Source organism: Streptomyces niveiscabiei (assembly GCF_033794345.1).
GTDB lineage: Bacteria > Actinomycetota > Actinomycetes > Streptomycetales > Streptomycetaceae > Streptomyces > Streptomyces niveiscabiei.
Map to the genome: position 1 here is coordinate 1 of NZ_JARAYJ010000013.1, position 113,333 is coordinate 113,333.

General features: G+C 71.4%; 108 protein-coding genes, 1 tRNA gene and 1 pseudogene. 62 read left to right on the forward strand and 48 right to left on the reverse strand.

Going from position 1 to position 113,333, the window contains the following annotated elements:
• Nucleotides 1–207 precede the first annotated feature (207 nt).
• The 9 genes from PV682_RS19450 (at nt 208) to PV682_RS19490 (ending at nt 7,531) form a co-directional block, all read left to right on the forward strand.
• Nucleotides 208–1,659: a menaquinone biosynthesis decarboxylase gene (locus PV682_RS19450; RefSeq protein WP_319731503.1), complete on the forward strand. Its 1,452-nt coding sequence runs from the start codon at nt 208–210 to the stop codon at nt 1,657–1,659.
• An 82-nt stretch (nt 1,660–1,741) separates the two neighbouring features.
• Nucleotides 1,742–2,644, forward strand: a complete 903-nt coding sequence (gene mqnP, locus PV682_RS19455; RefSeq protein WP_319731505.1) for a menaquinone biosynthesis prenyltransferase MqnP — start codon at nt 1,742–1,744, stop codon at nt 2,642–2,644.
• Between the two features lie 16 nt (nt 2,645–2,660).
• Nucleotides 2,661–3,215: a Uma2 family endonuclease gene (locus PV682_RS19460; protein WP_319731507.1), complete on the forward strand. Its 555-nt coding sequence runs from the start codon at nt 2,661–2,663 to the stop codon at nt 3,213–3,215.
• A gap of 53 nt (nt 3,216–3,268) precedes the next feature.
• On the forward strand, nt 3,269–3,955 hold the full coding sequence (locus PV682_RS19465) for a UbiX family flavin prenyltransferase (protein ID WP_319731874.1): 687 nt from the start codon (nt 3,269–3,271) through the stop codon (nt 3,953–3,955).
• Nucleotides 3,956–4,133: 178 nt separating this feature from the next.
• Nucleotides 4,134–4,589: an Lrp/AsnC family transcriptional regulator gene (locus PV682_RS19470; protein ID WP_055723956.1), complete on the forward strand. Its 456-nt coding sequence runs from the start codon at nt 4,134–4,136 to the stop codon at nt 4,587–4,589.
• Between the two features lie 71 nt (nt 4,590–4,660).
• Nucleotides 4,661–5,824, forward strand: a complete 1,164-nt coding sequence (gene mqnE / locus PV682_RS19475) for an aminofutalosine synthase MqnE (protein WP_055723955.1) — start codon at nt 4,661–4,663, stop codon at nt 5,822–5,824.
• 68 nt (nt 5,825–5,892) lie between these two features.
• Nucleotides 5,893–6,417 (forward strand): GNAT family N-acetyltransferase, encoded by a 525-nt coding sequence (locus tag PV682_RS19480; RefSeq protein WP_055723954.1) that lies wholly within the window; start codon nt 5,893–5,895, stop codon nt 6,415–6,417.
• Nucleotides 6,418–6,491: 74 nt separating this feature from the next.
• Complete coding sequence (locus tag PV682_RS19485; RefSeq protein WP_319731512.1) at nt 6,492–6,797, forward strand: DUF4229 domain-containing protein; 306 nt, start codon at nt 6,492–6,494, stop codon at nt 6,795–6,797.
• Nucleotides 6,798–6,886: 89 nt separating this feature from the next.
• The gene (locus tag PV682_RS19490) at nt 6,887–7,531 is read left to right on the forward strand and encodes a TetR/AcrR family transcriptional regulator (protein WP_319731514.1); all 645 of its coding nucleotides are present in this window, start codon (nt 6,887–6,889) and stop codon (nt 7,529–7,531) included.
• Between the two features lie 184 nt (nt 7,532–7,715).
• Here PV682_RS19490 and PV682_RS19495 read toward each other — a convergent pair whose 3' ends face one another.
• On the reverse strand, nt 7,716–8,585 hold the full coding sequence (locus PV682_RS19495) for a MaoC family dehydratase (protein ID WP_319731516.1): 870 nt from the start codon (nt 8,583–8,585) through the stop codon (nt 7,716–7,718).
• Nucleotides 8,585–9,883, reverse strand: coding sequence for a 3-oxoacyl-ACP reductase (locus tag PV682_RS19500; RefSeq protein WP_319731518.1), 1,299 nt, complete (start codon nt 9,881–9,883; stop codon nt 8,585–8,587). Before PV682_RS19500 ends, PV682_RS19495 begins: the two co-directional genes overlap by 1 nt.
• A gap of 98 nt (nt 9,884–9,981) precedes the next feature.
• On the opposite strand from PV682_RS19500, the gene PV682_RS19505 reads away from it, so the two are divergent.
• From PV682_RS19505 to PV682_RS19515, 3 genes are all read left to right on the forward strand, one after another.
• The gene (locus tag PV682_RS19505; protein WP_319731520.1) at nt 9,982–11,304 is read left to right on the forward strand and encodes an acetyl-CoA C-acetyltransferase; all 1,323 of its coding nucleotides are present in this window, start codon (nt 9,982–9,984) and stop codon (nt 11,302–11,304) included.
• 213 nt (nt 11,305–11,517) lie between these two features.
• On the forward strand, nt 11,518–13,437 hold the full coding sequence (locus PV682_RS19510) for an AMP-dependent synthetase/ligase (RefSeq protein ID WP_319731522.1): 1,920 nt from the start codon (nt 11,518–11,520) through the stop codon (nt 13,435–13,437).
• A 39-nt stretch (nt 13,438–13,476) separates the two neighbouring features.
• Entirely contained in the window at nt 13,477–13,911 is a 435-nt protein-coding gene (locus tag PV682_RS19515; RefSeq protein ID WP_319731525.1) for a hypothetical protein, read from the forward strand.
• Between the two features lie 2 nt (nt 13,912–13,913).
• On the opposite strand, the gene PV682_RS19520 is transcribed toward PV682_RS19515, so the two are convergent.
• The 6 genes from PV682_RS19520 to PV682_RS19545 form a co-directional block, all read right to left on the reverse strand.
• Nucleotides 13,914–14,681 carry an SDR family oxidoreductase gene (locus PV682_RS19520; protein ID WP_319731527.1) on the reverse strand — a complete coding sequence of 256 codons (768 nt, stop codon included), beginning with the start codon at nt 14,679–14,681 and terminating at the stop codon, nt 13,914–13,916.
• Complete coding sequence (locus PV682_RS19525; RefSeq protein ID WP_319731529.1) at nt 14,678–15,655, reverse strand: aminoglycoside phosphotransferase family protein; 978 nt, start codon at nt 15,653–15,655, stop codon at nt 14,678–14,680. The genes PV682_RS19520 and PV682_RS19525 overlap by 4 nt, the downstream gene beginning before the upstream one ends.
• 89 nt (nt 15,656–15,744) lie before the next feature.
• The gene (locus PV682_RS19530; protein WP_319731531.1) at nt 15,745–16,734 is read right to left on the reverse strand and encodes a LysR family transcriptional regulator; all 990 of its coding nucleotides are present in this window, start codon (nt 16,732–16,734) and stop codon (nt 15,745–15,747) included.
• A gap of 242 nt (nt 16,735–16,976) precedes the next feature.
• Complete coding sequence (locus tag PV682_RS19535; RefSeq protein WP_319731533.1) at nt 16,977–17,612, reverse strand: class I SAM-dependent DNA methyltransferase; 636 nt, start codon at nt 17,610–17,612, stop codon at nt 16,977–16,979.
• A gap of 69 nt (nt 17,613–17,681) precedes the next feature.
• Nucleotides 17,682–17,996 carry an AzlD domain-containing protein gene (locus tag PV682_RS19540; RefSeq protein WP_319731535.1) on the reverse strand — a complete coding sequence of 105 codons (315 nt, stop codon included), beginning with the start codon at nt 17,994–17,996 and terminating at the stop codon, nt 17,682–17,684.
• A complete protein-coding gene (locus tag PV682_RS19545) occupies nt 17,993–18,634 on the reverse strand; it encodes an AzlC family ABC transporter permease (RefSeq protein ID WP_319731876.1) in 642 nt (213 codons plus the stop codon). Before PV682_RS19545 ends, PV682_RS19540 begins: the two co-directional genes overlap by 4 nt.
• On the opposite strand from PV682_RS19545, the gene PV682_RS19550 reads away from it, so the two are divergent.
• On the forward strand, nt 18,531–19,223 hold the full coding sequence (locus tag PV682_RS19550; RefSeq protein ID WP_407705704.1) for a helix-turn-helix domain-containing protein: 693 nt from the start codon (nt 18,531–18,533) through the stop codon (nt 19,221–19,223). The two genes, PV682_RS19545 and PV682_RS19550, sit on opposite strands and share 104 nt — an antisense overlap.
• 146 nt (nt 19,224–19,369) lie before the next feature.
• Here the strand turns inward: PV682_RS19550 and PV682_RS19555 are convergent, their stop codons facing one another.
• Complete coding sequence (locus PV682_RS19555) at nt 19,370–19,573, reverse strand: cold-shock protein (RefSeq protein WP_003992177.1); 204 nt, start codon at nt 19,571–19,573, stop codon at nt 19,370–19,372.
• Between the two features lie 297 nt (nt 19,574–19,870).
• On the opposite strand from PV682_RS19555, the gene PV682_RS19560 reads away from it, so the two are divergent.
• Nucleotides 19,871–20,719 (forward strand): menaquinone biosynthetic enzyme MqnA/MqnD family protein, encoded by an 849-nt coding sequence (locus PV682_RS19560; RefSeq protein ID WP_319731539.1) that lies wholly within the window; start codon nt 19,871–19,873, stop codon nt 20,717–20,719.
• 34 nt (nt 20,720–20,753) lie between these two features.
• On the opposite strand, the gene PV682_RS19565 is transcribed toward PV682_RS19560, so the two are convergent.
• Complete coding sequence (locus PV682_RS19565; protein WP_319731541.1) at nt 20,754–21,743, reverse strand: hypothetical protein; 990 nt, start codon at nt 21,741–21,743, stop codon at nt 20,754–20,756.
• A gap of 84 nt (nt 21,744–21,827) precedes the next feature.
• Here PV682_RS19565 and PV682_RS19570 point away from each other — a divergent pair, with 84 nt between their 5' ends.
• The 3 genes from PV682_RS19570 (at nt 21,828) to PV682_RS19580 (ending at nt 24,538) form a co-directional block, all read left to right on the forward strand.
• Complete coding sequence (locus PV682_RS19570; RefSeq protein ID WP_319731543.1) at nt 21,828–22,601, forward strand: prepilin peptidase; 774 nt, start codon at nt 21,828–21,830, stop codon at nt 22,599–22,601.
• Between the two features lie 70 nt (nt 22,602–22,671).
• On the forward strand, nt 22,672–23,871 hold the full coding sequence (gene mqnC, locus PV682_RS19575) for a cyclic dehypoxanthinyl futalosine synthase (protein WP_319731545.1): 1,200 nt from the start codon (nt 22,672–22,674) through the stop codon (nt 23,869–23,871).
• 7 nt (nt 23,872–23,878) lie between these two features.
• A complete protein-coding gene (locus PV682_RS19580) occupies nt 23,879–24,538 on the forward strand; it encodes a hypothetical protein (protein ID WP_319731547.1) in 660 nt (219 codons plus the stop codon).
• Nucleotides 24,539–24,568: 30 nt separating this feature from the next.
• Here the strand turns inward: PV682_RS19580 and PV682_RS19585 are convergent, their stop codons facing one another.
• Nucleotides 24,569–25,600, reverse strand: coding sequence for a chitinase (locus PV682_RS19585; RefSeq protein WP_319731549.1), 1,032 nt, complete (start codon nt 25,598–25,600; stop codon nt 24,569–24,571).
• Between the two features lie 339 nt (nt 25,601–25,939).
• On the opposite strand from PV682_RS19585, the pseudogene PV682_RS19590 reads away from it, so the two are divergent.
• Nucleotides 25,940–26,186: pseudogene (locus PV682_RS19590) on the forward strand (hypothetical protein); the annotation flags it as partial.
• Between the two features lie 46 nt (nt 26,187–26,232).
• Nucleotides 26,233–26,925: a demethylmenaquinone methyltransferase gene (locus PV682_RS19595; RefSeq protein ID WP_055722455.1), complete on the forward strand. Its 693-nt coding sequence runs from the start codon at nt 26,233–26,235 to the stop codon at nt 26,923–26,925.
• Nucleotides 26,926–26,959: 34 nt separating this feature from the next.
• Here PV682_RS19595 and PV682_RS19600 read toward each other — a convergent pair whose 3' ends face one another.
• Together PV682_RS19600 and PV682_RS19605 are read right to left on the reverse strand one after the other, a co-directional pair.
• Nucleotides 26,960–27,304 (reverse strand): PASTA domain-containing protein, encoded by a 345-nt coding sequence (locus tag PV682_RS19600; RefSeq protein ID WP_319731552.1) that lies wholly within the window; start codon nt 27,302–27,304, stop codon nt 26,960–26,962.
• Between the two features lie 111 nt (nt 27,305–27,415).
• Nucleotides 27,416–27,940, reverse strand: a complete 525-nt coding sequence (locus tag PV682_RS19605; RefSeq protein ID WP_319731554.1) for a GNAT family N-acetyltransferase — start codon at nt 27,938–27,940, stop codon at nt 27,416–27,418.
• 98 nt (nt 27,941–28,038) lie between these two features.
• Between PV682_RS19605 and PV682_RS19610 the strand changes: the two genes are divergently transcribed.
• Nucleotides 28,039–29,352, forward strand: a complete 1,314-nt coding sequence (locus tag PV682_RS19610; RefSeq protein WP_055718811.1) for a geranylgeranyl reductase family protein — start codon at nt 28,039–28,041, stop codon at nt 29,350–29,352.
• 59 nt (nt 29,353–29,411) lie between these two features.
• Here PV682_RS19610 and def read toward each other — a convergent pair whose 3' ends face one another.
• Both def and PV682_RS19620 read right to left on the reverse strand, forming a co-directional pair.
• Entirely contained in the window at nt 29,412–30,044 is a 633-nt protein-coding gene (def, locus tag PV682_RS19615) for a peptide deformylase (protein ID WP_319731557.1), read from the reverse strand.
• A gap of 190 nt (nt 30,045–30,234) precedes the next feature.
• Entirely contained in the window at nt 30,235–31,068 is an 834-nt protein-coding gene (locus PV682_RS19620) for a C40 family peptidase (RefSeq protein WP_319731559.1), read from the reverse strand.
• 666 nt (nt 31,069–31,734) lie between these two features.
• Here PV682_RS19620 and PV682_RS19625 point away from each other — a divergent pair.
• The 15 genes from PV682_RS19625 (at nt 31,735) to recQ (ending at nt 49,788) form a co-directional block, all read left to right on the forward strand.
• Nucleotides 31,735–32,094 (forward strand): NADH-quinone oxidoreductase subunit A, encoded by a 360-nt coding sequence (locus PV682_RS19625; protein WP_007383963.1) that lies wholly within the window; start codon nt 31,735–31,737, stop codon nt 32,092–32,094.
• Between the two features lie 13 nt (nt 32,095–32,107).
• Complete coding sequence (locus PV682_RS19630) at nt 32,108–32,662, forward strand: NuoB/complex I 20 kDa subunit family protein (RefSeq protein WP_010353976.1); 555 nt, start codon at nt 32,108–32,110, stop codon at nt 32,660–32,662.
• Complete coding sequence (locus PV682_RS19635; RefSeq protein WP_319731562.1) at nt 32,659–33,393, forward strand: NADH-quinone oxidoreductase subunit C; 735 nt, start codon at nt 32,659–32,661, stop codon at nt 33,391–33,393. Before PV682_RS19630 ends, PV682_RS19635 begins: the two co-directional genes overlap by 4 nt.
• A complete protein-coding gene (locus PV682_RS19640; RefSeq protein ID WP_319731564.1) occupies nt 33,390–34,712 on the forward strand; it encodes an NADH-quinone oxidoreductase subunit D in 1,323 nt (440 codons plus the stop codon). The genes PV682_RS19635 and PV682_RS19640 overlap by 4 nt, the downstream gene beginning before the upstream one ends.
• Nucleotides 34,709–35,479: an NADH-quinone oxidoreductase subunit NuoE gene (gene nuoE / locus PV682_RS19645; RefSeq protein ID WP_319731567.1), complete on the forward strand. Its 771-nt coding sequence runs from the start codon at nt 34,709–34,711 to the stop codon at nt 35,477–35,479. The genes PV682_RS19640 and nuoE overlap by 4 nt, the downstream gene beginning before the upstream one ends.
• Nucleotides 35,476–36,822, forward strand: a complete 1,347-nt coding sequence (gene nuoF / locus PV682_RS19650) for an NADH-quinone oxidoreductase subunit NuoF (protein WP_319731569.1) — start codon at nt 35,476–35,478, stop codon at nt 36,820–36,822. Before nuoE ends, nuoF begins: the two co-directional genes overlap by 4 nt.
• Nucleotides 36,819–39,320, forward strand: a complete 2,502-nt coding sequence (locus PV682_RS19655; RefSeq protein WP_319731571.1) for an NADH-quinone oxidoreductase subunit G — start codon at nt 36,819–36,821, stop codon at nt 39,318–39,320. Before nuoF ends, PV682_RS19655 begins: the two co-directional genes overlap by 4 nt.
• Nucleotides 39,317–40,681 (forward strand): NADH-quinone oxidoreductase subunit NuoH, encoded by a 1,365-nt coding sequence (nuoH, locus tag PV682_RS19660; protein WP_319731573.1) that lies wholly within the window; start codon nt 39,317–39,319, stop codon nt 40,679–40,681. Before PV682_RS19655 ends, nuoH begins: the two co-directional genes overlap by 4 nt.
• Complete coding sequence (gene nuoI / locus PV682_RS19665; RefSeq protein ID WP_319731575.1) at nt 40,674–41,276, forward strand: NADH-quinone oxidoreductase subunit NuoI; 603 nt, start codon at nt 40,674–40,676, stop codon at nt 41,274–41,276. Before nuoH ends, nuoI begins: the two co-directional genes overlap by 8 nt.
• Nucleotides 41,273–42,133, forward strand: coding sequence for an NADH-quinone oxidoreductase subunit J (locus tag PV682_RS19670; RefSeq protein WP_319731576.1), 861 nt, complete (start codon nt 41,273–41,275; stop codon nt 42,131–42,133). Before nuoI ends, PV682_RS19670 begins: the two co-directional genes overlap by 4 nt.
• Entirely contained in the window at nt 42,130–42,429 is a 300-nt protein-coding gene (gene nuoK, locus PV682_RS19675) for an NADH-quinone oxidoreductase subunit NuoK (protein ID WP_004927567.1), read from the forward strand. The genes PV682_RS19670 and nuoK (PV682_RS19675) overlap by 4 nt, the downstream gene beginning before the upstream one ends.
• A gap of 15 nt (nt 42,430–42,444) precedes the next feature.
• Nucleotides 42,445–44,358: an NADH-quinone oxidoreductase subunit L gene (nuoL, locus tag PV682_RS19680; RefSeq protein WP_319731579.1), complete on the forward strand. Its 1,914-nt coding sequence runs from the start codon at nt 42,445–42,447 to the stop codon at nt 44,356–44,358.
• A gap of 5 nt (nt 44,359–44,363) precedes the next feature.
• The gene (locus tag PV682_RS19685; RefSeq protein ID WP_319731581.1) at nt 44,364–45,935 is read left to right on the forward strand and encodes an NADH-quinone oxidoreductase subunit M; all 1,572 of its coding nucleotides are present in this window, start codon (nt 44,364–44,366) and stop codon (nt 45,933–45,935) included.
• On the forward strand, nt 45,932–47,581 hold the full coding sequence (nuoN, locus tag PV682_RS19690; protein WP_319731584.1) for an NADH-quinone oxidoreductase subunit NuoN: 1,650 nt from the start codon (nt 45,932–45,934) through the stop codon (nt 47,579–47,581). Before PV682_RS19685 ends, nuoN begins: the two co-directional genes overlap by 4 nt.
• 194 nt (nt 47,582–47,775) lie before the next feature.
• Nucleotides 47,776–49,788, forward strand: a complete 2,013-nt coding sequence (gene recQ / locus PV682_RS19695) for a DNA helicase RecQ (protein WP_319731586.1) — start codon at nt 47,776–47,778, stop codon at nt 49,786–49,788.
• A gap of 176 nt (nt 49,789–49,964) precedes the next feature.
• On the opposite strand, the gene PV682_RS19700 is transcribed toward recQ, so the two are convergent.
• Nucleotides 49,965–50,903 carry a M56 family metallopeptidase gene (locus tag PV682_RS19700; RefSeq protein ID WP_319731588.1) on the reverse strand — a complete coding sequence of 313 codons (939 nt, stop codon included), beginning with the start codon at nt 50,901–50,903 and terminating at the stop codon, nt 49,965–49,967.
• A 397-nt stretch (nt 50,904–51,300) separates the two neighbouring features.
• Between PV682_RS19700 and PV682_RS19705 the strand changes: the two genes are divergently transcribed.
• The 5 genes from PV682_RS19705 to PV682_RS19725 all read left to right on the forward strand — a co-directional run bounded on the left by PV682_RS19705 (nt 51,301) and on the right by PV682_RS19725 (nt 59,123).
• Nucleotides 51,301–52,560, forward strand: a complete 1,260-nt coding sequence (locus PV682_RS19705; protein WP_319731590.1) for a DegT/DnrJ/EryC1/StrS family aminotransferase — start codon at nt 51,301–51,303, stop codon at nt 52,558–52,560.
• 124 nt (nt 52,561–52,684) lie between these two features.
• Complete coding sequence (locus tag PV682_RS19710; protein ID WP_407705707.1) at nt 52,685–55,111, forward strand: lipopolysaccharide biosynthesis protein; 2,427 nt, start codon at nt 52,685–52,687, stop codon at nt 55,109–55,111.
• A 540-nt stretch (nt 55,112–55,651) separates the two neighbouring features.
• Nucleotides 55,652–57,523 (forward strand): glycosyltransferase, encoded by a 1,872-nt coding sequence (locus tag PV682_RS19715; protein ID WP_319731594.1) that lies wholly within the window; start codon nt 55,652–55,654, stop codon nt 57,521–57,523.
• Nucleotides 57,520–57,942 (forward strand): hypothetical protein, encoded by a 423-nt coding sequence (locus PV682_RS19720; RefSeq protein ID WP_055724945.1) that lies wholly within the window; start codon nt 57,520–57,522, stop codon nt 57,940–57,942. Before PV682_RS19715 ends, PV682_RS19720 begins: the two co-directional genes overlap by 4 nt.
• 38 nt (nt 57,943–57,980) lie before the next feature.
• On the forward strand, nt 57,981–59,123 hold the full coding sequence (locus PV682_RS19725; protein WP_319731596.1) for a glycoside hydrolase family 26 protein: 1,143 nt from the start codon (nt 57,981–57,983) through the stop codon (nt 59,121–59,123).
• A gap of 136 nt (nt 59,124–59,259) precedes the next feature.
• Here PV682_RS19725 and PV682_RS19730 read toward each other — a convergent pair whose 3' ends face one another.
• From PV682_RS19730 to PV682_RS19740, 3 genes are all read right to left on the reverse strand, one after another.
• Entirely contained in the window at nt 59,260–60,015 is a 756-nt protein-coding gene (locus PV682_RS19730; protein ID WP_319731878.1) for a polysaccharide deacetylase family protein, read from the reverse strand.
• 104 nt (nt 60,016–60,119) lie between these two features.
• On the reverse strand, nt 60,120–61,532 hold the full coding sequence (locus PV682_RS19735; protein ID WP_319731598.1) for a glycosyltransferase: 1,413 nt from the start codon (nt 61,530–61,532) through the stop codon (nt 60,120–60,122).
• A gap of 107 nt (nt 61,533–61,639) precedes the next feature.
• Complete coding sequence (locus PV682_RS19740) at nt 61,640–62,761, reverse strand: GNAT family N-acetyltransferase (RefSeq protein WP_319731600.1); 1,122 nt, start codon at nt 62,759–62,761, stop codon at nt 61,640–61,642.
• A gap of 272 nt (nt 62,762–63,033) precedes the next feature.
• Here PV682_RS19740 and PV682_RS19745 point away from each other — a divergent pair, with 272 nt between their 5' ends.
• Nucleotides 63,034–63,861 carry a Cof-type HAD-IIB family hydrolase gene (locus PV682_RS19745; protein ID WP_010354349.1) on the forward strand — a complete coding sequence of 276 codons (828 nt, stop codon included), beginning with the start codon at nt 63,034–63,036 and terminating at the stop codon, nt 63,859–63,861.
• Between the two features lie 82 nt (nt 63,862–63,943).
• Here PV682_RS19745 and PV682_RS19750 read toward each other — a convergent pair whose 3' ends face one another.
• Complete coding sequence (locus PV682_RS19750; protein ID WP_319731603.1) at nt 63,944–64,408, reverse strand: transglycosylase SLT domain-containing protein; 465 nt, start codon at nt 64,406–64,408, stop codon at nt 63,944–63,946.
• Nucleotides 64,409–65,053: 645 nt separating this feature from the next.
• On the opposite strand from PV682_RS19750, the gene PV682_RS19755 reads away from it, so the two are divergent.
• The 4 genes from PV682_RS19755 (at nt 65,054) to PV682_RS19770 (ending at nt 69,582) form a co-directional block, all read left to right on the forward strand.
• Complete coding sequence (locus PV682_RS19755) at nt 65,054–66,064, forward strand: polyprenyl synthetase family protein (protein ID WP_055722976.1); 1,011 nt, start codon at nt 65,054–65,056, stop codon at nt 66,062–66,064.
• Nucleotides 66,065–66,393: 329 nt separating this feature from the next.
• Nucleotides 66,394–67,620, forward strand: coding sequence for a LolA family protein (locus PV682_RS19760; RefSeq protein ID WP_319731606.1), 1,227 nt, complete (start codon nt 66,394–66,396; stop codon nt 67,618–67,620).
• Nucleotides 67,621–67,676: 56 nt separating this feature from the next.
• On the forward strand, nt 67,677–68,699 hold the full coding sequence (locus PV682_RS19765) for an ABC transporter ATP-binding protein (RefSeq protein ID WP_319731608.1): 1,023 nt from the start codon (nt 67,677–67,679) through the stop codon (nt 68,697–68,699).
• Nucleotides 68,686–69,582, forward strand: a complete 897-nt coding sequence (locus tag PV682_RS19770) for an ABC transporter permease (protein WP_319731610.1) — start codon at nt 68,686–68,688, stop codon at nt 69,580–69,582. The genes PV682_RS19765 and PV682_RS19770 overlap by 14 nt, the downstream gene beginning before the upstream one ends.
• Nucleotides 69,583–69,631: 49 nt before the next feature.
• Here PV682_RS19770 and PV682_RS19775 read toward each other — a convergent pair whose 3' ends face one another.
• The 3 genes from PV682_RS19775 to PV682_RS19785 form a co-directional block, all read right to left on the reverse strand.
• Entirely contained in the window at nt 69,632–70,216 is a 585-nt protein-coding gene (locus PV682_RS19775; protein WP_319731611.1) for a flavodoxin family protein, read from the reverse strand.
• A 108-nt stretch (nt 70,217–70,324) separates the two neighbouring features.
• The gene (locus tag PV682_RS19780; RefSeq protein WP_319731613.1) at nt 70,325–71,443 is read right to left on the reverse strand and encodes an amidase; all 1,119 of its coding nucleotides are present in this window, start codon (nt 71,441–71,443) and stop codon (nt 70,325–70,327) included.
• Nucleotides 71,440–71,970, reverse strand: a complete 531-nt coding sequence (locus PV682_RS19785; protein ID WP_319731615.1) for an NUDIX hydrolase — start codon at nt 71,968–71,970, stop codon at nt 71,440–71,442. Before PV682_RS19785 ends, PV682_RS19780 begins: the two co-directional genes overlap by 4 nt.
• Before the next feature lie 224 nt (nt 71,971–72,194).
• Between PV682_RS19785 and PV682_RS19790 the strand changes: the two genes are divergently transcribed.
• Nucleotides 72,195–73,502 carry a tetratricopeptide repeat protein gene (locus PV682_RS19790; protein ID WP_319731617.1) on the forward strand — a complete coding sequence of 436 codons (1,308 nt, stop codon included), beginning with the start codon at nt 72,195–72,197 and terminating at the stop codon, nt 73,500–73,502.
• A 107-nt stretch (nt 73,503–73,609) separates the two neighbouring features.
• Here PV682_RS19790 and PV682_RS19795 read toward each other — a convergent pair whose 3' ends face one another.
• From PV682_RS19795 to PV682_RS19805, 3 genes are all read right to left on the reverse strand, one after another.
• Nucleotides 73,610–74,566, reverse strand: a complete 957-nt coding sequence (locus tag PV682_RS19795; protein WP_319731619.1) for a M28 family metallopeptidase — start codon at nt 74,564–74,566, stop codon at nt 73,610–73,612.
• A 316-nt stretch (nt 74,567–74,882) separates the two neighbouring features.
• Nucleotides 74,883–75,908 (reverse strand): EamA family transporter RarD, encoded by a 1,026-nt coding sequence (rarD, locus tag PV682_RS19800; RefSeq protein ID WP_319731621.1) that lies wholly within the window; start codon nt 75,906–75,908, stop codon nt 74,883–74,885.
• A 254-nt stretch (nt 75,909–76,162) separates the two neighbouring features.
• Nucleotides 76,163–77,017 carry an SDR family oxidoreductase gene (locus tag PV682_RS19805; RefSeq protein WP_319731623.1) on the reverse strand — a complete coding sequence of 285 codons (855 nt, stop codon included), beginning with the start codon at nt 77,015–77,017 and terminating at the stop codon, nt 76,163–76,165.
• Between the two features lie 91 nt (nt 77,018–77,108).
• On the opposite strand from PV682_RS19805, the gene PV682_RS19810 reads away from it, so the two are divergent.
• Complete coding sequence (locus PV682_RS19810) at nt 77,109–77,534, forward strand: winged helix-turn-helix transcriptional regulator (RefSeq protein WP_319731625.1); 426 nt, start codon at nt 77,109–77,111, stop codon at nt 77,532–77,534.
• An 82-nt stretch (nt 77,535–77,616) separates the two neighbouring features.
• On the opposite strand, the gene PV682_RS19815 is transcribed toward PV682_RS19810, so the two are convergent.
• The 5 genes from PV682_RS19815 to PV682_RS19835 all read right to left on the reverse strand — a co-directional run bounded on the left by PV682_RS19815 (nt 77,617) and on the right by PV682_RS19835 (nt 84,615).
• On the reverse strand, nt 77,617–78,693 hold the full coding sequence (locus tag PV682_RS19815; RefSeq protein ID WP_240001060.1) for a 2-oxoacid:ferredoxin oxidoreductase subunit beta: 1,077 nt from the start codon (nt 78,691–78,693) through the stop codon (nt 77,617–77,619).
• Entirely contained in the window at nt 78,686–80,617 is a 1,932-nt protein-coding gene (locus PV682_RS19820) for a 2-oxoacid:acceptor oxidoreductase subunit alpha (protein ID WP_319731628.1), read from the reverse strand. Before PV682_RS19820 ends, PV682_RS19815 begins: the two co-directional genes overlap by 8 nt.
• Nucleotides 80,618–80,854: 237 nt before the next feature.
• Nucleotides 80,855–81,514, reverse strand: a complete 660-nt coding sequence (locus tag PV682_RS19825) for a response regulator transcription factor (protein WP_319731880.1) — start codon at nt 81,512–81,514, stop codon at nt 80,855–80,857.
• A gap of 281 nt (nt 81,515–81,795) precedes the next feature.
• Nucleotides 81,796–83,151, reverse strand: a complete 1,356-nt coding sequence (locus tag PV682_RS19830) for a sensor histidine kinase (RefSeq protein ID WP_319731631.1) — start codon at nt 83,149–83,151, stop codon at nt 81,796–81,798.
• A gap of 300 nt (nt 83,152–83,451) precedes the next feature.
• Nucleotides 83,452–84,615: a sensor histidine kinase gene (locus PV682_RS19835; RefSeq protein WP_319731633.1), complete on the reverse strand. Its 1,164-nt coding sequence runs from the start codon at nt 84,613–84,615 to the stop codon at nt 83,452–83,454.
• Between the two features lie 194 nt (nt 84,616–84,809).
• Here PV682_RS19835 and PV682_RS19840 point away from each other — a divergent pair, with 194 nt between their 5' ends.
• From PV682_RS19840 to PV682_RS19900, 13 genes are all read left to right on the forward strand, one after another.
• On the forward strand, nt 84,810–85,217 hold the full coding sequence (locus tag PV682_RS19840; RefSeq protein WP_319731635.1) for an NADH-quinone oxidoreductase subunit A: 408 nt from the start codon (nt 84,810–84,812) through the stop codon (nt 85,215–85,217).
• A 29-nt stretch (nt 85,218–85,246) separates the two neighbouring features.
• A complete protein-coding gene (locus PV682_RS19845; RefSeq protein WP_319731637.1) occupies nt 85,247–85,864 on the forward strand; it encodes an NADH-quinone oxidoreductase subunit B in 618 nt (205 codons plus the stop codon).
• Entirely contained in the window at nt 85,861–87,690 is a 1,830-nt protein-coding gene (locus PV682_RS19850) for an NADH-quinone oxidoreductase subunit C (RefSeq protein WP_319731639.1), read from the forward strand. The genes PV682_RS19845 and PV682_RS19850 overlap by 4 nt, the downstream gene beginning before the upstream one ends.
• On the forward strand, nt 87,687–88,655 hold the full coding sequence (locus PV682_RS19855; protein WP_319731641.1) for a complex I subunit 1/NuoH family protein: 969 nt from the start codon (nt 87,687–87,689) through the stop codon (nt 88,653–88,655). The genes PV682_RS19850 and PV682_RS19855 overlap by 4 nt, the downstream gene beginning before the upstream one ends.
• A gap of 56 nt (nt 88,656–88,711) precedes the next feature.
• Entirely contained in the window at nt 88,712–89,239 is a 528-nt protein-coding gene (locus tag PV682_RS19860) for a 4Fe-4S binding protein (protein ID WP_407705708.1), read from the forward strand.
• Complete coding sequence (locus PV682_RS19865; protein WP_319731646.1) at nt 89,236–89,961, forward strand: NADH-quinone oxidoreductase subunit J family protein; 726 nt, start codon at nt 89,236–89,238, stop codon at nt 89,959–89,961. The genes PV682_RS19860 and PV682_RS19865 overlap by 4 nt, the downstream gene beginning before the upstream one ends.
• Nucleotides 89,961–90,347, forward strand: a complete 387-nt coding sequence (gene nuoK, locus PV682_RS19870) for an NADH-quinone oxidoreductase subunit NuoK (protein ID WP_319731649.1) — start codon at nt 89,961–89,963, stop codon at nt 90,345–90,347. Before PV682_RS19865 ends, nuoK (PV682_RS19870) begins: the two co-directional genes overlap by 1 nt.
• Nucleotides 90,344–92,338, forward strand: a complete 1,995-nt coding sequence (locus PV682_RS19875) for an NADH-quinone oxidoreductase subunit 5 family protein (RefSeq protein ID WP_319731651.1) — start codon at nt 90,344–90,346, stop codon at nt 92,336–92,338. The genes nuoK (PV682_RS19870) and PV682_RS19875 overlap by 4 nt, the downstream gene beginning before the upstream one ends.
• A 6-nt stretch (nt 92,339–92,344) precedes the next feature.
• Complete coding sequence (locus PV682_RS19880; RefSeq protein WP_319731653.1) at nt 92,345–93,919, forward strand: NADH-quinone oxidoreductase subunit M; 1,575 nt, start codon at nt 92,345–92,347, stop codon at nt 93,917–93,919.
• Entirely contained in the window at nt 93,916–95,427 is a 1,512-nt protein-coding gene (locus PV682_RS19885; RefSeq protein WP_319731655.1) for an NADH-quinone oxidoreductase subunit N, read from the forward strand. Before PV682_RS19880 ends, PV682_RS19885 begins: the two co-directional genes overlap by 4 nt.
• 162 nt (nt 95,428–95,589) lie before the next feature.
• Nucleotides 95,590–96,453, forward strand: a complete 864-nt coding sequence (gene htpX / locus PV682_RS19890; RefSeq protein WP_055722815.1) for a zinc metalloprotease HtpX — start codon at nt 95,590–95,592, stop codon at nt 96,451–96,453.
• Nucleotides 96,450–96,842, forward strand: a complete 393-nt coding sequence (locus PV682_RS19895; protein ID WP_055722814.1) for a YccF domain-containing protein — start codon at nt 96,450–96,452, stop codon at nt 96,840–96,842. Before htpX ends, PV682_RS19895 begins: the two co-directional genes overlap by 4 nt.
• A gap of 106 nt (nt 96,843–96,948) precedes the next feature.
• Nucleotides 96,949–97,185 carry a hypothetical protein gene (locus PV682_RS19900; protein WP_319731659.1) on the forward strand — a complete coding sequence of 79 codons (237 nt, stop codon included), beginning with the start codon at nt 96,949–96,951 and terminating at the stop codon, nt 97,183–97,185.
• 48 nt (nt 97,186–97,233) lie between these two features.
• Here the strand turns inward: PV682_RS19900 and PV682_RS19905 are convergent, their stop codons facing one another.
• Nucleotides 97,234–98,502 (reverse strand): APC family permease, encoded by a 1,269-nt coding sequence (locus PV682_RS19905; protein WP_319731661.1) that lies wholly within the window; start codon nt 98,500–98,502, stop codon nt 97,234–97,236.
• 648 nt (nt 98,503–99,150) lie between these two features.
• Between PV682_RS19905 and PV682_RS19910 the strand changes: the two genes are divergently transcribed.
• Nucleotides 99,151–99,417, forward strand: coding sequence for a GlsB/YeaQ/YmgE family stress response membrane protein (locus tag PV682_RS19910; RefSeq protein WP_055725401.1), 267 nt, complete (start codon nt 99,151–99,153; stop codon nt 99,415–99,417).
• 112 nt (nt 99,418–99,529) lie between these two features.
• Here PV682_RS19910 and PV682_RS19915 read toward each other — a convergent pair whose 3' ends face one another.
• Nucleotides 99,530–100,018: a YajQ family cyclic di-GMP-binding protein gene (locus PV682_RS19915; protein WP_319731663.1), complete on the reverse strand. Its 489-nt coding sequence runs from the start codon at nt 100,016–100,018 to the stop codon at nt 99,530–99,532.
• 226 nt (nt 100,019–100,244) lie between these two features.
• On the opposite strand from PV682_RS19915, the gene PV682_RS19920 reads away from it, so the two are divergent.
• Nucleotides 100,245–100,326: transfer RNA gene (locus tag PV682_RS19920), tRNA-Tyr, on the forward strand.
• Between the two features lie 174 nt (nt 100,327–100,500).
• Here PV682_RS19920 and PV682_RS19925 read toward each other — a convergent pair.
• The 15 genes from PV682_RS19925 to PV682_RS19995 all read right to left on the reverse strand — a co-directional run bounded on the left by PV682_RS19925 (nt 100,501) and on the right by PV682_RS19995 (nt 112,769).
• Nucleotides 100,501–101,880: a tyrosine-type recombinase/integrase gene (locus PV682_RS19925; RefSeq protein ID WP_319731665.1), complete on the reverse strand. Its 1,380-nt coding sequence runs from the start codon at nt 101,878–101,880 to the stop codon at nt 100,501–100,503.
• Between the two features lie 61 nt (nt 101,881–101,941).
• The gene (locus PV682_RS19930) at nt 101,942–102,130 is read right to left on the reverse strand and encodes a helix-turn-helix transcriptional regulator (protein ID WP_319731667.1); all 189 of its coding nucleotides are present in this window, start codon (nt 102,128–102,130) and stop codon (nt 101,942–101,944) included.
• 156 nt (nt 102,131–102,286) lie between these two features.
• Nucleotides 102,287–103,552 carry a DUF3631 domain-containing protein gene (locus PV682_RS19935; protein ID WP_319731668.1) on the reverse strand — a complete coding sequence of 422 codons (1,266 nt, stop codon included), beginning with the start codon at nt 103,550–103,552 and terminating at the stop codon, nt 102,287–102,289.
• A complete protein-coding gene (locus PV682_RS19940) occupies nt 103,549–103,731 on the reverse strand; it encodes a hypothetical protein (protein WP_319731670.1) in 183 nt (60 codons plus the stop codon). Before PV682_RS19940 ends, PV682_RS19935 begins: the two co-directional genes overlap by 4 nt.
• A gap of 176 nt (nt 103,732–103,907) precedes the next feature.
• On the reverse strand, nt 103,908–104,810 hold the full coding sequence (locus PV682_RS19945) for a bifunctional DNA primase/polymerase (protein WP_319731672.1): 903 nt from the start codon (nt 104,808–104,810) through the stop codon (nt 103,908–103,910).
• Entirely contained in the window at nt 104,807–106,168 is a 1,362-nt protein-coding gene (locus PV682_RS19950; RefSeq protein ID WP_319731674.1) for a DNA cytosine methyltransferase, read from the reverse strand. Before PV682_RS19950 ends, PV682_RS19945 begins: the two co-directional genes overlap by 4 nt.
• A gap of 89 nt (nt 106,169–106,257) precedes the next feature.
• A complete protein-coding gene (gene ssb / locus PV682_RS19955; protein WP_319731676.1) occupies nt 106,258–106,713 on the reverse strand; it encodes a single-stranded DNA-binding protein in 456 nt (151 codons plus the stop codon).
• Nucleotides 106,714–106,727: 14 nt separating this feature from the next.
• Complete coding sequence (locus PV682_RS19960; protein ID WP_319731678.1) at nt 106,728–107,189, reverse strand: hypothetical protein; 462 nt, start codon at nt 107,187–107,189, stop codon at nt 106,728–106,730.
• 170 nt (nt 107,190–107,359) lie between these two features.
• The gene (traB, locus tag PV682_RS19965) at nt 107,360–109,387 is read right to left on the reverse strand and encodes a plasmid transfer protein TraB (RefSeq protein WP_319731882.1); all 2,028 of its coding nucleotides are present in this window, start codon (nt 109,385–109,387) and stop codon (nt 107,360–107,362) included.
• A 57-nt stretch (nt 109,388–109,444) separates the two neighbouring features.
• Nucleotides 109,445–110,041, reverse strand: coding sequence for a plasmid transfer protein TraA (gene traA / locus PV682_RS19970; protein ID WP_319731680.1), 597 nt, complete (start codon nt 110,039–110,041; stop codon nt 109,445–109,447).
• 17 nt (nt 110,042–110,058) lie between these two features.
• Entirely contained in the window at nt 110,059–110,547 is a 489-nt protein-coding gene (locus PV682_RS19975; RefSeq protein WP_319731682.1) for a hypothetical protein, read from the reverse strand.
• A 198-nt stretch (nt 110,548–110,745) separates the two neighbouring features.
• On the reverse strand, nt 110,746–111,768 hold the full coding sequence (locus PV682_RS19980) for a hypothetical protein (protein WP_319731684.1): 1,023 nt from the start codon (nt 111,766–111,768) through the stop codon (nt 110,746–110,748).
• Nucleotides 111,769–111,784: 16 nt separating this feature from the next.
• Complete coding sequence (locus PV682_RS19985; RefSeq protein ID WP_319731685.1) at nt 111,785–112,150, reverse strand: RRQRL motif-containing zinc-binding protein; 366 nt, start codon at nt 112,148–112,150, stop codon at nt 111,785–111,787.
• A complete protein-coding gene (locus PV682_RS19990; RefSeq protein ID WP_319731687.1) occupies nt 112,150–112,479 on the reverse strand; it encodes a hypothetical protein in 330 nt (109 codons plus the stop codon). Before PV682_RS19990 ends, PV682_RS19985 begins: the two co-directional genes overlap by 1 nt.
• Complete coding sequence (locus tag PV682_RS19995; protein WP_319731689.1) at nt 112,476–112,769, reverse strand: hypothetical protein; 294 nt, start codon at nt 112,767–112,769, stop codon at nt 112,476–112,478. The genes PV682_RS19990 and PV682_RS19995 overlap by 4 nt, the downstream gene beginning before the upstream one ends.
• Between the last annotated feature and the right edge of the window lie 564 nt (nt 112,770–113,333).

Here is a 113,333-nt window from a genome sequence, read left to right on the forward strand (position 1 = left end):
CGCCGCGATCTGGCACAACGACCACACCGGCCAGCCCGTCCTTCGCTCACTGACCGCTTACGACCACTGATCACAGACCCCTTGGAATCGATCATCTAGGTACTACCGGGTACTGCGCGAGGCACCCCTCCGGTACTACACGGTTGGCCCTCAGGTACGACGGGCCCGTGCGCGGGTCCGTGAGGTGCCTCGGCGATACTGGGACGCATGGCTTACGACGATCTTCGCTCCCTGCTCAGGGCCCTGGAACGCGAGGGCGACCTCAAGCGCGTGAAAGCCGAGGTCGACCCCTATCTGGAGGTCGGGGAGATCGTCGACCGCGTCCAGAAGGCCGGCGGTCCGGCGCTCCTCTTCGAGAACGTGAAGGGCTCGGCGATGCCGCTGGCCATGAACGTCTTCGGCACCGACCGCCGGCTCCTCAAGGCCCTCGGCCTCAAGTCGTACGGGGAGATCACCGAGAAGATCGGCGGCCTCCTGCGCCCCGAGCTGCCGCAGGGCTTCATCGGCGTACGGGAGGCCTTCGGCAAGCTCGGCGCGATGACCCACGTACCGCCGAAGAAGGTCAAGGACGCGCCGGTCCAGGAAGTAGTACTCCAGGGTGACGAGGTCGACCTGGAGCAGCTCCCGGCCCTGTTCACCTGGCCGCAGGACGGCGGCTCCTTCTTCAACCTGGGGCTGACCCACACGAAGGACCCCGTCAGCGGCGTACGCAACCTCGGTCTGTACCGCCTCCAGCGCCACGACAAGCGCACGATCGGCATGCACTGGCAGATCCACAAGGACAGCCGCAACCACTACCAGGTCGCCGCCCGCAAGGGCGAGCGGCTGCCGGTCGCGATCGCGTTCGGCTGTCCGCCCGCCGTGACGTACGCGTCCACCGCACCCCTCCCGGGTGACATCGACGAGTACCTCTTCGCCGGCTTCATCGCGGGCAAGCGGATCGAGATGGTGGACTGCAAGACTGTACCCCTCCAGGTCCCTGCTACCGCGGAGGTAGTACTGGAGGGCTGGCTGGAGCCCGGCGAGATGCTGCCCGAGGGGCCCTTCGGGGACCACACCGGGTTCTACACGCCGCAGGAGCCGTTCCCCGCGCTGACCATCGACTGCGTGACGATGCGCAAACGGCCGCTGCTCCAGTCCATCGTCGTCGGCCGGCCCCCTACCGAGGACGGACCCCTCGGGCGGGCCACGGAGCGGTTCTTCCTGCCGCTGCTGAAGATCATCGTGCCGGACATCGTGGACTACCACCTGCCCGAGGCGGGCGGCTTCCACAACTGCGCGATCGTCTCGATCGACAAGAAGTACCCCAAGCACGCGCAGAAGGTGATGCACGCGATCTGGGGCGCCCACATGATGTCCCTGACCAAGCTGATCGTGATCGTCGACTCCGACTGCGACGTCCACGACCTGCACGAAGTCGCGTGGCGGGCCCTCGGCAACACGGACTACTCCCGCGACCTCACGGTCGTCGAGGGCCCCGTCGACCACCTCGACCACGCGTCGTACCAGCAGTTCTGGGGCGGCAAGGCGGGCATCGACGCGACGAAGAAGTGGGTGGAGGAGGGCTACACCCGCGACGGCGGCTGGCCGGAGATGGTCCTGTCGGACCCGGATACGGCGGCGAAGGTCGACCGGCGGTGGAAGGAGTACGGGCTGTGAGCCGGAGTGGCGTGCGCGCGAGCGGCGGTGCGGGGGCGGGTACCGGTACCCCCCTACCTCAGAGTGATGCGGAGTACGGCCTGTGAGCGCGTCCGCCGCCGCGGTGCCCCAGCCGGGGCGCACGAGAGCTTTTCTGCGCCTCGTGATGATCGAGCACTCGATCTTCGCGCTGCCCTTCGCGTACATCGCCGCCCTCACCGCGATGTTCCAGCTCGACCGGAACATCCACTGGGGCCGGCTGCTGCTCGTGACGGTCTGCATGGTCGGGCTGCGGACGTTCGCGATGGCCGTCAACCGGATCATCGACCGCGAGATCGACGCGCGCAATCCCCGCACGGCGCACCGCGAGCTGGTGACGGGCGCGGTGTCGGTACGGCACGCGTGGACCGGCGCGCTGATCGCGGTCGTGATCTTCCTGGGCGCGGCGGCGCTGCTCAACCCGCTGTGCCTGGCGCTCGCCCCCGTCGCCGTCATCCCGATGGTGGTATACCCGTACGGCAAAAGGTTCACGAACTACCCGCAGGCCATCCTCGGGCTCGCCCAGGCGATGGGCCCGATCGGCGGCTGGCTCGCGATCACCGGCGAGTGGTCCTGGGACGCGGTGATCCTCGGCCTCGCGGTCGGCATCTGGATCGGCGGCTTCGACCTCATCTACGCCTGCCAGGACATCGACACGGACCGCGAGACCGGCGTCCTGTCGGTCCCGGCCCGCTTCGGCATCCCTACGGCGATCTGGTCGGCCCGCGCCTGCCACGCCCTCACCACGGCCCTGTTCGTCTGGTACGCCCTGGCCACCGACGCGGGCGCGTTCTTCTGGCTGGGCCTGCTGATCGTCGCCGGCGCCTTCGGCTACGAACACACGATCGTCCGCCCCCACGACCTCTCCCGCCTCGACCGGGCGTTCTTCTCGGTCAACGGCTTCATCGGCATCGCCCTGTTCGCGTGCGCCCTGCTGGATCTGCTGGTGCGGGGGCTGACGGTCTGAATAGGGTGCGGTTCCCATGGACCGCCTGCACACGCGACTCGCCCGCTTCGAGGACGCGTTCCCCGGTTTCCTGACGGAGATCGTGGAGGGCAGCGTGGTGGCGACGCCGGTCACCCCGTACCACGGGAGTACCACCCAGCGGGTATGGACCGCGCTGGAGCAGCAGCTCGCCCCGGGGTGGGGTCTGGTCAGCCGCGCCGCCTTCCCCTTCGACGACGGCAACGAGTTCTGCCCCGACCTGGCGGTCATCCCCGAGAGGGACATCGCCAGGAACGACCTCGCCTATCCGCCGCACGTGATCGCGCTGGTCGCGGAGGTCGTCGCGCGCGGCAGCGTCCGGCGGGACTACGAGATCAAACCCCAGATGTACGCCTCCCGGGGTATCGCCAACCACCTCCTCTTCGACCCCCTCCAGGGCCACGCCGTGACCATGTGGAATCCCGGCCCGGACGGTTACCGGGGGCGCGACACCGTGCCGTACGGTCCCGACCTCGTCGTCGACACCCCGCTCGGCAAGCTCACGATCCCCACCCACGCCCTCCCCGTGGACCCCAAGGCCCCCGGCCGGTAGCTCTTCGTGCCCGCCGGTACGCTCAAGGTGTGAACGCAGGAGAAACGGAGCGCGTGCCTTGGATCGTGGGGGTGTCGGGGGCGTCGGGGACGCCGTATGCCGGCGCTGTCCTGCGGGCGTTGCTGGCAGCGGGCGAGTGCGTCGACCTCGTCGTCAGCCGGGCCTCGCGGCTCACCCTGCTGGACGAGACGGGGATCTCGTTCCGGGACGGGCACTGGCGCGAGGACCTCGGGGAGTGGCTCGGCAGGGGCGCGGACGGCAAACCTCAGAGCTACGACGTCGGGCTGAGCCGCGTACGGTACTGGCCGGCCGGTGACCTCGCCGCGGGCCCGTCCTCGGGGTCGTACCCCGCCAGGGGGATGATCATCGTGCCCGCGTCGACGGCGTGCGTCGCCGGAGTCGCCCTCGGTCTGTCGAAGGACCTCCTCCAGCGGGCGGCGAGCGTCACCCTCAAGGAGCGCAGGCCGCTGGTCGTCGCCGTCCGGGAGAGCCCGCTGACCGGCCAGACGCTGCGCCACCTCGTCACCCTGGACGACGCGGGCGCGAGCGTGGTCCCCACCTCGCCCGCCTTCTACGCGGGCGCGACCCACATCCAGGACCTGGTCGACTTCGTGGCCGGCCGGATCCTGGACTCGGCGGGCGTCCCGCACGGTCTCTACCGCCGCTGGAAGGGCGAACTCGGCGGCGGCGGAGGCGGCGACGGCCGGGTACCCGGTACTGGGGGCGCGCGCGCCGACTGAGCGCCGCCCCGCATCACACACGCCCCGTACGGGTCTACCCGGGTAGTACGGGAGGCCGGCCCGGCGGCTGGGGAACCGGAGGCCCGTGGGGGACCCTCCGTACCGTCACCGGCACACATCAGAACCTCGCAGATCCCTTCGAGCGCGAACGGATCTCTCATCGGAAGGCGCGAATCGCATGGACGCCGTGGACAGGCAGCTCATCCAGGCCCTGAGGGAGAACGGCCGGGCCTCCTACGCGGAGCTGGGACGCCTCGTCGGCCTGTCGGGACCCAGCGTCACCGACCGCATCAACCGGCTGGAGGCGGCCGGTGTGATCACCGGCTACCGGGCCACCGTGGACTCCGCCTCCCTCGGCCTCGGCGTCACCGCCCTGATCGGCATCTCCCTCTCGGACGCCGCCGACCACGAGGACGTCGCCCGCCGTCTGAAGGACTTCGGCGAGATCGAGGACTGCTGGTTCATCGCCGGCGACGACTCGTTCATGCTCAAGGTGCGGGCGAGCGACGTGGACGGCCTGGAGCGCATCATCCGCCGCCTGTCGGGGACGAAGGGGGTATCCCGTACCCGTACGACCATCGTCCTGTCGACGAAGTGGGAGAACCGGGTGGGGGCGCTGCCCGAGGAGGTGTGAGGGGTACTACGGGAGGGGGGTGGTAGACGCGGGGGTACCTTTGGGGGAGCTGTCGTACGAAAGGTGGAGGCATGGACGTCGGGCTCAAGCGCGAGCTGGAGGAGAAGGTCCGCTCCGGCGAGCGGCTGACCCGCGAGGACGGCATCGCCCTGTACGCGTCGGACGACCTGGCCTGGCTCGGCGGCCTCGCGCACGAGGTGCGCACCCGCAAGAACGGCGACGTGGTCCACTTCAACGTCAACCGCCACCTGAACATGACCAACGTGTGCACGGCGTCGTGCGCGTACTGCTCGTTCCAGCGCAAGCCGGGCGAGAAGGACGCGTACACGATGCGCATCGAGGAGGCCGTCCGGCTGGCGACGGAGATGGAGTCGGAGAACCTCACCGAACTCCACATCGTCAACGGCCTGCACCCCAACCTCCCCTGGAGGTACTACCCCCGGTCCCTGCGCGAGCTGAAGGCGGCCCTGCCGAACGTCTCCCTGAAGGCGTTCACGGCGACGGAGATCCACCACTTCGAGACGATCTCCGGGCTGTCCGCCTCCGAGATCCTCGACGAACTCATCGACGCGGGCCTGGAGTCGCTGACCGGCGGCGGCGCCGAGATCTTCGACTGGGAGGTCCGGCAGCACATCGTCGACCACCGCACCCACTGGGAGGACTGGTCGCGCATCCACCGCCTGGCGCACGAGAAGGGCCTCAAGACCCCGTGCACCATGCTGTACGGGCACATCGAGGAGCACCGCCACCGCGTCGACCACGTGCTGCGGCTGCGTGAACTCCAGGACGAGACCGGCGGGTTCCAGGTCTTCATCCCGCTGCGCTACCAGCACGACTTCGTCGACCTGAAGGACGGCAAGGTCCGCAACCGCCTCCAGGAGCGCACCCGGATGGCGACCGGCGCCGAGTCCCTGAAGACGTTCGCGGTCTCCCGCCTCCTCTTCGACAACGTCCCGCACGTCAAGGTGTTCTGGGTGATGCACGGCGTGCAGACCGCCCAACTCGCCCTCCAGCACGGCGCGGACGACATGGACGGCTCGGTCGTCGAGTACAAGATCACCCACGACGCGGACAACTTCGGCACCCCGAACAAGCTGACCCGCGAGGACCTCCTCGACCTGATCCGCGACGCCGGCTTCCGCCCGGTGGAGCGCAACACGCGCTACGAGGTCATCCGCGAGTACGACGGCCCGGACCCGCTGCGCCGCGAGTCGCCGCAGCCGATGCGGGTGTGAGCCAGTACTCCGCCAGTACTCCGCCAGTACTCCGCCAGTACTCACCGGGTAAGATCTAAGATGGACCTGTGGCCCTTACCTTCACTTTCGATCCCGCCATCACCCCGGACCTCCGCGACGGCGTCCTCGACCTCTGGACGGACGTCTCCAACGCGGGCGGCGCCGTCGGCTTCGTCCCGCCCGTCGACCGGGAGACCGTCCGCCCGGCGCTGCTGAAGCACCTCGCGGACCTGGCGGAGGGCCGGGTCCGCCTGCTGGTCGGGCACGACGAGGCGGGCAAGGTCGCCGCGACCGCCTTCCTCAGCCTCAACACCCACCGCCTGATGGCGCACTGGCTGTGGCTCTACACGGTGATGGTCCACCCCTCCCACCAGGGCAAGGGGTACGGCCGCGACCTGCTCGCCGCCGCCGAGTCCGCCGCCCGCTCCCTCGACGGCGTCGAGGCGATCCGCCTCACCTGCCGGGGCGGCCTCGGCCTGGAACGGTTCTACGGGTCCTGCGGCTACAAGGAGGTCGGCCGCATCCCGGACGCGATCCGGGTAGCTCCCGGGGACGACAGGGACGACATCATCATGCTGCTCCCCCTGGTCTGACCCCCGTCCAAGATCGCCCGTCAGGCGTGGTTGACTGGACGACGGACCTTTTCGAACCGGAAGAGTGGATTGCCATGCTCCGCTACACGCTGATGCGCCTCGGGATCTTCGTGGGCTGCCTCGGGGTCGTCTGGGGTCTCGTCTACGCCGGAATCGTCCCGCGCGGCCTCGGCGACTCCAACGGCATGTGGATCGTGCTGCTCGCGCTGGTCCTCTCCGCGCCGATCAGCTTCGTCGCCCTGCGCGGGGAGCGCGACCGGGCCTCCGAGAACGTCGTCGCGCGCGTCGACCGCATGAAGGCCAACCTGGAGGCCAACCGCACCCAGGAGGACGCCGAGACCGACGAGGCGGGGCCGCGCGTGCAGGGCCAGGCCACCTGAGCCACACCGTTCGGCCGTGGCCGACGGCTGATCCGAGTGCCGCCGCCCGCGAGGGAGTTGAACCGCCGGACAGGCCCTAACCTTGGCTCATGGGTGCCGTGAAGACCAAGCGGATGCCGCGCGCGGTCCGTGAGCAGCAGATGCTGGACGCCGCAGTGCGGATCTTCGGACGCCGGGGCTACATGGCCGCCTCGATGGACGAGATAGCCGAACTCGCCGGTGTCTCCAAGCCGTTGGTGTATCTGTACCTCAACTCCAAGGACGATCTCTTCACCTCGTGCATCCGCCGCGAGGCCGCCGCGCTCGTCGCCGCGATCCGCTCGGGGATCGCCACGGACCTGCCCGCCGACCGCCAACTCTGGGACGGGCTGCGGGCGTTCTTCGCGCACACCGCCGAGCACCAGGACGCCTGGTCCGTCCTCCATCTCCAGGCCCGCACCCACGGCGAGCGGTTCGCCCTGGAGGTCGCCGCGATGCGCGAGGAGATCGTCGCCTTCGTCACTGGCCTCATCGTCGCCGCCGCCCGCGAGGCCCACCGCGACCCCGACCTCCCCGAACGCGAGGTCGCCGGCCTCGCGGAGGCGCTGGTGGGCGCCGCCGAGTCCCTGGCGGACTGGGCGAACACGACGGCCGGCGTCACCGCGCGGGAGGCGGCGACGACGCTGATGAACTTCGCGTGGTCGGGGCTGTCGAACCTGATGGAGGGGCGCAGGACGTGGTCGGCGCCGGAGTAGCTCTGGGTCGGCACCGGAGTAGCTCTGGAGTAGTCCCCGGGTAGTACTCCCGTCCGCCTCAGGCCCTCTCCGCCAGCGGGTCCACCGCCCGCCTTAGTCCTCAGGCCCTCTCCGCCAGCGGGTCCACCGCCCGCCTTAGTCCTCAGGCCCTCTCCGCCAGCGGGTCCACCGCCCGCCTTAGTCCTCAGGTCCCCTCCGCCAGCGGGTCCACCCGCCCGCTCACATGCACCCTCCCCGCCTCTCCGTCCCGCGCCCGCTCCCGCAGCTCGAACCGGCCCCCGTCGGAAGCGAACACCACGGCGGACGGCAGCAGTACCGGCGCCCGGAACTCCGCCCGTACCCGCACCGCCGGAGGCGTCCCGTGGGCGGCGAGGCAGCGTGCGGCGGTCCACATGCCGTGGGCGATGGCGCGGGGGAAGCCGAAGAGGCGGGCGGTGAGGGCGTAGAGGTGGATGGGGTTGCGGTCCCCGGAGGCCGCCGCGTACCGCCGCCCCACGTCTGCGGCCAGCCGCCACTCGTCGAGCACGGGCCGCGGGCACCCCTCCTCCGGGGGAGCGCCGACTCCCTCGCCCGGCCCGCCCGTCGTCCGGTGCCGCGCCAGATACGTGCTCCGCGACTCCCACACGACCTCCCCGTCCCGCCGCAACCCGGTGACGACCGTCGCCTCGGTCCCCCGGCGATGCGGTGCCAACTCTTCGACGTGGACGCCGAGTTCGTACACCCCGGTCGCCGCGAGCGTCCCGTACCGGCTGATCTCGATGGACGTGTGCACGAGCCCGAGCAGCGGCAGCGGGAAACTCCGGGCGCTCATCAGCCGCATGGCCAGCGGGAACCCGAGGACGTGCGGATAGGTCACCGGCAACGAGTCGTCCCCGGTGGCGAATCCGCAGACGCGTTCGTACGCCGACAGCCGCACGAGGTCGATCCGCAGCCCCGGCACGACGACCCGCTCCCGCGTGAACTCGGCGTCGGCACGCGGCCGTTTGAAGGGGGAGAGGAGCGCACCCCGGACGAAGGACGGGACCAGCGACGGAACGGCGGCGAGCGTCGGCATCAGGCCCCCAGCAGACTCTGGCCGCACACCCGCACGACCTGCCCGTTGACGGCCCCGGACGCGGGATGCGCGAGCCAGGCCGTCGTCTCGGCGACGTCCGCCGGAATCCCGCCCTGCGCGAGGGAGTTCATCCGCCGCCCGGCCTCCCGGATGAACAGCGGCACGGCGGCGGTCATCTTCGTCTCGATGAACCCGGGCGCGACGGCGTTCACGGTCACCCCGTGTCCGGCGAGCGCGTGCGGCGCGAGCGCCCGGACGAGACCGGCGATCCCGGCCTTGGAGGCCCCGTAGTTGGTCTGCCCGGCGTTCCCCGCGAGACCGGCGATGGACGCGGTGGCGACGATCCGCCCGCCCGGCCGCAGGGTCCCCTTCCCGAGCAGGACGTCGGTGGTGCGCAGCACGCTCGCGAGGTTGACGTCGAGCACCGAACTCCACCGCTCGGCGGGCATGTTGACCAGCCGCCGGTCGCGGGTGATCCCGGCGTTGTGGATCAACACGTCGAGCCCGTCCGGGAGTTCGGCGGCGATCCGCTCCCCGGCGTCGGCGGCGGTGATGTCCAGCGCGAGCGCCCGCCCGCCGAGCCGCCCGGCAAGCCGCCGCGCCTCCTCCTCGGCCTGCGGCACGTCGAGGACGACGACCTCGGCGCCGTCCCTGGCGAGCGTCTCGGCGACGGCCGCGCCGATGCCCCGCGCACCCCCGGTGACCAGCGCGGTCCGCCCCGCGAGGGGCCGCTCCCAGTCCCCGGTGAACGCCTCGCCGCCGCCCACCTCGACGACCTGCCCGCTGACGTACGCGGACTTGGGCGAGAGCAGGAACCGCAGCGTCGACTCGGCGGCCCCGGCGTCGGTGACCCGCACGAGGTTCACGGTCCGCCCGCGTCCGATCTCCTTGCCCAGCGACCGGGTGAACCCTTCCAACGCCTGCTGTACGGCGGCCTGTTGGTGATCGGCGGCGTCAAGTGGCGCCCCCAGCACGACGATCCGCCCGCTCGCGGCGACGGACCGGACGACGGGGTGCAGGGCGGCGTGGACCTCGGCGAGCGTCTCGACGTCGCGCACCCCGGTCGCGTCCAGGACGACCGCCGCCGGATCGCCGGAGCCGGCGCCAAGTCCCGTACGGGCGAGGACGGGTGAGAGGTCGAGCGCCGACGTACCGGCCGTAAGGTGAACCAAGGTGCCGGTGAGGGACGGGCGTTCGGGCGACCAGCGGGCGAGCGCGGCGGGCTGCGGCAGGCCGAGCCGGCGGGTGAGGAAACGGCCGGGTGCGGTGGCGGTGAAGCTCAGATAGCGGTCGGCCATGTACGTCTCCCAAGTCTCGCACGGGCCCGGCGGAATTACTTACTCCGGAGTAAGGTTACCTGGGGTAAGTCTAGGTCAAGGGTGAGGAGCAGGTCGAGATGAGTCCCCTGGAGCTGGTGCGCGACGGCGAGTCGAAGCCCCCGGTCGAGCCTCCGCGCGCCCGCCGGGTCGCGGTGCTCGGCGGCGCCCGCACCCCCTTCGCGCGCTCCGACGGCCCCTACGCGACCGCCTCCAACCAGGAGATGCTCACGGCCGCCGTGAACGGCCTCGCCCTGCGCCACGGACTCGATGTCCCGGGCGTGGTGGGCGAGTTCGTCGCCGGGGCGGTCCTCAAGCACAGCCGCGACTTCAACCTCGCCCGCGAGACGCTCCTCGGCTCGAAGCTGGACGCGCGGACCCCGGCGTACGACATCCAGCAGGCGTGCGGCACCGGCCTCCAGGCGATCATCGCCGCCGCCAACAAGATCGCCCTCGGCCAGACCGACTCGGCCGTCGCGGGCGGCGTCGACACCGCGAGCGATGCCCCGCTCGGCGTCAACGACAGCCTGCGCCGCATCCTGCTGGAGGCCCGCCGGGCGAAGTCCACCGGCGCCCGCCTCAAGGCCCTCGCGAAGATCCGCCCCGGCCACCTCGTCCCCGACATTCCGCGCAACTCCGAACCCCGTACGGGACTTTCGATGGGCGAGCACGCGGCGGTGACCGCCCGGGCCTGGGGCATCTCCCGTGAAGAACAGGACGAGTTGGCGGCGGCGAGCCACCAGCGCCTCGCGGAGGCCTACGAGAGCGGCTTCCTCGACGACCTCGTCGTCCCCTTCCGGGGCCTCAAGCGCGACCAGAACCTGCGCCCCGACTCGACGGTCGAGAAACTCGCCCGGCTCAAGCCGGTGTTCGGGACCGACGGCCCCAACCCGACTATGACGGCGGGCAATTCGACGCCGCTCACCGACGGCGCCGCCGTCGTGCTGCTCGCCTCCGAAGAGTGGGCGCAGACCCGGGGGTTGGAGCCGCTGGCGTACCTCACCGCGTACGAGACGGCGGCGGTGGACTTCGTACGCGGTGACGTCGCCGGCGGGGAGGACGGCCTGCTGATGGCGCCCGCGTACGCCGTACCGCGCATGCTGGAGCGAACGGGCCTGGGGATGGAGGACTTCGACTTCGTCGAGATCCACGAGGCGTTCGCCTCACAGGTGTTGGCGACGCTGGCCGCCTGGGAGAAGCAGGGGCTCGCGCCGGTCGACCGCGAGCGGCTCAACGTCACCGGCTCCTCCCTGGCGACCGGTCACCCCTTCGCGGCGACGGGCGCCCGGATCGTCGCGACGCTGGCCAAGCTGCTGGCCGAACGGGACGCCCCCGGGCGGGGGTTGATCTCCATCTGCGCCGCCGGGGGACAGGGGGTGACCGCGATCCTGGAGCGAACGTGACACTTCCTCATATAACCTCGATACTGCACAGCCCCGCCCCCGGACCACCTCTCGACCCTCACAGGCCCCCCACGTCAGCACCGTACGATCGCCTTGCCTAACCGCTGGTAACCGTTGGTAACTGCTTTCCCCGAGGCTCCGGGGCTGAACGCCCCGGTGCGCGAGGCCCGTATCAGCAAGCGTTTTTTCCGCTGCGCGCCCAGGGAGCCGCCTGTGTCCACCTCGTACCCCTCGTCGGCCGACTACGCCGACGGCGCTCCCCCCGCCCTCGTCGAGCCCGAGGTCCGGCGGCTCGACGGAGTCGTCCGCGAGGCGGCCGTACCGGCGCTCGCGCCACCCGTCACCCACGGCTCGCTCGCGGAACTCCCGTACGACAACGCGGCGGTGGCGCCCGGCCAGATCGTCCTCAGCAGGCGCGACGCCGAGGGGAACTGGAGCGACGTGACGGCGGCGCAGTTCGCCGCGCAGGTCCACGCCGTCGCCAAGGGGCTGATCGCCGAGGGCCTGGTGCCGGGGGACCGGATCGCGATCATGGCCCGTACGACGTACGAGTGGACACTCCTCGACTTCGCGGCGTGGGCCGCCGGGCTCGTCACCGTACCCGTCTACCCCACCTCGTCGGTCTTCCAGGTCCGCTGGATACTCCAGGACTCCGGCGCCGTAGCCCTCGTGACCGAGACCATCGGGCAGGCCTCGGCCATCGGGCCCGAGCGGGACCGGCTGCCCGACCTGCGGCACATCTGGGTGATGGAGAAAGGGCACGTGGAGCGGCTCGCGGAGGCCGGGGCGCACGTCCCCGACGCCGAGGTGGAGATCCGCAGGGGGATGCTGATCCCCGACACCCTGTGCACCCTCATCTACACCTCAGGTACTACGGGACGACCCAAGGGCTGCGCCATCACCCACGGCAATTTCTTCGCCGAGGTGGACAACGCGATCGAGCTCCTCCACCCGGTCTTCAAGGCGCAGGGCATCGAGGTCTCCGTCCTGCTCTTCCTGCCCATGTCGCACGTCTTCGGCCGGATGGTCGCCATCGCCGCCGTCCGCGCCCGGGTCCGCCTCGGGCACGCGCCGAGCATCAAGTCCGAGCAACTCCTCCCGGATCTCGCCGCGTTCAAACCGACCTGCCTGCTCGCGATCCCCTACATGCTGGAGAAGGTCTTCAACGTGGCGCGGGCCCGCGCCGAGGCGGGCGGCCGGGTCACCTCCTTCGACCGGGCCGTGTCCGTCGCCCGCCGCTACGGCGAGGCCGTCGAGGCGCAGAAGACCGGCACCGGCTCGGGCCCCGGCGCGGCCCTGCGCACCGCCCGCACCTTCTACGACCCGCTCGTCTACCGCCGTATCCGCAACGCCATGGGCGGCAGGGTCCGGCACGCCATCTGCGGCGGCTCCCCGCTCGGCCGCCGCCTCTCCTCCTTCTACCTCGGCGCCGGAATCGAGATCTACGAGGGGTACGGCCTCACCGAGACGACCGGCGCGACGACGGTGACGCCGCCCCTCAAACCCCGGCTGGGCACGGTCGGTTGGCCCATGCCGGGCACCCGCATCCGGATCGCGGCGGACGGCGAGATCCTCATCGCCGGGGACCACGTCCTGCGCGGCTACTGGGACCCGTCCGCCGGAGGCGTCGTCCCCGCCGCGCCCGACGGGTGGCTGGCGACCGGCGACATAGGGGAGCTGGACGACGAGGGCTACCTCACGATCACCGGCCGCAAGAAGGAAATGATCATCACGGCGGGCGGAAAGAGCGTCGCCCCGGCGCCACTTGAGGACTGGCTCCGCTCCCACCCCCTGATCTCCCAGTGCATGGTCCTCGGCGACGGCCGCCCCTACGTCTCCGCCCTCATCACCCTCGACCCCGAGGGCGTCACCCACTGGCGCCGCATGAACGGCAAACACCCCGTCCCCGTCGAACTCCTCCTCGGAGACGAGGAGTTGGAATCCCTCCTGCAACGCGCCGTCGACGAGGCCAACAAACTCGTCTCCCGCCCCGAATCCATCAGGAAGTTCGCCGTCCTGCCCACCGACTTCACCGAGACGGCAGGCCACTTGACGCCCTCGATGAAACTCCGGAGGGCGACGATCCTGCGGGACTTCGCGGACGTCGTCGAGGGCCTGTACGAGCAGCGGTGAAGGCTCGCCGGAAGCGGCCGGGTCGGCGACGATGAGGCCGTGAACCGCATCGAGTTCTTCCCCTACCGCCTCGACGGCGAACCCGGCCCCCTGCGCGGCATCCGCGTCGACGGCCGCGACCTGCGCGAACAAGTCGCCGACGCCACCCGCGAGTTGTGGCGCCGAGAACTCGCGGAGGACTGGGCGGACGAGACCGAGGACGAGGTCGAACGCTTCCTCCTCGAACAGCACGCGGGGCTGCACGTCGAGGTGTTCACCACGGACCACTTCCGTACACCGGCCCCGGACGCGTTCCTCCTCGGCTGCCCCTGCGGGATCTGGGCCTGCTGGCCGCTGACGGCGCGCATCGCCGTGACGGACACGACGGTCACCTGGTCGGACTTCCGCCAGCCGAACCGCGAACACTGGGGCGAACTCCCCCTCGGCCCCTTCCAGTTCGACCGGGCCGCGTACGACTCCGCACTGACCCCGTGACCCTACGCGGCGAACCCCCCATCGCTCCGGAGGAGTTGGCCGTTGACCCACTGCCCCTCGGCAGAGCACAGGAAGCCGACGAGGTGGGCGGTGTCCCGCGGAGTGCCCATACGGCCCAGGGGAGTTCGCGCGAGCACCGAGGAGCGGATCTCGTCGTTCATCCAACCCGTGTCCACGGGGCCGGGGTTGACGACGTTCGCGGTGATCCCGAGGTGGGCCAGCTCGCGCGCGGCGGCCTGGGTGATGCGGTCCAGGGCGCCCTTGCTCGCGCCGTACGGCAGGTTGTGCACGGTGTGGTCGCTGGTCAGGGCGACGATACGGCCCGTGCCGCGCGGGGCGTCGAAGCGGCGGCCGAACTCGCGGATCAGCAGCCAGCTCGCTCGCGCGTTGACCGCGAAGTGCAGGTCGAAGCTCTCCACGCTGGTGTCGAGGATGCCCGAGTCGACGCTCTCGCAGTGGCACATCACCAGCGCGGTGACCTTGCCGAGCCGCTCCTCGACCTCGTCGAAGATCCTTGCCGGGGAGTCGACTTGGGAGAGGTCCGCCTCGACCGCGTGCACGGCGGCACCCCGCGCCGCGAGCCCGGCCGCGATCACCTCCGCCGCGCCCGGCTCCCGCCCCCAGGCCATGCGGTCGTCGTACGGCGTCCAGTGCGTGAACGCGATGTCCCAGCCGGAGGCGGCGAGTCGGTCCGCTATCGCCGCCCCGATGCCGACCGTCCGGCCGACTCCGGTGAGCAGGGCGAGCGGGCGGGAAGGCGTTGTCGTCATGGACGAGGATGGTCGGGCAGGCCCGGCGCCGCCGCAAACGCTTTTCCGTCCGTCAGCACCTCCGCCAACTCCTCCGCGAACGCGGTGAGCCGCTCCAGCTCCGGCCCGCCCCGCGCCACCCGGAAGCCGTGCCGTCTCGCCCAGAACGCGGCCTGTACGGCGTGGAGTTGGGCCCACCGCCGCAGCCGCTCCCGGTCGACGCCGGCCGCCTCGCCGAAGACGTCCAGGAGCCGCAGCGTCGCCGCCCGCAGATCCGGCGCCACCAGCAGCGAGAACGCCCGCGTCTTGAGGAAGTTCGCCCCGTCGTAACCCTGGTCGCCCGCATACCCCTTGGGGTCCACCGCGAGCCATGGCTCCCGCTCGGCGGGCAGGATGTTCCGGGCGTGCAGGTCGCCGTGGACGAGGGTGTCGGGCTGATCCCGGCCGAGGTCCCGCACGGTGGCGTGCGCGGAGTCGAGGACGCGGGCGGGGAGGCCGTGCGCCAACTCCCGCGCGTCGACGTGGAGTTGCTCGGCCCACTCGTCGGCACGAGCGCTGAGCCGGGGCAGGTGCGCGGGCGCGGGCACCGCGAGCCGCCGGCTGAGCTGCCCGGCGACCGACGCGATGACATCCTCGTCGGTCTCGCTCTCACCCAGCGTCGACGACCCGACCCGCTCCAGCAGCATCGCGAACCGCGCGTCGTCCCGCTCGTACAGCAGAACGGCACCCTGCCCGGCCCAGGCGGCGAAGGCGTCGGGTTCATGGACGTTGCCGGGGTGCGGAAAGGAGACCTTCAGCACGGCAGGCCCCTGGCTCTCCCGTACTACGGGTACGACGAGCCCGACCCCGCCGAACATCAGCCCACCGTCGACCACGCACCCCCAGCGGTCGAGCAACTCTGCGACGATGCCGGGGAGTTCGCGGATCCAGCGCTCACCGGGCGCGCCCTCGCGGGCGATGGTCGTCCGGGCGAGGACTTCGGGTACCTCGATCATCCGGGCACTCTAGTCCGGCGCTGAGCGCGGGAGGCGTACGGCCTGTTCGCGGCCGCGAGTCCGCACCTCGCGGGAGCCGTACCGGCTGTTCACGTCCCCGAATCCGGCCTTCGCGGGAGGCGCACCGCCTGTTCGTCGCCGCGAGTCCGCCCTCCGCGCGGGAGAGGCCCCGGCTGTTCGCCGCCTCTGGGCCGCCCCCGGCGCAGTTCCACGACCAGTTCCGCGAACGCCCGCGCGGGCGGGCTCAGCGCGTCCCAGCGCCGCATCGCCCAACCGACCGGCAGCGGACGCAGACCGGGCAGCGGCACGAGCCGCAGCGCCCCCGCCCCGGACGCCGCGAGCCCCGGCAGCGCCGGGACCACCGCCCGGCCCACCCCCACCTCGGCGAGCAGCAGCGCCGTGTCCCAGTCGGCGACGCTCGTGTCGTACGCGAACCGGACTCCCGACTCCGCGCAGGCGGCGTCCAGATGGGCGGCCGAGGTGGAGTTCGGGGGCAGGCGGATCAGCCGTATGCCGTCCAACTCGCCTGCGTTCAGGGCCTTTCGCCGAGCGAACTCGTCGTCCTCGCGCACCGCGAGCATCCACGGCAGCTCCACCACCCGGCGCTGCTCGATGCCGCGTACCGGTGGCCCCAGCGTGATCCACGCGAGGTCGAGCGTGCCGTCCGCGAGCGCGTCGAAACTGCCCCGGCCCGAACTCACCGTGCGGAATTCGAGGTTGACGTTCGGATGCCGCTCGCGGAAGGCGACGACCGCGTCCGACATGAAGTGCCGCACGGTGGTGGCGCCGGTGGCGAGCCGTACGTAGCCCCGGCCGCCGTCGACGAGATCCCTCAACTCCCGTGCGGCCAGGTCGAGTCCGGCGATCCCGTCGCGGGCGGCCCGCTCCAGGATCCGCCCGGCCTGGGTCACCGCGACTCCCCGGGGCCGCCGTTCCAGCAGCCCCACCCCGAACTCCCGCTCCAGCCGCTTCACATGCTGGCTGACCGCCGACTGCGTACACCCCAGCTCCCTGGCGACCGCGCTCAGACTCCCGGCCCGGCACACGGCGACGAACACCCGCAGATCTTCCAGCGTCATACCCCCAAGCAAACACTAGGGTCCAGCAACAAATCCCAAGGATTGACTCCCCCTTCCCGCCCGTACGACGATTTCCCCGGGCCCACGGCGGCAACCCGCTCCCCACCCGGGAAGGGAGCGGGTGCCGACCAATTCCCCCGGCGAGAAGGGGGAGAACGCAGAAAGGGACGGCAACTGACCTCGATGTTCAGGGAGTTGGGAGCAGTCCCGGCTCCTCGCCCGGCGGCTACCCCACCCGCTGGCTACCCCACCCGCTGCGCGATCAGGAACGCGTGCGGTGTCTTCTCCTCCTCGATCGGCTCCCGGACCGTGCGGGACAGCATCGTGAACCCGGTCTCCTTCAGCAGCCCCTCCATGAACTCCGGGCGGCGGCGCAGGAAGTCGATGGCGACCGGGTGGCCCCAGGGCTGGTCGTAGTGGCGGGGTTCGTCGCCCACCTGGAAGGCGAGCAGGAGGTGGCCGCCGGGGACGAGGGCGCGGTGGAAGCCCTGGAAGAGGCGGGGGAGTTCGGGCGAAGGCGTGTGGATGGACGAGTACCAGCACATGACGCCGTCGAGCGAGCCGTCCGGGAAGGGGAGGTCGAACATCGAGCCCTGTTCGAAGCGGATCCCGGGGTTCTCGCGGCGGGCCACCGCGAGCATCGACTCCGACAGGTCGAGCCCGGAGATGTCGAGGCCGAGCCCGGCGAGGCGCCCCGTGGACCGGCCGGGACCGCACCCGAGGTCGGCCACCTTCCCGCCGGCGCCGACGAGTTCGGCGTACACCCCCAGTACGGCCCGCTCCAGCGGCCTGTTGGCCAGCTCGTCCTGGAACCGCTCGGAGTAGTCCTCGGCGATGGCGTCGTAGAAGGTACGGGTGGTGGTGAGGAAGTCGGTCATGGCGGGTGACCCTAACCGGCGGCACTGACAACGCCGTCGGGTACGAGGCTCCCCCGGCGCCAGTCCCTCTCACCCCACCCCCAACCCCCGTAGTACCGCACTAGTACCCGCCGCCCCCAGCACCACGACCACGAACGGCGCCCGCCGCCAAGCCAGCCCGACCCCCGCCAGTACCCCCAGGGGACGAGCCCACCCCGAGAACCCGCCGCCCTCGGTCAGCGCCCCCGTCGCCAGCAGGGCGACCAGCAGGACGACCGCCCCGGCGGACAGCAGCTCCTGGACCCGCGCCGGCAGCGTGACCCGCCCGTGCAGGAGGGGCCCCGTCAGCCGGAAGGCGTACGTCCCGAGAGCCAGGACGAGGATCGCGACGACGGTCGGACTCACGGGGTCACCTCAGGGGCGTACAGGAGGAGCCCCAGCAGAGCTACGAGGACAGGTAGCCCGGTGGGCAGGAGCGGGGTCGCCGCGAGGGCGAGGCCCGCACCGAGGGCGACGGGCCGCCGGACGCGGGAGTCCTTGCGGAGGGTGGGTACGACGAGCGCCGCGAGGATCGCGGGAAAGGCCGCGTCGAGCCCGTACCGGGACGTGTCGCCCAGCGCCTGCCCCGCGAGCGCGCCGACGGCGACGGCCGTGTTCCACACGGCGAACAGCGCGATCCCGGACGTCCAGAACGCGGCGCGGCGGCGGCCCGGGTCGGACTGCGCGAGGGCGAAGGCGACCGTCTCGTCCGTGACGAGGTGCGCGCCGAGCAGCCGCGTGAGCGGACTGCGGCCGATGTCCTCGGCGACGGCGAGGCTGTAGGCGGCGGTCCGGGTGTTGAGGACGAGCCCGGTCGCGGCGGCGGCCAGTGGACCGCCCCCGGCGAGGAGTACGCCGACCGCGCTGAACTGGGCCGATCCCGCGTACACGACGAGGGACATGACGACCGGCACCCACACCGGCAGCCCGCCGCTCACGGCGATCGCGCCGAAGGACACCCCGACGACCCCGCTGGCGAGGCAGACGAGCAGGACGTCCCGCAGGAGGGTGGAGCCGGCGGGTGATACCTGTGGACTACCCCCGGATGGGGTAACCCAGGAGTGGCTCGCGGCCTCGCTGAAGCGGGAGCGTGCCAGGACCGGGCTGTCCCTGTCCGAGCTGGCCAAGCGCGCGGGCATCGCGAAGTCCACCCTGTCCCAGCTGGAGGCGGCGAGCGGGAACCCGGGGATGGAGACGATCTGGGCGCTGGCGGTGGCGCTCGGCGTCCCGTTCAGCGTGCTCGTCGAGCCGCCCTCGGCGCCCGTGCAGGTCATCCGCGCGGGGGAGGGCCCCACGGTGCACTCCGAACAGTCCAGTTATCTCGCGACGCTGTTGTCCGCGAGCCCGCCGGGGGCACGCCGGGACATTTACTACGTATGGCTGGAACCGGGCACCGTACGGGAATCCGAACCGCATATTCCCGGCACGGTGGAACACATCGTGGTCACCGAGGGAAGCGTGAAAGCGGGGCCGCGCGGGGAGGGGGTGGAGGTCGGTCCGGGTGATTACCTGTCGTATCGCGGAGATGTGGCGCACACGTACGAGGCGACGGCGGCCGGAACGAAGTTCGTGCTCGTCATGCAGCATGTGTGAACGGGAAATGAATTCGGCGCCGCGGGCCGGCCCGCGAGGGGGCGCCGCGGGAAAGGCAGGAGCCCCGTCGCCGGACGGCGCGGGGCTCCTTGGGTGGTGCTCTCAGACTGCGATCACGCTGCCGGTTCCGGCAGTCGCCCGGCGGATCAGACCGGGGTGACGTTCTCCGCCTGCGGGCCCTTCGGGCCCTGGGTCACGTCGAAGGAAACCTGCTGGTTCTCTTCGAGGGAACGGAAACCCGAGGCGTTGATCGCGGAGTAGTGGACGAAGACGTCGGGGCCGCCGCCTTCTTGGGCGATGAAACCAAAGCCCTTTTCGGCGTTGAACCACTTCACGGTTCCGGTAGCCATAAGCCCTCCTTGGGCTCAAAGGGTCGCCCTGCTCCAGAACCTGCAAGTGTGAAAACAGTGCTGCACAACTGCAAACTTCCGAAAACGTCGAGAGCCCGCGGTCACATGCTCCGCAGGCTCTGTACTGCAAGGGAAACCAAACTGCAACTTGCGGCGAGCCTAGCACGCAGGCAGCCGAAAGCGATAGAGGTCAAGATCACGTCACCCGGAGGTTTGAAACGCCCGGGCAATGGGTTGACGGCGGGGGAAGGAGGGGGTGACTCCGCAGCGTACCCGACCGGGGTCTAGCCTCGCGATGTGGACAATTCTCGCACCCGGCCGCGCGTCGGCCACATCCAGTTCCTGAACTGCCTGCCCCTGTACTGGGGGCTCGCGAGAACGGGCACGCTGCTCGATCTTGAGCTGACCAAGGACACCCCCGAGAAGCTCAGCGAGCGGCTCGTGCAGGGCGACCTCGACATCGGCCCCATCACCCTCGTCGAGTTCCTGCGCAACGCCGACGAGCTGGTGGCCTTCCCCGACATCGCGGTCGGCTGCGACGGGCCCGTCATGTCCTGCGTGATCGTCTCGCAGGTCCCCCTCGACCGGCTGGACGGCGCCCGCGTCGCCCTCGGCTCGACCTCCCGCACCTCCGTCCGGCTCGCCCAGCTCCTGCTCGCCGAGCGGTACGGGGTAACTCCCGAGTACTACACCTGCCCCCCCGACCTGAGTCTGATGATGCAGGAGGCCGAGGCCGCCGTCCTCATCGGTGACGCCGCCCTGCGCGCCAACCTCCTCGACGGGCCGCGCTACGGACTCCAGGTCCACGACCTCGGCACGCTCTGGAAGGAGTGGACCGGCCTCCCCTTCGTCTTCGCCGTCTGGGCCGCCCGCCGCGACTACCTCGACCGCGAGCCCGACCTCACCCGCGAGGTCCACCGCGCCTTCCTCGCCTCCCGCAACCTCTCCCTCGACGAGGTCGGCAAGGTCGCCGAACAGGCCGCCCGCTGGGAGGAGTTCGACGAGAAGATCCTGGAGCAGTACTTCACGACCCTCGACTTCCGCTTCGGCGCACCCCAGTTGGAGGCCGTCACGGAGTTCGCGCGCCGCGTGGGCCCGACGACGGGCTTCCCCGCGGACGTCAAGGTGCAGCTGCTCACCCCGTAGGGCTCGCCCCGCAAGGCCCGCTCGGCAAGGGCGGTCAGCGCCGCCCCAGCCACTGCTCCTCGTCCAGCAACTTCCGCAGCCGGGGCGAGAGTTCGGGTACGGCGGCCCCCGCGGCCTGCGCCCGCGCGACCGCCTCGACGTACGCCAGCGCCTCCTCGCGCAGCCGCTCCTTCTCCTTGCCCTGCCTGCTCCCGGCCAGCCAGACCCAGACCGCGAGGGGGAGGAGGACCAGGGCGAGGTAGCCGAGCGTCACACCCTGCCACCAGCCGTAGGCGGCGCCGATCAGGGCGGCGACGACGAGGAGGCAGCCGGCCTCGTCGTGCCAGCCGCCCTGGCCGGCGATCTTCTCGTACGCGGCGACGGAGTCGGGGACCGGCGGGACGGTCTGGACGGCGTAGGGGTTCGGAGTGCCGGGCACGGCGCCGGGCTGCTGGTGGCCGTAGGGACCGGCAGGGGCGCCCGGGGCCCGGTGGCCGTAGGGACCGGCGTACGGTCCCGCTGAAGTAGCAGGGGTATGAGAGGGCTCGCCGCCCGTCGGCCGGTACATCGGCACCGGGACCGTCGGTCTGCCACCCCCGTACCCCGACCGCCCCTCCAACCACGCGGGTACATGGGTCACCGGCAGCCCCCGCGACCGCGCCACGCCCAGGACGTGCCGGTAGCCGACCAGCGCCGGATGCTCCAGCTCCCTCTTCCAGCGGGACCGCACGGATATCAGGCAGGCGATCCCGACGGCGAGGACCGGCGCGGCAGGGCCGTAGGCGAGAGCCGGGGCGTCCGCGAGCGCCGGGACCTCCGGGCCGATGAACGGCCACACCCCGCCGACCAGCAGCGCGAGCCCGCCGAGCCGGACGAGCGGGCCGCGCTGACTCCAGTGCAGCGCCTCCCGCCGCTCCTCGAACATCGCGGCCACGGCCCGGTCGTCCGTGTAGTCCACGCCGTACTGCGCGCTGATGGTCCGCACCGACGCCAGGACGGTCGGCTCGGCGGCCAGGGTGGCTCCGTTGATCGGAAGTAGGTCCATTTCGGGATCATGGCACGGGAGTTGGCGGGCTCTCGCGGAGGAACCGTGGGGGAGTGACGGCCGGGGGTGGGGCAGGATCGGTCCGTGGTGAGCGAGCTGTGGGCGACCGCCGGAGCGGCGGCGGTATGGGGTGCGCTGGCGGGCGGGGTACTGCCCCGGGCGGCGTACCGGTTCTCCGTACCCCTGGAGGAGGACCCGGAGGAGGACCCGGAGGACGACACCGACGCCGAGGCCGAGGGGTGGCGGCGGGAGTGCCCCTCAGGTCACCCCCTGCGCGGCTGGCTGGGACCGGCACGGTGCGAGACCTGCGGCCCCTACGACTCACCCCGTACCCCCTACGTATTACTCACCGCCCTCCTCTCCACCCTCCTCGCCCTCGCCACCGGCCCCCGCCCCGAACTCGCCGCCTGGCTCCTGCTCGCCCCCGTCTGGGTACTGCTCGCGGCGGTCGACGTACGGGTACGACGCCTCCCGGACCCGCTGACCCAGGGCCTCGCGGTGGCCGCGCCCGCGCTGCTGGGGGTGGCCGCGCTGGTCCCGGACCACGCCGGGGAGTGGATGACCGCGCTGCTCGGGGCCGTCGTCCTCGGCGCCGCGATCCTCGTCCTGCACCTGCTGAACCCGGAGGGCATGGGGTACGGGGACGCGAAGCTCGCGGTCGGGCTCGGGGCCGTACTGGGGTGGTACGGGTGGGACACGGTGCTCCTCGGCGCGTTCGCCGGGTTCGCGCTCGGGGCCGGGTACGGGGGAGTGCTCGCCGTGGTCCGCAGGTCGGGGAGGGGGACGACCATCGCGTTCGGGCCGTTCCTGATTGCCGGGGCGGTACTGGGGGTCCTGGTGGGGGCCCGGGCGGCCTGACCGTGGTCCCCTCATACCTCTGGCGTACGCTGGACCGGTCCGTCCACAACCCTTACGAAAGGGACGCCCGGTGACCGAGAAGGCCGACCTCCAGCCCATCCTCGACCGTGCCGCGGCCGGTGGCCGGATCACCCCCGAGGAGGCGCTCGACCTCTACCGCGACGCCCCGCTGCACGCGCTCGGCGCCGCCGCCGACGCCGTACGCCGCAAGAGGTACGCGGGTACCGAGCACATCGCGACGTACATCATCGAGCGGAACATCAACTACACCAACGTGTGTGTCACGGCGTGCAAGTTCTGCGCGTTCTACGCCCCGCCGAAGGCCAAGGACAAGGGGTGGACCCGCGACCTCGACGACATCCTGCGCCGCTGCGCGGAGACCGTCGAACTCGGCGGGACGCAGATCATGTTCCAGGGCGGGCACCACCCGGACTACGGGGTGGAGTACTACGAGGAGCACTTCGCGGCGATCAAGAAGGAGTTCCCGCAGCTGGTCATCCACTCCCTCGGGGCCTCCGAGGTCGAGCACATGGCCAGGATCTCCCAGGTGAGCGTCGAGGAGGCGATCCGGCGGATCAACGCGGCCGGGCTCGACTCCTTCGCGGGCGCCGGCGCCGAACTGCTCCCCGAGCGGCCCCGCAAGGCCATCGCGCCGCTCAAGGAGTCCGGCGAGCGCTGGCTGGAGATCATGGAGACGGCGCACAACCTGGGCGTCGAGTCCACCTCCACGATGCTCATGGGCACCGGCGAGACCAACGCCGAGCGCATCGAGCACCTGCGGATGATCCGCGACGTCCAGGACCGCACGGGCGGCTTCCGCGCGTTCATCCCGTACCTCTACCAGCCGCAGAACAACCACCTGAAGGGCCGCACGCAGGCCACGATCTTCGAGTACCTGCGGATGATCGCCATTTCGCGCCTCTTCATGGACAACATCGCCCACATCCAGGGCTCTTGGCTCACCACCGGGCAGGACGCGGGCCAACTCACCCTGCACTACGGCGCGGACGACCTCGGCTCGGTCATGCTGGAGGAGAACGTCGTCTCGGCGGCCGGTGCCAAGCACCGCTCCAACCTCCAGGAAATGATCGACATGATCCGCTCGGCGGGCCGCGTCCCGGCGCAGCGCGCCACGACGTACGAGCACCTCGTCGTCCACGACGACCCCGCCAACGACCCGGTCGACACCCGGGTGATGTCGCACATCTCCTCCACGGCGATCGAAGGCGGCACCGCCCACCCCGAGTTGAAGATCCTGGCGTCCAACTAGGCGCCCGATGCTGACGATCCACACCGCGCCCCTGCTGCTCCCGGTAGGGGCGCCCCCGGTCGAGAACGGCGCGGTCGCGGTGGACGGCGACCGCGTCACGGCCTTCGGCGCGTACGACGACGTCGTGGCCGCCGCCCCGGCCGCGCGGGTGCGCCGCTGGCCCGGCACCCTCACCCCCGGCCTGCGCCAGTGGCACCCCCTGTGGCTGCTGCGCCGCTGCTACCACCCCGACCCGCGCGAGGCCGAAGAACTGGGCGAACTCCCCCTCTGGGGCGATGAGTTGGCCGCACTGGAACTGTCCGAGTCCCGCTGGTCCGGCAGCGTACGGCGCGGCATCCAGCGGATGATGGCGCACGGTACGACGGCCGTCGCGGCACCCGGCGCCCGCTTCCTCGACCCGCTCGTCGCCCCGGCGATCGCCCGCTCGGGCCTGGCCGTCGTCACCATCGAGGGCGCACCCGGCCCGCTGCTCGGCGACCGCCCCGACCTGGACCCGTTCGCCGAGGGGTACGACCTTCCCGGCGCCGTCCACGCGCCCCTGGCCGTCGGCGGCCGGGCCGACCTCGCCGTGTTCGACGTCCCCGACGAAGCCGCCCTCGCCCAGAAGGGGGCCGCCACCTGTGTGGCCACCGTCGTCAACGGGCGTCTGCTGTACCGGAGTCGGTGAACTCGGCGCAGCGGGGCCCGCGTTGAGGCGTCAACCCGCGAGCGCCCTGCCGAACGCACCCGGATTCTGCCGCACCCCACTGCAATTCGTCGCCGCGTCGTCCCGGCCGGCGGTGTCCGACACGCACTGCTGATCGCGGAACGTCGACCACATCGACACCCACGCGATCCCCTTCTCCTCGGCGAACGACCGGAGCCGGGCCGCGTCGGCGAGCGTGAACGTCTCGTTCGCGATGTCGTTGACGCCGATCATCGAGGTGAGCGCGAGGCCGTGCCAGGCGGGCCCGTCGGCGGTGCCGAAGACGGACTTCAGCTGGGTGTGCGTGGCCGTCGCGGAGGTGATCGCGTAGTCGGCCATGTTCCCGGTGTAGGTCTCGCCGTAGTTCATGGTCATGATGTTGACGGCGGCGACCCGGACGTCGTACTTGTTCGCGGAGGCGAGCAGCGCGAGGCCGTCCGCGTCGAGGCCCGACGGCATCACCGGCAGAGTGAAGGTCACCTCCAACTCGGGGCGCTCCTCCTGGAGTTGAGCGATGGCCCGGGAGCGCAGGGCGACCGAGGCGCTGTCGGTGAGGGTGGCGCCCTCGATGTCGAAGTCGGCCCGCGCCGAACCGGCCGCGTCCAGCGCCGCCCCGTACGCGGCGGCCAGCTCCGAGGCGTCGGCGCAGACCGTCGCCAGCTCCTTGCCGGAGGCCCCGCCGAACGAGACCCGGACGCTGGAACCGGAGGCGGTCAGCTGCGCGATGCGGGACTTCACCGCCGTATCGCCGACGGCCGCCGTCCCGTTCCACCTCGCCGTGCACGTGCTGCCGTCGGAGATCACGAACGCCAGGTTGTACGTCGCCGGGGAGCCCGCCGAGTCGTTGGCGGACGCCTCCGTAGCACTCACGTAGGGGGCGTACCCCGTGGTGACGGGTGATACCGAAGGGCTAGACGGGGACGACACCGGTTCCGCCGCCCCCGCCGCCGCGTCCGACGTCGTGCCCGGGCCGGACGAGCAGCCCGCCACGGCCAGCGTGAACAGACAGGTCAGCCCGGACAGCGGCACCAGGAGACTCCGCATCGGGTGAGCACCCACTTTCATCATGTCTGTCTCGGTGAAGAGAGCGGCGCCGAAACAAAGGGGTTTCCGGCGGAACGGCCAACCCTGCCGTGCCGGACGGGCGGCGCGCAGGAGCTTCCCCCGTTCCCTCAGCAAAAGAACAGATGCGAACGTTTCTCATGGGTCTCTCGCACGGAAGACGGAGTTCAGTCCACATAAACGCTCCTGAATGGAACGCAGAGGCACCACCATGGCTACGCCGACGTCCCCTACGAGGACAAGGCGCTCATCGCCGCCATGACGCTCGCCGAAGTGGACGGTGCCCACCCTCTCCGTCGGCCTCCTGGTCGTAGGCGTCTCGCCGTGATCGTGCTGGCGTCGGCCGCGATGGGGTTCGGCGGCTGGTACGCCCTCACCCGCCAGGGGGAGACCGGGTCGTACGACCTCGACGACATACCCCTCGCGCAGGCGTTCTGGTCCGCCGGGTACGTCACCCTCCTGATGTACGCGAAGTCGTACTTCGGGGTCGGGTGGGTGCTGATCGCCGTGTTCGTGCGGGTGGGTGGAGGACGCGGCCGGGAGGAAACGGCCGCGGCTGCTGCCCTGAGGTCCCTGCCGTGGCTCCCTGGGGGGAGGCTGCAAGAATGGGCCGGGTGACCCGCGCATCCCTGGACAAGCAGCCGCACGAAGTCGCCTCGATGTTCGACAACGTGGCGGAACGGTACGACCTGACCAACGACGTGCTGTCCCTCGGGCAGGACCGGCGGTGGCGCAAGGAGGTCGCGCGGGCGGTGGATGCCCGGCCGGCCCAGAAGATCCTCGATCTCGCCGCCGGTACGGCCACCTCCTCGCTGCCGTTCGCGCAGGCCGGGGCGTATGTCGTGCCGTGCGACTTCTCCCTCGGCATGCTTCAGGTCGGCAAGCGGCGCAACTCCTGGCTGCCGTTCACCGCCGGGGACGCCACGCGGCTGCCGTTCAAGGACGACACGTTCGACGCGGTGACGATCTCGTTCGGGCTGCGGAACGTGCAGGACTTCGACGCGGGGCTGCGCGAGATGTACCGGGTGACCCGGCCCGGGGGGCGGGTCGTGATCTGCGAGTTCTCGCATCCGACGTGGGCGCCGTTCCGGACGGTCTACACGGAGTACCTGATGCGGGCGCTGCCGCCGGTGGCCCGTGCGGTGTCCTCCAACCCGGATGCGTACGTGTACCTCGCCGAGTCCATCCGGGCGTGGCCCGATCAGCCTGCGCTGGCCTCGCGGCTGCGGGAGGCCGGGTGGGCGAAGGTCGCCTGGCGGAATCTCACCGGGGGTGTGGTGACGTTGCACCGGGGATTCAAGGACTGACGATCCCGCTCACCGCGTAGTACTCCCGTACCCCCTACCTCAGAACCATCGGCATCTCTCTCCCCCCGTACCCCACCGCCGCGTACGGCTCCCCCGGCTCCTCCAGTTCCCGTTGGAAGCCTCCGCCCCCTGGGCGCGGTATGCGCGGCTCGTGTACGCCCGCGCCGCCCCCGCCCTCCCCCTCGCCGAAGTCGAACCACACCGAGACGACCGCGCCGCGGGGGACCTCGGCGCCGGGTGGGGGGTACTGGCGTACTACGTAGTCCACGACCGTGCGCGGGAAGTCCGGGCGGTCGGGGGCGGCCAGGAGTACGCCATGGGCCTGGGCCGTCTCGCGTGCGTCCATCGCCATCAGGCCGACCAGACGTGGGACACGCACTTCGGGTGTTTTGGGTGGTATGAGCACAGATGTCACCCCCAGCGGTACTGGAAGGGTAACCGCCGGAGGGTGCCGTCCGGAAGCGCTGTGCGACAATTTCGCGGCGCTTGACTACTGAGAGTTACCACTTTCGAGATCGAGGCGGTAGCAGTGGCCCGTGCGGTGGGAGTCGGGCGTGGTGAAGACCTCCCCGAGCCGCATCCCGAGCCGCCGCGTCACCGCGATCGAGCGCTCGTTCTGGGCGTCGACCATCGCGACGACCCCGCGTACGCCCGCCGACCGCACCCGCTCCAGCGTCATCTGCGCGGCGGCGGTGACGTACCCCCGGCCCCAGTACTCCCGGCCCAGCCGCCAGCCGATCTCGATCTCGCCCACCGGACCCCACGTGCGGGGCCACGGCTGGGCCCCCGTGAAGCCGATCACCCGGCCCTCGCGGTCGAGCATGGTCCACAGGCAGAACCCGTGCTCGGCGTCGTGCCGCCGCTGGCGGGCCGTCAGCTCCTCGTACTCCGAGAGTTCTGCCGCTCTACCCCCGTGGTACTCCATGACGTCCGGGTGGTCGAAGGTCCGGTGCCAGGCGACGGCGTCCTCGTCGGTGGGAACGCGCAGCCGTACTACGGGAAGAGCCAGGTTCACGGGGGCAACCCTTCAGCCGGGTGATCAATTCTGCTGAATAGACTGCCCATGTCCAGTGCCGGTCGGCACGCAGATTCCGAACTTGGGGAGATCCCGCCGTGACCGTCGTGACTGATCCTCACTCCGAAAACACCGCGCCTCTCTCCGGGAACACCGCCGATGTGATCGTCGTCGGCGCAGGGCCGGCCGGCTCGACGACCGCGTACTACCTGGCCAAGGCCGGACTCGACGTCCTGCTGCTGGAGAAGACCGAGTTCCCCCGCGAGAAGGTCTGCGGCGACGGCCTCACACCGCGCGCCACGAAACAGCTCGTCGCCATGGGGATCGACATCTCCGAGGAGGCCGGCTGGCTGCGCAACAAGGGCCTCAGGATCATCGGCGGCGGCGTACGGCTCCAGCTCGACTGGCCCGAGCTCGCGTCGTACCCGGACTACGGACTCGTCCGCAAGCGCGACGACTTCGACGAGCAGCTCGCCCGGCAGGCGCAGAAGGCGGGGGCGCGGCTGTACGAGCGGTGCAACGTGGGGGCGCCGATCGTCGACGACCGGACCGGCCGGATCACCGGTGTGCACGCGAAGTTGGGGGAGGAGAAGCGCGAAGTCACCTTCCACGCGCCCCTCGTGGTCGCCGCCGACGGCAACTCCACGCGGCTGTCCCTCGCGATGGGGCTGCACCGGCGCGAGGACCGGCCGATGGGCGTCGCCGTCCGGACGTACTTCGAGAGCCCCCGGCACGAGGACGACTACCTGGAGTCCTGGCTGGAGCTGTGGGACCGGCGCGGGGCCGAGGACCGGCTGCTGCCCGGGTACGGCTGGATCTTCGGCATGGGCGACGGGACCTCCAACGTCGGGCTCGGTGTCCTCAACACCTCCGATTCCTTCAAGGAGTTGGACTGGCGCGAGGTCCTCAAGGCGTGGTGCGCGTCGATGCCCGAGGAGTGGGGGTACACGCCGGACAACATGACCGGGCCGATCCGCGGGGCCGCGCTGCCGATGGCGTTCAACCGCCAACCCCACTACACCAAGGGGCTGTTGCTCGTCGGTGACGCCGGCGGGCTGGTCAACCCCTTCAACGGCGAGGGCATCGCGTACGCCATGGAGTCCGGGCAGATCGCCGCGGACGTCATCGTCCAGGCGCACGCGCGCGCCACGCCGGCCCAGCGGGAGATCGCGCTCCAGCGGTACCCGCAGGTGCTCAAGGACACGTACGGGGGGTACTACACGCTGGGCCGCGCCTTCGTGAAGCTCATCGGGAACCCGAAGGTCATGAAGATCGCGGCCCAGCGGGGGCTGACTCACCCGGTGCTGATGAAGTTCACGCTGAAGATGCTGGCGAACCTGACGGATCCCACCGGGGGTGACGCGATGGACCGGATCATCAACGGGCTGAGCAAGGTAGCTCCCAAGGCGTAGCGGGGTAGTACCACGGGGGTGCCGCGTTGTGCCGGTGGGCGGACACGGCCCCGCGCCCCTTAGGGGCGTTGCCCCAATGCCTCTTCATTCGCCGCCCTTTGTGCCATCACCCTCTCCCTGCGGTCCGCCATCTGCCGCAGGGCCTCCTTCCGGTCCCGCTTCGACAGCCGGTCCAGATACACGTGCCCGTTCACATGGTCCGTCTCGTGCGCGAGGCACCGCGCGAAGTACCCGGTGCCCTCGATCGTGACGGGGGTACCGGTCCGGTCCAGGCCGTGGACGATCGCCGTATCCGGGCGCGGTACGTCCATCACCGCGCCCGGCACGGAGAGGCAGCCCTCGTCGTCGTCCAGGAGGCGGCGGCCGGCCGCGGGGAGGGGCGCGAGGACCGGGTTGACGATGTGGCCGACATGGCGCACGCCCTCGTCGTCGGGGCAGTCGTACACGAACAGGCGCAGATCGACGCCGACTTGGTTCGCCGCGAGGCCCGCGCCGTTGGCGAGGTACATCGTCAGGAACATGTCGTCGATCAGCGCGGCGAGGTCGGGGCCGAACTCGGTGACGTCACGGCACGGCCTGTGCAGGACCTCTTCACCGACCTCGGTGATCCGGCGCACCCGGCCCTGCCGGGCCTCGGGCGCGTGCCGGGGATAGGAGTCGACGGGGCGACCCTGGACGAAAACGCTGGGCATGGCTGGTTCTCCCTCCGACCGCTGACCGCCTGTCGATCAGCGCGAGGGGAGAAACGCGTCGGATCCGGCCGAAGTTCCGCGCCGGGACGGCGCACGGCACCGGGCCACGCGAGGAAGGGCCGCTGCCCCCGAGCGGCTGCGGCCCTGCACCTCAGGTATGACCCGGGTAGTACCCCCGGCTCGGAGCGCTTCAGAGCACCCGCACCGCACCGCTCGCCGGGTACCCGGACAGGTCCTGGATGACGACCCCCTTGGAGGGGTTCGCCGCGTCGAGGTACTTCCCGGCGCCGAGGTAGACGCCGACGTGGTACGCCGACCCCTTGCCGCCCCAGTACAGGATGTCGCCGGGCTGGATGTTCGACAGGGACACGTCGGTCCCGTAGTTCGACTGGTCCTCGGAGACGCGCGGCAGGTCGACACCGACCTGCTTGAACGCGGCCTGCACGAGCCCGGAGCAGTCCCAGGCGTTCGGCCCGGTGCCACCGAGCACGTACGCGTCGCCGACCTGCGCCTTGAGGAAGTCGATGACGGTCGCGACGCTGCCGCTGGCCGGCGTGGCGACACTGTCCGACGACGACGAGCCGCTCAGGCTCGCGCGGGTCTCGGAGCGGGACACGGCGGCCTCGGCGGCGGCCTTGCGGGCCTCCTCGGCGGCCTTCTTCTTGGCCTCGGCCTGCTTCGCCGCCGCCAGGTCCTTCGCGGCCTCCTTGGCGGCAGCGGCGGCGGCCGAGTCGCGCTCGGCCTGGAGCTGGTAGTTGGCAGCGGCCTGCTGCGTGAACTGCGCGGCCTGCTCGACCTGCGCGGACAGGTCGGCGGTCAGCGTGGGCAGTTCCAGCGTCTGCGTCACCGTCGCGTCGGCAGCGTTGGCCGAACCCGCCGCGGTGGCGACGGCCAGCGTGCCGAGGACACCACTGGCGACTCCGGCACGCACCGCGATCGAGGACGCGTTGCGGCGGGGCTTTCGGTGGCTACGTATGTGAGCGGTGTGGGACATGAGTCCAACCGGTATCAAAAGCTCCTCCATACCTTCAAGGAACGTGTCCTGCGCCACACTTGTTCAATCGACGCCTCAACTTCCGTGCCCCGATTTCTTTATTGACGCCGTAACGGACATAGCGGACCTGGGTGTTCAGGGCTGTGATCACTGCCTTTCGCTGTTACGCCCGAATTGCCCGCTGCCTACCATTCGTTGAGGTCGTTGGCCAAGCCTGGTTTCGGAGCGCCCTGTTCCGATGTGGCGCAGGTCACGGAACGGTTACCGGAACGTCTGCGTCCGGTGCTCGTGAATGTGTGCACGCGTCCACAGTCGCGGCCGATTCCCTCTGACGTGTGAACGGGGTCCACTATCAACCCCCTTCGTCCAGGGCCAATTTGGATGCAAGGGAACTCTCTTGATATAGAGACTCCCCCTGCGGACGGTCACTGACGAGCGAAAATGTCACGCCGCGTGATCGTTTCGGCGCCCCATGTGCCAAGATCCGCGCCGATATGACTTCATGATCCTTCGTCAGGTGGTGGAGATCACAAAGCTTGTGCAATACCCCGTGTCGCAGATCACAGAGCGACGGGCATAGGATGCGGGGCAGTTGGGCTTGTGACCTGCTTCACATGTTCGCGATCTTCGCGGTTCACCCAATGTTTCTCATGCAACCCGCCAACAGTCAGTGCCGACTGAGAGGAGCGAGGAGCGGTGAACGCCTATGCGCCCATCCTCGTACTGGGAGCCCTCGGGGCAGGCTTTGCGATCTTCTCCGTGGTCATGGCCACGCTCATCGGGCCGAAGCGCTACAACCGCGCGAAGCTCGAAGCCTACGAGTGCGGAATCGAGCCGACCCCCACGCCGGCCGGCGGCGGGCGTTTCCCCATCAAGTACTACCTGACGGCGATGCTCTTCATCGTCTTCGACATCGAGATCGTCTTCCTCTACCCCTGGGCCGTCACCTTCGACGCCCTGGGTGTCTTCGGGCTCGTGGAGATGCTGCTCTTCGTGCTCACCGTCTTCGTCGCCTACGCGTACGTCTGGCGGCGCGGCGGCCTGGAATGGGACTGAGGGGCCTTTAGCCATGGGACTCGAAGAAAAGCTGCCGAGCGGCTTCCTGCTGACCACCGTCGAACAGGCCGCGGGCTGGGTGCGCAAGGCGTCCGTCTTCCCCGCCACCTTCGGCCTCGCCTGCTGCGCCATCGAGATGATGACGACCGGAGCCGGGCGCTACGACCTCGCCCGCTTCGGCATGGAGGTCTTCCGGGGCTCGCCCCGCCAGGCCGACCTGATGATCGTCGCCGGCCGGGTCAGCCAGAAGATGGCGCCGGTCCTGAGGCAGGTCTACGACCAGATGCCGAACCCCAAGTGGGTCATCTCCATGGGGGTGTGCGCGTCCTCGGGCGGCATGTTCAACAACTACGCGATCGTCCAGGGCGTCGACCACATCGTCCCCGTGGACATCTACCTGCCCGGCTGCCCGCCGCGCCCCGAGATGCTGATGGACGCGATCCTCAAGCTCCACCAGAAGATCCAGCACACCAAACTCGGCGTGAACGCCGAGGAAGCGGCCCGCGAGGCGGAGGAGGCGGCGCTCAAGGCGCTCCCCCTCATCGAGATGAAGGGGCTGCTGCGATGACCGACGCGAACGGCACCAACCCCGAGAAGGACCTCAGCGCCGCCAACCTCCCCGGCCAGCGCGGCGACCAGGGCGAGGAGATCCGCGTCCAGCGCGGCATGTTCGGCGCGAACAACGGCGGCGACACCTCCGGATACGGCGGCCTGGTCCGCTCGGTCCGCCTGCCGGGCGCCTCGACGCGGCCGTACGGCGGATGGTTCGACGAGGTCGCCGACGAACTCGAAGGCGCCCTGGAGGAACAGGGGCTGCTCCCGGACAACGCGATCGGCAAGACCGTCGTCGACCGGGGCGAACTCACCTTCCACGTCGAGCGCGAGCACCTCGTCCGCGTCGCCCGCACCCTGCGCGACGACCCGGCGCTGCGCTTCGAACTGTGCACCGGCGTCAGCGGCGTCCACTACCCGCACGACAAGGGCCGCGAGCTGCACGCCGTCTACCACCTGCGCTCGATCACCCACAACCGGCTGATCCGCCTGGAGGTCAGCGCCCCGGACGCCGACCCGCGCATCCCGTCCCTGGTCCCCGTCTACCCGACGAACGACTGGCACGAGCGCGAGACGTACGACTTCTTCGGGATCGTCTTCGACGGCCACCCGGCCCTGACGCGGATCATGATGCCGGACGACTGGCAGGGCCACCCGCAGCGCAAGGACTACCCCCTCGGCGGCATCCCCGTCGAGTACAAGGGCGCCCAGATCCCGGCTCCGGACCAGCGGAGGTCGTACTCGTGAGCACGTCGCACGCAACTCCCCGCGAGACCACGGAAGGCTCCGTCTACACGGTCACCGGAGGCGACTGGGACGAGATCGTCCAGTCCGCGGCCCGCGCCGACGACGAGCGCATCGTCGTCAACATGGGCCCCCAGCACCCCTCCACGCACGGGGTGCTCCGCCTCATCCTGGAGATCGACGGCGAGACGGTCACCGAGGCCCGCTGCGGCATCGGCTACCTGCACACCGGCATCGAGAAGAACCTCGAGTTCCGTACGTGGACGCAAGGGACGACCTTCGTCACGCGCATGGACTACCTGACGTCCTTCTTCAACGAGACCGCCTACTGCCTCGCCGTCGAGAAGCTCCTCGGCATCGAGGACCAGATCCCCGAGCGCGCCGAGATCATCCGGGTCCTGCTGATGGAGCTGAACCGGCTCTCCTCGCACCTGGTGTGCATCGCCACCGGCGGCATGGAACTCGGCGCCACCACGATCATGATCTACGGATTCCGCGATCGTGAAATGATTCTCGACATCTACGAGCTCATCACGGGCCTTCGGATGAACCACGCGTACATCCGCCCCGGCGGACTCGCGCAGGACTTGCCGCCCGGCGCGGTGGACCAGATCCGCGAGTTCGTGAAGAAGATGAAGAAGAACCTCCCGGAGTACGACAAGCTCGCCACCGGGAACCCCATCTTCAAGGCCCGCATGCAGAACGTCGGCCACCTCGACCTGGCCGGCTGCATGGCCCTCGGCGCCACCGGCCCGATCCTGCGCTCCACCGGCCTCCCGCACGACCTGCGCAAGGCGCAGCCCTACTGCGGGTACGAGACCTACGAGTTCGACGTCCCGACCGCCGACACCTGCGACTCCTACGGGCGCTTCCTGATCCGCCTGGAGGAGATGCGCCAGTCGCTGCGCATCGTCGAACAGTGCCTGGACCGGCTCCAGCCGGGCCCGGTCATGGTCGGCGACAAGAAGATCGCCTGGCCCGCCCAACTGGCCCTCGGGCCCGACGGGCTGGGTAACTCCCTCGACCACATCAAGAAGATCATGGGTACCTCCATGGAGGCCCTGATCCACCACTTCAAGCTGGTCACCGAGGGCTTCCGGGTCCCGCCGGGCCAGGCGTACGCGGCCGTCGAGTCCCCCAAGGGCGAACTCGGGGTGCACGCCGTCTCCGACGGGGGCACCCGCCCCTTCCGGGTCCACTTCCGCGACCCGTCCTTCACCAACCTGCAAGCCATGGCGGCGATGTGCGAGGGCGGCCAGGTCGCCGACGTGATCGTCGCCGTCGCGTCCATCGACCCCGTGATGGGAGGCGTCGACCGGTGACCACCTCTTCCCCCCGACAGGGCGTCGGCCTGGGCATGCCCGAACTGCCCGCCGCCCCCTACCCGGACGACGTACGGGCCCGCCTGGAGGCGGACGCGCGCGAGGTGATCGCCCGCTACCCCGACTCCCGCTCCGCGCTCCTGCCGCTGCTGCACCTCGTGCAGTCCGAGGAGGGCCATGTCACCCGCACCGGGATGAGGTTCTGCGCGGACGTGCTCGGCCTGACCACGGCCGAGGTCACCGCCGTCGCGACCTTCTACACCATGTACCGGCGCCGGCCGAGCGGCGACTACCAGGTCGGCGTCTGCACCAACACGCTGTGCGCGGTGATGGGCGGCGACGCGATCTTCGACTCGCTCCAGGAGCACCTGGGGGTCGGGAACGGAGAGACCACGGACGACGGGAAGGTCACGCTGGAGCACATCGAGTGCAACGCGGCCTGCGACTTCGCGCCCGTCGTGATGGTCAACTGGGAGTTCTTCGACAACCAGACCGTCGAGAGCGCCAAGCGCCTCGTCGACGACCTGCGGGCCGGCCGGACGGCGTCCCCCACGCGCGGGGCGCCGCTGTGCACCTTCAAGGACACCGCCCGCATCCTGGCGGGCTTCCCCGACGAGCGCGAGGGCGCGGTCGAGGCGAGCGGCGGTGCGGGACCCGCCTCGCTGGTGGGCCTCCGCCTGGCCAGGGGAGAGACCGCACCCGCGCGCGTGGTCCACCCGCGTGAGGAACCCGAGCACCGGCCCGCCGCCGAGGAGGGGGAGGGATGACGTTGGCACCTGAACTGAAAGGCAGCAGCCCCGAGAAGCTGCTGGCACCCGTGCTGTCGGCCTTCTGGGACGAGGAGCGGTCCTGGTCGCTCGACGTGTACCGGAGGCACGAGGGGTACGAGGGGTTGCGCAAGGCCCTCGCCATGTCGCCGGACGACCTGATCGCGTACGTCAAGGACTCCGGACTGAGGGGGCGCGGCGGGGCCGGGTTCCCGACGGGGATGAAATGGCAGTTCATTCCCCAGGGTGATGGCAAACCGCACTATCTAGTTGTCAACGCCGACGAATCGGAGCCGGGGACCTGCAAGGACATCCCGCTCCTCTTCGCGAACCCGCACAGCCTCATCGAGGGCATCGTCATCGCGTGTTGGGCCATCAGGTCGTCGCATGCCTTCATCTACCTGCGCGGTGAAGTCGTTCCCGTTCTGCGGCGGTTGCACGAGGCCGTACGCGAGGCGTACGCGGCGGGCTATCTCGGCGAGAACATCCTGGGCAGCGGGCTCGATCTCCAGCTCACCGTGCACGCCGGCGCCGGCGCGTACATCTGCGGTGAGGAGACCGCGCTGCTCGACTCGCTCGAAGGCCGCCGGGGTCAACCGCGGCTGCGTCCTCCCTTCCCTGCCGTCGAGGGGCTCTATGCCTGCCCCACTGTCGTGAACAACGTCGAGTCGATCGCTTCGGTTCCCGCGATCCTGAATCGCGGAAAAGAATGGTTCCGCTCGATGGGCAGCGAGAAGTCCCCGGGCTTCACGCTGTACTCGCTCTCGGGCCATGTCGCGAGCCCCGGCCAGTACGAGGCGCCGCTCGGCATCACGCTGCGCCAGCTGCTGGAGATGAGCGGCGGGATGCGCCCTGGGCACCGGCTGAAGTTCTGGACGCCGGGCGGCTCCTCCACGCCGATGTTCACCGACGAGCACCTCGACGTCCCCCTCGACTACGAGGGCGTCGGCGCGGCCGGCTCGATGCTCGGCACCAAGGCGCTCCAGTGCTTCGACGAGACGACCTGCGTGGTGCGCGCGGTGACCCGGTGGACCGAGTTCTACGCCCACGAGTCCTGCGGCAAGTGCACGCCCTGCCGTGAAGGCACCTACTGGCTCGTGCAGTTGCTGCGCGACATCGAGGCCGGCAAGGGCGTCATGAGCGACCTCGACAAGCTGAACGACATCGCCGACAACATCAACGGCAAGTCGTTCTGCGCCCTCGGCGACGGCGCCGCCTCGCCGATCTTCTCCTCGCTGAAGTACTTCCGCGAGGAGTACGAGCAGCACATCACCGGCCGGGGCTGCCCCTTCGACCCGGCCAAGTCGACGGCCTGGGCGGACCGCCCGGAGGTGAACGCATGACCGTGACCACTAGCGCTCCCTCAGGTGGCGGGGAGGCGGCGGTGCCGCGGGAAGATCTCGTGACGCTGACGATCGACGGCGCCGAGATCAGCGTGCCCAAGGGCACCCTGGTCATCCGCGCCGCCGAGCAGCTCGGCATCGAGATCCCCCGGTTCTGCGACCACCCCCTCCTCGACCCGGCCGGCGCCTGCCGGCAGTGCATCGTCGAGGTCGAGGGCCAGCGCAAGCCGATGGCGTCCTGCACGATCAGCTGCACCGACGGCATGGTCGTCAAGACGCACCTCACCTCCCCGGTCGCCGAGAAGGCCCAGCACGGGGTGATGGAGCTGCTGCTCATCAACCACCCGCTGGACTGCCCGGTCTGCGACAAGGGCGGCGAGTGCCCCCTCCAGAACCAGGCCATGTCGCACGGCCAGGCGGAGTCCCGCTTCGAGGGCCGCAAGCGGACGTACGAGAAGCCGGTGCCGATCTCCGCGCAGGTCCTGCTGGACCGCGAGCGGTGCGTGCTGTGCGCGCGCTGCACCCGCTTCTCCAACCAGGTCGCGGGCGACCCGATGATCGAGTTGATCGAACGGGGCGCCCTCCAGCAGGTCGGTACGGGCGAAGGCGATCAGTTCGAGTCGTACTTCTCCGGGAACACGATCCAGATCTGTCCCGTCGGAGCGCTCACCTCGGCCGCGTACCGGTTCCGTTCGCGCCCCTTCGACCTGGTGTCGTCGCCCTCGGTGTGCGAGCACTGCGCGGGCGGGTGCGCGACGCGTACGGACCACCGGCGCGGGAAGGTCATGCGGCGGCTCGCCCAGAACGACCCCGAGGTCAACGAGGAGTGGATCTGCGACAAGGGGCGCTTCGGGTTCCGGTACGCGCAAGCGCGCGACCGGCTGGAGACGCCCCTGATCCGCAACGCCGAGGGCGACCTGGTGCCCGCCTCCTGGCCGGAGGCCCTCCAGATCGCCGCTCAGGGACTGCTCGCCTCGCGCGGGCGCACGGGCGTGCTGACCGGCGGCCGGCTCACCGTCGAGGACGCGTACGCGTACAGCAAGTTCGCGCGCGTGGCGCTCGACACGCACGACATCGACTTCCGCGCGCGCGTGCACAGCGGCGAGGAGGCCGACTTCCTGGCCTCCCGGGTCGCCGGACGCGGCCGGGACCTCGACGGTACGGGCGTGTCGTACGCGGATCTGGAGAAGGCGCCGGCCGTCCTGCTGGTCGGCTTCGAGTCCGAGGAGGAGGCGCCCGGCGTCTTCCTGCGGCTGCGCAAGGCGTGGCGCAAGACCGGGCTGAAGGTGTTCTCGCTGGCCACGCACGCGACGCGCGGGCTGGAGAAGGCGGGCGGCACGCTGCTGCCGGCCGCTCCCGGCACCGAGACCGAGTGGCTGGACGCCCTCGCGGCCGGCAGCGGCCTGGAGACGCCCGGAGAGGCCGCCGCCGAGGCGCTGCGGGCCGAGGGCGCCGTCATCGTCGTGGGAGAGCGTCTGGCGGGCGTCGCGGGGGGTCTCACGGCCGCCGTGCGGGCCGCCTCCGCGACCGGGGCGCGGCTCGTGTGGATCCCGCGCCGGGCCGGCGAGCGCGGCGCCCTGGAGGCCGGGGCGCTGCCCGCGCTGCTGCCCGGCGGACGCCCGGCGACCGACCCGCGCGCGCGTGAGGAGGTCGCCGCCGTCTGGGGGCTCGCCGAACTCCCGCACGGGTACGGCCGCGACACCGGCCAGATCGTCGAGGCCGCCGTCGCCGGGGAGCTCCAGGCGCTGCTGGTGGCCGGCGTCGAGGTCGCCGACCTGCCCGACCCCGCGCGTGCGCGTACGGCGCTCGACGAGGTCGGCTTCCTGGTCTCCCTGGAGCTGCGGCCCAGCGAGATCACCGAGCGCGCCGACGTCGTCCTGCCGGTCGCCGCGGTCGCCGAGAAGCCGGGCGCGTTCCTCAACTGGGAGGGCAGGGTGCGGTTCTTCGACGCCGCCCTCAAGCCCGAGCAGATGACGCGCCGGCTGCCTCCGAGCGACGCGCGCGTGCTCCAGATGCTGGCCGACGCCATGGACGTCCACCTGGGCCTGCCCGACCTGCGCACCACGCGCGCGGAGATCGACCGGCTGGGCGCCTGGGACGGGCAGCGGGCCGCCGAGCCGAACGAGACCGGGGGAGCGCTCCCGAGGCCCGCCGCCGGTGAGGCCGTCCTCGCGGGCCACCGGCTGCTCCTCGACCAGGGGCTCCTCCAGGAGGGCGACCCGGCGCTCGCCGCGACCCGGCACGCCTCCTACGCGCGCGTGTCGGCCGCCACGGCCGCCGAGGCGGGGGTGAAGGACGGCGACCTGCTGGCCGTCACCGGTGCGACCGGGACCGTCGAACTGCCGCTGGCCGTCACCGAGATGCCCGACCGGGTGGTGTGGCTCCCGCTCAACTCGGCGGGCGCGGGCGTCGCCTCGGACACCGGGGCCCGGCCCGGAACCCTCGTCCGCATCGGCCCGGCGACGCCCGCCGACGCCCCCAAGGAGGTGGAGGCATGAGCCCGTACCTCGCGGCGGAAGACCTCTCGATGTTCGGCCGTGACCCCTGGTGGCTGGTCGTGGTCAAGGCGGTGTTCTGCTTCGCGTTCCTGATGGTGACCGTGCTGTTCTCCATCGTCTGGGAGCGCAAGGTCGTCGCCTGGATGCAGCTGCGCGTCGGACCCAACCGGCACGGCCCCTGGGGCATGCTCCAGTCGCTCGCCGACGGCATCAAGCTGATGCTGAAGGAAGACGTCATCGTCAAGCGCGCGGACAAGGTCGTCTACGTCCTCGCGCCGATCGTCGCCGCCATCCCCGCGTTCATGGCGATCGCCGTGATCCCCTTCGGCCCGGCGGGCAACGAGGTCTCGATCTTCGGCCACCGCACGACGATGCAGCTCACCGACCTGCCGATCGCGATGCTGTACATCCTCGCGGTCGCCTCGGTCGGCATCTACGGCATCGTGCTCGCGGGCTGGAGCTCCGGGTCGACGTACCCGCTGCTCGGCGGCCTGCGCTCGGCCGCGCAGATGATCTCGTACGAGATCGCGATGGGCGCCGCGTTCGCCTCGGTGTTCCTGTACTCGGGGTCGATGTCGACGTCGACGATCGTCGAGCAGCAGAGCGACCGCTGGTACATCCTGCTGCTGCCGGTCTCGTTCATCCTGTACATCGTCACGATGGTCGGCGAGACCAACCGCGCCCCCTTCGACATGCCGGAGTCCGAGGGCGACCTCGTCGGCGGCTTCAACACCGAGTACTCGTCGATCAAGTTCGCGATGTTCATGCTCGCCGAGTACGTCAACATGGTGACCGTCTCGGCCGTCGCCACCACCCTCTTCCTCGGCGGCTGGCGGGCGCCCTGGCCGATCAGCGGCTTCTGGGAGGGCGCGAACCACGGCTGGTGGCCGATGCTCTGGTTCGTCGTCAAGGTGCAGCTCCTGCTGTTCTTCTTCATCTGGCTGCGCGGCACGCTCCCGCGCGTGCGCTACGACCAGCTGATGAAGCTCGGCTGGAAGGTGCTGCTGCCGGTCTCGATGGTGTGGCTGATGCTCGTCGCCACCATGCGGACCCTGCGCAACGAGAACTACGGCTTCACCGACATCGCCCTGTACGTGGCCGGCGGGCTGATCGCCGTCCTGCTGATCTCCTTCGTCGCCGACGTCTTCCGCGACAAGGCGCGGAAGGGCGCCGAACTCCCCGCCGAACCGGTCGGGTTCGACCCGATGGCGGGCGGATTCCCGGTGCCGCCGCTGCCCGGACAGGAGCTTCCGCCGGTGCCCCGGCGCCGGTCCCGCCAGGAGCGGGAGCTGATTGTCAGTGGTGGGGTCGATACTCAGAGTGACGGACCTCGTGACGGAAAGGAGGCGTCCGATGGCTGAGGAGCCCAAGGAGACCGCACCCGGTTTCCAGAACCCCGTCGCCGGCTTCGGCGTGACCTTCAAGGCCATGTTCAAGAAGCGGCTCACGGAGCAGTACCCGGAGCAGCAGAAGACCACCGCCCCGCGGTTCCACGGACGGCATCAGCTCAACCGCCATCCGGACGGCCTGGAGAAGTGCGTCGGCTGTGAACTGTGCGCCTGGGCCTGCCCCGCCGACGCGATCTACGTCGAGGGCGCGGACAACACCGATGAGGAGCGCTACTCCCCGGGCGAGCGCTACGGCCGCGTCTACCAGATCAACTACGCCCGCTGCATCCTGTGCGGCCTGTGCATCGAGGCGTGCCCCACGCGCGCGCTGACGATGACCAACGAGTTCGAACTGGCCGACTCCAGCCGCGCGAACCTCATCTACACCAAGGAACAGCTCCTCGCGGGCCTCGACGACAACATGGTCGACACGCCCCACGCGATCTATCCCGGGACGGACGAACAGGACTACTACCGGGGGCTGGTCACCGAGGCCGCGCCCGGTACGGAGCGTCAGGTCGCCGTCTCCAAGGGCGAGAAGCCGGAAGAAGAGGGGGTGGACGCGTGAGCGCGCTAGCCGCCTACTCGACCTCCACCGGCGAGGCGTTCCAGTTCTGGACGCTCGGTACGGTCGCGGTGATCGGCGCCCTGTGCACCGTCTTCATGAGGCGGGCCGTCCACAGCGCGCTGTGCCTCGCCGGGACCATGATCATCCTCGCGGTGTTCTACCTCGCCAACGGCGCCTACTTCCTCGGCATCGTGCAGATCGTCGTCTACACGGGCGCGATCATGATGCTGTTCCTGTTCGTCGTCATGCTGGTCGGCGTCACCGCCGCCGACTCCCTGAAGGAGACCATCAAGGGGCAGCGCTGGCTCGCCCTGCTGAGCGGCCTCGGCTTCGGGATCCTGCTGGTCGGCGGCATCGGGAACGCCTCGCTGAGCGAGTTCAACGGCCTCGCGCAGGCGAACGCGAACGGCAACGTGGAGGGCCTCGCGACCCTCATCTTCACGAAGTACGTGTTCGCCTTCGAGATCACCGGCGCGCTGCTCATCACGGCGGCCGTCGGCGCGATGGTCCTCACCCACCGCGAGCGCACCGAGCGCGCCAAGACCCAGCGCGAACTGGCCGAGCAGCGCGTGCGCGAGGGCAAGCACCTCCCGCCGCTCCCGGCCCCCGGCGTGTACGCGCGGCACAACGCCGTCGACATCGCGGGCCTGCTGCCCGACGGCACGCCGTCCGAACTGACCGTCAGCAAGACCCTGCGCGACCGCGGCCAGATCCGGGACGTGTCCACCGAGGCGATCGCCGACCTCAAGGCCCTCCAGCAGCGCTCCGAGGAGCGCCTGGAGCGCGACGAGATCGAGCCGCCGCGATTCGGGCGCGAGACGCGCGAGACCCGCGAGGCAGAGGAGGCGTCGCAGTGAACCCCGTCAACTACCTGTACCTCGCCGCCCTGTTGTTCACGATCGGCGCGACCGGAGTGCTCATCCGGCGCAACGCCATCGTCGTCTTCATGTGCGTCGAGCTGATGCTGAACGCCTGCAACCTCGCGTTCGTCGCCTTCTCCCGGATGCACGGCAACCTCGACGGCCAGATCATCGCCTTCTTCACGATGGTCGTCGCCGCGGCGGAGGTCGTGGTCGGACTCGCGATCATCGTGTCGCTGTTCCGCTCCCGCCACTCGGCCTCGGTCGACGACGCCAGCCTGATGAAGCTGTAAGGGGTCGGAAGAAACGTGGAGAACCTCATCGCGCTGCTGATCGCGGCGCCCCTGCTCGGAGCGGCCGTCCTGCTCACCGGAGGCCGCCGGCTCGACGCCGTCGGCCACTGGATCGGCACGCTCCTGTCGGCCGTCTCCTTCGTGTTCGGCCTGATCCTCTTCGCGGACCTGCTCGGCAAGGACGCCGAGCACCGCACGCTGCACCAGCACCTGTTCAGCTGGATCCCCGTCGAGGGCTTCCAGGCGGACGTCGCGTTCCGCCTCGACCAGCTGTCCATGACGTTCGTGCTGCTGATCACGGGCGTCGGCTCGCTGATCCACCTGTACTCGATCGGGTACATGGAGCACGACGACCGGCGCCGCCGCTTCTTCGGCTACCTGAACCTGTTCCTCGCGGCGATGCTGATCCTGGTGCTCGCCGACAACTACCTCCTGCTGTACGTCGGCTGGGAGGGCGTGGGCCTCGCCTCGTTCCTGCTCATCGGGTTCTGGCAGCACAAGCCCAGCGCCGCGACGGCCGCGAAGAAGGCGTTCCTGGTCAACCGGGTCGGCGACATGGGCCTGTCGATCGCGATCATGCTGATGTTCACGACCTTCGGGACGTTCGCCTTCGGCCCGCTCCTCGGCACGCACACCGAACCCGGTGTCGCCGCCGACGCGAGCGAGGGCAAGCTCACCGCGATCGCCCTGATGCTGCTGCTCGCGGCCTGCGGCAAGTCCGCGCAGGTGCCGCTCCAGTCCTGGCTGGGGGACGCCATGGAGGGCCCGACGCCCGTGTCGGCGCTCATCCACGCGGCGACGATGGTCACCGCGGGCGTGTACCTGATCGTCCGCTCGGCGGCGGTGTTCAACGCCGCGCCGGACGCGCAGTTGGTCGTCACCATCGTCGGCGCGGTCACGCTGCTGTTCGGTGCGATCGTCGGTTGCGCGAAGGACGACATCAAGAAGGCCCTCGCCGGGTCGACGATGTCGCAGATCGGCTACATGGTCCTCGCGGCAGGACTCGGCCCCATCGGGTACGTCTACGCGATCATGCACCTGGTGACGCACGGCTTCTTCAAGGCCGGGCTCTTCCTCGGCGCGGGCTCCGTCATGCACGGCATGAACGACGAGGTCGACATGCGCAGGTACGGCGGCCTCAGGAAGTACATGCCGGTCACGTTCATCACGTTCGGCCTCGGCTACCTCGCGATCATCGGGTTCCCCGGCCTGTCCGGCTTCTTCTCCAAGGACAAGATCATCGAGGCGGCGTTCGCCAAGGGCGGCACCGAGGGCTGGATCCTCGGCGGCGCGGCCCTGCTGGGCGCGGCCATCACCGCGTACTACATGACGCGCGTGATGCTGATGACGTTCTTCGGCGAGAAGCGCTGGCAGCCCGACGAGAACGGCAACGAACCGCACCCGCACGAGTCCCCCAAGTCCATGACGATCCCCATGATCGTGCTGGCCTTCGGCTCGGTCTTCGCGGGCGGCGTGTTCGGCGTCGGCGACCGCTTCCTGCACTGGCTGGAGCCGGTCACCGGCCACGACCACGGCGACGCGCCCATCAGCGCCGCGACGGTCACCTCGGCGACGGTCGCCGTCATGGTCGTCGGCGTCGCCCTGGCGTACCTCCAGTACGGCCGCCGGCCCGTCCCGGCCGTCGCCCCGCGCGGGTCGCTGCTCACCCGGGCCGCCCGCCGCGACCTCCTCCAGGACGACTTCAACCACGTCGTCCTGGTGCGCGGCGGCGAGCACCTCACGCGCTCGCTGGTGTACGTCGACCACACCCTGGTCGACGGCGTCGTCAACGGCACCGCGGCCGGCGTCGGCGGCCTGTCCGGACGGCTGCGGCGCCTCCAGAACGGCTTCGCGCGCTCCTACGCGGTCTCGATGTTCGGCGGCGCGGCGGTCCTGGTCGCCGCGACGCTGCTGATGAGGGCGGTCTGATACCGATGTCCTTTCCCCTGCTGACAGCGACGGCGGTGCTCCCCGCCGTCGGGGCGATCGCCACGGCCGCCGTACCGGCCGCGAGGCGAGGCGCGGCGAAGTCGCTCGCGCTGCTGGTCTCGCTCGGCACGCTCGCCCTCGCGATCGCGATCCTGGTCCGCTTCGACCCCGACGGCGACCGCTACCAGCTCACCGAGTCCCACTCCTGGATCAAGGAGTTCGGGGTCCGCTACGAGCTGGGTGTCGACGGCATCGCGGTGGCGCTCATCGCGCTGACCGCGCTGCTCATCCCGTTCATCATCCTGGCCGGCTGGAACGACGCCGACCCGCTGGAGACCGGCAGCAGGCGCTGGCGGCCCACCCAGGGCTTCTTCGCGCTGATCCTGGCCGTCGAGGCGATGGTGATCATCTCCTTCGAGGCCACCGACGTCTTCCTCTTCTACATCTTCTTCGAGGCCATGCTCATCCCGATGTACTTCCTCATCGGAGGCTTCGGGGACCGCGCGCACGAGCACGGCGAGGAGGCGGCGTCCACCCAACGGTCGTACGCGGCCGTCAAGTTCCTGCTCTACAACCTGGTCGGCGGCCTGATCATGCTGGCCGCCGTGATCGGCCTGTACGTGGTCGCGGGCAACTTCAGCCTCCAGGAGATCGCCGCCGCGCGGGCCAATGGCTCGCTCGACATGGCGACCAACACGGAGCGCTGGCTGTTCCTCGGCTTCTTCTTCGCCTTCGCGGTGAAGGCCCCGCTGTGGCCGCTGCACACCTGGCTGCCGAACGCGATGGGCGAGGCCACCGCACCGGTCGCGGTCCTCATCACGGCCGTCGTCGACAAGGTCGGCACGTTCGCGATGCTCCGCTTCTGTCTGCAACTCTTCCCCGAGGCGTCGAAATGGGCGACTCCGGTCATTCTCGTGCTCGCCCTGATCAGCATCATCTACGGCGCCCTGCTCGCCGTCGGGCAGCGTGACATCAAGCGGCTGGTCGCCTACGCGTCGATCTCGCACTTCGGGTTCATCGTGCTCGGCATCTTCGCGATGACCAGCCAGGGCCAGTCCGGGGCGACGCTCTACATGGTCAACCACGGCATCTCCACGGCCGCCCTGATGCTCGTCGCAGGCTTCCTGATCTCCCGGCGCGGCTCGCGGCTCATCGCCGACTACGGCGGCGTCCAGAAGGTCGCCCCGGTGCTCGCCGGGACGTTCCTGATCGGCGGCCTCGCCACCCTCTCGCTGCCGGGCCTCGCGCCCTTCGTGAGCGAGTTCCTGGTGCTGGTCGGCGCGTTCGCGCGCTACCCCGTCGTAGGGATCATCGCCACCTTCGGGATCGTGCTCGCCGCGCTGTACACGCTCGTCCTCTACCAGCGGACGATGACCGGCCCGGTGAAGCCCGAGGTCGCGTCGATGCCGGATCTGAAGATCAGGGAGATCGCGGTCGTCACGCCGCTGATCGTCCTGCTCGTCGTCCTCGGGGTCTACCCGAAGCCGATCGCGGACGTCGTGAACCCGGCGGTCAAGCAGACGCTGTCCGACGTGGACAAGAAGGACCCCCAGCCCGAGGTGGAGGCGGCCAGGTGAGCGCAACTGTCGTCCACAGCCTGTGGACAACGGCGGCCGATCCGATCACGAAGATCGACGCGCCGAAGATCGAATACGGGCAATTGTCGCCCACCCTGATCGTCGTGGGCGCGGCGGTCGTCGGGATCCTCGTCGAGGCGTTCGTGCCGCGGAGGTCCCGCTACTACGCCCAGCTGTTCGTCTCGGTCGTCGCCCTGTGCGCCGCGTTCGCGGCCGTCGTCGCCCTCGCGGCGAAGGGGTACGGCACCACGCGCGCGGGGATCGCCGCGATGGGCGCCATCGCCGTCGACGGACCGGCGCTCTTCCTCCAGGGCACGATCCTGCTCGCCGCCCTGGTCGGCCTGTTCACCTTCGCCGAGCGGCGCCTCGACCCCGAGGCGCACGGCAACCGGGTCGACTCGTTCGCCGCGCAGGGCGCCGCCGTACCCGGCAGCGACAGCGAACAGGCCGCCGTCAAGGCCGGGTTCACGACCACCGAGGTGTTCCCGCTGCTGCTCTTCGCGGTCGCGGGCATGCTGGTCTTCCCGGCCGCCAACGACCTGCTGACCCTCTTCATCGCCCTTGAGGTCTTCTCCCTCCCGCTGTACCTGCTGTGCGCGCTCGCGCGCCGCAAGCGGCTCATGTCGCAGGAAGCGGCCGTCAAGTACTTCCTGCTCGGCGCGTTCGCCTCCGCGTTCACCCTGTTCGGGATCGCCCTGCTGTACGGGTACGCCGGTTCCGTCTCCTACGGCACCATCGCGCAGGTCGTCGACGGCACGGTCACGTCCGTCGACCCCGCGCTCGCCGACACCATGGGCAACGACGCGCTGCTCCTCATCGGCGCCGCGCTGCTGGTCATGGGCCTGCTCTTCAAGGTCGGCGCCGTGCCGTTCCACATGTGGACGCCGGACGTCTACCAGGGCGCGCCCACGCCGGTCACCGGGTTCATGGCCGCCGCCACCAAGGTCGCCGCGTTCGGGGCGCTGCTGCGGGTCCTGTACGTCATCCTGCCGGGGCTCAGGTGGGACTGGCGGCCGGTGATGTGGGGCGTCGCGATCGTCACGATGCTGGGCGGCGCGATCGTCGCCATCACCCAGACCGACATCAAGCGGCTGCTGGCGTACTCGTCCATCGCGCACGCCGGGTTCATCCTCGCGGGTGTCATCGCGACGACGCCCGACGGGGTCTCCTCGGTGCTCTTCTACCTCGCCGCGTACTCCTTCGTGACGATCGGCGCGTTCGCGGTGGTCACGCTGGTCCGCGACGCCGGGGGCGAGGCGACCCACCTGTCCAAGTGGGCCGGCCTGGGCCGCCGTTCACCTCTGGTGGCGGCCGTCTTCGCCGTGTTCCTGCTGGCCTTCGCCGGCATCCCGCTGACCTCCGGGTTCGCGGGCAAGTTCGCCGTCTTCAAGGCCGCAGCGGAGGGGGGCGCGGCGCCGCTCGTCGTGGTCGGTGTGCTCTCGTCCGCCATCGCCGCGTTCTTCTACATCCGGGTGATCGTCCTGATGTTCTTCAGCGAGCCCCGCCCGGACGGGCCGACGGTCGCCGTCCCCTCACCGCTGACCATGACCGCGATCGGGGTGGGCGTGGCGGTGACGCTCGTGCTCGGCGTGGCGCCGCAGTACTTCCTCGACCTGGCGGGCCAGGCGGGGGTGTTCGTGCGCTGAGGTCGCGCGCGGTGTGTACGACGGCCTGGTGCCCTTCTTCCGGGGGGTGCCGGGCCGTCGGCGTGCCGGGGGCGGGTGCGGGCGCGCGGTTCCCGGACCGGCCTGTGGATAACTCCGTGGGTGTCGGCGCGGGGGCCTATCGTGGGGGGCACGTGGAGGCAGTGGTTCGAGGGACGACGGGTGGGATCGGCGTTATGGCGGAGGCGGTAGGGGTCGCGGGGTCGGCGGCGGGGGAGAGCGAGGCGCTCGCCGCGCTGCACCGGGTGTTCGGGTACGACAGTTTCCGGGGCGAGCAGGCGGCGATCGTCGATCATGTGATCGCCGGCGGTGACGCGGTCGTGCTGATGCCGACCGGCGGCGGCAAGTCGCTGTGCTACCAGATTCCCGCGCTGGTCAGAGCCGGTACGGGGATCGTCGTATCGCCGCTGATCGCGCTCATGCAGGACCAGGTCGACGCCCTGCGCGCGGTCGGCGTGCGGGCCGGGTTCATCAACTCGACGCAGGACTTCGACGAACGCCGCCTCGTGGAGGCCGAGTTCGCGGCGGGCGAGCTGGACCTGCTCTACCTCGCGCCCGAGCGCCTGCGCCTGGACAGCACGCTGGACCTCCTCTCGCGCGGCAAGATCGCCGTCTTCGCGATCGACGAGGCGCACTGCGTCTCCCAGTGGGGCCACGACTTCCGCCCCGACTACCTGGCCCTGTCCCTCCTGGGCGAGCGCTGGCCGGACGTCCCGCGCATCGCCCTGACGGCGACGGCGACGAAGGCCACGCACCAGGAGATCGTCCAGCGCCTCGGCATGCCGGCCGCCCGGCACTTCGTCGCCAGCTTCGACCGGCCCAACATCCAGTACCGCATCGTCCCGAAGGCCGACCCGAAGAAGCAGCTCCTGGCGTTCCTGCGCGAGGAGCACGCGGGCGACGCCGGCATCGTGTACTGCCTCTCGCGCAACTCGGTCGAGAAGACCGCCGAGTTCCTGGCGGCCAACGGCATCGCGGCCGTGCCCTACCACGCCGGGCTCGACGCGGGCACCCGCGCCAGGCACCAGTCCCGGTTCCTGCGCGAGGACGGCCTCACCGTCGTCGCGACCATCGCCTTCGGCATGGGCATCGACAAGCCGGACGTCCGCTTCGTCGCCCACCTCGACCTGCCGAAGTCCGTCGAGGGGTACTACCAGGAGACCGGCCGCGCGGGGCGTGACGGGCTGCCGTCCACGGCATGGATGGCGTACGGCCTCAACGACGTCATCCAGCAGCGCAAGCTGATCCAGTCCGGCGAGGGTGACGAGGCGTTCCGGCGCCGCGCGCAGTCCCACCTCGACGCGATGCTCGCGCTGTGCGAGACCGCGCGGTGCCGGCGCGGCCAGCTCCTGAACTACTTCGGCCAGGACCCCGACCCCGTCGGCTGCGGCAACTGCGACACATGCCTGACCCCGCCGGAGACCTGGGACGGCACGGTCGCCGCGCAGAAGGTCCTCTCCACCGTCGTCCGCCTCCAGCGCGAGCGCGGCCAGAAGTTCGGCGCGGTCCAGATCATCGACATCCTGCTCGGCAAGCGCACCGGCAAGGTCATCCAGTTCGACCACGACCAGCTCTCCGTCTTCGGCATCGGCCAGGACCTCGCGGACGGCGAATGGCGGGGCGTCATCCGGCAGTTGCTGGCCCAGGGCCTCCTCGCGGTCGAGGGCGAGTACGGAACGCTGGTCCTCACCGAGGACAGCGGGACCGTCCTGCGCCGCGAGCGGGACGTACCGCTGCGCAAGGAGCCGAAGAAGGCGCCGACCGCCAAGACGTCCTCCTCCGGTTCCGGGAGGAGCGGCAAGGCCAAGGCGGCCGTCGTCGAACTGCCGCCCCACCTCCAGCCCGCCTTCGAGGCCCTGCGCGCCTGGCGCGCCGAACAGGCCCGCGAGCAGGGCGTCCCGGCGTACGTCATCTTCCACGACGCGACCCTCCGCGAGATCGTCTCCGCGTGGCCGACGTCGGTACGGGAGCTGGCGGGGATCAGCGGGGTGGGCGAGAAGAAGCTCGCGACCTACGGCGAGGGCGTCGTGGCGGCCCTGGCGGAACTGGGCGGGGCACCCGGGGGCGGCGAGGAGGGGCCGGCTCCGGCGTCAGCCCCGGCTCCCGCGGCGCGGGGTTCCGCGCCGGCTGAGGCGCCGGCTGAGGACGACTTCTGGGGCGAGCTGGAGGAGGAGCCGGACTGGTCGTAGGGGGAGGCTGCCTGGTCAGGGAGTGGCTGCCGGGCCAGGGGGGAAGGCGGCCTGGCCGGGGGCGGCTGCCGGGCCAGGAGGCGGCTGCCGGGCCGGGGGCGACTGCCGGGCCGGGGAGTGCTGGTCAGGGGGCCGGGGGCCATGTCCGCCCGCGCTGTCCGGCACCCCGCCGCGCGCTACGTCAGCGCCGACAACCCCGGCGCGAACGTGATCAGCAGCGGCAGCAGCGGGACCAGCGCGGCCACCGTCGTCGTCAGCGCCCGGTGCCGGCGCAGCAGGCGCGGCGGGGGCTGGAGGAGGCGGTCGACGCGCTCGCCCAGGAGGCGGTGGCTGGAGGCGCAGGACAGGACGCCCCGGTGCTGGTTCAGCTCGATGAGCGCGAGGGCCGTCGTGAGGTGCCCGCAGCGCCGCGACGCCGTGTCGTCCGCGGCGAGTTCGACGAGCCGGTGGGTCTGGTCGCAGAAGTGCGCGAAGAGGGGGACGCGCGGGAAGCCGGTCGCGAGGGCCGTCGAGAGGTGCAGCAGCCAGTCGTGGTGGGCGCGGGCGTGCCCCTTCTCGTGGGTGAGGACGGCGTCGAGCTGGTGCGCGGTGAGCCGGTTCAGCGCGCCGGTGGTCACGATCAGCTGGGGCGGGCTGCCGGGCAGCCACCAGGCGTCCGGGTACTCGTCCTCCAGGACGAGCAGGGGCCCGCGCGCGGAGGGCAGCCCCGCCGGGAGGTCCGGCGCCCGCTCCCGCAGCAGCGCCCGGTCCCGGACGCGCCGCCGCCGGGCCTCGACCAGCTCCCGCCCGAGCATCGCCGTCGTCCACGCGGCCCCGCACGCCAGCAGCAGCGTCAGGACGACCGCCCACACGGGCGCGGCCGACAGGTCGTACGCCTCGGTCACCTCCTGGGGCGCGGGCGCGAACAACTGCGTACGGACCGTGTGGAAGACCGCGGCGACGCCCAGCGTCAACGCGGTGACGCAGCACAGCAGTACGGTCGCGACGAGGCACTGCCACACCCACAGCCCCACCACGGGCTCCCGCTCCGGCCACCGCGCCCGCGTCAGCGCGCGCGGCACCGGCACCGCGGCCGTCAGCCCGACGGCACTCAGCAGAAGCAGACAGACGGTCATCCCACGGTTTCCGGATTCTGCTCGGAGGGCGTACACGGTTGTGCGGTGAACCAGCCGGCCGGCGTCGCGCTCCCCGACCCGGCCGGGCGGCACCCCGGCCTCACGGGTCCTCGCGGCCAGTATGACCGCGAGCCCCCGGCACCGTCAGCCCTTTGGGAGTGAGGCCCACGCAACTCGCGCCCGCGCGCGGACAGCCGTGCCACCGTCCCGAGGCGGACAGCACCCCACACACCCCACACACCTCACCACTCCGCACATGACACCTCTTTAGGTCGGATACGGGAAGTTATCCACAGGCTGGGACGCAATCTTGACGGAGCGGTGCGAACAGGGAGACTCTGGGCGGTGCCGGAGGGCCTCGGGGAGGGGGCTCTCGCTGGGCGCATCTGGGGGGCGGATGGCCGAAGGGGAGGCCGGCCGGGGGTCGGCGGGTCGTGGCGTACGGCCGGGCGGGGCGGGAGCAGGGGCCCGGCTCGCGCGGCTGGAAGCGACGATGCGCGGCAGACTCGGCCGGGAATGCGTGTACGTGCCGTCGTGCCGGTTCGGGCTGTACGTGGCGCTGCGCCACTGGTGCCCGCCCGGCGGACGGGTCCTGATGTCGCCCGTCAACGACGACGTGATCTTCTTCGTGGTGCTCGCGGCGGGCCTCAGGCCCGTCCAGGCGCCCCTGAGGCCGCTGGACGCGTCGATCGACGTGGACGCGGTCCCGGAGGCCACCTGGGGCACCCTGTCCGCCGTCCTGACGACGAACCTGTACGGCAACCCGGACGACGCCCCGCGCCTGCGCGCGAGGTGCGACGCGCTGGGCATCCCGCTGTTCGAGGACGGCGCGCACGCGATCGGCAGCGAGACCGGCGGCAGGGCCGTCGGCGCGTGGGGCGACGCCTCCGTGTTCAGCCTGTCGAAGCACGTCGGGGCGAAGGCGGGCGGGTTCCTGTCCTGCGCGGACCCGGGCCTGCGCGACGCCCTGGAGAAGGCCCGCGAGGACCTGCTGCTTCCCGCGCGGCCGACGGCCGAACTGGCGTACGCCGTACGGCCGTACGCGGAGGCCGCCGTACGGGGCCTCGGCCTGCGCGGGGCCGCCTGGGCCGTCCTGCGCGGGCTCGGGCGGATGGAGCGCGAGGAGATCCGGATGCCGCTGCGGCCGGCGGACCTCACGCGCGCGGGCGCCGCGGCCCCCGGCCTCGACGCGTACGACCCGTGGGTCCGCGTCGACATGCACGACTACCGCCTGCGCGCCGGAAACGGCCGCCTCGCGCGCGTGGAGCGCAAGCTGGACCGCCTGGACGGCGTCCTGACGGCCTGCCGGGAAGGGACGGAGCGTCTCCTCGCGACGCCGTGGGCGCGCGCGGGCGACGGCCCGCCGCAGCCCCTCTTCCGGGTCCCCCTGTTCGTCGCGGACCGGGACGCCGCGCGGGAGGCGCTCGCGCGCCGGGGGATCGTCGCCGGGTACCTGTACGACCCGCCGCTGGACGACTACGCGGGCGCGGAGTTCACGGACGTGTCGCCGGACCCGTCCGGGGCGCGCTGGTTCGCGCGGCACGCGCTGCCGGCCGACCCCCTGCGCGCGCGTGAGGTGATCGCGGCGCTGACGGAGGCGGGGGTGCGGCCGGCGGGGGAGGCGCCCGTGCGCGCGCCAGGGGTGAGCCGTGACTGAGACGCGGGCGGAGCCCAGACAGCGCGCGGCGGCCGGTGCGCGTGCGGAGGCCCGTCGCGAGGACGCGAACAGCGCGCCCGCGCGCGGGGGCCCCGACTCCCTCTTCAGGAACGCCTACTTCCTGATGCTCAGCACCGGCGTCTCCGCCGTCCTGGGCCTCGGGTTCTGGCTGGTCGCCGCCCGCTACTACTCGGAGGAGGCCGTCGGCCAGGGCTCCGCCGCCATCGCCGCGATGCGCCTGCTCGCGAGCATCACGGCGACGACGATGATCGGCGCGGTCGTCCGGTTCGTCCCGCGCGCGGGACGGGCGACGGGGGCGCTGGTGTGGCGCGCGTACGCGGCGAGCTCGGTGGTCGTGGCGGTCGCCGCGTTCGTGTTCCTGCTGACGCTCGACCTGTGGGGGGCCTCGTACGCGCCCCTGGGGGCGCCCGCCGCCGGCGCGGTGTTCGTCGTCGCGTGCGTCGCGTGGGCGCTGCTGACGCTCCAGGACGGGGTGCTGACGGGGCTGCGCAAGGCCCTGTGGGTGCCCGTCGGCAACGCGGTGTTCTCCGTCGGCAAGCTGATCCTGCTCGCCGTGTTCGCGACCGTGCTGCCGGTGCTCGGCATCTTCGTCTCCTGGGCCGCCGCGATAGCCCTGTCGACGCTGCCGCTCGGCTGGCTGATCTTCCGCCGCCTCATCCCGCGCCAGCAGGCCGCCGACCGGCACGTCGAGCCGCCGCGCCTGCGCGAGATGGGCCGCTTCCTCGCGGGCGACTCGCTGGGCGCGCTGTTCAGCCTCGCGATGATCAACCTGCTGCCGGTGATGGTCGCCGTGCGCTTCAGCGCGGCCGAGAACGGCTACTTCTACGTCGCCTACACCGTCGGCGGCACCATGGAGTTCATGGCCATCAACATGGCCTCCTCGCTCACCGCGCACGCCTCCCACGACCCCCGCCACCTCGCCGACGGCGTACGGGGCGCGCTGCGCCGGATGACGCTGCTCCTCGTACCCGTCGTCCTCGTGCTGGTCCTTTTCGCGCCGCGGATCCTCACGCCGTTCGACGAGGACTACGCCGAGCACGGGACGACGGTGCTGCGGCTGCTGGCCCTCGGGGCGCTGCCCCGGGTCGTGGTCGAGCTGTACATCGGGGTGCTGCGCGTGCAGGGGCGCACGGGGCTGCTCGCCGCGCTCCAGGGCGCGATGTGCACGCTGGTCCTCGGGAGCGCGGCGGTGCTGTTCGGGCCCGCGGGGATCGCCGGGGCGGGGTGGGCGGTGCTGCTCGGGATGACGCTGATCGCGGGGGTGTCGGTGGTGGGGCTGCGGGCGGCGCTGCGGCCGGCGGGGGCGGGGGATGCGGTGGGGGTGGGGGGCGAAGGCTCTGCGCCGGGGTCGGGGGCGGCGGCGAGGTCGGGGGTGGGGGTGGGGGCGGCGTCAGCGCCGGGGGCGGCCTTGGCTGCCGCGCCCGCGCCCGTACCTGCGCCCGCCCATCGGCTCGGCGCGACCGCCGGGTACGCGACGGCCTCCGGGTACGGCACGAGCTGGGCGCGGCGCGCGGCTGCCGCCGACGAGGACACCGTGCCGCTGTTCATCGGGCGGCGGGGGTACGAGCGGGAGGCGCTGGAGGCGGACACGCTGGCGGTGATCGTGTGGCCGCAGGGGCGGTCGGGGGCGCGGGGTGGGGGCGCTTCGATGCCGGGCGCGGGCGCTTCGGTGCCGGGGGCGCGCTCGGGTGTCGTACCTGGGTACTACCCGGGTACCCCTCCGGGGTCGGCCTCCGAACTGGCCTCCGGGTCGTCGTCCGAGTCCTCCTCACGGCCGCCCGCGGGCGGGCTCCCCGCCGAACGGGCCGTCGAACCGGCGTACACGGCAAGGGGGTTGTGGTCCGAGAAGGGGCAGCGGTGGCTGCGGGGCGGGCTGTGGACGGCCCTCGCCGCCGCCGTCACCGTGTTCGCTCTCGGGGTGCGGGACCTGCCGTGGCTGCGGTCCTCAAGCGCCACGGGTACTACGGGTACTACGGGTCCTGCGGGTACGACGGATGCGGCGCTGGAGTCCGGGTCCCTGCCCGGGCGGGCGATGCTCGACGCGCTGCCCTGGACGGCGCTCGGCGCCGGGCTCGTGCTGCTCCTGCTGTACGCCGGGGCGGTGACGCTCAGCCTGCGGCACGATCCGTGGCTGCCGGGGACGGCGCTGGGGGCCGTGGTCCTCGCGCTGTACGCCGTACCGGTCTCGCTGGGGCGGGAACCGGGGGCGGTGGGCGGGACGTTCTATACGGAAACGGCGCGATTCCTCGCGGAGGCGATGGGGCTCGACGGGCCCGTACCGCTGCTGCGCTGGGCGCCGCCGCTGTGCCAACTGCTGTGCCTCGTCGCGCTGTCGCAGGTGCTCGCCCGGCTGGGGGAGCGGCTGCGGCTGCCCTGGACGGCGCGCTGGGGGCTCGTCTATCTCGCCGCCCTGGGGGGCTGGGTGTGGCGAGAGGCCCTGGCGCCCTTCGCGCCGCCGACCCTCGCCGCGCTCTTCGTCCTCGCCGTGCTCCTCTCGCTCCACCGCGCCCCACCGCGCCCCACGACCTGAACCGACGCCGAACGACAGGGGGGAACCGTCGTGCGCACACCGAACCGGAGAACCGAGCCGGAACCCGACAAGGGTTCCCAGAGCGCGGAGACGTCCCAGCCGAACACCGACACCTCCGAACCGCCCGGCGTGGGGCCGGACGAGCGCGGGGCGAGGGACGAACGGACGGAGGGGACACGGAAGTTGCGGCTTCGCGACGGCGGCCGTGCCGCGCGCGGGGGCGAGCCGGCCGCCGGTGCCGGGCGGACGCGGGTCGTTCGCTGGCCCGAGGCCGCGGGACAGGGCGCCGTGGGGGAGTGGGCCGCGGGTACCGGGGGGGACGGGGGTACCGGGGAGGGACCTCGGGGGCGGTCCGGGGGCGTGCCCGGTGAGGCTGAGACCGGCTTCGGGGTATGGGAGTCCGACGTCTCCGCCTCCCCCTTCGGAGCCTCGCGGGGTACGTCCGGAGGCACCGGGGGGGCCGGGGTGCCCTCGGGGGAGCCGGGGCCGTCCTCCGGTAGTCCCGTAGCCCCCTCGGGGGACCCGGTGCCGTACCCGGGTATGTCCCCCCAGGGGCGTACCGAGACATCAGCCGCCCCCCTCGGCGCCCCCGCCACCGCCCTCGCCGAGCCTCCCGCCTCGCACCCCGAGGACCCCGTCACCGATCTCGCCGACCTCCCGCCCGCGCGCCCCTGGTACCACTCGGCGTTGTGGCCCGCGGCGGGGCTGGCCGGGGCGATGGGGCTGTGGGCGTACGCCGTGGGGCACACGGACGTCGGGAAGCTGGACGACTTCGGGCTGGTCACGGCGTTGCATCCGGCGTTCTGGGCGGGACTGGCCGTGCTGACGGCCGGGTTCTGGTGCACGCTCGTCAACTCCCGCCGCAGGCACCCCGCCTGGGCGCCGGCGTACCTCGTCGGCCTGCTGGTGATGGAGCGCGCGACCCAGGCCGTCCTGTACCCCACCCCCCTGTACGCCTGGGCGTGGAAGCACGACGCGGTGATCGACCACCTCCTCACGGCGGGCCGCCTCCAGGGCTCGGACGCCCTCGGCGACATGGCCGTCTACGACCAGTGGCCCGGCTTCTTCGCGGCGCAGGCGACGCTCGTACGCCTCCTGGGGGTCGACTCGGCGGCCCGGTTCATGGCGTGGTGGCCCCTGGTCTCCAGCCTGATGCTGCTGCTCCCCCTGCTGCTGATCTACCGCACGTTCACCGAGGACCGGCGCCTGGTCTGGACGGCGGTATGGCTGTTCTACGTCGCCAACTGGGTGGGACAGGACTACTTCTCCCCCCAGTCCGTCGCCTTCGCCCTCCACCTCGGCGTACTCGCCGTAGTCCTCAGGAGGTACGCCACCCCCCGTACCCCCGACGCCCGCTCCCGCGCGGCCGTATGGACCGTCGTCCTCACCCTGTTCGTCGTCGGCATCGTCATCTCCCACCAGCTCACCCCGGGCATGCTGGTGATCTGCCTCGCGGCCCTCTTCTTCGCGCGCCGCTACCGGGACAGGGTTCCGCTGGTCACCACGGTCGTCATCTTCCTCGCCTGGTGCCTGACCGCCGCCCTGCCGTTCCTGTCGGCGACGATGCCGGACATGCTGCGCTCGGTCGGCGACATCGGCGGCAACGTCGAGACGGGCTACGGCGCCACCCCCACCGGCACGGGCGCGATCGCGACGTCCTGGGCCGCCCGCCTGCTGTCCGCGTCGGTGATCCTGCTCGCGGCGCTCGGCGCCTGGCGCCAACCGGTGCTGCGCCACCGGGCGTTGCCCCTGCTGCTGCTCGCGCTCGCCCCGCTGCCGATGTTCGCGGCGAGCAGCTACGGCAGCGAGATGATCTTCCGCGTCCTGATGTTCATGCTCCCCGGCGCGGCGTTCTTCGCGGCGGCGGCGCTCCTGCCGCAGGTCAGGACCCTCACGGCGACGGAACTCAACCCCCGTACGCGCAGGCGGCGTTACACCTGGCTGCCGCTCGCCGCCCTGCTCGCCGGCACGCTCGCGTTCGTCCCGAGCTACTCCGGCAAGGACCGCATCAGCTACTTCCCGCCCGCCGAGGTCCACCTCGTCCAGCAGGTCTTCGACCGCGCCCCGGAGGGCTCCCTGGTCGTCGCGGCGGACCGCAACTACCCACTGGCGTACGCGGATTACTGGCGCGTCGACCACTACTGGTTCCTCGACGACTCGCGCGCGCACGTGGACACGATCCTGAGGAACCCGGCGGCGACGCTCGCCACCGACATGTCGGCCGTCGAGTCCCCGGCCCGCGCCTATCTGGTCCTGTCCCAGGGCCAGTACGCGGACTCGGAGATGAACGGCCTCCTCACCAAAGCCCAGTTGGACCGCATCCGCGCCTCGGTCGCCGCGTCGCCCCTGTTCGAACGGGTCGCGGGCAACGAGGCGGGGGTGGCGTACGTGCTGAAGGAGACGGCCCGATGACCCCGCAGGAACTCGTCGTCCGGATGGCGGCCCCGTTCGCCGGCTGGCTCGCCGTCAGCTCCCTCGCGCTGCCCGGCGGATCCCCGCTCAGAGCCGCCGCCGTCGTGCTGTTCCTGGCGGCGGGGCCGGGCGGGGCCCTGGTCAGAATCTGCGGGCCCGCGCTCGCGGCGCGGCCCGCCGAGGGTCCCGTCGAAGGCCGCGACCCGGCCTTCGCACGCCACTCCGACCTCCTGGAGCGGCTGATGCTGACCGTCTTCGTGAGCGTGTCCGCCGTCCTGGTCGTCGGGACGGTGTTCATCGCCACGCACGCCTTCAGCGCGCAGCGCGTCCTGCTCACCCTGACGCTGCTGACCACCATCGCGGCGTTCTGCCCGCGCCTGCGCGCCTCCCCGCGGACTGCGAAAGGTACTGCCCTGTGAGGTGGCTCCACCGTTTACGAAACGCCCGCCGACGGCCGGTGTACCGCTCAGGTATCACGGGCCAACGCACCCCCGGGGTACCCCGTACCCCTCCCTCCCATGGACGACATCGAGGACGACCCCGGCCCCGCCCCCGGCGCCTCGCGCTCACCGCCGTACTGACCGCCGGTGTCACCCTCACCGCGGTACTCCTCCTCAAGGACGACTCCTCCGGCGACCAGGACCTGGGCGGCTCGCGGCCCTCGGCCCAGGGCGGCCGGTGCGCGCCCACGGCCCTGCTGGAGCCGCCCTGCGGGGCCTGGTTCGGCGCGTTCGTGCCGCACGACAAGGACGACCTTCCCCAGAAGGTGAAGGCGTACGAGCGGCAGATCGGCCGCCCCCTCGACATCGTGTACACGTACCACGACATGTCCCTGGTCCAAGGGGCGCGCAGGGAAGGCCAGTTGCTCACCGACGAGGAACGCGAGGTCGGCAGGGACCGCCTCCTGCTGCTCTCCTGGGAGAGCAAGGTCTGGGGCGGTACGGCGGCCCAGCAGCCGACGTGGAAGCAGATCACGGCCGGTGACCTCGACGCCTCGGTCATCGACGTCCAGGCGAAACGGATCAAGGCGTACGGGAAGAAGGTGTTCCTCTCCTTCGACCTGGAGATGGATACGCGTACCCCGGACAGCGGAACTCCCGAGGACTACGTACGCGCCTACCGGCACATCCACGACCGGTTCCGCGCCCTCGGCGTCACCAACGTCGTGTGGACCTGGATCACCACCGGGTATCTGGGCCACGCCGACCTCATCAAGCGGATGTACCCCGGCGACGACTACGTCGACTGGGTGGCCTACAACCAGTACAACTACTACCGGTGCCACAAGGCCGGCTGGCTCTCCTTCGCCCAGACCCAGCAGGCCACGCACGACTGGATGCGCAGGAACATCTCCGACGGCAAACCGCTGATGCTCTCCGAGTTCGGCACCGCGAACGACCCGACCCGCCCCGGCCGCCAGGCCGACTGGTACGCCGAGGTCCCCTCGGTCCTCAAGAGGCTCACCGGCGTCAAGGCGGCCCTCCAGTGGAACTACCGCGACCCCGGCCCCCACTGCGACCTGGCGGTGGCCAACTCCCGGGCCTGGTCGAGCCTGCGCGAGGCGGTCTCCGACCCGTACCTGAACCAGCCTCTGAAGTAGTCCCCGGCGACAGGTATTACCCGGGGGCTACCGGGGCGGGGTGCCCTCCCCGCCCCTTCGGCCCCTCCCGGTACCTGAGGCGTACCCGGCTCATACCCGAGGGCCATCCGCGCCCTCGTCCGCGCCGTCCCCCCACTCACCCCGCGAACACCGGCCCCTTCACCACCGCCCGCCCCTTCCGGTACCACCGCCACGCCACCGTCCGGGGCGCGTCCCGGTACGGCGCGATACGCGCCCCCTTACCGGAGAGCCAGTCGGCGACGTCCCCGACGGTATGACTCCGCCGCACGATCAGCCGCGCGATCCGGTGCGCCTCGTCCCGCTCCGAACTGAGCGCGTGCCGGACGGCGGTCGCCGTCTCGTACCCCGCGGCTGCGGCCATCCGGCGCACCCGGCGGTCGTTGTACCCGTGCGGGTAGGCGAGATGACGGACCCGGTGGCCGAGCGTGTCCTCCAGCACGGCGCGGGAATGGCGCAGTTCGTGCGCGAGGTCCCGGGGCGCGAGGGTGTCGAGCTGCGCGTGGGTGACGGTGTGGCTGCCGATCTCCATCCCGGCCCGCTCCAACTCCCGTACGCCGCCCAGCGACATCATCGGCGCGGGCGGCAACAGGCTGCGCTCGCCCGGGGTGATGGCGCCGGTCGTGAGGTACGCGGTCGCGGTGAGGCCCCGCGCGAACACCGCCTCGGCGGTCGGTCCCGGCAGGTCCGCGAACCCGTCGTCGAACGTCAGCAGCACCGGCCTCGGCGGCAACGCGGCCCGCCCCGCGAGGAAGTCCGCGAGCACACTGATCGTGACCGGCGTACGGCCACTGTCGACGACCGCGTCCAGATGCGCGGCGAACACCTTCGGCGTGACCGTGAACTCCGCGATCCAGTCCGGGGGGTCGTCCATCACGGCGTGGTAGAGGAACACGGGTATGACGCCCTCGTCCCCGTCCCCCACGGGGATGACGCCCTCGCCCTCGTCCCTCCCGGGTATGACGCCCTCGCCCCCGCTCACCGCGCCCCTCCCCGCCCCCACGCCGTACGCAACGCCCACCGCGCCCGCAGATACCCGACCGGGCCGTACAGCATCCCGCGCCGCTGGAGCCGCGACAGCCGCCGGGGCCACGGATGATCCCGGTCACCGTGCACCCCGGGCCCGGCGGAGACCGGCAGCGCCGCATCCCCCTGGGGCACCCCGGCCTCGTCCCCCTCACGTACCCCACCCCGTGCCCCGCCACCCGCTCCCCGGCCCCCCTCCACTCCCCGGCTCGCCGTCAACGCCCGCGCGTACGCCACCCCCTTCGGCACCCGCGCGAGGAACCCCGGCACCAGCCCGGGGCTGTTGACCAGCACCGCCGTCAAATACGCGCCCAGCCCCGCCCCGTACCCGTACGCCTGCGTCTCCAGGTCCCGCCAGGTCTCCCGGTGGTGGTGCCAGACCAGCGCGTACGGCGTGTAGTGCAGCCGGTACCCGCGGGCCAGCACCCGGACGAAGCCGTACAGGTCGTCGCCCCCGCGGGCCAGGGTGCCGGCCCCGGTCGCCGGGTCGAACCCCCGTACCTCCCGTAGTACCCGGGTACGGAACGCCATGCTGGCCCCCGACCCGAACCGCCCGGCGGTGAAGGGGAACAGGGGCTCGTCGGCGGGCGGCGCTGCGGGGTCGTAGGTCCTCGGCACGAACCCTTTCGAGAAGCCGCCGTGGCTCTCCAGGAGGACCTGGGCCGGGGTGCGCAGCCGGGCGGGCAGGATCAGGCCCGTCGTGCAGCCGAGGCCCGGATCGGCGGCGAACGGCGAGGTCAGCTCGGTGAGCCAGCGCGGATCGGCGACGACGTCGTCGTCCGTGAACGCCACGACCTCCCCGCGCGCCGCGGCCACCCCCCGGTTGTGCGCGACCGCGAGTCCGGGTACCGGCTCGCACACGTACCTCACCCGCTCGGCGTACTTCTCCCGTACGAGATCCCGAGTAGTACTCGTGGCGGGCGCGTTGTCCACGACGACGATCTCGAACCGCGGATGGTCCTGCGCGAGCATCGAGTCGAGCGCGTGCACCAGCGTGCCGGTCCGCTCGCGGGTGGCGATGACGACGGTGGTGTACGGCGGGGTCGGCCCCGTCGTCCGGTCGGCGGACCCGGTGCCGTACGGATGCCCGGCGGACCCCGGCAGGCCCATACCCTCGGCCAGTTCCCTCAGCGTCGCCTTCGGGTCCGCCCCCTCCGGGACCTCCCCGAGGAGCGTGCCGACCGGCCGCCCCTCCCTGCGGACCAGGACGAACACCGGCCCCGAGGTCACGGGCGGGCCGCCCGGCCCGGGTCTGAGGGTCGCCCCCTCGCCGGTCAGGTCCAGCTCGCCGACCTGGACGGGCCGGACGGCGAGGAAGCGCCGTATCTCGTCTCGTACCTGGGATGTACGGGTCGTACGGGACATGAACCCCCCTGATGTCATGAGCCCTCGGGTATCACCCTGCGGCGTCACCCTTGTGACGCCGTCCGCGCCGCCTGTGCCGTCCGCGCCGTCCGAGCCATCCGCCCCCTTCAGCTCTCCCGCTGCCCCGAACCCGCCCGCTGCCGCCCCGCGCTCCGCAGCCGCCCGGCGCTCTTCAGCGCGCGCGCCGCGGCGCGCGCGAGCCGGGGGCGCCCGCGCACGAAGTGGTGCGCCCGGCGCGCGGGTTCACGGCTCAGCCAGTAGAGCGCCGCCCCCACCCCGGGACGCGTCCACGCACCCTCGTAGACGGGGATCTCGCCGGTCTTCAGCGCGTCCTTGTACTCGGCGGCCCCCCGCCCGAGATCCAGCGTCCCGATGCCCTCCGCAGCCGCCGCCTCGGCCATCCGCAGATGCAGCACGAGCCCCGGCGAGAACTTCGCGAACTCCGTGTCGTACGACGGGAACCAGCAGGCCAGGACGGTCGACGAGCGCAGCCCGAAGTGCGCGGCGACAGGCCGCTCCCCGGCGTACAGGACGGAGAGCGTGCCGGCGCACTCCGGCGCGCGTGTGTCGGCGAGGCGTGCGACCAGGCGCGTGATCCACTCCTGCGCGAACCGGTCGCGCCGGCCGGTGCGGCGGTACTGCGCCGACTTCCACGCCATGAGGGTGCGCAGCGCGGCCGGGTCGCGCTCGTCGAACACGAACCTCAACTCGCCCGCCTGGCGCCCGAGTCGGCGCTCCTTGGCGAGCGTCGTCCGCAGGAACTTCGGGGACTGGCCGCGCAGGACGGCCTCGTACGTGTCGTAGCCCTTCTCGACGTCGATGACGTACGCGGCGTACTCGGCGGCGGCGTGCGGGACGAACAGGCCCTGTTCCGCCCCCAGGTTGTCGAACGCGAAACTCGACAGGCCGCACGCGCGCATCAACTCGGCCGCGTCCAGGCCGAGTCCGGGCGCCAGGATCGCGCCCTGGGCGTCCGACACGCCGTGCGCGAGGGCCTGGCCCATGCCGAGCGGCCCGCGCTCGTGGGGGAGGAACCCGACCGGTTCGCGCCCCTCGTACACCACCGCGATCCGCGTACGCGCCCGTACGCGCCCCACGGCCTCGACGAACTCCGGTTCCATGAACGGATTGCGCGGGACCGGCGAAGCGGCCCGCAGGGCCCGCCACCGCTCGCGCTCCCCCTCGCCCAACTCCTGCGCGCGCAGCACACGAATGCGCCCACTGTTCAACCTGACCCCCCGATCAAGTCCCCCCTGGACACATGGACCGTACCCCTCCAGACGGTACCGGCGGTAGATAGCGCCCCATGTTGTTGCCAACCGGTGCAGTCTTCGCAGAACCGTTGGCGTTTCGATGGCAGTTCGATGACGAACGCCGTTCCGGTGCCCTCGCCCGCACCCGCGCGCGGGCGTTCGTTCTGAAACCGGCCCTCCCGCGCGCGGGTGTGTGCGAGACAGGCTGTCGGGCCTCCCGCGGGCGGTGCGGTCCGTATTCTCTGATCATGGCCGCACCCACCACCCCCGCTTCCGGCACGCGCGCGTACGCCCTCGTCGCCACCGACCTGGACGGCACGCTCCTGCGCGCCGACGACACCTTCTCCGACCGCTCGCTGAGCGCCCTCCAGCGGGTCGTGGAGGCCGGCGCGCGGCACCTGGTGGTGACCGGCCGCCCGGCCCCCCGCGTGCGCCCGCTGCTGGAGATCCTGCGGGGCAGAGGGCTCGCGGTGTGCGGCCAGGGAGCGCAGGTGTACGACGCCGGCGCGGACCGCCTGCTGTGGTCGGTCACGCTGGACCGGGAACTCGCGGAGACCGCGCTCGGCAAGATCGAGGCGGAGGTCGGCCAGGTGTACGCGGCCGTCGACCAGGACGGCGTGGACGGGCTGACGCTGATCGAACCGGGCTACCTGATGCCGCACCCGACGCTGCCCGCGCTGCGTGTGGGACGCCGCGAGGACCTGTGGTGCGAGCCGATCAGCAAGGTGCTGCTGCGTCACCCCGCGCTGACGGACGACGAGTTGGCGGCCACCGCGCGCGCGGCGGTCGGTTCGCTCGCCACGGTGACCATGTCGGGGCCCGGCACGGTCGAGCTCCAGCCGAGCGGCGTCACGAAGGCCACGGGCCTCGCGCTGGCCGCCGAGCGGCTCGGGATCGCCCCCGAGGACACGGTCGCCTTCGGGGACATGCCGAACGACATCCCGATGTTCGAGTGGTCCGCGTACGGGGTCGCGATGGCCAACGCGCACCCCGAACTCAAGGCCGTCGCCGACGAGGTGACGTTCTCGAACGAGGAGGACGGGGTGGCGACCGTTCTTGAACGGATGTTTCCGTAACGCGCGCCCTATAGGGGCCCCGATCCGAAACCGGGGCCCCTATAGGGACGTCGATCTCCCGGAGGACGTCCGGGAGGGACGGTCAGTAGGCGCCGTACACGTTGTCGATCGAGCCGTACACCGCCGCCGCGTAGTTGCACGCGGCGGTGATGTTCGCGACCGGGTCGTACGGGTCGTACGCCGTGCCGGCGACGTGGTACGCCTGGAAGGTCGGGTCGATGACCTGGAGCAGGCCCTTGGAGGGCGTGCCGGCGGCGGCGTTGGAGTCCCAGTTGTTGATGGCCCAGGGGTTGCCGGAGGATTCGCGGATGATGTTGCGGTAGATGCCGTCGTAGCTGCCCGGGATGCCCTTCTGGGCCATGATCGCGAGGGATTCGCGGATCCAGCCGTCCAGGGTGTTCGGGTACCCGGCGACCGTGGACGACGAGCTGCCGCTCGTGGCGGCCGAGGCGCTGGTCGCGCCGACGACCGGGAGGGCCAGCAGGGCCGTGCCGGCGGCGGCGACGGCGAGGGCACGGGCGAGACGCTTCTTGCGGATTGCGGGCATGGCGGTGTTCCTCTCCGGCGCCTGCGAGGTGAGCTGTCGGGTTCGGGCGGGGAGGTGCCCGGCCGGCCACCGGAGGCGGTGGCGCGGCTTCACCCCGAGCCGCTCCGGAGCGGTGTCCGGCGCGGCGTACTACCTGGGTCCCCCGCTCCTGCCGTACGCGAGTGGTTCGTGGATGAGGTGGTGCGGGGCGGCGGCAGGATTAGGCGTCCGCCCGACTCGGCGGAACGTATGCGAGAGCACATGTCCGGAACAAGTACCTGATTCACATCTCGCCCCTATTGAGCTCTGCCTGAGGGGTATGGGGTGCTTGATCCTTTGCGACCGCCAAGTGTCAACTCGCCAACAGGGGCAAGGCGGAAGGGTGGTGGGGGAGCGGGCGGGTGGGGGGAGGGTCCGTGACTCAACTCACGGAATGGCAATAACGGCAAAATGGACACAAGGTGGAGATGTATCAAAATGATGTGCGTTATCTACCGATCAGCTGCATAACGGGCGTGATCCGATAGCGCCCGTGCTGTAACCGTGGGGGCTATCGGTGATCGAAACGTGACCGGATACGCTGACTTGAGTGATGGCAGCGACCTATCGACAAACCGTGTAATCGCCAACAGTCGCCAGTGGGCAACAGCAGACAGGAGATCCCTCGTGACCGTCGTCGGGCCGTTCGGGCTGAGCGTGCGGGACCAGGCACTGGAAGCCGATGTCCAGGCAGGACTGGCTGCCGTCGAGGAGGGTCTGCTCGAAGCCACCAAGAGCGAGGTCCCCTTCATCACGGAGGCCGCGCAGCACCTCGTGCGCGCGGGGGGCAAACGTTTCCGGCCACTTCTGGTGATGCTCGCGGCGCAGTTCGGTGATCCGTACGCGCCCGGTGTCGTGCCGTCCGCCGTGGGCGTCGAACTCACGCACCTCGCCACGCTGTACCACGACGACGTCATGGACGAGGCCGAGGTCCGGCGCGGGGTGGCCAGCGCCAACACCCGCTGGGGCAACTCCGTCGCCGTCCTCACGGGCGACTTCCTCTTCGCGCGCGCGTCCCAGATCCTCGCCGACCTCGGCCCCGAGGTCGTCCGCATCCAGGCCGAGGCGTTCGAACGGCTCGTCACCGGCCAGATCCTGGAGACCGCGGGCCCCACGGACGGCCGTGACCCCGTCGACCACTACCTCGACGTCCTCGCCGGCAAGACCGGCTCCCTCGTCGCCGTCTCCTGCCGCTTCGGCGCGATGACCTCCGGCGCGGACGAGACGGTCGTCGACGTCCTCACGCAGTACGGCGAACGCCTCGGCGTCGCCTTCCAGCTCGCCGACGACGTCCTCGACATCGCCTCCGACTCCCACGAGTCCGGCAAGACCCCCGGCACGGACCTCCGCGAGGGCATCCCCACGCTCCCCGTCCTGCGCCTGCGCGAGCGCGCCGCCCGCCTGAACCTCCCCGAGGACATCGCCCTGTGCGAACTCCTCGACTCCGACCTCACGGACGACGCCCGCCACACCGAGGCCCTCACGGCGCTGCGCGCCCACCCGGCCCTCGAACAGGCCCGCCGCGACACGGTCCGCTACGCGGAGGAGGCCCGCGCGGCCCTGGCACCCCTGCCGGAGTGCGACGCGAAGCTGGCGCTGGTGGAGATGTGCGACGCGGTGGTGCACCGGGCGGGCTGAGGCGCCTGCCGTGTCATGCCGCGCCGTCGCCCGCTTCGCGGCGGGCGACGCGGCGGTGCGCCCGACGGCCGGGGGCGGCCGTATGGCGCTGACCTCGTCCCCTGGTACGGCCTCGCGACCCCTAGGGAAGTACGGGGTACCGGCGGGGCGTGTCATACCGCAGGAGTACGCGGAGTTGACTCTGAGGGGTGACGCCGGTGACGGGGGCGGTTTGGTGTCATGGATGCAGACGCAGGACCACTGCTCACCGATTCGGGTGAGAATGGCGGTCGGGGTGGGTTGCCCAGAGATGCCCACCGGCCGCCGCCGACGACGGAGGTAAGGCAGACATGGCACCGAACGCATCCGACGACCCCCGGACCCCGCTCACGGAGGCCGACGCGGACGAGGCGAGGTCCCGCCGCCGCAGGACGGCCGCGCGGTACGTCGTTCCGGTGACGGTCGTGGGCGTGGCCGCCGCCACCATCGGCCTGGTCCCCGCCCTCGCCGACTCCGGCGACCCCGACCTCCCCCAGATCACCGCCCAGCAGCTCCTGGACAAGGTCGCCGCGTCGGACGTCCAGCAGCTCTCCGGCACGGTCAAGATCACCACGGACCTGGGCCTCCCCGACCTCGGCGGCCTGGAGAGCAGCTTCCTCTCCGGCGCCACCGGCTCCTCGGAAGGCTCCTCGGCCGACCCCACCACCAGGCTGACGGAACTGGCCGCCGGCACGCACACGCTGCGCGTCGCGACGGACGGCCCCGAGAAGCAGAAGCTCTCCCTGCTGGAGAACGCGGCGGAGTACAGCCTCATCCACAACGGCAAGGACGTCTGGGGCTACGACAGCAAGTCGAACGAGGTCTACCACTCGACGCTCTCGGAGAAGGCCCGCAAGGAGTCCCAGGCCCCGGCGACCCCGAAGGACCTCACGGAAGAGACCCTGAAGGCGATAGACCCGACGACGTCGGTGAAGGTGGACGGCTCGGTCCACGTCGCGGGCCGCGACGCCTACAAGCTCCTCGTCACGCCCAAGCAGTCCGGCTCGACGGTCGGCGCGATCAGCATCGCGGTGGACGCGAAGACCGGCCTGCCCCTCAAGTTCACGCTCACCCCGAGGAGCGGCGGTGCCGCCGTGATTGACGCCGGCTTTACCCAGGTCAGCTTCGCCAAGCCGGCCGCCTCCACCTTCGACTTCACGGCCCCCAAGGGCGCGAAGGTCACCGAGGGCGACACGATCCACGGCGACGAGGGCAAGGACGCCCCCGGCAAGGGCGGGCCCGCCGAGGGCGCCCTCGGCGAGGACCTCACGGGCCTGGACGTCCTGGGCAAGGGCTGGACGACGATCGCCACGTACGACACCGGCACGAACACGGGCATCCCCTCCTCCTCCGACCTCCCCGACGCCGGTGCCCTCGGCGGCTTCCTCGACTCCTTCGGCGACAAGGTCTCCGGCGACTTCGGCAAGGGCACGGTCTTCTCCACCCGCCTGGTCAACGCCCTGGTCACGGACAACGGCAAGGTCTACGTCGGCGCGGTCACCAAGGACGCCCTGGTGAAGGCGGCCGAGGGCAACTAAGTACGGTTACAGGGACACGACCACCGCGTCGTCGAGGGAACGGGATCGGGGGAGCCATGCCACAGCCGCCCACCACGGAGCCGGCTCCCCGGCCCGCCCCGGCTCCGGAACCGGCGGCCCCCGCGGAGGGCCCGGCTCCCGCCCCCGGCGACGCCGTCATCCACACCCACGCCCTCACCAAGCGCTTCCGGGGCGGCCAACTGGCCGTCGACTCCCTCGACCTGACCGTCCCCCGGGGCAGCGTCTTCGGGTTCCTCGGCCCGAACGGCTCGGGCAAGACGACGACGATCAGGATGCTGATGGGCCTGATCGCCCCGACGTCGGGGACGGCGCGGGTACTGGGCAGGCCCATGCCGGGCGCGGGCCGCGAGGTCCTGCCGGAGGTGGGCGCGCTGATCGAGGGCCCCGCGCTGTACGGCTTCCTGTCGGGCCGCGACAACCTCGTCCGGTACGACGCCGCGGACCCGACGGCCGACCCGCGCACCCGGAGCCACCGGGTCGCGTCGGCGCTGGAGCGGGTCGGGCTGACGGCGGCGGCCGGCAAGAAGGCGCGGGCGTACTCGCTGGGCATGAAGCAGCGCCTGGGCCTCGCGGCGGCGCTCCTCCAGCCCAGGCGCCTCCTGGTGCTGGACGAGCCGACGAACGGCCTCGACCCGCAGGGCATGCGGGAGATCCGCGCGCTGATCAGGGAACTGGCGGCGGACGGCACGACGGTCTTCCTCTCCTCCCACCTCCTGGACGAGATCGAGCAGGTGTGTACGCACGCGGCGGTGATGGCGCGCGGCCGGCTGATCGTCCAGGGCGAGGTGGGCGAGCTGGCGGCGCGCACGCGCGGGCGGCTGGTGGTGACGACGCCGGACCCGGCGGACGCGGCGCGCGTGCTGAAGGAACAGGGCCTCGCGGACGTGACGTCGGAGGGTGAGCGGGTCACCGCCGAGCCGCCGGAGCGCGACCTCGCGGAGGTGAACGCGGCCCTGGTGACCGCGGGCGTCAGGGTGCGCGGCTTCGCCCTGCGGCGGGCCTCGCTGGAGGACGCGTTCGTGGAGCTGACCGGAGAGGGGTTCGATGTCGCGGGTTGAGACGGCACCGGCGGTGCGGGCGCCGAGCCCGCTGTGGACGCTGGGCCTGCTGCGCAGCGAGCTGGCGATCACGCTGCGCCGCTGGCGGACGCTGGCCCTGCTCGGCGTCCTCGCGGCGGTCCCGGTGCTGGTCGGCATCGCCGTACGGATCGAGACGGGCGACGGCTCCCCGGCCGGTGGGTCCGGTCCCGGCGGCGGGGGAGGGGAGGGCGGCCCGGCGTTCATCTCGCAGGTCACCAACAACGGGCTGTTCCTGGTGTTCACGGCGCTGGCGGCGACCCTGCCGTTCTTCCTGCCGATGGCCGTGGGAGTGATCGCCGGGGACGCGATCGCGGGCGAGGCGAACGCGGGGACGCTGCGCTATCTGCTGGTCGCCCCGGCCGGCCGTACCCGGCTGCTGCTCACGAAGTACCTGACGACGATGGCGTTCTGCCTGATCGCGACCCTCGTCGTGGCGCTCTCCGCGCTCGCGGTCGGCGCGCTGCTCTTCCCGCTCGGTGACCTGACGACGATCTCCGGCACGCGCATCACCTTCGGCGAGGGCCTGTGGCGGGCCTTCCTGATCGCCCTGGTGGTCGCCGCGTCCCTGATGGGCGTGGCGGCCCTGGGCCTGTTCATCTCAACCCTGACCAACAGCGGCATCGCCGCGATGGCGACGACGGTGGGCCTCCTGATCACCGTCCAGATCATCGACCAGATCCCCCAGCTCCACGCCGTCCACCCCTACCTCTTCCCCCACTACTGGCTCTCCTTCGCCGACCTCATGCGAGAACCGGTCTACTGGCCGGACCTCCAGAAGAACCTCGCCCTCCAGGCCCTGTACGCAGCAACATTCGGCTCAGCGGCATGGGCCCGCTTCACGGCGAAGGACATCACGGCCTGACGCCTCACCCGCGTACCGGCGACCACCCGCACCGCGCCACCAGCCCCCCTCACCCGACCTCGTCCGGAAACCGTGCCAACGGTGCCTCCTCCGCGAAGAAGTTCTTCGCCCGGGCCATCGCCTCCTCGTCCCTGAGGACGTCCTCCCGATCGGTCCCGTTCCCGAGGAGCACCCCGCCGAAGCGCATCTTCATGAACGCGGCGGTGTGATGGAGGGTCCCGGCGAGAGGGCCGGCGAGGGACGCGCGAGAGGCGTACGCGGTCACCCCCCAGAGCGTGCGCCCGGCCATGCTCCCCCGGAAGTCCACCCCGGGCACCCGCAGCCACCCCGACCAGTGGTCGAGGTACCGCTTCGTGAGCCCGGAGACGGAGTACCAGTACAGCGGCGAGGCGATGACGAGGTCGGTCGCGGCGAGGGTGGCGTCGAGGAGGTACCGCGCGTGGGGATCGGCAGGCGCCGTGTACCCCTCGTCGTGCCGCAGGTCGGCGAAGTCGGGAAGCGGCCGGTCGACGAGCCGGACCCACTCCTGCTCGACCCCGTCGGGCAACTGCTCGGCGGCCCGGCGCGCGAGGAGCTCGGTGTTGCCGCCCTGACGACTGCTGCCGAGCAGGAACAGGAAGCGACGGTTCGTCATGGCGTCCCCCGGAGATCAGGTGAGGAGTGATTATATGCACGCGCAAGGATCACGGTAGATCATCGGACCGGAACCCCACCCCGCGCGCCCCACTCCCGCACACCGCCCTCACGCCGGCTTCCAGGACAGCAGGGAGGCCACAGCGAGCAGCACTCCTTCCTCCCCCCGCCGCCCCACGATCTGCAACCCCACCGGACACCCGTCCGCCCCCACCCCCGCGGGCACACTCACAGCCGGATGCCCACTGAGATTGAACGCCCAGGTCAGAGCGGTGGAGTACCGCTCACCAGGCCCTTCATGCCCATGAGCCGCGTTCGGGGTCACCGGCGTCAGCACCAGATCCGCCCCCCGGAACACCTCGTCCAGCCGCCGGTCATTGACCTCCCGCACCCCCCTCCCCGCCCCACCACCCGCCCCCCGAACCGCCAGCCACGCCTCCGCCGGATCCTCCAGCACCACCGACCCGCCGACGAGCCGCACACCCCCCGCCTCCACCAACCGCCCCACGGCCGCCCGAGCCACAGCCACAGGCTCCGCATCGCACTCGGCGTACCCCAGATCCGCGGACCAAACGGCATCCACCCCCCGCTCCACCACCGGTACGGCCTCCCCGGACAACACCCCCCAGCACGCCGCCGCGTCCCCCGGCTCCCGCGCGAAGAACCCCGGCGCGGCGAGCCCCGTACGATCCGGACTGGCCAGCCGCCCGTTCCCCGCCTTCATCCCGAACACCCCGCACCAGGCCGCGGGAATCCGCACCGACCCCGCCCCGTCGCTCCCGGTAGCCAGCGGTACCACCCCCGAAGCCACGGCGACGGCGGACCCGGCGGACGACCCCCCGGGCGTCCGGTCGTACCGCCAGGGGTTGACGGTACGACCGTGCCGCCCGACCCCCCAGGTCTGCCAGGGCGTCCCCGCCCCGGGCACGGCGGTACGCCCCACGGGAACGCACCCGGCGTCGAGGAGAGCCCCCCACTCCGACCGACCCCCCTTGACGGCGATCGGCACCCCGGCCAGCGGCAGCCGCTCCCCGCCCCGGACCCGGGCATCCACGGCGCGGGCCCACACGCCCGCCTCGGCCCCCCACACCTCCCGGAACATGCACAGCACCGGATCGATCCGCTCCAGCCGCTCCAGGGCCCCTTCCAGCACCTCCACGGCGCTCACCGCCCCCGACCGGACGGCGGCGGAGATCGCGACGGCGCTCTCCGGCGGCGACACGCTCACGAGCCCCCGAGATCGAGCAGCAGCGCCATGACCCCCACGAGCGTGGCCCCGCTGACGATCTCCCGCCGCCGGATCATCCCGGCGAGCGAGCCGAGCGGCACCCACTCCACCCGGTCGGACTCGTTGCGCTCGGTAGGGGCCCCGACCTGCCGTGCGTCGTCCGTACGGAACACATGATGCCGCGTGTCACTGACACCGGCCGCGGGCTCCGAGTAGATCAACTCCCGTACGCTGCCCGGCCGCCACCCCGTCTCCTCCTCCAGCTCCCGCGCGCCCGCGCGTGCGGGCGACTCCCCGTCCTCGACGAGCCCCATCGGCAGCTCCCACCCCCACGCGTCCGTGAGGAACCGGTGCCGCCACATCATCAGCACGCGCGCGTCGTCGACCGCCGCGAGCACGGCGAGGTCGCGCAGCCGCACCGCGTGGTACTCCGTACGGGTGCCGTCGGGCCGTTCGACGTCCAGCGCGCGCAGGCGTACCCACGGCGTGTCGTACAGCGGTCGTTCGCCGTGCACGGTCCAGCGCATGAGACCCCCCCGGGACGCGTCGTACGGTTCATCCTCGGTGAACCCGCCTTGTGGATCAACGGTGTTGTGTACGGCGCCGGATTCCGGCCAGGTATCTGGAACGAGGCTGTGACGTCCCGGTGACGCGAACACCGGGGCCGAGCGGCCATACTCGCCGGTAAGCGTGTTTATCGGATCGTGACGCGCGGAACGCCGGTTCCCCGGCAGAACCGAGTGAGGAACACATGTCTCGACCCAGCCGAGAGCCCCAGTCCGGGCCCGCCGTGATGGCGCCCGCGCCGATCGACGTCCGGGTCGCGACGGCCGCCGGCCGGGACACCGCGTCCGTCGGCGGGGTCCCGGTCACCGCCCCGGAGGGCGAGGAGATCAAGCACGCGGTCCTCGCCCACCTGCGCCGCATCGCCGTGGCCACGGGGCACCCGGTCCTGGCCACGATCCACGACGAACGCAGCGGCTACGACGTCCCCATCCAGGTCGCCCCGGACGGCTCCAGCACCCTCATGGCGGAACCGACACCGCTCACGGCACCGCACGCGCACGCCGCCGAGGCGCCCCCCGCGACAAGCGCCCCCGAGCCGCAGGACGACGGGTACGCGGACGAGGCACCCTCCGCCGCCCAGCCCCCCGCGCCGACGGACGACGCGTACGCCGCCCTCGCGCCGGGCACCGTCACCGCACCGACCGGAGTCTTCGGCCCGCCCCCGGCGATGGACCACCTCGAACCCCAGGGGCACCCGGGGACCGAGGGGCACCCGGCGTCCGAGGAGCACGTGGCGTCGGACGAGCGCCCCGCCTTCCCGGGAACTCCCGGACCTCAGACGTGGCCCGAACCCGAAGCCCCGCCGGAGCCCTCGTACGACACCCCCGAACCCCCCGCCCCGTCGTCCCCCCTGCTCGACACCCGCCCCCAGCCCGTCCCCCTCGACACCCCTCCGTCCCGCCCCACCCGCGCCCCCCTCCTCGACCCGGCGACCACCACCCCGGAGCCCTCCGCGAAGCACACGCCCGCGCGCGGGTTCGACGCGGTGGCCGAAGCCGTCCTGGGGGACGACCCCCGGGAGGCCGACGGCGTGGAACCGGGACCGCTCGCCGGACCGGTGGCCCGGATCAACGAGGCCGTCCGCGCGGGCCGCATCGACACGGCGGCGGGACTGGCGGAACAGACGGTGACCGACGCGTCGGCGGCGCTCGGCGCGGACCACCCCGAGGTACTGCGCCTGCGCGAACTCGCCGCGTACATCGCGTACTTGGCCGGCGACCCGGTCCGCGCCTTCCACGTCTCCCTCGACGTCGCGCGCGCCCACCGCCACGCCGGCGACGCCGAGGCCGCGTACGGCAACGTACAGAGCGCCGCGACGGCCTGGCGCGCCGTGCGGGAGCCCGTCCAGGGCCTGAACCTCGGCAACGAACTCCTCGGCCTGTGGACCACCCTCGCCACGGAGGGCGGCCCGGCGGCCGAGGACCCGACGGCCCTGGACTCCGCGAGGTCCCGCATGCTGCGGCTCGCGGAACGGGCGGCGGCGGTACGGTGACGACGTCGCGACGGGTCCGTTTCGTCGTAACGGGTACGTCGCGACGGAACGGTATCGTCGCGACGTACCCGTTACGACGTGACGTCGCTACAGCCCCGCCCGGCGTATCACGACGACAGCGTCCACACCGCGTACGCCGCCGCGTCCGAGTTCCGGTCCAGTGCCGTGTCGTTGATGTTGGCGGTCGTGTCGCACGACGAGTGGTAGCACCGGTCGAACGCCTGCCCCGACGTACCGCCCCACTTGGTCGCCTGCGCGGCGGTCTTCGTGCGGCTCGCGCCCGTGAAGAGGCCGCCGACGGGGACGCCCGCGCTCTTGAAGGGCGCGTGGTCGGAGCGCCCGTCGCCCTCGGTCTCGATCTCGGTGGGGACGCCGATCCCCGCGAAGTAGTCCTTGAAGGTCTTCTCGATCGTGGGGTCGTCGTCGTAGACGAAGTACCCGGGGTTGGGGGAGCCGATCATGTCGAAGTTGAGGTAGCCGCTGATCTTGGCGCGGTTCGCGGCGGAGAGGTTGTTGACGTAGTACCGGGAGCCGACGAGGCCGAGTTCCTCGGCGCCCCACCAGGCGAATCTCAGGTGCTTGGTGGGCTGGTAGTTCGCGCGGGACACGGCGAGGGCGATCTCCAGGACGGCGGAGGAGCCGGAGCCGTTGTCGTTGATGCCGGCGCCGGAGGACACGCTGTCCAAGTGTGACCCGGCCATGACAACCTGATTCGCGTCTCCGCCGGGCCAGTCGGCTATCAGGTTGTAGCCGGTCCTGCCGGAGGAGGTGAACTGCTGGACGGTGGTGGTGAATCCGGCCGCGTCCAGCTTGCCCTTCACATAGTTGACCGAGGCGAGGTAGCCGGCCCGGCCGTGCGCGCGGTTGCCGCCGTTGGCCGTCGCGATCGACTGCAACTGGCTGAGGTGCGCCTTCACGCCGGCCACGGGGATGTCGGGCGCGGCGGCCAATGACCCGGCGCCGGATGCCGCACCGGCGGCCGACCCGGTGACACCGGTCGCGAACAAGGTGACACCAGCGACGACGGCGGCGGCCGACGCCCGCGCGGAGACTGAGAGCTTCATGGTGGGGGGCTCCGGAATCCAGTCCTGGCGGCGCTCCCGTGCGGGGTTTCCGCAGGGAGACCACGGTTGATGAGGTGAGTGGATGGTGAAGCCGAGGTCAACACGGAGTCAAGAGGGCCTTCGGAAAGGGGAGTTGGGGCAACAAGGGCGGAACCCGCCACAACGCACCCACCCGGTACGGCCCCGTACCCGACGGCCCCCTGACGATCGCCGCCACCGACGGCGTACACCCCCGCGCCCAGGGCCTCGCCAGTGGCCTCCTGCACACCTCGACCCAGTTCGGCTCGGCGCTCGGCATCTCCGCGGTGACCGCGGTCTACGGCTTGGCGACGGGCGGCATCGGCTCGGCGTCCCCCTCGGGTACCACCCCCGAGGCCACGCTCTCCGCCTTCCGCGCGGCGCTCACCGTCCCCGTCGCGATGGCCGCGCTCGGCACGCTGATCTCGCTCCTCGCCCTGCGCGCCGTACGCCACGCGTCCCCCGTGAGGAGGACGAGGGCCAGCCACACCAGCCCGAAGCCCGCCCACCGCTCGGGCGGCATCTCCTCACCGAAGTAGACGACCCCGAGCAGGAACTGGAACACCGGCGCGAGGTACTGGAGCAGCCCCAGCGTGGACAGCGGCACCCGGATCGCCGCCGCACCGAAGCAGACGAGGGGTACGGCGGTGACGATGCCGGTCGAGGCGAGCAGCGCGGCGTGCCCGGCACCGTCGCTCGTGAACGTCGCCTCGCCCCGCGCGCTCAGCCACAGCAGGTACCCGAGCGCGGGCAGAAACTGCACGGCGGTCTCGGCGGCCAGCGACTCGACGCCGCCGAGGTTGACCTTCTTCTTGACCAGCCCGTACGTCGCGAAGGAGAACGCGAGGACCAGCGAGATCCACGGCAGCCGCCCGTACCCGACGGTCAGGACGACGACGGCGGCGAACCCGACGCCCACCGCCACCCACTGCGCGGGCCGCATCCGCTCCTTCAGCAGCAGGACGCCCATCGCGATGGTGACGAGCGGGTTGATGAAGTACCCGAGGGACGCCTCGACGACGTGCCCGGCGTTGACCGCCCAGATGTACACGCCCCAGTTGACGGTGATCACCGACGCGGCGACCACGACCAGCGCGAGCCGCTTCGGCTGCCGGACCAGCTCCTTCGCCCATGCCCAGCGCCGTACGACGAGCAGCGCGCCGGCGACCACGGCGAGCGACCACACCATCCGGTGGGCCAGGATCTCCACCGACCCGGCGGGTTTCAGCAGTGGCCAGTACAGCGGGACGAGCCCCCACATCCCGTAGGCGGCGAACCCGTTCACCATCCCTATTCGCTGCTCGCCCTTGGACATCCCGGCCACGACACCTCCCGCTTCGCCCCACCGGCCCGCACCGCACGGACGCCGGGACGAAGGTAACGGGGGAGGGGCGGGGAAGTCATGCGTGTATCGGGATACGGTCATGACGGGGCTCCGGGTACTACCCGGGTACGACCACGGGGTGCACGCGCGACGCCCATCCGCGTCACCCGTACACCCCGTCGTACCTGCGAGGTAATACCGCCGGGGTAATACCTCCGAGGGACCCCCGGCGCCCCCGGCGGTCAGCCCCGCGCTCAGCCCTTCAGCGCCGCCGTGATCGCCTCGGCGAGCGGCGTCGCCGGACGCCCGATCAGCCGGGACAGGTCGCCGGACGTGATCTCCAGCTCGCCCTTCTCGATGGACGCGTCGACCCCGGCGAAGATCTGCGCGAGCGGCTCCGGCAGCCCGGCGCCGACGAGGATGCCGGTGAGCACCTCGGTCGTGACCGCGTTGTAGGCGATCTCCTTGCCGGTCTGCGCGCTCAGCTCGGCGGCGTACTCGGCGAAGCTCCACGCGGCGTCGCTGCCCAGCTCGTACGTCTGGTTCTCATGCCCCTCGCCGGTCAGCACGGCGACGGCCGCAGCCGCGTAGTCCGCGCGGGAGGCGGAGGAGACGCGCCCCGAGCCCGCCGCCGCGACGACCGCGCTGTGCTCCAGGACGGGGGCCAGGTTCTCGGTGTAGTTCTCGTGGTACCAGCCGTTGCGCAGCAGCGTGTACGTCACCCCGGAGGCGAGCAGCGCCTTCTCGGTGGCGCGGTGGTCGTCCGCGAGCGCGGCCGTCAGGGAGCCCGGCGCGCTGGTGTACGCCAGCAGGGCCACGCCGGCGGCCTTCGCGGCGTCGATGACGACCTGGTGCTGGCCGGGCCGGTCGTTGCCGACCTCGCTGCCCGAGATCAGCAGGACCTTGTCGCCGGCGGCGAGGACGCCGTCGAAGGTCTCGGGGGCGTTGTAGTCGGCGACGGCGAGCTTGACGCCGCGCGCGGCGAGGTCCGCGGCCTTGGCCTCGTCGCGCACGACGGCCGTGATCCGCTCCGCGGGAACCTTCTCCAGCAACTGCTCCACGACGTGGCGGCCGAGGTGTCCGGTGGCTCCGGTGACGACGATGCTCATGGTTCACAACTCCTTGTGGGGTGCTCTGCGCACTAACCCTAGGGGTAGCGCTAACCAGAGGAAAGTACCCACTTTGAGGTAAGCTACCGGCATGTCGGTAACCAAGGAGACCAGCGCCCCGCGCTTCACGGACCTCGTACGGGCCCACCAGGAGGCCGACAGCGCGATATGCCCCCAGCGCCTGGTGCTGGAGCACGTCACGAGCCGCTGGGGCGTCCTCGTCCTGCTCAACCTCCTGGACCGCCCCTACCGCTTCAGCGAACTGCGCCGCGCGATCGGCAAGGTCAGCGAGAAGATGCTCACCCAGACGCTCCAGACCCTGGAGCGCGACGGCCTCGTCCACCGCGAGGCCCACCCGGTCATCCCGCCCCGCGTCGACTACTCCCTGACCCCTCTCGGCCGCGAGGCCGCCGAACGCGTCCGCGAGGTCGCCCAGTGGACCCAGACCCGCCTGGACCAGGTCATGGCGGCCCGCGCGGAGTACGACGCGCGCCGCGAGGAGCGGGCGGCGGGGTGAGCGGGCGGCGGGTGAGCGGATGGCGGGTGAGCGGGCGGCGGGTGAGCCCCGAAGCCTCGGAACCCACCCGCCGCGGCGGACGTCAGCCCACCACCGTCCACGTGTCCCCGCCCGCCAGCAGCGCCGCGAGGTCGCCCTTCCCGCGCTGCTCGACGGCCGTGTCCAGCTGATCGGCCATCAGGCTGTCGTACACGGGCCGCCGCACGGAACGCAGCACCCCGATCGGCGTGTGGTGCAGCGTCTGCGGGTCGGCGAGCCGGGACAGCGCGAACGCCGTCGTCGGGGACTCGGCGTGCGCGTCGTGCACGAGGAGGTCCGCCTCGTTCTCCGGAGTGACGTCGACGACCTGTAGCTCTCCGGTACGACGGTCCCGTACGACCCCCCGCGTGCCGTCCGCGCCGAAGCGCACCTGCTGCCCGTGTTCGAGCCGGATGACCGCCTCCTGGGCCGCCTCCCGGTCCTTGAACGACTCGAACGCCCCGTCGTTGAAGATGTTGCAGTTCTGGTAGATCTCGATCAGCGCGGTCCCCGGATGCGCGGCGGCCTGCCGCAGCACCTCCGTCAGGTGCTTGCGGTCGGAGTCGATGGTCCGCGCCACGAACGACGCCTCCGCGCCGAGCGCCAGCGACACCGGGTTGAAGGGCGCGTCCAGCGAGCCCATCGGCGTCGACTTCGTGATCTTCCCTACCTCCGAGGTAGGGGAGTACTGCCCCTTCGTCAGCCCGTAGATCCGGTTGTTGAACAGCAGGATCTTCAGGTTGACGTTGCGCCGCAGCGCGTGGATGAGGTGGTTGCCGCCGATCGAGAGCGCGTCCCCGTCACCGGTCACCACCCACACGCTCAGGTCCCGCCGCGACGACGCGAGCCCCGTCGCGATGGCGGGCGCGCGCCCGTGGATGGAGTGCATCCCGTAGGTGTTCATGTAGTACGGGAACCGCGACGAGCAGCCGATCCCCGACACGAAGACGATGTTCTCCTTCGCCAGCCCCAGCTCGGGCATGAAGCCCTGCACGGCCGCCAGGATCGCGTAGTCCCCGCAGCCCGGGCACCAGCGCACCTCCTGGTCCGACTTGAAGTCCTTCATGGCCTGTTTCGCCTCGGCCCTCGGGACCAGCTGGAGCAGCGGGTTCGCCTCGGACACCTGCGTCGGCTCAGCCATCGATGGCCTCCTTGAGCGCCGTGGCGAGCTGCTCCGCCTTGAACGGCATGCCGTTGACCTGGTTGTAGGAGTGGGCGTCGACCAGGTACCTCGCCCGTACGAGCGTGGCGAGCTGACCGAGGTTCATCTCGGGGATCACCACCTTGTCGTACCTCTTGAGTACGACACCGAGGTTCTTCGGGAAGGGGTTCAGATGCCGCAGGTGCGCCTGCGCGATGGCCTCCCCGGCCGTCCTGAGCCGGCGTACGGCGGCCGTGATCGGGCCGTACGTCGACCCCCAGCCGAGCACCAGCGTGTGCGCGCCGTCCGGGTCGTCGACCTCGATGTCCGGGACGTCGATGCCGTCGACCTTGGCCTGCCGGGTGCGGACCATGAAGTCGTGGTTGGCCGGGTCGTAGGAGATGTTGCCCGTGCCGTCCTGCTTCTCGATGCCGCCGATGCGGTGTTCGAGGCCGGGCGTGCCGGGGACGGCCCACGGGCGCGCGAGGGTGTGCGGGTCGCGCTTGTACGGCCAGAACACCTCCGTGCCGTCCGCGAGCGTGTGGTTGGGGCCCTGCGCGAACCGCACGGCCAGGTCGGGCAGTTCGTCGACCTCGGGGACCCGCCAGGGCTCGGAGCCGTTGGCCAGGTAGCCGTCCGACAGGAGCATCACCGGCGTGCGGTACGCCAGCGCGATACGGGCCGCCTCCAGCGCCGCGTCGAAGCAGTCCGCGGGCGTGCGCGGGGCGACGATCGGCACCGGCGCCTCGCCGTTGCGGCCGTACATCGCCTGGAGCAGGTCGGCCTGCTCGGTCTTGGTCGGCAGGCCGGTCGAGGGGCCGCCGCGCTGGATGTCGACGATCAGCAGCGGCAGTTCGAGCGACACGGCGAGGCCGATCGTCTCACTCTTGAGAGCTACGCCGGGCCCCGACGTCGTCGTCACCGCGAGGGAGCCCCCGAAGGCCGCCCCCAGCGCCGCGCCGATGCCGGCGATCTCGTCCTCCGCCTGGAACGAGCGCACACCGAAGTTCTTGTGCCGCGACAGCTCGTGCAGGATGTCCGAGGCCGGGGTGATCGGGTACGAGCCGAGGAACAGCGGCAGGTCCGCCTGGCGGGAGGCCGCGATCAGCCCGTACGCGAGCGCGAGGTTGCCGGAGATGTTGCGGTAGACGCCCGGCGGGAACGCGGTGGTGGCCGGCGCGATCTCGTAGGAGACCGCGAAGTCCTCCGTCGTCTCGCCGAAGTTCCAGCCCGCGCGGAAGGCCGTCAGGTTCGCCTCGGCGATCTCCGGCTTCTTCGCGAACTTCGCCTTCAGGAACCGCTCCGTGCCCTCCGTGGGCCGGTGGTACATCCATGACAAGAGGCCGAGCGCGAACATGTTCTTGCTGCGCTCGGCCTCTTTGCGGGTGAGGTCGAAATCCTTGAGGGCCTCGACCGTCAACGTCGTCAGCGGCACCGGATGGAGGTGGTAGCCGTCCAGCGAGCCGTCCTCCAGGGGACTCGCGTCGTACCCCACCTTCTGCATCGCCCGTTTGGTGAACTCGTCCGTGTTGACGATGATCTCCGCGCCGCGCGGCAGGTCGCCCACGTTCGCCTTCAGCGCCGCCGGGTTCATCGCCACCAGCACATTGGGCGCATCACCCGGCGTCAGGATGTCGTGGTCCGCGAAGTGCAGCTGGAAGCTCGACACCCCGGGCAGCGTCCCTGCGGGGGCCCTGATCTCGGCCGGGAAGTTCGGCAGCGTGGACAGATCGTTCCCGAACGACGCCGTCTCCGAGGTGAACCGGTCACCCGTGAGCTGCATCCCGTCGCCCGAGTCCCCCGCGAACCTGATGATCACCCGGTCGACACGGCGTACGTCCTTCGCCGTCCCGCCCGGTTTGCGCTGCTCTCCCACGACGGCTTCGTCGGCCTGCTCCGCCGGGCTGCTGACCTGACTGGTCACTGAACTGGACCTCCTTCGAGGCGGCTGTCCGGGAGCTGCCTTCCCGCAGGCCCTCCCAGATCAAGCCTACGACTGTGAGGGTCGCCCGCCCTCGGCCATTCGGCCGATCATCGTGCGCGGATCACCGCCGTACGACGGCCGGACGCCCCGGCTTGTCATGATCTACCGCTCGCTCCGTTCCCCGTCGTCCACCACACCCGGTCATTGACAATGTCAAGCGACTACAGTGCTACCCCGTCACGAGTTCAGGTAGGTCAGCACCGCGAGAACGCGGCGGTGATCCCCGTCACTGGGCGACAGGCCGAGCTTCAGGAAGATGTTGCTGACGTGCTTCTCGACGGCCCCGTCGCTGACCACGAGCTGCCTGGCGATCGCCGAGTTGGTCCGCCCTTCAGCCATCAGGCCCAGTACTTCCCGCTCCCGGGGCGTGAGCCCGGCCAGCACGTCCTGCTTGCGGCTACGGCCGAGGAGCTGCGCGACGACCTCGGGATCCAGCGCCGTACCCCCCTGCGCGACGCGCACGACGGCGTCCACGAACTCGCGGACCTCCGCCACCCGGTCCTTGAGCAGGTATCCCACCCCGCGGCTGGAACCGGCCAGCAGTTCGGTGGCGTAACGCTCCTCCACGTACTGTGACAGCACCAGCACCCCGAGCCCGGGATGGGCCTTGCGGAGCTGTACGGCGGCCCGCACCCCTTCGTCCGTGTGCGTCGGCGGCATGCGCACGTCCGCGACGACCACGTCCGGCAGCGCGCCTTCGGCGGCCAGCTCCGTGATCGTCTTGACGAGCGCCTCCCCGTCCCCGACCCCGGCGACCACGTCGTGCCCCCGGTCGGTGAGCAGCCTGGTCAGCCCCTCCCGCAACAACACCGAGTCCTCCGCGATGACGACTCGCACCCTGTCCTCCACGATTCCGGCCCCCCGGTAGCTGTACGGCTGCGTGCGCACCCAGCATCCCAGGCCCGGAGCCGAACGGATCGTCCCCAAGGACGACCCGACCCCTCTTCAAGGAGTTCCGGGAGCCACGGAACAGGCTTCCATGTGCTCCTAGAGGACCGATCGACGACGGAAAACGGCGTGAAAGCGACCCCTATAGGACAGCGTTTCGGTCAGAATCGGTCACGCGCGACCGGTCCTGACCGAAACGACGCCCTCATGGGCAGCGACAGGGACGACGATCAGATCCGCTCCGCCCGCCACGGCAGCTCCGCCGTCACCCGCGTCGGCCCCCCGGCCGGAGAGTCCACCACCAGGATCCCGTCCACCGCGTCCAGCCGCTCCGCGAGTCCCGCGAGCCCCGACCCGCCGGAGGTGTCGGCGCCCCCCACCCCGTTGTCGACGACCTGGAGCATCAGCCGGTTCTCCACCCGCCACACGTCCACCGACGCCATCGTCGCGCGCGCGTGCTTGCTGATGTTCTGGAGCAGCTCGGAGACCGTGAAGTAGGCGATCCCCTCGATGGCCGGCGCGGGCCGCTCGCCGAGGTCCACGTCCACCTGCACCGGGACCGTGCACCGGGAGGCGACCGAGGACAGCGCCGCGTCCAGGCCCCGGTCGGTGAGGACCGCCGGGTGGATGCCGCGCGCCAGGTCACGCAGCTCCTGGAGCGCCGTCTTCACCTCGCCGTGCGCCTCCGAGACCATCCGCGCGGCCTCCTGCGGGTCCTCGCGGAGCTTCTCCTTCGCCAGGCCCAGATCCATCGCCAGGTTGACCAGGCGGGCCTGCGCGCCGTCGTGCAGGTCCCGCTCGATCCGGCGCAGGTCCGCCGCGGCCGTGTCGATCACGACGCCCCGGTCCGACTCCAGCTCCACCACGCGCGAGGCCAGCCGCGACGGTCCCAGCAGGCCGTGCACCATCAGCCGGTCCACCGTCGTCAGCGCGCGCACGATCCACGGCGTGACCATCGTGAACACCAGGCCGATCAGCGCGGTCACGGTGATCTCGAACGGGTTGTCCAGGTAGATCCGGTGCGTGCCGTCGCCGTACAGCTGGAGGCCGTCCTGGCCCGCGTACATCGGGAACACCCAGAACCACAGCGGGTACGTCAGCATCATCCAGCCGATCGACCAGAGCGTCACCGAGACGGTGAACGTGAAGACCGCCCACGGGAGTTGCAGCAGCGAGTACAGCACGTGCCGCCACGACGCGCCGTCCCTGAGGACCGCGCCCACCCAGCCCATCAGGCTCCGCTTGCGCGGGCGCGGCGGCGCCGGGTCACCGATCTCCATACCGAGCAGCCCGCGCGCGCGGGCCCGCTCCAGCGCCCCGAAACCCCGGCAGCCCGCCAGCGTGACGGCCAGCAGCGGCACCCCGAGGAACGACACCATGAGGCCGACGCCCACCGACAGCATCGTCACCGTGTAGCTGAAGAACACGACGCTGATCGGCAGGCTCAGCAGGACGTACCCGAACTCCCGCCAGCTGCGCCCCTCGAACGGGGCCCGCAGCGCCGCCGGCAGCCGATGACGCCGCTCGGGCTCCCCGTAGCCCTCGTGGTCCCCGTATCCCCCGTACCCCACGCCCTGCATGGCCATGGCTCCGTCCCGTTCCGCTCGTCGTGCACCGTCTGCCGTACCACCAGGGTCGCGGGTGGGGGCCGGGGGAGCCATGGAGTCCGTCGGCGTCTCGGGTGGGGGGTTATCCCTACCTCCGCGGTCGTACCCGGTCAGGCCGAGGGGCTCGGGGCGGGGCAGGGCGGCGCGGCGCGGGCGGGCCCCGTCATACCCGTAGCCCTCACGGTCGTACGACCGTGAGGGCTACGAGCGACCCCATACCTCAGAACTACCCCTCCGGAGCTGCCCCCGACGTACCCCCGGAGTACTACCTCCCCAGAGCTACCCCCGGTCCCGCCACGGCAGTTCCGCCGTCACCGTCGTACCGCCCCCCGGCGGCGAGTCCACGACGAACAGCCCGTCGACCGCGTCCAGCCGGTCCGCCAGCCCCCGCATCCCCGTCCCCCTGTCGAGGCTCGCGCCCCCCTGCCCGTCGTCGCTCACCTGGATCAGCAGCCGTTCGTCGGACCGCCACACGTCCACCGAGGCGGACCGCGCGCCACTGTGCTTGCTGATGTTCTGGAGCAGCTCGGAGACCGTGAAGTAGGCGATCCCCTCGATGGCCGGCGCGGGCCGGGTCGGCAGGTCGGCGGTGACCTTCACCGGAACCGTGCAGCGGGAGGCGACGGAGGAGAGCGCCGCGTCGAGCCCCCGGTCGGTGAGGACCGCCGGGTGGATGCCGCGCGCCAGATCGCGCAACTCCTGCAAGGCCAGCTTCACTTCACCGTGCGCCTCCGCGACCATCTCCGCGGCCGTGTCCGGGTCCTCGAGCAGCTTCTCCTTGGCCAGCCCGAGCCCCATCGCGAGGTTGACGAGCCGCGCCTGCGCCCCGTCGTGCAGATCCCGCTCGATGCGCCGCAGGTCCGCCGCGGCCGTGTCCACCACGACCCCCCGGTCCGACTCCAACTCCGCGATCCGGCGCTCCAGTTCGTCCGACGGCGACAGCAGCGCCCGCACCATCGCCCGATCCACGTTCGCGAACGCCCGCGCCAGATAGGGGAGGAGAGGCCACGCCACGAACAGCGAGGTGACGGCGACCGCGAACGTGAGGATCCCCCACGGCAGCCTGACCACGTCGTACAGCACCGTCCGCCAGCCGACCGGGTCCTTCAGCGCCGTCCACAGCACCGGCAGGAACCCGCGCCCCCGGCGCCACGGCACCTTCGACGGCTCCTCCACCCGCACCCCGAGCAGCACCCGCGCCCGCGCCCGCTCGAACCGCCCCATCGCCCGCGCGCCCATCAGCCCGAACGCCAGCAGCGGCAGCCCGACGACGGTCACCGTCAGCCCCGCGCCGACGGCCAGCATCGTCACGGCGTACGTGAAACCGGTCAGCGCGACCGGCAGGTTGAGCACGAGATGGGTGATCTCCTTCCACGTCACCGCGTCGAGGGCGGGGCGCGGGGGAGGGAGGGGCTCGTCGGGAGCCAGGGATTTCGCGGTCATACGGCCAGCCTGCCGTGTGCCGGGCGGCGGCGCCATGGCGTTCCCCACCGCCGGGTCCCGGGGGAAAGCCCCACCCTCACCAGAAGTGGCGTGACGACCCGCTTACCGTCCCTTTAGCAGGGCCTAGACTCCCGTGAGTACGCGACAGCAGACAGCTCTGACGGCTCTGACAACTCGGCAGCGAAGGGACGGACGTGCGGGAATCGACCGGCGCCCCGGGGACCGCGCTCGCGGCGGACTACTTCCAGTCGTACTCGGCCGTCGGACTGCTCGCCGTCGTCGGCGTGCTGTTCGTGGCGGTGGCGTTCGGCGCGGGCCGCCTGCTGCGGCCCGTCGTCCCGACGCCGGAGAAACTCATGACGTACGAGTGCGGCGTCGACCCGGTCGGCGAGGGCTGGGCTCATACCCAGGTCCGGTACTACGTCTACGCCTTCCTGTACGTCATCTTCGCCGTCGACTCGATCTTCCTCTTCCCCTGGGCGACGGTCTTCGCCGCCGAGGGCTACGGGGCTACGACACTCGTCGAGATGTTCATCTTCCTGGGGTTCCTGACCGTGGGTCTGCTCTACGCGTACAAGAAGGGCGTCCTGGAATGGACGTGACACCGGGGTCGGCCGAGAGGACTACGGGTATGACGGGTACTACGCCGGCCGGCGAGGGCGACGCCGTGACCCCGTCATCCGTGTACCTCCCCGAACCCAAACGCCTCGGCGCGCTCGCCCGGCTCGCCCCCGAACCCATGAAGGTCGTCCTCAACTGGGGCCGCCGCTACTCCCTGTGGGTCTTCAACTTCGGCCTCGCCTGCTGCGCGATCGAGTTCATCGCCGCGTCCATGGCCCGCCACGACTTCATCCGGCTCGGCGTGATCCCGTTCGCGCCGGGACCCCGCCAGGCCGACCTGATGGTCGTATCGGGCACGGTCACCGACAAGATGGCGCCGGCCGTGAAGCGGCTGTACGAGCAGATGCCCGAGCCGAAGTACGTCATCTCCTTCGGCGCCTGCTCCAACTGCGGCGGCCCGTACTGGGACTCGTACTCGGTGACCAAGGGCGTCGACCAGATCATCCCCGTCGACGTGTACGTCCCCGGCTGCCCGCCCCGCCCCGAGGCGCTGCTCCAGGGAATCCTCAAGCTCCAGGAGAAGATCGCCCGCGAGTCCCTGGCCGACCGCTACGCCACCCGCCCCTCCCCGGCCGCCCTCCAGAGCGACCTGCTCCCGGCCCCCGAGCCGAAGGGCACCCCCCGATGACCACCGGCTGGCTCCCGGCCCCCGTCCAGGACCTCTTCGGCCCCGACGCCGTCGCGGACGAGTCGTACGAGGTCCTCACCGTCGACGTACCCGCAGCGACCTGGCTCACGGCCCTGCGCACCGCCCGTACGACCCTGACCTGCACGTACTTCGACTGGCTCAGCGCCGTGGACGAACCCGGCACCGGCTTCCGCGTCTCGGCCCACGTCGTCGCCCTGTCCCCCCTGCGCCGCCTCCTCCTCCGTACGACGGTCCCGCACACGTCCCCCGCCCTGCCCACCGCCGTGGACGTCTACGCCGGCGCGGCCTGGCACGAACGCGAGACCCACGAAATGTTCGGCGTGGTCTTCACCGACCACCCCTCCCTCACCCACCTCCTCCTCCCGGACACCTTCGAAGGCCACCCCCTCCGCAAGGACTTCGTCCTGGTCGCCCGCGCCGCCAAACCCTGGCCCGGCGCCAAGGACCCCGGCGAATCCGACCACGCCGCCCCCAAACGCCGCCAAGCCCTCCCTCCAGGAGTCCCCGACCCCAACGAATGGGGCCCCCAGAAGGGCCAACTCCCCACCCCACCAGCCCGCCGCCCCCGCCCCACGCGGACAACCCCGGCCCCCACAACTCCAGACGCCGCCCCAGCGGCCCCCACCGCTGCGGACCCCGCAACCCCTCGCCCCGCCCGCCGCACCCGCTCGGCCTCGGAGGGTTCCGCGAGCCAAACGGGCCCGGCCGAAACCCCCACCCCGCAAGCCGCAACACCTGGGCCCGCCCGCCGTACCCGCTCGGCCTCCGAAGGCTCCGCGAGCCAAACACCCACCCCCGGCACCCCGCCCCCGCCGGGGACCACCCCCGACGGCCGCCCCGCCCGCCGCAACCGCTCGGCGTCCCAGGGCTCGGCGTCCCAGGGCTCGGCCAGCCAGCCGTCGGGTACGGCCGGAGCTGCGGAGACCGGCAGCGGTACGACGGCCCCCGCAACGGCGGCCCCGACCCCAGCCGCTCCCGACCCGACGCCCGGCACACCCCCCGCGACCACGGCCCCCGGCCATACGCCCGCCCGCCGCAACCGCTCGGCCGCCCAAGGCTCGGCAAGCCAGCGAACCGACAGCCAGGCAGCCCCCGGCGACGAAACCGGAACGACGGCCCCGGCCCCCACACCCCAGGCCCCACCGACGACACCTCGCCAGACTCCGGCCGCGCCCCGCCGTTCCCGAACCGCAGGCGAAGGCTCAGCCTCCCAACGGCCCCACCTCCCGGCGGAACCGACACCCACGCGCGCGCCCCTGCCGGCACCGGCACCGGCCGACGAGCCCTTGACGGCACCGGCGTCGGAAGGCGCACGCCCGGCGGAACCGGAGTCAGCGGGCGAGCCCCGAACAGAACCGGCGCCGACGGACGAGACCCCAGCGCCCCCGCCCTCCGGCCCCCGCCGCAACCGCAGCGCCGCCCAGGGCTCCGCCAGCCAGCGCACCCAGCCCCAGCCCTCTCGCCGCCCCACCCCCCGAAGCGCCGACGCCCCCTGGCACCACGCCCGCCCGGCCTTCGACGACCCACCCTCCGGCGAACCGACCCCAGGCGAACCGACCCCAGGCGAACCGACCTCCGCCCCCCGGGCCCCGGAGCCCGCTCGCGATGCCGAGCGACCGGAAACTCCCGGTACCCCGGCTCCAGACCCGACCCCCGAGGCTGAACAACCGGACACCCCAGCCCCGGAGCCCACCCCCGAAGCCGGCCGACCGGAAACCCCCGGCGCCACCCCGAAACCCCCGGCACCCGAACCGCCCCAGCCCCCCGGCGAAGACGACGACACCCCCTCAGGAGGCCCGCGGTGAACGACGCGCTCGACGTCACCCTGCGCCTGCTGATCGTCTTCGCCGTGTTCCTCACCTTCCCCCTCCTCGTGGGCCAGACGGAACACAAGGTCATGGCCCACATGCAGGGCCGCCTGGGCCCCATGTACGCGGGCGGCTTCCACGGCTGGGCCCAACTGGTGGCCGACGGAGTCAAGTTCGCGCAGAAGGAGGACGTCGTCCCGGCGGGCGCGGACCGCCGCGTCTTCCAGCTCGCCCCGGCCGTCGCCCTGCTCCCGTACCTCCTCGTCCTGCTCGCGATCCCGATCGGCCCCGGCGAGGGCGCGGTCGGCCAGGTCCTGGACGCGGGGATCTTCTTCGTCCTGGCCGTGATGGGCGTCGGCGTCCTCGGCTCCCTCATGGCCGGCTGGGCCAGTGCCAACAAGTTCTCTCTCCTCGGCGGCCTGCGTACCGCCGCCCAACTCCTCGCCTACGAACTCCCGATGCTCCTCGCCGCCGCCTCCGTCGCCATGGCGGCCGGCACGGTCTCCCTGCCCGGCATCCTCGACGCCTTCGAGTGGTGGTGGCTGCCCTGGCAACTCGTCGGCGCGATCGTCTTCTTCGTCGCCGGCCTCGCCGAACTCCAGCGCCCGCCCTTCGACATGCCCGTCGCCGACTCGGAGATCATCTTCGGCGCCTACACCGAGTACACCGGCCTGCGCTTCGCCCTCTTCCTGCTCGCCGAGTACGCCGGCATCGTCGTCCTGTGCGGCCTCACCACCGTCCTCTTCCTGGGCGGCTGGCACGGCCCCTGGGGCGCCGACGGCCTCGGCTGGGTGTGGACCCTCCTGAAAACCGCCCTCCTCGCCTTCGTCGTGATCTGGCTGCGCGTCACCTATCCCCGCCTGCGCGAGGACCAGCTCCAGAAGCTCTCCTGGACCCTCCTCGTCCCCCTGTCCCTCGCCCAGATCGCCGTCACCGGCGTCGTCAAGGTGGTGATCTCCTAGTGCCTCCGATCCCCGGCTCCGGCCTGGCCAAAGGGCTGGCCGTCACCCTGCGCACGATGACCCGCCGGTCCGTCACCGAGCAGTACCCCGACGTCCAGCCCGACCTCCCGCCCCGCACCCGCGGCGTCATCGGCCTGTTCGAGGAGAACTGCACGGTCTGCATGCTCTGCGCCCGCGAGTGCCCCGACTGGTGCATCTACATCGACTCCCACAAGGAGACGATCCCCGCCGCCGCGCCCGGTGGCCGCGAGCGCAGCCGCAACGTCCTCGACCGTTTCGCCATCGACTTCTCCCTCTGCATGTACTGCGGTATCTGCATCGAGGTCTGCCCCTTCGACGCCCTGTTCTGGTCCCCCGAGTTCGAGTACGCCGAGACCGACATCCGCGACCTCACCCACGAGCGGGACAAACTCCGCGAGTGGATGTGGACGGTCCCCGCGCCGCCCCCGCTGGACCCCGGCGCGGAGGAACCGAAGGAACTGGCGGCGGCCCGCAAGGCGGCGGAGAAACTGACCGCCACCGACCGCCCCGAGCCCCCCTCCGACGGCACCGCCCCCACCGACCCCCCGGGAGGCCGGCAGTGACCCTCGCCCAAGCGCCGCACGGCTTTCTCTCGCCGACCGGTGTCGAGGTCGCGTTCCTGCTGGTCGGCCTGCTGACCCTCGGCGCCGCCGTGGTGACCGTGACCACCAGGCAGCTGGTGCACGCGGCTCTCTGGCTGGTCGTGGCCCTCGGGGGACTCGCCGTCGAGTACCTGCTGCTGACGGCGGAGTTCATCGCCTGGGTGCAGGTCCTCATCTATGTCGGTTCCGTGGTCGTCCTCCTTCTCTTCGGTCTGATGCTGACCCGCGCCCCCATCGGCCGCTCCCCGGACGCCGATTCCGGGAACCGGTGGCCCGCCCTGGCGGTCGCGGCCGTCGCCGCCACCGCCCTGGTCTGGGTCGTCGCCGACGCCTTCCGCACCACCTGGATCGACCTCGACGGCCCGGCCGCCGGCTCCACGAAGGTCACCGGCGAGAGCCTCTTCCGGCACTGGGTCCTGCCCTTCGAGGCCCTCTCCGTCCTCCTCCTCGCGGCACTGGTCGGCGCGATCGTCCTGTCCCGCAAAGCGAAAGCCGAAGCGAGCTCTCCCCCCGACAACGCCCGACCGGTCACGCAGAGTTCCCAACCCGTCACAGATTCCGAAAAAACTTCGCGCCCCCCGAAAACCCCGGCCACGACGAGCCCCGCAGGCACCCTCGCTCCCTCCACCGACCCCGACCCCACCGACCCCAACCCCCCGACCGAGCAGGAAGGCGCCAGCTGATGCACCTCGCCTACCCCGCCGTCCTCTCGGCCCTCCTCTTCTGCACCGGCCTCTACGGAGTCCTGGCCCGCCGCAACGCGATCCTGGTCCTGATGTCGGTCGAGCTGATGCTCAACGCGGTCAACCTCAACCTCGTGGCGTTCGACGTCTGGCTCAGCAGGACCGCCGAGGACACCCTCCACTCCGGCCAGGCCCTCACCCTGTTCACCATCGCCATCGCCGCCGCGGAGATCGGCATCGGCCTCGCGATCGTCCTCGCCGTGTACCGCAACCGGGGCACCTCGGACATCGACCGGCTCCGCGACACGGCGGAGACACCGCAGACGGCGGAGCCCTCGCACAACACCCCGCACCCGAGGGACGAGAAGGCCGAGGCCGCCGCGTGACCACGACCACCTACGCCACCCTCGTCCCCCTCCTGCCGTTCCTCGGCGCGCTCGCCGGCCTCCTCCTGGGCCGCACGGCCCCCGGCTACGTCCGCCCCCTGGCCGTCCTGCCCCCGCTCGCCGCCCTCGCGCTGGCCGCCCTGGTCGCCGTACGCCAGGGAGGCGACGCCGCGATCGACGCGGCGACGGAACTCACCCCCACCGGGTCGATCCCCGTCGAACTCGCCCTGCACATCGACGGCTTCGCGGCCCTGGTCGCCGTCCTGGTCGCCCTCGTCGCGACCTGTGTGCAGATCTACTCGACCGGCTACCTCCGCGACGACCCCCGCTACCCCTCGTACGCGGCCCTCGTCTCCCTGTTCACCGCCGCGATGCTCCTGGTCGTCTACTCGGGCGACCTGATCGTGCTGCTCGTCGGCTGGGAGGTGATGGGCATCTGCTCATATTTCCTGGTCGGCCACTACTGGGAGACCCCCGAGGCGCGCGCCGCGTCGATCAAGGCGTTCCTGGTCACGAAGCTCGGCGACGTCCCGTTCCTGATCGGCCTGTTCGCGCTGGCCACGGACGCCGGGTCGTTCCGGATCACGGCGATCCTCGACGCCGTGGCCCACGGCGGCCTCGACCACCCGACCCTGATCGCCCTGCTGCTCCTCGCGGGCGTGGCCGGCAAGTCGGCGCAGTTCCCGCTGCACACCTGGCTCCCGGACGCGATGGCGGGCCCCACGCCCGTCTCCGCGCTGATCCACGCCGCGACGATGGTCGCTGCCGGTGTCTACTTCGTCGCCCGCCTGCTGCCGGTCTTCGAGGCGTCGCACGCCGCCATGGGCGTCCTCGCGGTGATGGCCGCCGTGACGATGCTCGGCTCCGGACTCGCCGCCCTCGCGCAGGACGACATCAAACGCGTCCTCGCCTACTCGACGATCGGCCAGCTCGGCTACATGACCGGCGCCCTCGCCGTCGGCGACCGCGGCGCCGCCGTCTTCCACCTCCTGTCCCACGGCGCCTTCAAGGCGCTCCTGTTCCTCGCGGCCGGCGCGCTCATCCACGCGGCCGGTACGAACTCCCTGGCCGCCATGTCCCGTACGAGCGGCCTGCGCGCCCGCGTGCCGGACGCGTACTGGACGATGACCGTGGCGCTCCTCGCGCTCGCCGCGATCCCGCCGTTCAGCGGCTTCTTCTCCAAGGAGTCCGTCCTCGGCGCCGCCGAGCACGTCGTCACCGGCCACACCGAGCACGCCCCCGCCGCAGCGGGCTGGACCGTCGTCGTCGCCGCCCTGCTCACCGCCCTCCTGACCGCCGCCTACGCGGCCCGCCTGTGGCTGCTCGCCTTCCACGGCCGGGGCCCCGAAGCCCCCGGCCACGGCCGGCAGCCCCTGTCGATGACCGTCGTCCTGTGGGTCCTCGCCCTCCCGTCCCTGGCCCTCGGCGGCCTCGCCTACGCCACGCTCCCCGACTGGTTCGACGGCACCTCCCTCGCCCCGACCCTCACCACCTCCGTCCTCGGCACGGGCTTCGCCCTCGTCGGCGCCCTGATCACGTACGGCGCCCACCGCCACCTGACGGCCACCGCCGCCCGCGTCCCCCTCGGCGCGGTCGCCGCCCACCCGGACGGCGACGCGGCCACCGTCGAGGCCGAGGCCATCGCCAGCCACGCGCCCGCGTACGGGAGCGTCGCCGCCGCCCAGGACCCCGCCGACCCCGGACGCCTGCTGCTCGGCCCCCTGCACCGCCACGCGGCCACCGGCTTCCACCTGGACGCCGTCTACGACGCCCTGTTCGTCCGCCCGGTACGGTCCGCCGCGCGCCTGGTCCGCTTCCTCGACCGCGAGGTCGTCGACGCCTACGTGGGCGGCGCCGCCGCCCTGCCCCGCTGGCTCGGCACCGCCGTACGGCGGGCCCAGACCGGCAACGTCCAGACCTATGTGAGCGCCCTGCTCGCCGGCACCGTCGTCCTCGCGGTGACCGTCCTTCTCGTCGCCTCGGGAGGGTGAACGGGCGTGATCGGTATCAACGAGTCCGTGATGCAGTTCCTTCTGGCGTTCACCGTCGCCGGACCGCTCCTCGGCGCCGTCACCGCCCTGCTGCCCGCCCCGCCGGGGCTGAAGGGGAAGTCACCGGACCAGGCGGTGCTGCGCCACGGCGTGACCGTCACCGGCGCTGTCCTGGCCGCCGCGATCGCCCTCGCGCTGGGCTTCGACCACGACCACCCGTCGACGATGCAGGCAAGCACCGACATCAGCTGGATCCCCGCGCTCGACGTACGCATCCACCTCGGCATCGACGGCATCTCCCTCCCGCTGCTGGTCCTGACCGCGCTGCTGACCTTCCTGTGCGCGCTGTACTCCTACTTCAAGCCGCCCGCGGGCCCGTCCCCGAAGGCGTTCGTCGCCCTGCTGCTCCTCCTGGAAGGCGGCACCCTCGCCACCTTCGCCGTCCTCGACCTCCTCCTGTTCTTCCTCGCCTTCGAGACCGTCCTCATCCCGATGTACTTCCTCATCGCCCGCTGGGGCGGCGAGGACCGGACCCGCGCGGCCTGGAAATTCATCCTCTACACGCTGCTCGGCTCCGTCGTCATGCTCCTCGGCCTGCTCCTGATCGGCGTGAAAGCGGGCACGTTCGACATGGTCGCACTCGCCACTGACAACGGCCGGTCCCTGACCACATCCGTGCAGGTCACCGCCGCTTTGGCGATCGGTCTCGGGCTCGCCGTGAAGACCCCGATGTGGCCCCTGCACAGCTGGCTCCCCGACGCCCACACCGCCGCCCCGACCACCGGATCGGTCCTGCTCGCCGGCGTCCTGCTCAAGATGGGCACCTACGGGTTCGTCCGCATCCTCCTGCCCGTCGCCCCGGACGGCCTGCGCACCTTCGCGCCCTACCTCGCCGCCTTCGCCGTCGTCGGGATCGTCTACGGCTCCCTGGCCTGCCTCGCCCTGGTCAGGCCCGGCGCGAACGGCGACCTCAAACGCCTCATCGCCTACTCCTCCGTCGGCCACATGGGCTTCGTCCTGCTGGGCATCGCGTCCATGACACCGACCGGCGTGAACGGCGCCCTGTTCGCGAACATCGCCCACGGCCCCATCACCGGCCTGCTGTTCTTCCTCGTCGGCGCCCTCAAGGACCGCACCGGCAGCACCGACCTCGACACCCTCGCCCGGGAGACCGGAGCGGCCCTGTACGGCCGTGCGCCGCGCCTGGGCGGGCTCCTCGCGTTCGCCGCCGTCGCCTCCCTCGGACTGCCCGGACTCGCCGGGTTCTGGGGCGAGATGCTGGCCCTGTTCGGCGCCTTCGACCCCGCGAGCGACCTCAGCCGTCCGGCCTTCCTGACGTTCACGGCGATCGCCGCCCTCGGCACCCTCCTGACGGCCGCGTACCTCCTGCTCGTCGTCCGGCGCGTGTGCATGGGCGCCGTCCCGCAGGACGCCCCGCACCTCGCGGACGTGCGCGCGTACGAGTTCGCGGCCTGGACCCCGCTCGTCGTCCTCACCGTCGTGGGCGGCCTGTGGCCCAAGGCCCTCCTCGGGCTCACCGACCCGGCCGTGCAGCAGCTCCTCGCAGGAGGCCCCCGATGAGCGCCCTCGCGCAGTCCGTCGTCCAGTCGGTCGACTGGCTCACGATCGCCCCGCCGACCGTCACGGCCGTCGCCGGCCTCGCCGTCCTGGTCGCCGACCTGTTCCTCCCGGACGCGAAGAAACACCTCCTGGGCTGGTTCTCCGTCGCCGGACTCGCCGCCGCCGCGGCCCTCCTGCTGCCCCTCCTGGACGGCGACCACGCCACCTTCTGCGCGGTCGGCGACCCGCGCGCGTGCAGTTACACGGCGGACCGCTTCACCCTCGTCGTCCAGTTCCTGGTGCTCGGCGGCGCCCTCCTGACCGCCCTCCTGTCCGTCACCGCCCTCAAGGACGAACGCAAGACCCTGCCCGCGGGGGAGTACTGGTTCCTGCTGCTGTCCTCGGCCGCAGGCGCCGCCCTGCTGCCCGCCTCCCGCGACCTCGCCACCCTGGTCGTCGCCCTGGAGGTCGCCTCCCTGCCCGCGTTCGCGCTGGTCGGCATCCGCCACGGCGACAAGCGCTCCTCCGAAGCGGCCCTGAAGTTCTTCCTGTCGTCCGTCACGGCCACCGCCGTCAGCCTCCTGGGCATCAGCTTCGTGTACGCCACGACAGGCACCCTCTACCTCACCCAGGTGGCCGAACGCGTCCAGGACATCGACGGCCAGTTCCACACCCTCGCCCAGACGGGCGTCGTCCTCACCCTCGTCGGCTTCGCCTTCAAGACGGCCGCCGTCCCGTTCCACTTCTGGGTCCCCGACACGTACGCGGGCGCGCCCCTGCCGATCGCCGCCTACCTGTCGGTCGTCGGCAAGGCCGTCGGCCTCTCCGGCCTGATCCTCGTCACCGTGGTCGCCCTCCCCTCGTACGGCGACGTCTGGGGCCCCGCCCTCGCGGGGCTCGCCGCGCTCACCATGACCGTCGGCAACGCCGCCGCCCTGCGCCAGCACGCCACGCGCGCGTACAGCGCGGTACGCCTCCTCGCCTGGTCCTCCGTCGGCCAGGCCGGCTACCTCCTCGTACCGATCGCCTCCGCCGCCTACACGCACGACGCCGCCCGCGCCGTGGGCTCCACCCTCGCGTACGCGCTGATGTACGCCGCCGTGAACCTCGGCGCGTTCGCCGTGGCCGCCCTGGTGGCCCGCCAGAGCCCCGCCAACCGCCTCACGGACTACCGGGGCCTGTACGCCCGCAGCCCGCTCTCCGCGCTCCTGCTTGCCTTCTTCCTGCTCTGCCTCGCCGGCCTGCCGCCCGGCGTCATCGGCCTCTTCGCGAAGGTCGCCGTCTTCTCCGCGGCCGTCGACGCGGGCCTCGGCTGGCTCGCCGTCGTCATGGCCGTCAACGTCGTGATCGCCCTCTTCTACTACCTCCGCTGGACGGCCCTGCTCTTCGCGGCGCCCGAGGGGGAGCCCGCACGGCACCGCGTCCCGGTCCCCCTGACGGCCGCGCTCACCCTCACGGCCACCGTCGCCGTCGTCCTGTCCGGGGCGCCCCAGCTGGTCCTGCGGTTCGCCGACACCACCCTGTTCTGAGGCCTCACCCGGACGGCCGACCGGCGCGCCCGCGTGCGCTAGGGAACTCGTGGCGCTCGTCTGGCGTTGACACAGACAGGAGGGTCCACTGGACGTGACACCAGAAGGACCGCAGATCAGCGAGCAAAGGGTTCTCCTGCCGCACGACCTGGAGGGCGTACCGTGCACCGCCGGCACAACGGGCTCAGGACCGCAGTACTCCTCGGGGGGCTGTCCGCACTCATCGTCGTCATCGGCGGCTTCTTCGGCCGGACCGGCCTGATCATCGCCGTCCTGGTCGCCCTCGGCACCAACGCGTACGCGTACTGGAACAGCGACAAGCTCGCTCTACGCGCGATGCGCGCGCGCCCGGTGAGCGAGTTCGAGGCCCCCGCCCTGTACCGGATGGTCCGCGAACTCTCCACGCAGGCGCGCCAGCCGATGCCCCGCCTGTACATCTCGCCGACCGAGGCGCCCAACGCCTTCGCGACCGGCCGCAACCCGCGCAACGCGGCCGTGTGCTGCACGGACGGCATCATGCGCCTCCTCGACGAACGCGAGCTGCGCGGCGTCATCGGGCACGAGCTGAGCCACGTCTACAACCGCGACATCCTCATCTCCTCGGTCGCCGGGGCACTCGCCTCGGTGATCGTCTTCCTCGCGAACTTCGCCTGGCTGATCCCCATCGGCCGCTCCGATGACGACGACGGCCCCGGGATCATCGGCGTGCTCCTGCTGTCGCTCCTCGGGCCGCTCGCCGCCAGCCTCATCCAGCTCGCCATCAGCCGCTCCCGCGAGTACGAGGCCGACGCCTCCGGGGCGCAGCTCACCGGCGATCCGCTCGCCCTCGCGAGCGCGCTGCGCAAGCTCGAACTCGGCACCCAGCAGCTTCCGCTGCCCCCCGAGCCCCGGATCGAGACCGCGAGCCACATGATGATCGCGAACCCCTTCCGCCCGGGGCAGGGATTCTCCAAGATGTTCTCGACGCACCCACCTATGGCGGAGCGGATCGCCCGCCTGGAGAAGATGGCAGGTCGCCAGTCGTGAAGACCATCCTCAACGTCGTCTGGCTCGTCCTGAGCGGATTCTGGCTCTTCCTCGCCTACCTCGGCGCGGGCCTGCTCCTCTGCATCACGATCATCGGCATCCCCTTCGGGATCGCCGCCTTCCGCATCGGCGTCTACGCCCTGTGGCCCTTCGGCCGCACCACCGTCGAACGCCGCGACGCCGGCGCGCCGTCCTGCGTCGGCAACGTCCTGTGGCTCGTCCTCGCCGGCTGGTGGCTGGCCATCGGCCACATCGTCACCGGCCTCCTCCTGTGCGTCACGATCATCGGCATCCCGTTCGGCATCGCCAACTTCAAGCTGATCCCGGTCTCCCTCATGCCCCTGGGCCGCGAGATCGTCCCGACGGACGAGCCGTTCGGCGCCCGCTGAGCCCTGCCGGGGAGGGGCAGCCACTTCGGGGTGAGCGAGTTGTCCACAGCCGGGTGGTCGTCCACAGGCCAGGGCGATTGTCAGTGGCGGCGTGCACGATGAATGCATGACCGAGCACGAGCAGTCGCTGACCCGGGTGCTGAGGAAGGCCCGCACCACCCGGCCCCAGGGCCGGAGTTCACTCCCCGCCGCCGTCGACGCCGAGGGCGCCTGGTACCTGGACCCACCGAGCCTCGCCCAGTGGCTGGAGGACCAGGTCGAGGAGAAGGGCTGGTACGGGGAGCCGGACGAGGACGTCGAGACGGCCCCGTGGGCGGAGTTCCGGATACGTACGGCGGCGTGAGCACCGGATCCCCGTGCGGCGAGCCTCTGCGATCGGCCCGCTGAGAGCTCACCCTCGCCCCGGCACCAGCCTCCGCCGCACCCCGTACGCCACCGCGCCCAGCACCAGCACCCCAGCCCCGGACACCACCGACCCCCAAGGAAGGGAGAACGCCAGCAGCAGACACCCCGCGAGACCGACCACCGGCACCAGGCGCGCGAGCGGTGCCGGGGACAGGGTCCACGCCGAGGCGTTGGCCACCGCGTAGTACAGGAGGACACCGAAGGAGGAGAAACCGATCGCCCCCCGGACGTCGAGAGTGGCGGCCAGGACGGCGACGACCGCGCCGACGGCGAGTTCGGCCCGGTGGGGGACCTGGAAACGGGGATGGACGGCGGACAGGGCGATTGGGAGATGCCGGTCACGGGCCATCGCGAGGGTCGTCCGGGACACCCCCAGGATCAGGGCGAGCAGCGACCCCAGCGCGGCGACGGCCGCACCGGCCCGCACCACGGGGACCAGCCCGGGCACCCCCGCCGCACGCACCGCGTCCACCAGCGGAGCACCCGCCCCGCCCAGCCCGCCGACACCGAGCACCGAAAGGACGGCGACCGCCACACACCCGTACACCACCAGCGTGACGCCCAGGGCGAGCGGGATCGCCCGGGGGATCGTGCGCGACGGATCCCGCACCTCCTCGCCCAGGGTCGCGATCCGCGCGTACCCCGCGAAGGCGAAGAACAGCAGCCCGGCGGCCTGGAGCAGCCCGCCCGCCCCACCGGAGAACCCGATGTCCGCCGGCCCGGCGCCGGACCTCTCGGCACCCTCCGCCCCCAGGCACACGGCCACGACGACCACCAGGACCGCCAGCACCACGGCCACGACAGCCCGCGTCACCCACGCCGACTTCTGGACGCCGCCGTAGTTCACCGCCGTCAGCACCAGCACCGACGCGACCGCCACCGCGTGCGCGTGGGCCGGCCAGACGTACAGCCCCACGGTCAGCGCCATCGCCGCGCACGACGCCGTCTTCCCGACGACGAAGGCCCACCCGGCGAGGTACCCCCAGAACGCGCCGAGGCGCTCCCGGCCGTAGACGTACGTACCGCCCGAGGCGGGGTAACGGGCGGCCAGCCGGGCGGAGGCGGTCGCGTTGCAGTAGGCGATCACGGCGGCCAGCGCGAGGGCGGGCAGCAGACCGGTACCGGCAGCCCGCGCGGCGGGCCCCAGGGCGACGAACACGCCGGCCCCGATCATCGCCCCGAGCCCGATCACGACGGCGTCCCCGAGCCCCAGGGTGCGGCGCAGGGAGGCGGGAGAACCGGAGGGGAGGGTCATGGGCGGAGCCTTCCGGAGAGGGGAGCCTCGGGGTGACGGAGGCCGGGGGCCTTGGGGTGACGGAGACCGGGAACCTCGGGGTGGCGGAGACCGGGGATCTCGGGGTGGCGGCCGAGGGGCGAGGCTGCGGGCCGGAGGCGGACGGGGCCGACGCCTTCCGAGTGGTCCCGCAAGGGCCCGCGCCTCGACCGGACGCGGTGAGGCCAGGGTCCCGCAGACAGGCCGAGCCTCGACGCGCCGGCCGCCGAGGCGCCGGGGGCGGAGGGCGACGGACCGCGCCACGATGCGCCGGGTGCCGACACGCGACGGACCGGGCCTCGACGCGCCGAGCCGTGACGCGCCGAGTGCCGAGGTGCCGGCGTGTGACGGGCCGCCCCTCGGCACCCCGGCCCGCAGCCCGCCAAGGGCCTCGCGCCGGGGTGCCGGTGAGGGGCCGGGCGGACCGGCGCGTGTGTCATGGGCCGCACCCTAATGACCAGGGGAACCGGCGCGTACCGGCAGGACGTCGTCCACACCAACACAGAACGAACGCACGTGCGGCGCCGGATGCGGGACGCGTGGACATCACCGGCCACCCGACCCGCGACTTTCACCGGACCCACACGGCCGGAACGGCGGACGCACAGCGCGGAAGGGCAGGTTCGGGGCATGGGCATCGTCAGTTGGATCATCCTGGGACTGTTGGCCGGAGTGGTCGCCAAGGTCCTGCTGCCGGGCCGCGACCCGGGCGGCCTCATCGGCACGACCCTCATCGGCGTCGCGGGCGCGTTCGTCGGCGGCTGGATCTCGGCGCGCTGGCTCGACCACCCGGTGACGAAGGACTTCTACGACGGCGCGACCTGGGCGGCGGCGATCGGCGGCTCGCTGGTGCTGCTGATCGTCTACCGCATCCTGTTCGGCAACTCACGGGACTGAGCCGCACGGAGGCGAACCCCGGACCCACCGAATCCCGGCCCCACCGAACCCCCGGACACACCAGAAGGGCGGGCGTCGAGGCGCCCGCCCTTCTGGTCCACCGGCCCGCGGACTACCGGTAGTTCACGAACTGGAGCGCGAAGTCGAAGTCCTGCCCCTTCAGCAGGGCGATGACGGCCTGGAGGTCGTCACGGCTCTTGGAGCTGACGCGCAGTTCGTCACCCTGCACCTGGGCCTTGATGCCCTTGGGGCCCTCGTCGCGGATGAGCTTGGCGACCTTCTTCGCGTTCTCCTGCGAGATGCCCTCCTTGACCTCGGCGAAGAGCTTGTACTCCTTGCCGGAGAGCTGGGGCTCACCCGCCTCCAGCGCCTTCAGCGAGATCCCGCGCTTGATGAGCTTCGACTGGAAGACGTCGAGGACAGCCTTGACCCGTTCCTCGGAGTTCGCCTCCATCAGGATCTTCTCGCCGGACCACGAGATCGAGGCGCCCACGCCCTTGAAGTCGTAGCGCTGCGAGATCTCCTTGGCGGCCTGGTTGAGGGCGTTGTCGACCTCCTGCCGCTCGACCTTCGAGACGATGTCGAAACTGGAGTCGGCCATGTCCTGTGGCTCCTTGTATCGGGGGGCGTGTCGAGTGCGTGGCGGCGTCCTCGGGGGCCCGTGCCTGTCCCGGCACAGCCCCGGCCACGTCCGGACAAGCCTAGCCACCCGATCACCTCCGGGCGCAGCTCAATCGGGTGGCGGACCACCCCTCCCCATCGGGTATTGTTTACGTCGTTGCCGGGAAACACCGCCGAAAAGCGGTTCGACCAGGTGACAAAACCCCGGCGGTGTGCCCGAGCGGCCAAAGGGAGCAGACTGTAAATCTGCCGGCTCAGCCTTCCCAGGTTCGAATCCTGGCGCCGCCACGCTGAGAGAGACCCCCTCTGGCCAGGAAAACAACCTGGTCAGAGGGGGTCTTTCGTTGATCACCTCTGTTCGACTCGCTGTGGACGGGACGTGGACGTGTCTCACCTCGTACCGCCCATATCCCACCGTCGATCAGTGCGTGTCCCCCAGGTGTCCCCCGGGGGTGAGCATGATCACTCGGGCTCGTTCCACTCCCGAAGTGCTGCGTCGATCCGGCTGTTCGCACGCTCCCGTGTCTGGTCAAGCACCTTGGCGTACACCTTGTGCAGTACCGCGATGCTGTGTCCGGCGCGGCGGGCGCACTCCATGGCGTCCACCCCAGAGCTGAGCCAGAACGAGACGCCGGCGTGCCGGAGGTCGTAGGGGCGGCGGGCCAACAGCGAGGCTGTCTCCGACTCGGTCAGCACATCCTTCCGAGCCTTTGCCCACACCTCCCCGTAGCCGGTCTCTTGTAGCAGGCCGTCGCGGTTCGTCCGGAAGAGCCGGCCATCGGGCGCCGTGCCGTGCGTGGTGATGTGCTGGCGCAGTAGACGGACGAAGTGCGGCGGGATCGGTACCGGACGGGAATCCTTCTTGGCGCGGGCCTTGAGATGGCGCGTCTCGTGCGCCGTGCCGTCGTCGGTCCAACTCCGTCCGGCGCGGACAACCCCCTGCCGCAGGGTGAGCATCCCCCACCCCGTCTCCGGAAGGTGGCACTGGCTCGCACGCAGTCCGGCGGCTTCGGCGGGCCGCATGGCCGCGTAGTACAGGCACCCGAAGAACGCTTCCAGGTGCCGCCCACGCGGGCCCTGCTCACGAACCCCTGCCAGCAGGGCGCGAACCTGGCGAGGGTTGGCGACGCTCTCGGGGTCCACCGCTTCCACGGACTTCGGGGCGGTCCACTTCACGGCCTTGATCGGGTTGACCGGCATGGTGAAGTACTGCTCTTCCACGGCGAGCCCGAGAACGTCGCTCAGGCAGGCCCGCTTGCGCTTCGCGGTGCGCGGCGACGCCTCTTTCCCATCCAGCCGTAGGGACAGGGCATCCAGAGCCAGGCGTACGGTCGCGGGGTCTTCCATGGCGGAGACCGGCATGGAGTGCTTGGCGATCCAGGTGAGGGCGCGGGCCACATCGTCCGGAGGGGTGTCGTTCCAGCGGTTCCGGTTGTATGCCCACCCGTACAGCGCGCGCCGCATGAGCGCGCTGTCGGGAATTCCCGTCTTGGTCTTCACGAGGGCGGGGGTGATGGTGGCTAGTGCGTCGGCGTAGTTCTTCCGCGACTTCGCCGGCGCCAGTGCCCACTTGCGGTCGACGTACGTGCGACTGTGCTCGTACCACGTGATGGAGCCCTGCTTGGCGCGTAGTTCGGATACGGGCAGGCCCGTCTCTTCGTCGAACTGGTCGCCGCGTCGTACGGCGGACATGAGTTCCGAACGGCGGCCTTCTGCCTGCACCTTGAGCGTGTAGCTCTTGGAATGCTTGCGCTCCCCGACCAGCCACCGCAGGCGATAAGGCTTCGGGCGATCCTTGCGAACCTCGATGGCGTAGAGGCGAACGTCGTAGGTCAGTGCCATATGAACTCCAAAGGGGCCCGCCGGAAGCGGGCCCCTCGTGTCTCGTGTGTGCGGGAGGTGGTCAGGCGGCAGCGTCTTCCATGGACGACCACCACGCGTCGAGGTCAGCGCGGCGGCAGCGGAGCTGACCGTTGGGGAGCTTGATGAGCTTCGGGGCCTGGCCCCGGGCGCGCATGCGGTAGAAGGCGGCGCGGCTCATCTCGATCTCTTCGAGAACCTCGGGGAGTTTGAGCATCTTGGGGCGAGCCATTGTTGCGACTCCTCGTCTCGGGCCTTCTGGGAATCCGCAACATCCGCCACACCGCAACATTGCTGGTCAGCGGCTTGGATCTGTGGCGGATGCCGTTTCTGTTGCGGATAGGTGCCGCCGCGCGGGGTCCGCGGCGGCACCTTCGGACGCGGTTGGTCAGCTAGCGATGCGGAGTTGGCGTGTGTCGGTTTCCGCGGACAGGTGGCGGCTCTCGGAAGGGTCTTCCGCCACAGATTCACCCTCGTTGACCTGCGATGTTGCGGACGTTGCGGTTGTTGCGGACTTCTCGGGGGGCGGGGGGCAATAGCGGGTCCAGGCGTCGCTGAGGTCTTCCGCGTAGTAGCCCTTGGGGGTGCCGCTGCCGACCCGGATGCCGCGGGGCTTGATGGGGGTGTTGTCGGGGCGCACGTACTGGCTCAGGAGTTTGGACAAGCCGCGCGCCGTGAGCGGCTTGGTGCTGTGCCCGTCCTCACTGAGGTCGGCCCACGGGGCGTCATCGAGCCCCAAGAGGACTTCCAGGATGGCGGCGGTGGGCATGCGGTCTGCACCGCAGAACACGCGGTCGCGCAGGTCCGTCAGCAGGCGCACCCCGAGGGATGCCTCATCCCCCTGGGACGCGGCCTTGATGAGCGCGACGCATGCGGCACGGGCCCGATCGGGCCAGTGTCCGCCGGCCGCGTCGGCGACTGCCAACAGGGGCTCCCACACGTCCGCGGGTCGGTCGGAGACTCCCTCGGGCATCTCCGGCCAGGCCGTGGCGACCTCGTTCCTGATGGTGTCGGCCCACTTGGCGAGCCGGTCCCGCAGGGCGTGGCCCTGCTTCTCGTGGACGCGTCGGCGGTAGGGCTCGGCCTTCTCGTTGGGGGCCTTCTTGCGCATCCTGATGATGACCGAGCGAGTCAGGATCGTGTCCGGCAGGGAGCCGAGTCCGGCCATGGCTACGGCGCAGAACGAAGAGAACCACTCGGTGTTCTGGTTGGAGCCGTCGCCGACGCAGCGCAAGGACTTGGCGCCGCGCCGGTAGCCGGAGTTGAGGAAGCCGCGAACCTCTTCGTTGCCGCCGGCCTTGGGCCCGAACACGGTGTCGATCTCGTCGAAGAGCAGGGTCGGGGTTCCTCCGTCGGCCTCGACCAGCCGGAAGAGGGCGTTGGCTGAGGCGTTGACGGTGGTGGCCGCGCGGGGGGTGAGAGTTTCCACGATCTCTAGCGCGCGGGACTTGCCCGATCCCGGTTCCGGTGAGAGGAAGGCGAGGCGGGCGGTGCCGTCGAACGAGTCGATCAGGTGGGCGTGAGCGTCCCACAGAGCAACGGCGGTGTAGGCGGCTTCGGTGGGGAAGACGTTGAAGCGGCGGTGGAACGCTTCGACCTCATCAAGCAGGGCCGCGCCGTCGATCGGCGGTGCGGGGGTGTTGGTGCTGGTCATGCGGCGTTCCTCCTTTCCTGGGTGGTGCGCAGCGGGCAGAGGTCGCGGTGGGCTGTGTGGTCGGCGATCAGGGCGTGCACCTTGGCGTGGCCGATGGCGCTGCGGTCCCTGCCGCACAGGCACTTGGAGGTGGCGGTGGGGGTGGCGCCGTAGGGCGCGCGGATGGTGAGCCAGGCCACGGGGAAGCGGCCATCACCGGGCGGCGGGCCGCTGGGGTGCCGTTCGGGGGGAAGGGCTGAAAGGACGGCCTTACGGCCGTCGTCCTTCGTGCCACGGCCACCGCCGGGGGTGGCCGGAGACAGGCGCGTTCGGCTCGATGCGGCTCGGGTGGGCGTTTCAGGCCCGCGCTGGGGGCTCAAGCGGCCTCCCGCGGTCGGCAGGTGCGAATCGACCAGTCCAGGGCGCTTTGGATGGTGGTCCGGCACTCGCCGGTGGACAGTCCGGCCGTCTCCCCGGCCGCCTGAAAAGCCTCCTCCACCACGTCCCGAGCGATCTCGCCCCATGCGACGAATCGGCCCAGGGCGCGGGCGCCCGCCAGCAGCCGGTTGTTCCGGCCGCCTTCCCCCGTCGCGCGCACGGCGGCCGTCTCGCGTTCCAGCGCCACCGTGGCGCGGTGGGTGGCCTGCCCTGGGATGAGCAACGGGGCAGGCACAGCAGCGGGCTTGGGCGCCGTCTGGAGACGCTGCAACAGCCACCCGGGTAGGACGACCGCCGGAGCGTCGTCGGTCACCTCGTAGGCGCCCTGCGGGGTGGTGCTGCCCGAGGCGACGATGTTGCCGCCCCACGCGCGGGTGTCGACGTTCGGCGCCACGGTGCGGGCGGTGCACGGCAGATGGACGCCGGGCGGGGCGGTGAAGTACAGGTGCATGCCGCCGGAGGGCGTCCGCACCGTGTAGGTAGTCGGCCAGGACTGTCCGGCGCGCTCGCAGAGCGCCAAGAAGGTCGTCGCGCCGCAAGGCGCGTCCGAACTGCCCTTCCTGTTCTTGTCCTTGGGCATGTCCAGGTCGACGACGACCAGGCCGGAGGGGCCGGTGGCGATGCCGACGTTGAACGGGCCCGCGCCCCATGCGGCGCGGATGCGGTCGGGGTCGGTGGTGGCCCGTGCCTCCCATTTCACGTGCCCGCCGGCGCACGCGCCCGTCATGGGGCAGGCGCGTTCGCCGTGCAGTGCTGAGCCCTTGCCACCGGGCCGAAGCGGGTGGACGTACCAGCCGCGCGCGGCGGCCGTCAGAGCCGCGTCCAGCAGGTGCGTGGTCATGCCGCAGCCCTCCCGTCCGGCCGCGCGGCCGTGTGGGCGCCCAAGAGCAGGCCGTAGGCGTGGTGGGCCTGTTGGGGCACCACCCCGTTACCGATGATCTTGAGTTGTTCCTTGCGGGGGATGTCGGGCACGGCGGTGACCCACCCGGCGGGAAGGCCCATGAGCCATTCCGCGAACGCCGGCGACAGGCGCCGGTTGCCCCGGGTACCGGGCTCGGTCGGGCAGGGCGCCGGACGGCCGGTGACGTGTTCCCACCGACGGATGGCGGGCCCGTAGTCGGTGCCGTCCGTGGCCACCCACCGGTCATCGAGCCGCACGGCCTGGCCAGGCAGGTAATACCGGCCCGCCGTGTCGCGCTGGTTCGGCCCGCCATGCGGCCCGTCCGACGCCTTCGGGGTGGGCAGCAGGTTGACGACCACCTCGTTCAGCGGGCGTGCGTTCCTGCCCAGCAGGTTCGAGGCGCCCGACTTCCAGTCCCGCGCCGCCGGGGTGGGCAGCAGGCTGCGGACAGCGTCCGTCAGGGTGCTGCCGTACCCGTTTCCGTACGGTGTTCCGTCGGCCCTGAAATTCGCGGTCCCCCTCGAATCGGCCGCTGTGGGCGTGGGGAGTAGGCGGGTCACGGCGCCGGTCAGGGTGGGGTTGCCGCGGGAGTAGGTGAGACTGCCCCGCCCGCCGTCGGAGGCGACGGGGGTGGGAAACAGGCTCAGCTCTCCGGGGGCGCCGGCAGCCTGGTCACGGCGGTGCGCAGGTTCATCCCGCCCTTGCGCTTCGGCGACGTGCCCGGCCCGCCAGTGCCGTCCGAGGTGGTGGGGGTCGGCATCAGCGGGATGGGCAACTGCGAACCAGCGGTCCCGCGGGTGCGGGGCGCCGACTTCGGGGTCACCAGCTCGTAGACATGTCCACCGCGTGTCATACCCGATCGCGGCCAGGTCCGCGGCGACGACGTCCAGCCCCCGCGAACGGAGCGCCGCCACGTTTTCCAGGAAGACGTAGCGCGGTCGAATGACGCCCACAGCCTGAGCGACGTTTTTCCAGACCCGCGACCACTGGCCATTGATCCCGTCCCTTCGTCCGGCGTTGGAGATGTTGCGGCAGGGGAAACCCGCGCCGATCACGTCCGGCGAGTACAGGTCGCGGACGCGGTTCCAGTCCACAGCCGTGATGTCCCCGAGGTTCGGGGCGCTGGGGTGGTGTGCGGCGAACGCCTTGGAGGCGTGCGGGTCGTTCTCGGCGAACGCGACCGGCACACCGCCGGTCCCCGCGCGGATCGCTTCTTCGAGTCCGCCGTAGCCGGCGCACAGGGCGACGACCCGCGGCGGCGAGCCGGGGGCTCGCCGGATGTCGGTAGGTTGAGTCATGCTGGGTGGTCTCCAGTTCTCTGAAACGGTGCTGGAAACCGGGGCGGTCGCGGATCTTTGGCGAGATGAGGCGACCGCCCCGGGCGGATCTAGAACGGCGGCTCGTTGCCCTGCTCGGGCCGGTTGTCCCCGGTGTTCCACGGGTCACCGGACGCGGCGGCGCCGCCGTTTCCGCCGGTGCGCTTGGCGTTGATCGTGACGGTGGTGAAGCGCAGCGAGGCGCCGATCTCGTCGACCTCGACGGCGAGCATCGAGCGGTTCTCGCCCTCCGGGGTCTGCCAGTCGTGCTGACGGATCCGCCCGGACAGCACCACCCGCGAGCCCTTGCCGAGCGAGTCGGCGACGTGTTCGGCGAGCGCGCGCCAGGCGGCGCAGCGGAAGAACGTGGACGTGCCGTCCTTCCACTGGTTGGCCTCGCGGTCGAAGGTGCGCGGGGTGGACGCCACGGTGAACTTGGCCAATGCCTGGCCGGACGCGGTGAACTTCAGCTCCGGGTCGGCGGTCAGGTTGCCGATGATGGTGATCGGGGTCTCTCCGAACGACATGCTCTGTCTCCTTCTCAGCCGTGGAAGTGGCTGCGCTTGATGACGGCCTTGCGGATGTTGACCGTGGTCCTGCTGTCGCGGTGGCCGGTGGCGCCGAAGATCTGGATGGCGATCCAGCCGCCGAAGATGACCGCGGCGAGGGTGATGAGCTGGGTGATGAACGCGGTCAGGGCGGCGATGAACGAGGTGAGCAGGAACAGTCCGCCGCACACCGCGCCGAACCCGATGCCCCCGAGGGCGATGTTCGCGGCCGTCCGGGAGACGGCCGGCCGCGTGGCGACCGGTACGGGGAGCGGGGCGGGTACGGGGGTGAGGCTGTAGCCGGTGACGACCTGGCCGTCGGGCAGCACGATCGACTGCACCGCCGGGGACGTGTTCGGCTGCACGGGAACCAGCGGCGCCGGGATCGGCGGGTACATGGTGATCGGTTGGGGGTGGTGGACTTCGACGGCCGCGGGCCGTTCGAGGTGACCCATGCGGACTCCTTCCGGGACGGCCGTGGGCCCGCGCGCAAGGGTGTGCGCGGGCCCACGGGCGGAGTGTTACGTGACGGTGTTAGGGGGTGTGATCGGCCGCTGTTAGGGCGGGTAACACGTGCGCCTGCCTAGGGGTTTGGGTGTTAGGCGGGCGTAACGCGTTACGGGTGTCAGGCGGCTGTGAGGGCGGGGACGATGCGCCACCGGCCGGTGGTGTTGGTGGCGTCCAACCGTCCTTCCTGAGCGGCCTCTTTGAGGCGCAGGGAGACCCAGGAACGGGACAGGCTGTGCCGGTCACACCAGTCGGTGAAGTCCTTCGGGCCGACGACCATGCGGCCCTCGTCCTCGAACTCTGCCAGTGCCTGAGCGAACAGCCGCCGCGCCTCCTCGGGGGAGGGCTTGTGCCCGGCTTCCTGCCCGAAGATCGGGGCGTCGTCGCCCTGTTCCGGCTCGGGGAGGTCAACCTCCGGGTCGATGTCCTGGTCTTCGGGGTCGACCAGCAAGCCGCCCTGTTCCATGTCGTCCTCCTCCGGGACGGCTCGCAGGGCCGCCGGTTGATGGGGCTGGTCGTCGCTGTCTGCAGTGGGGCGGCCGGTGTAGGCGCGTCCGGCCACCGATGACGCGGCGCCCGCGGTGACGGGGTCGGCGGTGGCGCCGTTGTGCTGCGCCCACGCGGCCAGTTGCTCCATGACGGCCACGGCGCGGGTGGTGAAGCGGCGCGTACGGCCCGGGGAGGGGTAACGGTCCTCGGGGATACCCGGGGAGACGACGTAGCAGTAGCCGGGGCGGCGGTTGCCCCACGCGCCGGGGTGGGCGCCCGCGTCCAGCACCGTTTCCGGCAGCGAGAACCCTTCGTCGCGGGGGTCGCATCCGAGTGCGATCACGGACGGGAGGGAGGCGCGGGTGGAGGTGGACATCTGGTCGTACGAGGGCCGCTGCAACGAGACGATCAGGGAGATGCCCGCGGAGCGGGCTTCCTGGGCGATCCCGGTGAAGGTGTCGTCCCCGAGCGCGCGGAGGGTGTTGGCGGCTTCCTCGAACCAGGTGACCAGGAACGGCATGCCCTCGCAGCCGCAGGCGCGGCCGTCGGGGCGGCAGGTGTGCTCGGGGTCGTTCTGCGTCTGGGCTGCCGCGGGTACCCACTGGCGGTAGCCGTGGGCTCCGAGCCAGCGGGTGCGGGCGGGAATGACGGCTTCGACGGCCGCCACCATGACCTCCGTCTGGCTGCCGCCCTCAACACCCCAGTCCAGACCCGGCCGGAGCGGGGCGAAGTCCTGGAACGCCTTCGGGTCGGAGAACCAGATGATGACGTCCCGCCGCGAAAGGATCTCCGTCTGGAGATTCAGCGCGGCGTCGCCCTTGCCCGAACCGGTACCGCCCGCGATCAGGACGTGAGTGGAGTTACGGCCCGCGTCCGGGTCGCCCGGCAGCCACAGGTGCAACGGGGCGCCGTCGTCGTATCGGCCGATGAGCAGCGGATCGGCGATCGACCCCCCGAGGTTGGAGGGGCCCTCCCATTCGACCACCTCGGACAGCATGTCCTCGGGGACGATGACCAGTTCGCCGCGGCGGACGGAGCCGGGGTCGGGGGTGTAGCGCACGGCGGACGTCGGCAGGTCAAGCGCGGACGCGATCCGGACCAGGGCCTTGGCGACGTCGTCGTTGGTCTGCTCACCCGGCTGCAACGCGATCGGCGCGGTGACCCGGTTGGGTTCCACCTTTGCCGCACCGATCTGCGCCCGCGCCAGGCCCACCTTTTCCAGAAGGCCCCCGTCTGAACTCCCGGTGGCGCCGTCGGGGTTGTGGCGCATGACCATGCGCACGTTCCACGACAGCGCGACCGCCGGGCCGCCCATCAGGAACAGGTCGTCGATCGGCCCGGCGGTGGGTCCGGCCAGACAGGCGGCCGTGACCCACGCCGACCCGGCGGCCACGGTGACAGCCGAGTGCAAGCGACGCTGCTTGCTGATGCCCTTGCCCGCGGCCCACGCCACCCCTGTGAGGGCGACGGAGGCGAGGGTGAGTCCGACGCCGGCCGCCGCGCTGTCGGGCCACTTCTCGTGTCCGATGGCTCCGGCCGCGCCGGTCGCCAGCCAGCCGAGCCACGGCGGCAGGTGCGGCTTGGCCCGGTGCAGGAGGTAGGCGCGGATGGTGCCGTTCTCCGGCCCGGCCTGCATCTGCGGCAGGTAGCCGGGCATGCCGCCGTCGGGGTAGTAGGCGCTCATGTTGGTGTCGCGGGCCATGGCCCAACCTCCTTACTGCTGGGCCCAGTTCATGACCGGCTGTGCCGGCTTGCGGGCGCGGTGACGGACGCGGTTGATCTCTTCTTCGAACTCCTGCTGAAAGATCGAGTAGCAGGAGGCGGCGTTCTTCGCCGCGTCTCGCAGGGCGTCGGCGGACTTGCGCATCTTGCGGGAGACCTTCCGGGCTCGGATGCGGGAGCCGAACGCGCGGCCCTCCGGGTCCGGCACGGCCGCCAATACGCCCTGGATGATCTCGGCAGCCATGGCCACCTCGATGGACAGCATCACGCCGGCCGCCCGCAGGCTGTTGCAGTAGTTCCGCACCTGTGCCGGGGAGCCGAACTCCGGGGCGGGCAGCAGAGAATCGGAGTGCCCGCGGCCACCACCCCCGCCCCGGGCGTCGCCCGGGTTCTTGGTGTTGTTGACGGTGACGTTGATCGGCGGGACGAACGAGCTGCCCATCGCGCCGACGAATCCGCCGGCCGCGGCACCGATACCGGCTCCCGCGTTGGCGAACTTGTTCGGCTTGGGCCCGTTGCCGTTGCCGTTGGTGCGGGCCCGGGTGGGCTGCGGTCGCTGCCCGCGCTGACCGTTGGTGTTCTGCGCCATCAGACAATCTCCTCAGGTCAGTGGGTGCGGCGGACGATGAGCCAGGCGGACTGAGCGATGATCAGGCCCAGCAGCCAGACCAGCCCGAGCGAGCCGGCGAGCGGGCCGAACCCGGCGGCCAGCGCCGCCCACGCACCCGCGAGGGTGGCGAGCGCGGCCAGCGCGATACGCCAGGCCAGCGTGGAACCGTGGCCGGGCCGACGGTGCTGCATGATGCCGAGCCAGACCAGCGGGGCCACGGCCAGCGGAGCGAGTACCAGCCCGGACCACCAACCCAGCATGTGCAGGAGGGCGGTCACGACCAGGCTGAGCACGGCGAAGCCGGTGGGGGCGAGTGCGCGGCGGAAGCGCCACAGCGCCCGCCCGAGGAAGCCGAACGCCTCGCGAGTCAGGGAGGGTCGGTCGGGAACGACGATCAAGAAGGGCTGCGAGCGGCGCCCGCGCTGATGCGGGATACGAATGGTGTGGACACCCGCAGCGCCGCGGGATCGGGTACGGCTGGACACAGCAAGACTCCTTGATGGGAGGGGTGGTTGAGGGTGCTGTGCGGGTCAGCTCTCCGGGTCTGCGCCGGGTCTGCGAGCGTGCCGCTCGCCGGGGCTCACCAGGTCTGCTTCACTGGGGTTCGACTGCTTCCGGCAGTCGCAACGAGGGCCAGCCCAATTGGCGTGGGCTGGTCCTCATTGATGTGTGCCGGACGCCGGTTACGGCTGTGCGTCCTCCGCGTCGATCAGCGCGGCGTACGCCTTGCGCACCCGCTCTTCCTTCGCAGAGAAGCCCGCCGCGCGGTAGGCGGCCAGGGCCTTGCGGTAGGACAGCGGGGGGTTCTCGGAGTGGCGCAGCCACCGCAGGACGACGGTGAGCTGTTCCTCGCTCAGCGGCTCGCCCGGCTCGGGGGTGTCGACGCCGGCCACCACCGCGACCTGAGCCAGGCCCGACCAATCCAGCGGGGTGTGTCCCTCGCCCTGCGAGCCGGTCAGTTCCGGTGTCGGGGACACGGCGCCGACCTGGGGGGACACGGGGGACACACCCGGGGACACGGCAGGGGACACGCCCCCGTCCGACCACTGGCCCAGCACCCGGGCCAGGTCCTCATCCGAGAACAGCGCCGGAATCTCCTCGGGGGAGTCGGTGGCCGGGTGCTCTGTGGTGAGCTTCGTCAGCTTCTCGGCTGCCTCGTGGCGCACCTTGTGCGCCTTGCCGCGGGCCTTGCGCTCCTCGCGCTCCAACGCGGCGGCCGTCGTGTGCCGGTCGGCCTTGGCCCGGGTGACCGCGCGGCCGATCGCCACCTGATCCCGCGTCGCGCTGCGCACCGCGTCGATCTGCGCCTGCGCCGCGGGAGAGATCCGAGTGGCCTCCCGTTCCACGGCCATGATCAGCGTGGCCTTGGCGGCGGCCGGAACGACCGCGCCGATGACCGCGACGACCGGCGATGCGTACAGCAGGCCGTGGGTGAACAGCACGCCGACCGAGGTGACCAGGAACAGCCACCCCAGCGTGGCGGGCAGCGTCGCCTTGGAGCCCTGGCGGCGGTGCGCGGTTTCCATGGCCAGCGCGTACAGCCACACCGCGTCATAGATGCCGGCCACGGTGTAGGCGAGCGGCGCCGGAGCCTGGTGAGAGAGGATCTCCCCGACCGCGTAGACAGTCCAGCCCAACGAAAGGCCGGTCAGACCGGCCGGCAGACTCCAGTGCACCGCCCGGCGGGCGGCCTTCTTCCAGTCCATGTGATCACTCCTTGTTCTAGTCGTCGGGGTAGGCGCAGGGGACGCAGACCCCGAGGGATGAAGGGATGACGTATCCGGCGTCCCGGCGGCACTGCGGGCAGGTGCGGCGCGCTTGCATCGCGCACGCCAGTGCCCGGCGCTTGGCCGGGGTCATCGGCCGGACCGGCAACGCTTTGTCGAGCCGGTAGAGGTAGGCGACCAGCGGCCCGCGCCGGTACCGGGGCCGGAGTATCTGGCCGGCGATCGGCTGACCGCCGGGGCGCAGGCCGCGGGCCCGTAACTGCCGTCTGGTCGCGAGCCCGTCGGGCGCACACCGCCACGGCCACGTGGGGATGCCGAGCCGGGCGCCGTTCGGGTCGAAGCACTTGCCCCACGCGGTCATCAGGCTGAAGCCCCGGACAGCTCCGGGGCGGGAACCTCGGCAAAGCCGGTCAGTTCCAGCGTGGCGCCCGCGTACTCGACAGACGTCTTGAGGACGCGCGTAAGGCCGTCGCTTTGGAGGCCATGGACCACGGCGCCGGGGGCGATGCCCAGCGCCTCACGCCACGACTCGAACGCGCCCAAGTCGTCGTAGAAGCTCAGTTTGACCTGGTCGGGGAAGATGTCGGTCACGTTCACTACCGGCGCCGGCAGATGCCCGAAGTCCACGGTCAGCAGACGCAGTGCCCGCAGGGCCACGGCCAAGTCATCGAGCGTCACAGCCTCGCTCATGCCGCAACCCCCCGACGCGCAACGCGGCGGCGGGCGGGGCGAGCCAGCGGGACCACGTTGAACAGGTCCGGGTTCTCGTCGACCACCCGCGCGGCCAGGCGGATCAGGTCGTCGGGCAGGCTGCGGAACTCGGGGTCGGTGAGGATGTCGCGGGCCGCGTCCAAGCGGGCCGCGCGCTCCGTCTCGCTCTCGCCCTCGACTCCGAGCCACAGTTCCAGCGGGGTGCCCAGTGCCAGTTCCGCGAACTCCGTAGCAGTAACAGCCTGATGACCAGCAACGATGTACTTCATGGGACGGACTCCAGTGAGACGGGAACGGCCCGAACAACAGCGGCTCCGGTGTTCCAGCACCGGAGCCGCGAGCCGTTGAAGCGGATGGATCCGGCTCCCCACGCCCCGCCCGTACGGCCGCCGCGCACAGGCGCGGGCCGGACGGGCGAGGGAGGCAACCGGCGCAGCATCGAGCGCTGCGAAGCCAGGAAGAGGCGAACCGGGAAGTCGTTCAGGCGCCGCCGGCCGGTTCATCCCGGCGGCGCCTCAGGTATGTCGTCGGCCCATGCCGACCTCCCGCGAGTAGCAGGGACACGGCTTTCACCGGTACGCCGTTGCCACAGCGGACCGGCCCCGAGCCGGGAACATCGGGCGCGTCATCGTCACTGCTCTGACGCCAGCAGGGCGGCGCGTACCAGGTGGCAGCCGACGGGTTGACCTCCCGTGAGGGAGGGATGATCCCGAGGGCTGTTCTCCAGAGCTGACACGCAGGGCGGGACAGGTTCACCCGCCACGAAGGGGCCGCCATCGGCCGTCACCCGGGCCGATACGGGGACGGGGAGTCACACCCCGTCGACCTTGAAT

Bases quoted from the DNA above. Each gene is read 5' to 3' on its own strand.
- PV682_RS19450 (WP_319731503.1), top strand. From the start codon at position 208: ATGGCTTACGACGATCTTCGCTCCCTGCTCAGGGCCCTGGAACGCGAG.
- PV682_RS19460 (WP_319731507.1), top strand. From the start codon at position 2,661: ATGGACCGCCTGCACACGCGACTCGCCCGCTTCGAGGACGCGTTCCCC.
- PV682_RS19470 (WP_055723956.1), top strand. From the start codon at position 4,134: ATGGACGCCGTGGACAGGCAGCTCATCCAGGCCCTGAGGGAGAACGGC.
- mqnE (WP_055723955.1), top strand. From the start codon at position 4,661: ATGGACGTCGGGCTCAAGCGCGAGCTGGAGGAGAAGGTCCGCTCCGGC.
- PV682_RS19485 (WP_319731512.1), top strand. From the start codon at position 6,492: ATGCTCCGCTACACGCTGATGCGCCTCGGGATCTTCGTGGGCTGCCTC.
- PV682_RS19490 (WP_319731514.1), top strand. From the start codon at position 6,887: ATGGGTGCCGTGAAGACCAAGCGGATGCCGCGCGCGGTCCGTGAGCAG.
- PV682_RS19495 (WP_319731516.1), bottom strand. From the start codon at position 8,585: ATGCCGACGCTCGCCGCCGTTCCGTCGCTGGTCCCGTCCTTCGTCCGG.
- PV682_RS19500 (WP_319731518.1), bottom strand. From the start codon at position 9,883: ATGGCCGACCGCTATCTGAGCTTCACCGCCACCGCACCCGGCCGTTTC.
- PV682_RS19505 (WP_319731520.1), top strand. From the start codon at position 9,982: ATGAGTCCCCTGGAGCTGGTGCGCGACGGCGAGTCGAAGCCCCCGGTC.
- PV682_RS19520 (WP_319731527.1), bottom strand. From the start codon at position 14,681: ATGACGACAACGCCTTCCCGCCCGCTCGCCCTGCTCACCGGAGTCGGC.
- PV682_RS19525 (WP_319731529.1), bottom strand. From the start codon at position 15,655: ATGATCGAGGTACCCGAAGTCCTCGCCCGGACGACCATCGCCCGCGAG.
- PV682_RS19530 (WP_319731531.1), bottom strand. From the start codon at position 16,734: ATGACGCTGGAAGATCTGCGGGTGTTCGTCGCCGTGTGCCGGGCCGGG.
- PV682_RS19535 (WP_319731533.1), bottom strand. From the start codon at position 17,612: ATGACCGACTTCCTCACCACCACCCGTACCTTCTACGACGCCATCGCC.
- PV682_RS19550 (WP_407705704.1), top strand. From the start codon at position 18,531: ATGACGACCGGCACCCACACCGGCAGCCCGCCGCTCACGGCGATCGCG.
- PV682_RS19555 (WP_003992177.1), bottom strand. From the start codon at position 19,573: ATGGCTACCGGAACCGTGAAGTGGTTCAACGCCGAAAAGGGCTTTGGT.
- PV682_RS19565 (WP_319731541.1), bottom strand. From the start codon at position 21,743: ATGGACCTACTTCCGATCAACGGAGCCACCCTGGCCGCCGAGCCGACC.
- PV682_RS19580 (WP_319731547.1), top strand. From the start codon at position 23,879: ATGCTGACGATCCACACCGCGCCCCTGCTGCTCCCGGTAGGGGCGCCC.
- PV682_RS19585 (WP_319731549.1), bottom strand. From the start codon at position 25,600: ATGCGGAGTCTCCTGGTGCCGCTGTCCGGGCTGACCTGTCTGTTCACG.
- def (WP_319731557.1), bottom strand. From the start codon at position 30,044: ATGCCCAGCGTTTTCGTCCAGGGTCGCCCCGTCGACTCCTATCCCCGG.
- PV682_RS19620 (WP_319731559.1), bottom strand. From the start codon at position 31,068: ATGGAGGAGCTTTTGATACCGGTTGGACTCATGTCCCACACCGCTCAC.
- PV682_RS19630 (WP_010353976.1), top strand. From the start codon at position 32,108: ATGGGACTCGAAGAAAAGCTGCCGAGCGGCTTCCTGCTGACCACCGTC.
- PV682_RS19635 (WP_319731562.1), top strand. From the start codon at position 32,659: ATGACCGACGCGAACGGCACCAACCCCGAGAAGGACCTCAGCGCCGCC.
- nuoF (WP_319731569.1), top strand. From the start codon at position 35,476: ATGACGTTGGCACCTGAACTGAAAGGCAGCAGCCCCGAGAAGCTGCTG.
- PV682_RS19655 (WP_319731571.1), top strand. From the start codon at position 36,819: ATGACCGTGACCACTAGCGCTCCCTCAGGTGGCGGGGAGGCGGCGGTG.
- nuoH (WP_319731573.1), top strand. From the start codon at position 39,317: ATGAGCCCGTACCTCGCGGCGGAAGACCTCTCGATGTTCGGCCGTGAC.
- nuoI (WP_319731575.1), top strand. From the start codon at position 40,674: ATGGCTGAGGAGCCCAAGGAGACCGCACCCGGTTTCCAGAACCCCGTC.
- PV682_RS19685 (WP_319731581.1), top strand. From the start codon at position 44,364: ATGTCCTTTCCCCTGCTGACAGCGACGGCGGTGCTCCCCGCCGTCGGG.
- recQ (WP_319731586.1), top strand. From the start codon at position 47,776: ATGGCGGAGGCGGTAGGGGTCGCGGGGTCGGCGGCGGGGGAGAGCGAG.
- PV682_RS19700 (WP_319731588.1), bottom strand. From the start codon at position 50,903: ATGACCGTCTGTCTGCTTCTGCTGAGTGCCGTCGGGCTGACGGCCGCG.
- PV682_RS19705 (WP_319731590.1), top strand. From the start codon at position 51,301: ATGGCCGAAGGGGAGGCCGGCCGGGGGTCGGCGGGTCGTGGCGTACGG.
- PV682_RS19710 (WP_407705707.1), top strand. From the start codon at position 52,685: ATGCTCAGCACCGGCGTCTCCGCCGTCCTGGGCCTCGGGTTCTGGCTG.
- PV682_RS19715 (WP_319731594.1), top strand. From the start codon at position 55,652: ATGTCCCCCCAGGGGCGTACCGAGACATCAGCCGCCCCCCTCGGCGCC.
- PV682_RS19720 (WP_055724945.1), top strand. From the start codon at position 57,520: ATGACCCCGCAGGAACTCGTCGTCCGGATGGCGGCCCCGTTCGCCGGC.
- PV682_RS19730 (WP_319731878.1), bottom strand. From the start codon at position 60,015: ATGGACGACCCCCCGGACTGGATCGCGGAGTTCACGGTCACGCCGAAG.
- PV682_RS19735 (WP_319731598.1), bottom strand. From the start codon at position 61,532: ATGTCCCGTACGACCCGTACATCCCAGGTACGAGACGAGATACGGCGC.
- PV682_RS19745 (WP_010354349.1), top strand. From the start codon at position 63,034: ATGGCCGCACCCACCACCCCCGCTTCCGGCACGCGCGCGTACGCCCTC.
- PV682_RS19750 (WP_319731603.1), bottom strand. From the start codon at position 64,408: ATGCCCGCAATCCGCAAGAAGCGTCTCGCCCGTGCCCTCGCCGTCGCC.
- PV682_RS19760 (WP_319731606.1), top strand. From the start codon at position 66,394: ATGGCACCGAACGCATCCGACGACCCCCGGACCCCGCTCACGGAGGCC.
- PV682_RS19765 (WP_319731608.1), top strand. From the start codon at position 67,677: ATGCCACAGCCGCCCACCACGGAGCCGGCTCCCCGGCCCGCCCCGGCT.
- PV682_RS19770 (WP_319731610.1), top strand. From the start codon at position 68,686: ATGTCGCGGGTTGAGACGGCACCGGCGGTGCGGGCGCCGAGCCCGCTG.
- PV682_RS19775 (WP_319731611.1), bottom strand. From the start codon at position 70,216: ATGACGAACCGTCGCTTCCTGTTCCTGCTCGGCAGCAGTCGTCAGGGC.
- PV682_RS19785 (WP_319731615.1), bottom strand. From the start codon at position 71,970: ATGCGCTGGACCGTGCACGGCGAACGACCGCTGTACGACACGCCGTGG.
- PV682_RS19790 (WP_319731617.1), top strand. From the start codon at position 72,195: ATGTCTCGACCCAGCCGAGAGCCCCAGTCCGGGCCCGCCGTGATGGCG.
- PV682_RS19795 (WP_319731619.1), bottom strand. From the start codon at position 74,566: ATGAAGCTCTCAGTCTCCGCGCGGGCGTCGGCCGCCGCCGTCGTCGCT.
- PV682_RS19805 (WP_319731623.1), bottom strand. From the start codon at position 77,017: ATGAGCATCGTCGTCACCGGAGCCACCGGACACCTCGGCCGCCACGTC.
- PV682_RS19810 (WP_319731625.1), top strand. From the start codon at position 77,109: ATGTCGGTAACCAAGGAGACCAGCGCCCCGCGCTTCACGGACCTCGTA.
- PV682_RS19815 (WP_240001060.1), bottom strand. From the start codon at position 78,693: ATGGCTGAGCCGACGCAGGTGTCCGAGGCGAACCCGCTGCTCCAGCTG.
- PV682_RS19830 (WP_319731631.1), bottom strand. From the start codon at position 83,151: ATGGCCATGCAGGGCGTGGGGTACGGGGGATACGGGGACCACGAGGGC.
- PV682_RS19835 (WP_319731633.1), bottom strand. From the start codon at position 84,615: ATGACCGCGAAATCCCTGGCTCCCGACGAGCCCCTCCCTCCCCCGCGC.
- PV682_RS19845 (WP_319731637.1), top strand. From the start codon at position 85,247: ATGACGGGTACTACGCCGGCCGGCGAGGGCGACGCCGTGACCCCGTCA.
- PV682_RS19850 (WP_319731639.1), top strand. From the start codon at position 85,861: ATGACCACCGGCTGGCTCCCGGCCCCCGTCCAGGACCTCTTCGGCCCC.
- PV682_RS19860 (WP_407705708.1), top strand. From the start codon at position 88,712: ATGACCCGCCGGTCCGTCACCGAGCAGTACCCCGACGTCCAGCCCGAC.
- nuoK (WP_319731649.1), top strand. From the start codon at position 89,961: ATGCACCTCGCCTACCCCGCCGTCCTCTCGGCCCTCCTCTTCTGCACC.
- PV682_RS19885 (WP_319731655.1), top strand. From the start codon at position 93,916: ATGAGCGCCCTCGCGCAGTCCGTCGTCCAGTCGGTCGACTGGCTCACG.
- PV682_RS19900 (WP_319731659.1), top strand. From the start codon at position 96,949: ATGACCGAGCACGAGCAGTCGCTGACCCGGGTGCTGAGGAAGGCCCGC.
- PV682_RS19905 (WP_319731661.1), bottom strand. From the start codon at position 98,502: ATGACCCTCCCCTCCGGTTCTCCCGCCTCCCTGCGCCGCACCCTGGGG.
- PV682_RS19910 (WP_055725401.1), top strand. From the start codon at position 99,151: ATGGGCATCGTCAGTTGGATCATCCTGGGACTGTTGGCCGGAGTGGTC.
- PV682_RS19915 (WP_319731663.1), bottom strand. From the start codon at position 100,018: ATGGCCGACTCCAGTTTCGACATCGTCTCGAAGGTCGAGCGGCAGGAG.
- PV682_RS19925 (WP_319731665.1), bottom strand. From the start codon at position 101,880: ATGGCACTGACCTACGACGTTCGCCTCTACGCCATCGAGGTTCGCAAG.
- PV682_RS19930 (WP_319731667.1), bottom strand. From the start codon at position 102,130: ATGGCTCGCCCCAAGATGCTCAAACTCCCCGAGGTTCTCGAAGAGATC.
- PV682_RS19935 (WP_319731668.1), bottom strand. From the start codon at position 103,552: ATGACCAGCACCAACACCCCCGCACCGCCGATCGACGGCGCGGCCCTG.
- PV682_RS19945 (WP_319731672.1), bottom strand. From the start codon at position 104,810: ATGACCACGCACCTGCTGGACGCGGCTCTGACGGCCGCCGCGCGCGGC.
- PV682_RS19950 (WP_319731674.1), bottom strand. From the start codon at position 106,168: ATGACTCAACCTACCGACATCCGGCGAGCCCCCGGCTCGCCGCCGCGG.
- ssb (WP_319731676.1), bottom strand. From the start codon at position 106,713: ATGTCGTTCGGAGAGACCCCGATCACCATCATCGGCAACCTGACCGCC.
- PV682_RS19960 (WP_319731678.1), bottom strand. From the start codon at position 107,189: ATGGGTCACCTCGAACGGCCCGCGGCCGTCGAAGTCCACCACCCCCAA.
- traB (WP_319731882.1), bottom strand. From the start codon at position 109,387: ATGCCCGGCTACCTGCCGCAGATGCAGGCCGGGCCGGAGAACGGCACC.
- traA (WP_319731680.1), bottom strand. From the start codon at position 110,041: ATGGCGCAGAACACCAACGGTCAGCGCGGGCAGCGACCGCAGCCCACC.
- PV682_RS19980 (WP_319731684.1), bottom strand. From the start codon at position 111,768: ATGGACTGGAAGAAGGCCGCCCGCCGGGCGGTGCACTGGAGTCTGCCG.
- PV682_RS19985 (WP_319731685.1), bottom strand. From the start codon at position 112,150: ATGACCGCGTGGGGCAAGTGCTTCGACCCGAACGGCGCCCGGCTCGGC.
- PV682_RS19990 (WP_319731687.1), bottom strand. From the start codon at position 112,479: ATGAGCGAGGCTGTGACGCTCGATGACTTGGCCGTGGCCCTGCGGGCA.
- PV682_RS19995 (WP_319731689.1), bottom strand. From the start codon at position 112,769: ATGAAGTACATCGTTGCTGGTCATCAGGCTGTTACTGCTACGGAGTTC.